The sequence below is a fragment of the Paraburkholderia sp. 22099 genome, from assembly GCF_052045835.1.
Lineage (GTDB): Bacteria > Pseudomonadota > Gammaproteobacteria > Burkholderiales > Burkholderiaceae > Paraburkholderia > Paraburkholderia terricola.
On the sequence record NZ_JBQEPU010000029.1, the window covers coordinates 1 to 97,593 of the forward strand.

Sequence of the window (97,593 nt, forward strand, 5' to 3'; positions counted from 1 at the left end):
GCGACAACCAGCTGCACCGCCTCGGCCCTGAATTCGTCGGTTATGTTCCGTCTGCTCATTTCTCACCTCGGTTGGAGATTATCCCCTTTAGAGGTGTCCAGAGTCATTGGACCACTACACACCTACTTTTCTTTGCCGGCCGCAAAGAAAAGTAGGCAAAAGAAAGCGGCTCACACCGCTAATTTTTAAGTGGGTCCCCTGGCTTGGAGGGGATCGTGGTGCATCTGGAATCCGTGCTCTCGCACACTCCGCGTTCGTGACAAGGCAGTCATACTTCCCGCCTCGCGCTCCGCGCTCGGCGGAAGGGTCTGCCCGCAAACCAACGGCTTCGTTTGTGCGCGTGGGGGCCGTCGGCTTCGCCTCGGCGTGGCGCTAAATGTGTGCGGCAGAGCCAGGCACGAGTTGAATGGAAGTACCGCTTAGCCCAGAAGCGGCGCATAACTTGACGAAGTTTCGCTTAGCCCCAGAAGCAGTGCATGGTTCGATGAAACACCACTTAGCCCCAGAAGCTGCACGTGATTTGATGAAGTACCGCTTAGCGCCAGAAGCAGCGCATGGTTCGATGAAGTACCACTTAACCCCAAGAGCGCCGCGGGGTTTGATGAAGTACCGCGACGGCGCGCGCAGCGTCGCCGGAAGAATGACTGCTGTGTCACGAACGCGGAGTGCGCGAGAACACGGATTCCAGATGCACCACGATCCCCTCCAAGCCAGGGGACCCACTTAAAAGTTAGCGGTTTGAGCCGCTTTCTTTTGCCTACTTTTCTTTGCGGCCGGCAAAGAAAAGTAGGTGCCGCCCCGCACAGGGGCAACGCTAATAGACCACTAACAAATCAAGCAAAGGCCAAAACAACAAAACAACAAAGCCACACCCCAACCCGCCGACCAGGCAAAAAAATCAAACCTGCCGAAGGCAATACTCAGCCACAGCATCCAAAACGAGATCATCCTCGCCAACGGCAACAGCACACCGAATCTCGGCAGAAGGAAACAACCCGCGACACCGCTCGACCACCGCAGGCAAATCCCGGCGAACATGCCCACCTTGCCCAAAAAAAACCGGCACAACGGTAACGACAGAACACCCGTCAGCGACAAGAACCCCAACAGCCGTCGGCAAATCAGGCTTCATCAACTCGAGAAAGGCCAACAAAACCGGCCCGGCCTCGCCGCGAGATGCCCGCGCGGCCCGCAGTTTGTCGGCGAGCCGCTCGAACGGCTCGCGCCAGCGCACATCGCGCGCGCCATGCGCAAACAACACCATCCCATGTGTAGCCATGACAAGGCTCCTAATGGCGATCGACCCACTTCAATCCGACTAACCCGAGCACCAGGTACACGAGCCCCGGAGTGGCCGCGGTCAACGCCGCTGGCCACGTATTCAACGTGCCGATGTGCGAGAACAGCGTGTTGAACAATTGGAAACTCATCCCCAGCATAATCCCGCCGAACACCTTCACGCCCACCACGCCGGCGCGTGTATGCAGATAAGCAAACGGCAGCGACAACACCAGCATCACGAACACCGCGAACGGATACAGCAGCTTGCGCCACAGCGCGATTTCATACCGCTGCGTGTCCTGATGATTCTCCGTCAAATGCTGGATGTAGCGGAACAGGTTGAACATCGACATGCGGTCCGGCGACACCAGCAGCACCGACAGAATCTGCGGCGTCAATTCCGAACGCAGCGAATACTCCGGCAAGCTCACCTGCTTCGCGCGGTACACGGGGTTCAACGCATCGGCGGGCGTGCCGGTGGGCGGCGCTACGTCGATCAACTGCGTATCGGTCACGCCCGTCAGTTGCCAATGACCCGGCGGCTGGTACTTGCCGCTCTTGGCCATGCGGACGTTCGACAAGCGGAACTTCGAATCGAATTCGTAAATGCGCACGTTGCTGATCGTGGCGTCGGGCTTCAATTCGCCGACGTTCACGAAACGCGTGACCTGCTCGCCGTCCGAGCGCGCCGTGAGCGTGTCCTTCACCCACACGCCCGACTCGAAATTGCTCGATACCGACGAGCCCATCGCCTCGAGCCGCACGCGCTCCGACAATTGATCCGTGTACGGGCCGACCACTTCGCCGATCAGATACGTGAGGAACACGAGCGGAACGCCGATCTTCAGCAGCGAGCGCAGCGCCTGATTGGTGGCGAGACCGGACACGCGGAAAATCGTGTACTCGGAGTTCGCCGCCATCTGCGCGAACACATAGATCGCGCTGATCAACGCGGCGACCGGAATGATTTCGTAGAACCGCGAAGGCGTTTGCAGCGCAACCCGCAGCACCGCGTACTGGAACTTGTAGTTGCCGTGGCCGACGGAATTCAGTTCGTTGATCAGGTCGAAGAAAAAGAACAGACCCGAAAACGCAAACAGAATGAAGATGAACGTGAGGTAGATCTGACGCGCGAAATACCTTTCATAGATGCGCATCGCTCAGCTCCCCCGCGAACGGTTGAACATCGCCCGCGTGAAAAGCGGCCGGTTGCGCACGCGCAGCCAGAAAATGAACGCGACGATCGCCGCCACGACGACGTGCAGGCTCACGAGCCCAACCCCGAACGACAGCTTGCCTTGCTCGATCCACGCCTGCACCACGTTCAACAGATTCGAATACGTCAGATAGATGAGGACCGCCATCACCAGGTTGATGGTGCGGCTGCGTCGCGGATTCTGATGCGCAAGCGGAATCGCGAGCAGCATCAGGTTGATCGCGATCAGCGGCAGTCCCGCGCGCCATGCGAATTCGGCGAGGTTCTCGCGGGTCGGATTGCGCAACAGCGTGAGCGTGGGTGTGCCGGTGGTGGTCGGCTTGTTGACGACCGGCTGGCTCTGGATCTTCACGCCATAGCGCTCGAATTCCATGATGCGGAAATCGGGGTGCCCCGGTTCGCCGTCGTAGCGGCGGCCGTTTTCCAGCACCACGAAGCGGTCGCCGTTCTTGCGCGTCTCGGTATGGCCGTTCTTCGACACCACGACATTGACCTTGCCGTTCTCGGTGCTGGTCACGAACACGTTCTCGACATGCCCCTGATCGGGCGACATCTTCTCGATGAAGAACACCCGGTGGCTGCTGGCCGATTCGCGGAACTGGCCCGGCGCGAGCAGCGAAACCTCGTCGCGCTGCTGGAAGCGCGCGCGAATCAGTTTGTTCTGCTGGTTCGACCAGGGCCAGCCGACGAACACGAAGAACATGATGAGGAGGATGATCGGCGTGGCAAAGACGCCGATCGGCTTGATGAATTGCGTGAGACTCACGCCCGACGACAGCCATACGACCATCTCGGAGTCTTTGTACCAGCGTGTGAGGACGAACAGGATCGACACGAACAGGGTAGCGACGAGCATGATCGCCAGATAGCCGATCACGGTCAGGCCGATCAGGACCAGCACGTCGCGCGGGTCGATCTCGCCCGAGGCCGCGAAGCCGACGATGCGGATCATCATCGTCGTCAGCACGAGCGTGAGCAGAACCATGAACACGGCACCAGCCGTGTACGCGAGTTCGCGCTGGAGGGAGCGTTCGAAGATCATTATTGATGACGAGAGGGGGCGCTCTCGGCGGCGCGCGGGTTGCTCCCCATCACGCCCCCGGTGCAGCCGCCGCGGGAAAAATAGCGGATAATTGCGGCTTTCATCCTAAGCCCAGATTTTATCCGAGGACAAGCGCGATGGACTTTAGCATAAAAGCCTGTGATTGGACCAAAGGCTCGTCAAACGGTTTCCTGACCGGGAAATCGGATTGCATCGTAATCGGCGTGTTCGAGTCGCAGACGCTCTCGGGCGCAGCGCTGGAAATCGACGCGGCCACCAAGGGCCTTCTCACCCGCATCATCAAGGCGGGCGACATGGAAGGCAAGGCAGGCACCACGCAGTTCCTCCACGAAGTGTCGGGCATCGGCGCGTCGCGCGTGCTGCTCGTCGGCCTCGGCAAACAGGACGCGTTCGGTCAGAAGGCCTACGGCGAAGCCGTGCGGGCCGCCTGGCGCGCGCTGCTCGGCACCAAGATCGTCCAGGTCACCTTCACGCTCGCGCAGTTGCCGATCCAGGAGCGCTCGGCGGAATGGGGCGTGCGCGCCGCGATCCTCGCGCTGCGCGAACTGACCTACAAGTTCACGCAGATGAAGAGCAAGCCGGAGAACGGCGCGCGCGCGTTGAAGCGCATCGTCTTCAGCGTCAACACCGGCGACGAGAAGGCCGCCAAGCTCGCCGCGAAGCAGGGCGCCGCGCTCGCCAACGGCATGGACCTCACGCGCGACCTCGGCAATCTGCCAAGCAACGTCTGCACGCCCACCTACCTCGCCAACACCGCGAAGAAGCTCGCCAAGGACTGGAAGCTGAAGGTCGAGGTGCTCGGCGAGAAGCAGTGTGAAGCGCTCAAGATGGGCTCGTTCCTGTCGGTCACGGCAGGCTCGGTCGAGCCGGCGCAGTTCATCGTGCTGCAGTACCAGGGCGGCGCCGCGAAGGCCGCGCCGGTGGTGCTGGTCGGCAAGGGCGTCACGTTCGACACGGGCGGCATCTCGCTCAAGCCGGGCGAAGGCATGGACGAAATGAAGTACGACATGTGCGGCGCCGGTTCGGTGCTGGGCACGTTGCGCGCCGTCGCCGAAATGGGCCTGAAAATCAACGTCGTCGGCATCATCCCGGCGGTCGAGAACATGCCGTCGGCCACCGCCACCAAGCCGGGCGATATCGTCACCAGCATGAAGGGCCTGACGATCGAAGTGCTGAACACCGACGCCGAAGGCCGCCTGATCCTGTGCGACGCGCTCACCTACGCCGAGCGCTTCAAGCCGGCGGCGGTGATCGACATCGCCACGCTGACGGGCGCTTGCATCATCGCGCTGGGCCATCACAACAGCGGCCTCTTTTCGAAAGACGACGCGCTGGCGGGCGAGTTGCTCGACGCATCGCGCGAAGCATCCGATCCGGCCTGGCGCCTGCCGCTCGACGACGAGTACCAGGATCAGCTCAAGTCGAACTTCGCCGATGTCGCCAACATCGGCGGGCGTCCGGCGGGCAGCGTGACGGCGGCGTGCTTCCTGTCGCGCTTCACCGATGCCTATCCGTGGGCGCATCTGGACATCGCCGGCACGGCCTGGAAGAGCGGCGCGGCGAAGGGCGCCACCGGCCGTCCGGTGCCCTTGCTCGCGCAGTTCCTGATCGACCGCGCCGCGCAATGACGCATTGCTGTAAGGTTGAAAGTGCGTCTGTGGAAGCAAAGCGGAGCCGCCGATGACGAGAATCGACTTTCACTCGAACGTCGGCGATTCGCTGCTGTATGCGTGCCGCCTGGTCCGCAAGGCGTATCAGGCGGGCCAGCCGACCATCGTGCTGGCCGAGCCCGCGCGCCTGCGCGCGTTCGACGAACAGTTGTGGACGTTCTCGCCGCTCGACTTCGTGCCGCACTGCATGGCGGGCACGCCGCTCGCCGCGCAAACCCCGATCGTGCTCGCCACGAACCTCGACGACGTGCCGCATCATCAGGTGCTGCTCAATCTCGGGGCAACGGTGCCGCCGCAGTTCGCGCGTTTCGAAAGATTGCTGGAAGTGGTCGGTAACGCACACGACGAACTCGCTGCTGGCCGCGAACGCTATCGTTTCTATCGCGATCGCGGCTATGCTTTGAACAATTACAAGCAGGGCAGTTAGGTCTTATCACGCCCGCGTCGCGTTGTGTCGTTGTCTTAGGATGCGGCGTGCGCGCGGCCTGCCTCGGCTTCGACTCAAACACGGAGAGCGCACGTGTCCGATTCCAACGACAATTCGATCCCGGTGCTGCACGAGGTGCTCGTACCGGGCAATCCTGCCCAGGCGCGTCCCGCGGCGGCCACGCAACCGGCGCCCGAGCCTGGCGCGCCGCGCGAACCGAGCTTCGCTGTCGAACCGGTGCTTGCGCCCGAACCGGTACATGCGGGCGAACCTGCTCTTGCCCGGGACTCCGCGCAGGCGGGGGAACCCGCGCATCACGCGGAACACGCTCAGCCGAGAAAGCGGACAAGAGCGCACCCCGCCCTTGACTCGCTACACGAGCGCGAAGCCGCGCTGGCTGCGCAACCGGGCGTGTTCGACCGAACCGAGCCGTTTGCGCCGCTAGAGGCCGGCGCGACCGTGCCGCCGGACATCGCTCGCGAACCCGTCGACCAGGCACAGGCGGGCCTCGATGCGGATGCGATTGCCGAACGGCTGCGCGCACGGTTCGCGGGTTTTCTGGCAGGCGAGGGGCGCGGCATCATCGAAGCGCGCTGCCGCGATGCATTGCAGGACCACACCGCCAGGCTCGTCAACCAGATCACGCGCGAAGTGGCGCTGAGTCTGGAGACCGAGATGAGCGGCTGGGTACGGGACGCGGTGGAAGAAGAAATGGCGCGGCGCTCAGGCAACGCCTGATGTGATGAAGCAGGGGCGCCCTTGCTGGCGCCTTCATTTGGCGCCTTCGTTCGGCGCTTTTAGCAAAGCGCCTTCACTTGAGCGTCATCACCCAGCTCGCGAGCGTGGCCGCCTGGTCAGGCGTGAGTTGCGTGTTCGCGGGCATCGGCACCGGACCCCATACGCCCGTGCTGCCATCCAGAATCTTGCGCTTCAGATACGTGACGGCGTCTTCGCGGACGGCATATTTCGCCGCGACGTCGTGCAGTGCCGGTCCCATGAAAGAACGGGATACCGAATGGCAGCTCATGCAGTTCTGCTGCTGCGCCAGCATGAGTCCGGCGGCGGCCTCCGCGTGCGCCGCGGGACTGCCGGCGCTTAGGGTCGCGCCCAGCACGCCGGCTATTGCAAGCGCTGCATACGACATTGATTTCATTCTGGTCTCCACCGGTGCAGGTGCCCGGCTTGTGGTGCAAGCATTATAAAAGCAAAGGGGCGCACGGTTTGCCGTGCGCCCCTTTGCGCTTTTACGTAGCCGCTTGTCGCCCACCGCTCACGACGCACACACGACCCGGAGCTTCAGCTTCGCCCCGCAACCAGGCCGAATCCGCGGCGTGCCCAACGGCGTTGGATCAGCCCGTCACCGCGCCCTTGTTGGCGGGCAGCGCGAGTGCCGAATACTTCGCGAGCACGCCACGCGTGTAGCGCGGCTTCGGTTGCTGCCATGCCGCGCGGCGACGCTGCAATTCGGCGTCGTCGATGTTCAGTTGCAGCAGCAGCTTATGCGCGTCGATCGTGATCGAGTCGCCTTCCTGCACGAAGGCGATCGTGCCGCCCACGAACGCTTCCGGCGCGACGTGACCGACCACCATGCCCCACGTGCCGCCCGAAAAACGGCCGTCGGTGATCAAGCCGACGCTTTCGCCGAGACCCTTGCCGATGATCGCGGAAGTGGGCGCGAGCATCTCCGGCATGCCGGGGCCGCCCTTCGGGCCGAGATAGCGCAGCACCACCACATCGCCGGCGACGATCCTGTCGGCCAGGATCGCTTCCAGCGCGCTTTGCTCGTCGTCGAACACGCGCGCCGGGCCGGTGATGACCGGGTTCTTCAAGCCGGTGATCTTGGCGACCGCGCCGTCTTCGGCGAGATTGCCCTTGAGGATCGCAAGGTGGCCTTCGTTGTACAGCGCCTGCTCGATCGGGAAAATCACCTGCTGGTCGGCGCGCGGCTTGCCCGGCACGTCTTTTAGTTCCTCGGCGATCGTCCTGCCGGTGATCGTGATGCAGTCGCCGTGCAAAAGACCCGCGTCGAGCAGGATCTTCATGACTTGCGGAATGCCGCCGGCCTTGTGCAGATCGGTCGCGACGAACTGGCCCGACGGCTTCAGGTTGCAGATCACCGGCACCTTCTTGCGCATGCGCTCGAAGTCCTCGATGCTCCATGCCACTTCGGCCGCGTGCGCGATCGCGAGGAAGTGAAGCACGGCGTTGGTCGAGCCGCCCGTGGCCATGATCACGGCCACGGCGTTTTCGATCGACTTCTTCGTGATGATGTCGCGCGGCTTCAGATCCTTCTTGACCGCTTCCACCAGCACGCGTGCCGATTCGGCGGCCGAGTCGACCTTTTCCTGATCGGGATTGGCCATCGTCGACGAGTACAGCAGCGACATGCCGAGCGCCTCGAACGACGAGCTCATCGTGTTGGCGGTGTACATGCCGCCGCATGAACCCGTCGACGGACACGCGTTCTTTTCGACCCCTTCGAAATCTTCCTGCGACATGCGGCCGGCCGTGAACTCGCCCACTGCCTCGAACGACGACACGATGGTCAGGTCCGTGCCCTTCCAGTTGCCCGGACGGATCGTGCCGCCGTACACGTAGATGCTCGGCACATTCGCGCGCAACATGCCGATCATGCCGCCCGGCATGTTCTTGTCGCAGCCGCCGATCACGACCACGCCGTCCATCCACTGGCCTTGCACGCAGGTCTCGATGCAGTCGGCGATGACTTCGCGCGACACGAGCGAGTACTTCATGCCTTCGGTGCCCATCGACATGCCGTCCGAGATCGTCGGCGTGCCGAAGATCTGCGGATTCGCATCGGCGCCCTTGACCGCGGCGACGGCCGCGTCGGCCAGACGCTGCAGGCCGGCGTTGCATGGCGTGATGGTCGAGTGGCCGTTGGCGATGCCGATCATCGGCTTGTCGAAGTCTTCCTTCTGATAGCCGAGCGCGTAGTACATCGAGCGGTTCGGCGAACGCGCCACGCCTTGCGTGATGTTCTTCGAACGACGGTTGTATGCCATGGGGAACTCCAGTCTGTTTTGTTTTGACCCGGGCTGCAGGTTCGCCGCGGACCTTGTCGATGCGCTTGCCGGCGGGTGCCGCCGGCGCGTCAGTTCAGTGTAGTTCCGACGCGTCGCGCAAGGATGCGGTTTTGCAAAGCGCCTGTCCAATATATTATTCGGGCTCGACTAGGTCGTAAAATCTATTAATCATGCTGCCCGCCATTCCCGATTTGCGCCAGTTGCGCTATTTCGTCACCGTCGCCGAAGAAAAGCACTTCGGGCGCGCCGCCGCGCGCCTTTCGATGACGCAGCCGCCGTTGTCGCAGGCGATTCGCGCGCTGGAGGAGACGCTTGGCGTCGAACTGTTCGCGCGCACCAAGCGCTCGGTCGAACTCACGCCGGTGGGCGCCGATCTGCTGCCCGAAGTGCAGCGCCTGCTGGCGAGCGCCGAGGGCTTGCGGCCGCTCGCGCAAAGCCTCGCGCGCGGCGAGGCGGGCGTGCTGTCGCTGGCGTTCGTCTCCACCGCGGATTACGGCTTGCTGCCGCTGCTGCTGCGCGATTTCGGCGCGAGGCATCCGCGTGTGCGGCTCGAATTGACCGAAGCCACCAGCGACGTGCAGGTGGACGAACTGGTAGCCGGGCGCATCGACGCGGGGCTCGTGATCGCGCCGCTGCCGTCGCGTCATGCGACGCAACTCTCGTGGCTGCCGATCGCCCGCGAGCCGCTGGTGATTGCGATGTCGACGGAACTGGCGCAGCGGCTAGGCGCCGCCGCCGGGTCCGATGCGGACCCGCAGGCCGAGTGGCTCGACACGCCCGTCAGCCTGCGCGACGTCGCCGACGCGCCGCTCGTGATCTTTCCAAGGCGTTTGGCGCCGGGCTTTTATGACATCATTATGGATTGCTACGGCGTGGCGGGCCTCGCGCCCCGCGTCGGCCAGGAGGCGATCCAGATGCAGACCATCGTGAGCCTCGTCTCGGCGGGAATGGGTGTCGCACTGGTGCCGCAATCGTTGCGTAATCTGCGCCGCACCGGCGTCGTGTACCGGCCGCTCTCGGAGTCGGTGCCCGCGATTGAAACGGGGCTGGTCTGGCGTACCGCGGAGGTGAGCCCGGTGCTCGCGGGCTTCATCGAAATCGTGCGCGCGCATGCGGCCACTGTCGAGGCGCAGTCCATGCCGCGTCTTTAGCAGTGGGGCGGCCGCGAACGCATTGCGCGCCGCACCGTCCAACGCATGCGCCGCCCGCTGCGTGCACCGCTTTCCGCCATTCGACAATCGCTTGAACAATCCGCTTCTGAACCTGAACCGCCCATAACAACACGATGCTCATTCACCCGAATTTCGACCCCATTGCCATTCATCTGGGGCCGCTCGCCGTGCGCTGGTACGGCCTCATGTACCTCGTCGCGTTCATCGCGGCGATCGTGGTCGGCCGGCTGCGGCTGCGCTTGCCGTATGTCGCCGCGCAAGGCTGGACCGCGAAGGACATCGACGACATGCTGTTCTACGGCGTGCTCGGTACGATTCTCGGCGGCCGGCTCGGCTATGTGCTGTTCTACAAGGCGAGTTTTTATTTCGCGCATCCGCTCGACATCTTCAAGGTGTGGGAAGGCGGCATGTCGTTTCACGGCGGCTTTCTCGGCGTGACGGTGGCCATGGCGCTGTTCGCGCATCAGCGCAAACGCTCGTGGCTGCAAGTCACCGATTTCGTCGCGCCGATGGTGCCGACGGGGCTCGCGGCGGGACGCCTCGGCAACTTCATCAACGGCGAGTTGTGGGGCCGCGTGACCGACCCGGCCGCGCCGTGGGCGATGCTGTTTCCGGGCGCCGCGCCGGAAGACGCCGCATGGCTCGCCGCGCATCCGCAGCTTGGCGCGCAATGGCATCTGAGCGAGGTGTTCACGCAATATCACATGCTGCCGCGTCATCCGTCGCAGTTGTATGAGATCGCGCTGGAAGGTGTCGCGTTGTTCTTCGTGCTGTTCTTCTTCTCGCGCAAACCGAAGCCGCTGGGCGCGATTTCGGCGGTGTTCCTGATCGGCTACGGCCTCGCGCGCTTCACGGTGGAGTTCGCGCGCGAACCGGACGACTTCCTTGGGCTGCTGGCAATGGGGCTGTCGATGGGGCAGTGGCTCTCGCTGCCGATGATCGTCGCGGGCATCGCGATGCTGGTGTGGTCTTATCGCCGGGCGCGACGCGAACCGGCGGTGGCGGCGGGCGCGAACTGAGCGCCGCGCTATCTGTTGTCTTCGTAGTCAATTAAAAAGCCACGGCATGCCGTGGCTTTTTAACAGCGGTGCGTGAGATTCAGCGCAAAACGCGTTACTTCATTTGCACCGAACCCGATACGTTGACCGTCACGGTCGACGTGCCGCCTTCGATCGGCATGGGCGCCGAGACCTTGGCGTCGGCGCTCATGGCGCGCGCGCTCATCATCATCATGGGGCGCGGAATGACGCCGTTGTGCCCGACGTTGACCTCGCGAATCGAATAACCGCCGTAGCCGAATGCTTGCGCCGACGAAGCGGCCTGCTCGCGGAACGACTTGATGGCCTCGCCGGTGAGCTTCTGTTCCGCGGCGCGCTGCGCTTCGGGCGACAGCGAGAACTGCACGTTGCCGACTTGCATGATCGATGCCAATTGGCCCGCGAGCTTCGAAGCCGCGGCGAAGTCGCGCGACTTGAGCACGACCTCCGTGCGGCCGCGCCATGCGGAAATGCGCCCGTCACGATCGGTGGACGGATAGATCGAGAACGAACCCGTGCGCGCCGTCACCTCGTTCACGCCCTTGGCTTTTTGCAGCGCCGAGTCGGCGCGTTGATTCAACGTCGACGTGAGCGCCGACGGATCCTTCGCTTCCTGCTCGTAGAACAGCGTGATGTCGACCACGTCTTGCGGCACGTCCGCGCTGGCCTGTGCGTTTAGCGACAGCACGCCCGCCGGCTGATACTGCGGCGCGTTCTGCGCGCGAGCCACGGCCGGCGTGAGCGCGAGCGCGGTGGGAGCGATGCATGCGAGAGCGAGCGCGATTGCACGTGCGGTGTTTTTCTTCATTGTTGGACTCCTTGCCTGAACAGGTGATGCACGATCGGAGCGAACGCCGCGCATTGGCGACGCCATCGGCATGAGCCAATGGCACGGCGTTTGCGGTCCAGCGTTTGCGAGTCCGTTAGGCGCTTGTAACCTGAGCTTGGTTCCCTAATTTGACGTTGCCTGACAGGCTCGATCCTTGCCGCGCGCAGTTCGGCGCATGGATCGGGCCGTAACGTGCCGCGTGCGCGTGCAATGTCAAATGAGTCGTTGGGTGATGAAGCGCCATTCGGCTTCGGTCACCGGCGTGATCGACAGGCGGTTGCCTTTGGCGAGCACGCGCATGTCCTTCAATTCTTCGTGCTCGCGCAATGCGGCAAGCGGAATCAGCGGGATCTTCTTCTTGAACACGACGTCGACGAGCATCCAGCGCGGCGTTTCCTGCGACGACTTCGGGTCGTAGTAGGGACTCTTCGTGTCGAACTGGGTGGGGTCCGGATAAGCAGTGGACGATACCTCGGCGAGCCCCGCAATGCCCGGCTCGGGACAACTCGAGTGATAGAACAGCACGCCGTCGCCGACCTGCATCATGTCGCGCATGAAATTGCGCGCCTGATAGTTGCGCACGCCGGTCCACGGCAGCGTGCGGTGCGGTGCGTGGGCGAGATGGTCGATGCTTGCTTCGTCCGGTTCGGACTTCATTAGCCAGTAGCGCATGAATCGAATTGGAACGTTAAGGGTTTGAAGATGCGGAAGAAAATCGAGGCCCAAAGAAAAACGGCACCGAACCGAAGTCCGATGCCGTTCCAAATAAGGTCCCCGCCTTAGCCGCTAGGCCGGCATCCTGAACCGGGGGTTCAGAATTGGTCGCAGTTAGCAACACTTCGGGTACATCAGACAGAGTGACGCGCACGCCCGTGCTACAAATTTCCGCAACCGTGCACATGGCATTGGTTCAAGGAATATATGACCTTGGCGAACCAGGCAGGGAAGCTAAACCGATGAAACTAAAACGATGGAATTCAAACGTTTGCCGAGTCTTGTTGACTACCGCTCATGCACTTCGCTTGAATCCGCAGCCAATCTCGCGACCGGCCACTAGATAATTATTGCATGCTGTACTGCTCGATCACAGTACCCAGTTGCTCGTTCATTTGATGCATTGTACGCCGGATTTCCTCAGCGGGAAATGCTTCTCCGTGCCGCACGCTGCTTTGCAGCTTAAGCAGTTCCGATGCCAGCGACAGCGCAGCCATGACGGCAATGCGATCCGTGCCGCGCACGTTGCTGTTATTGCGGATCTTCGACATTTCGGCGTCGACACGCGCGACCGCTTCAAGCAGTGCGCCTTCTGTTTCAGCCGAGCAGGCGAGACGATAGGGCACGCCGAGAATCGACACTTCGATCTGCTTCGTGGTCATGCGTTTTCTCCGTGGCGGGTCACGTCGCTCCCGGTTTCGGCTTGATGCTGAGCGGGCTCGAGCAGATCGAGCTGGTTGTCCGGCTCATTGTGCGCGCGTGCCCGCGGCAGTTTCTCGAGAATCGCATTCAGCCGCACCTGGGCGTCGTCGATCTTGGCCGACAGTGCGTCGCGTTCCGCTTGCAGCGCATCGCGTTCCTCGCGAAGCATTGCAAGTTCCGTGCGCGTGGCTTCGACTTCGGCGCGTGATTGGGCGAGCTGCTCTTCGAGCGCGAGGCGCGCTTCGTTGTGGCGCTGGCTGATCGCGATCAGCTTGCCGATGTTCTGTGAAAGTGTTTCGAGTTCGGTGAGCATGTGCTGCGTCCTCTAAAGACATCGCATTTTAGCGCGGAATATCGCGGGTTCCGACATTTGTCTCGTTTCGAGACGTAACAACCTCGCTTTATGCAGGCATTGATCGACCATATGATGAAAAAGTACTCGCGCATCGGACAATAACCCGCACTTAACCGAACAGATCGCGCAACGATCAACGATTCTTGACGGGCTCCGGGGCCGCTCCTAAACTGGCCGCACTCTGGTGCCCGCGCGCGCTTTCACAGTGCGCGCAGTTAAACGGGAAGCAGGGCGCGTCGTTCGCCAGAACGCGCGAACCTGCGCTGCCCCCGCAACGGTAAGCGACCGCATTCATCATGCAGGTCGGTCCTGATCGCGTGTTCGAAGCTGAACGTGCGAGTGTGCCACTGCGCGTCACGCGTGGGAAGGCGGGATCGATGTGTCGCCAGCCCGGATACCGGCCAGAGGGAGAGGAACGTCCGCGAAAACGTTGAAAAGCGCGGGCGCCTCGTTACGCATCGGCCTGCGGGGAAGCGGGCCGCGCACGTTACCCACAGGAATGTCATCCCATGCTGTCCCCCATCGCTCGCGCGGCGTGGCTCGTTTTTGCGGGCGTGCCGCTCGTCGTGCACGCTCAGGCCGCTGCTGTTTCCACCTCTTCCGGTGCGTCTTCTTCCACCTCGTCCGCGGCTGCAGGTTCATCGCCCATCGTGTTGTCGCCGGTGGTCGTCACGGCGGGGCGTGGCCCGCAAGCGCTCGCCGACGCGATTCCGCCGACGGCGCTGTTCGATCAGCAGGACATCGCCGACAGCACCGCGACCGACTTGCCCGGCCTGCTGCAACTTGCCCCCGGCGCGCAAATCTCGCGTACAGGTGGTCCTGGTTCGACCACGAGTCTGTTTTTGCGTGGCGCGTCGTCGACGCAATCGCTGGTGCTGATCGACGGCGTGCGGGTCGACTCGGTGAGCCTCGGTACATCGCAACTCGCGCAGATCCCGCTCGACCAGATCGATCACGTTGAAGTGGTGAACGGCAACGTGTCCGCGCTATACGGTTCGGGCGCGATCGGCGGCGTGGTGCAGGTGTTCACGAAAGACGGCGGCGACCATCCGCCGCGTTTCAACTTTTCGGTGGACTACGGCAGCTATCACACGCAGACGCAGCAGGCCGGCGTGAACGGCGCATTGGATAAGGACGGCGCCACCACCTTCAACCTGTCGCTCGCCCGTTCGAAGGACGACGGCTTCTCGTCGCTGAATCCGCGCGAGGCGCCGCAAGCCAATCCGAACGCAAACGGCTATCTGAACGAAAGCATTTCGGCTTCGCTGCGTCACAGGTTCAACGACCAATGGAACGCGGGCGTCACGTATTTCCAGTCGAACGGCAACAACAGTTACGACAACGCGTATGGCGTGCCGACCGATTCAAACAATCTGTATAGCAAGGTGCGTCAGATGTCGGTGTTCGCGAACGGCAAGCTGACCGATTGGTGGACCACGCACTTCATCGTCTCCGAAGGCGACGACCGCAGCGTGTCGAAGACCAACGGCATCTATAACGGCCGCTTCGATACCGACAATCGCCAGTACACGTGGCAGAACGATTTCGCGTTCGCCGCGCAGCAGAAGTTGCAGGTGGGCTATGAGCATCTCGATCAAAGCCTCGACTCGGATACGTTCGCGGCACCGGATCGTCATGTGGATTCGGGTTTCGTCGGCTATACGGGGCGCTTTGGGCGCAACAAGATTCAGGCCAATGTGCGGCGCGACCAGTATTCCGATTTCGGCGGAGCGAACAGTTACTATCTCGGCTACGGTTTCGACATCACCGGCCATTGGAAGGCGACTGCAAGCTATTCGGATTCGTTTCGCGCGCCGAGCTTCGACGATCTGTACTATCCGTACAGCGGCAACGCGTCGATTCAGCCGGAGCGCAGTCATTCGATCGAGGCCGCGTTGCAGTACGCGTCGAACGCGCTCGGCGTGATGCGCCTGAGCGCGTTCCAGACGCGCTATTCGAATCTGATCGATTATCAGCAGGTGACGCCCGGCATCTATCTGGCCGAGAACGTCGGGCATGCGAAGGTGCAGGGACTCGAAGGATCGTGGAGCGGCCATGTCGGCAAGACGGACGTGCGTGCGTCGTTGACGCTGCAAAATCCCGTCGACCTCGACAAAGATGCCGACCTTCTGCGGCGCGCGCGGCGTTTTGGATCGCTCGCGGTGAATCGCAGCATCGCCGGCTGGCGCGTGGGCGGCGAGTGGATCGTGAGCGGCGCGCGCGAGGATAGCAGCGGCAAGCTGGGCGGCTACGGCGTGGTGAATCTGTCGGCGCGCTACAACATCACGAAAGCGTGGTACGTGGCCGCGCAAATCCATAACCTGTTGAACAAGGACTATGAAACGGCCTACTCGTATAACTCGCCCAGGCGCGGTGCGTATGTCACGGTTGCCTGGCAGCAGCAGTGACGAACGTTCCCGCATGAGCACGCGCCGATGAACCGCGGTTCGAGTTCGACCACCCCAACCACGAGCACGCTTCGCGTCATGAACGCGAAGCGTGCCGCCGCGATCTGGCTCGCGCTCGCGGTGGTCGCGCTCGTCGTGTTGATGGCGTCGCTCGCACTAGGCAGCGTGGCGCTTGCGCCCGGCCGCGTGTTGGCGGCGCTGATGCCCTCGTCCACGGCGCATGGCGGGTCCGCCGATCTGACCGCCGAGATCGTTCGCACGCTGCGTTTGCCCCGCGCGTTGGCGGGCTTCGCATGCGGCGCGTTGCTCGCGTTGGCCGGCGCGCTGCTGCAAGTGCTGTTGCGCAATCCGCTGGCCGAACCCTACGTGTTAGGCGTGTCAGGCGGCGCGGCGACGTTCGCTCTCGTCGCGATGATCGCGGGTGGCGCGTGGTGGATCGTCGACGCCAGCGCATTCGCCGGCGCGTTCGTGTCGATCCTGCTGGTGCTCGGTCTCGCACGGCGCGAACTGTGGCGCGGCGAGCCGCAGGATACGTCGCCGCGTTTGCTGCTGACCGGCGCGGTGATCGCGGCGGGCTGGGGCGCACTCATCACGTTGCTGCTGAACCTCGCGCCCGACAATCGCTTGCGCGGCATGCTGTTCTGGCTGACCGGCGATCTCAACGGCGGTGCGATGCCGTGGACGGCGCTCGCCGTGCTCGCCGTCGCGCTGCTTGCGATCGTGCCCGCCGCGCCGCGGCTCAATGTGCTGCTGCGCGGCGATGCCGCCGCGCAAGCGTTGGGCGTCGCCGTGGTGCCGCTGCGCTTGCGCGTGTACCTGGTGGCGTCGCTGGCGGCGGCCGCGGCGGTGACCACCGCGGGCACGATCGGCTTTGTCGGCCTCGTGGTGCCGCATATGCTGCGGCTCGCGTTCGGCAACGATCAGCGCATGCTGCTGCCCGCCGCGGCGCTCGGCGGGGGCGTCGCGGTGATGGGCGCCGATCTGATCGCGCGCACCGCGATAGCGCCGGCGCAGTTGCCGGTCGGCGTAATCACCTCGATCATCGGCGTGCCGGTGTTTCTGTGGATGCTGCTGCACAGGCGCCGATGATGAAAGCACACGACGCCTCCCACGCCGCGCTCAGCGTGCAACGTCTGACCTTGCGTGCCGGCACGCGCACCTTGCTCGAAGCGTTCACGCATACGTTCTACGAAGGCGAACTCTGGTGCGTCGCCGGCCCGAACGGCGCGGGCAAGACGACGCTGCTCGCCACGCTCGCGGGTCTGTTGCAGCCGTCGGCGGGTCAGGTCGAACTCGACGGCGTGCGCCTGGCCGACTGGCAACCGCTGCCGCTCGCGCAACGCCGCGCGCTGATGCCGCAAAGCGCAGCGAACGCGTTCAGTGCGAGCGTGCTCGACATCGTGATGCTGAATCGCTTCCCGCATCTGACGGGCTGGGGCTGGGAGCGCGAGGCCGATCGCGACGCCGCGCATGCCGCGCTTGAGTTGCTGGGCCTCGCCGCATTCGCCACGCGCGACGTGTTGTCGCTCTCGGGCGGCGAGCGTCAACGCGTGGCGCTCGCCGCGGTGTTATGTCAGGACGCGCCGTTGCTGCTGCTCGACGAACCGCTGTCGCATCTCGATCTGCACCACCAGATCGATTGTCTCGAAGCGCTGGGCGGGTGGGCGCATGAGCCTGGGCGTACAGTGCTGTTTTCCTGTCACGATCTGAACCTCGCGCGCCGCTTCGCGACCCATGCGCTATTGCTCGACGGTGACGGCGGCGCTTACGCCGGACCGGTGCACGACGTGCTGACCCCCGCGCTGACGAGCCGCGCATTCGGCTATCCGTTGATCCTGATACGCGACGGCGAACACGAGGCGCTGATTCCCGCGCCGCGCTGAGCGCTTTGTCAAAACCTTCCTTTTAAAAAACCTTATGACTTCCTTGCCACGCTCGTCGGGATTATTCGAAGCCGAACCGCTCGATCAAACGCTGCGCGACGACCTGCAACACATCATCGACACCAAGACCAAGCCGCCGGGCAGTCTTGGACGGCTCGAGGCGCTCGCGCGCCAGATGGGCCTGATTCAGCGCACGACGCATCCCACCGTCGAGCGCCCGGCGCTGATCGTATTCGCCGGCGACCACGGCATTGCCGATGAAGGCGTGAGCCCCTATCCGCAAGCGGTGACCGCGCAGATGGTCGCGAACTTCCTGGCTGGCGGCGCGGCGATCAACGCATTGAGCCGCGTTGCCGGCATCGAACTCGAAGTGGTCAACGCCGGCATTGCGACACCGTTGCCGTCGTCGGAAGGTCTTGTCGACATTCCGGTCGCGGCCGGCACGCGCAACTTCGCGTGTGAACCCGCGATGACCCGCGACGACGCGCTGGCCGCGATGCAGGCGGGCGCGGCGCGCGTGCGGCATCACGCGGCGCTCGGCAGCAACGTGATCGGGTTCGGCGAGATGGGCATTGCGAACACCTCGTCGGCCGCTTGTCTGATGAGCCGTTTGTGCAACGTGCCGATCGAGGAATGCGTCGGCCGCGGCACCGGTCTCGACGACGCCGGGCTCGCGAAAAAGCGCGACGTGCTCGCGTCGGCGCTCGCCCGTCACGCCGTTTCCTCCGATCCGCTCGACGTGCTCGCGACCTTCGGCGGCTTCGAGATTGCGATGATGGCGGGCGCGTATCTCGCGGCGGCGCAAGCGCGCATGACGATTCTGGTCGACGGCTTCATCGCCAGTTCGGCCCTGCTGGTCGCGGATGCGTTCACGCCGAACGTGCGCGAGTACTGCGTGTTCGCGCATGCGTCGAACGAGGCGGGGCATCGGCGCATGCTCGATCATTTCGGCGTGCAGCCGTTGTTGTCGCTGGATATGCGCCTCGGCGAAGGCACCGGCGCGGCGCTCGCGGTGCCGCTGCTGCGCGCGGCGGCGGCGTTCGTCAACGAGATGGCGAGCTTCGAATCGGCCGGCGTCGCGAATCGCGATGCGTGATCGGTCATTTCGAAACCTGCCTCCGGCCCACTCATGAATCCGCTCGCCGAACTGCGCTATTTCTTTACCGCGCTCGGTTATTTCACGCGCGTGCCCGTGCCGCGCTGGGTCGGTTATGAGCCGCACTATCTGCATGCGGCGGCGCGTTATTTTCCGCTCGTCGGTTTGTTGGTCGGCGGATCGAGCGCGCTGGTCTATCTCGCGGCGCTGCGTGTGTTTCCAGCGGGCGTCGCGGTGCTGTTGTCGATGGCCGCGTCGCTGCTCGTCACCGGCGCGTTTCACGAAGACGGTCTCGCCGATTGCGTCGATGCGTTCGGTGGCGCCTATACGCGCGAGAACGTGCTGCGCATCATGCACGATTCGCGCATTGGCGCGTTCGGCGCGATCGCGCTCGTGATCGCCCTGGCGCTGAAGTGGCAAACGCTTGCCGCGTTGCCGCCGATGCGCGCCGCGGGCCTGATGATCGGCGCGCACGCGGCGAGCCGCGCATTCGCGATCAGCTATCTGGCCACGCTCGACTACGTGCGCGCCGAAGGCAAGGCCAAACCGGTCGCGCAGCGCCTCTCCGCGCCCGCGTTGCTTTGTGCGGCCATATTCGGTTTGCCGTGGTTGCTGTGGCCGAATGGACCTGCTTCAGCGGATTGGCGTTTCGCGGCCGTGACGCTGCTCGTCCTGGTGGCGCTGCGCTTCGCAATGGGCCGTTATTTCGTGAGACGACTCGGCGGCTATACCGGCGATTGCCTCGGCTTCGCGCAGCAGGTCTTCGAATTGAGCATCTATCTCATGGGGCTCGCATGGATATCGTCCTGATTCGTCACCCCGCCGTCGTGGTCGATGCCGGCGTCTGTTACGGCCAAAGCGACGTCGCGCTCGTCGAGGATGCCGACGTGTCGGCGGCGGCGCTCGCCTTGCGGCTCGCCGCGTTGCAGGTGCCGGCGCCGCGCGTGTTGATGTCGAGTCCGTCGACGCGCTGCTCGGCGCTCGCGGCGGCGATGTCGAACGATTTCGGCTGCGCGCTCAGTCACGACGATCGTCTGAAGGAGATGAACTTCGGCGACTGGGAAGAGCGGCGTTGGGATGCGATCGATCGCGAGTTGCTCGACGACTGGGCGGCCAACTTCGAGCACGCGCGGGCGCACGGTGGCGAAAGCGTGACGCAATTCGTCGCGCGGGTGCGGGCGTGGTTCGACGCGTTCGCGCAAACGCGCGAGCTGACGCCGGCTTACGTGGTCACGCATGCGGGCGTCATGCGGGCCATCGCGTCGCTGGTGCTGGACGTGCCGTTGGAGCGCTGTCTGCGGTGGTCGCTCGATATGACCGGGATTGTCTGGCTGCGCCGCGATGACGAGGCGCGGCAGTGGTCGTTGGTGCGGTGGAATGCGTGAGGAATTCAAAGCAACGATTCGTCTGCGCAAACGCTGCATTCAAATCGCGCCACCTCGTTTTGATTTGCGTGCCACTTTTCTGGGAAATTTGTCACGATATCGCGTTTCGTGCCACTTTATGCCGCTGAATCTGGCACGAAACCCGTGTTTCGTGCCATAATTCTTGGAAAGGTGGCGCTATTCCGTGCTAATCGCGCCACTTCGACTGCACGGTGGCGCGCATGAACAGCAAGGGCATCAAACAGGAACTGGATCTGATCGAGCAGCTCATCGCCGCAAGCGCTGAGGGCCAAGGCGTGCGCGCGCTCGCCGCGGCCGTTGCCGCACGCGGGCATCCCATGCCCCGGCGCACGCTGCAACGCCGGCTCGACGGGCTGCTCGAAGCCGGCCGCATCGGCTCGGAAGGCGCGGGACGGGCGCTCGTCTACACGCGAGTGCCCGCTGCCAGCGACGGCGTTCTTCCGGCGCAGCCCACCGGCAGCGCAAGCACCGCGAGCGAGGCTTACGTGCCGGTCTCGAGCGACGGCCTCGAAGTGCGCGCGGAGGTGAACCGGCCGCTCCACGAACGCCGGCCGGTCGGCTACAACCGCGCCTTTCTGGAACGCTATCGTCCGAATCAGGACGCTTATCTATCGCAGTCACAGCGCGAGCGGCTTCACGAGTGGGGGCGCACGTCGGCGGATGCGCGGCCGGCGGGCACTTATGCGCGCGACATCATGGGCCGGCTTCTGATCGATTTATCGTGGGCGTCGTCGCGGCTGGAGGGCAATACCTACACGCGGCTCGACACGGTGCGGTTGATCGAGCAAGGGCAGATCGCGGAGGGCAAGGACGCGCAGGAAACGCAGATGATCCTGAACCACAAGGCCGCGATCGAAATGATCGTTGAGAGCGCCGACGAGGTGGGCTTCAACCCTTTCACCGTCCTGAACCTTCACGCGATCCTCTCCGACAACCTGATGTCGGACCCGTTCGCGAGCGGTCGCTTGCGCGTGCGCGAAGTGGAGATCAGCGGCACCGTGTTTTTTCCGCTCGCCGTGCCGCAGCAGATCGCGGAATGCTTCGAGGCGCTGCTGAACAAGGCCGCGCGAATCGACGATCCCTTCGAACAGGCTTTTTTCAGCATGGTGCACCTGCCGTACCTGCAACCGTTCGAGGACGTCAACAAGCGGGTCTCGCGTTTGGCCGCGAATATCCCGTTGATTCGCGAGAATCTGTGTCCGCTATCGTTCGTGGACGTTCCGCGGAAGGCGTATATCGAGGGCACGCTCGGCGTCTACGAAACCAATCGCGTCGATCTGTTGCGCGACGTTTTCATGTGGGCCTACGAGCGTTCGTGCCAGCGCTATCTGGCGATTCGCCAATCGATCGGCGAGCCGGACGCGTTTCGGCTCAAGTACCGCAATGCGTTGATACAGGTGGTGCAGGAGGTGATTCGCGGCGGCCTCGCGGGCTCGCGGAGCGAGGTTGAAACACTCGCGCGCGAGCGGGTGAGCGCGGGCGACCTGTCGTCGTTTGTCGACGCGATCCAGTCCGATCTCGATCACCTTTATCCCGGCAACGTCGCGCGTTACAGGCTTCGGCTATCCGAGTTCGAACACTGGCCGTTCAAGCGCGCCGAGACCGCGTTACGTTGATGTCATTTCCGGCGTGAGCGCGCCACTTCGAGGTCTTCGCACAGTTGCCTTGCGCCCTGAGCGATACGCGGCGCCGGCCGGTTGATCAGATCGCCGTCGATGGCGAACAGGTTGTCGTTCGCCACCGCGCTCAGGCTCGGCCAGGCGCGCCATGCGCCCAGTTGCGGCAACGTGGTGTCCGGTCTGGTCGCGCCGGGCGCGGCCGTGACGATCGCTTCCGGGTTCGCGGCGAGCACCGCTTCGGTCGAGACGGTCGGCACCAGCGGTTCGAGCTTGGCGAATACGTTGCGGCCTCCGCATAGCGCGATCACGTCGCTGACCATGTGCTCGCCGTTGAGCGTCATCAACGGTTGATCCCACACCTGATAGAACACGCTGACGGGCGGCCGGCTCGCATATTGCGCGCGCAATCTCGCGATGTCCCGGCGGTATTCGGCCGCCGCTTTATCCGCAGTGGTTGAGGTGCCCAGCAATTGCCCGAGCCTGGTCAGCGACACGGCAATGTCGTCGAGATGATGCGGCTCGCTGAAGTACAACGGCACGTGCATCTCGCGCAACCGATCCAGTTGACGCTGCGCATTGCCATGCCGCCACACGACGATCAGATCGGGCTTCAATGCGACGATGCGTTCGAGGTCGAGCGCCTTGTTGTCGCCGACGCGCGGCACTTGCTTCGCTTCAGGCGGATAGTCGCTGTAGGAGACGGCGCCGACCAGTTTCGCGCCGCCGCCCGCGGCATACAGCAACTCGGTGACGTGCGGCGCCAGGCTGATTACCCGTTGCGCGGGAGCGGCAAGGGTGACGCCGGCGCCGGTGTCGTCGGTGACGGTGATCGCGGCGTGGGCGTGCAGCGTGGCAACGCAGAAGAAGACGGTGAGGGCGAAGCGGGTCATCGAGTGGCGGCGCGTTGGTCGCGCGAGGCGGGTGAATCGGACAACGGTTCCTGTTATTCGCATCGTTGGCTTTGATCCGCTGTCATGCGGAATCGATCTCTCGAACCGCTTCGCGCAAGCTCTCGTCGAAGCGCGTCCATTCCGGTTCGTTCGCGGGCAGGCCGACACGCACGCTGCCCGAGGGCGTGAACAGCCGCGTCCACACGCCGCGTCGGGCCAACGCTTCATGCAAGGCGGCGGCGCGTGCATCGTCGGTCCATGCGAAGAGCGGCGTGCCGCGCGTGTTCAGACCTTGCGCATGCAGCAGTTTCACGAGGCGCGCGCTTTCGGCATCGAGCCGCGCGCGCATCTCGCGTTGCCACGCCTCGTCGTCGAACGCGGCTTTCACGGCGTGACGCGCCGGACCGCTGACCGTCCACGCACCGAGCGTGCGGCGCAACGCATCGAGCGACGCGGGCGCGGCGAGCACGAAACCCGCACGCACGCCGGCGAGGCCGAAGAATTTGCCCGGCGAGCGCAGCACGATCAAGCCGTCGCGATTCGTGCTGGCCGCGAGCGATTGCGAGGGCATCGTATCGGCGAACGCTTCGTCGACGAGCAACGTGCCGCCGCGCGCGCCCAATTGCGCATGCCAGTGCAACAGCTTGCCGGCGCTCAGATGCTCGGCGGTGGGATTGTTCGGATTCACGATGGCGACATGCGTGAGCGCGTCGGGCAAGGTTTCGCGGGACGCGTCGAGCGGCATGACCTCATGGCCGGCCCGCTCGAAAGCGGGCGCGTATTCGCTGTACGTGAGCGCCGCGATGCCGACGCGTGCGCGTGGCAGCAGCGAGGGCAGCGCGCGAATCGCCGCCTGGCTTCCGGCAACGGGCAGCACATGTTCCGCGTCCGGCGCGCCGTAATAGCGCGCGGCGCAGGCGGCGAAGCCGTCGCCTTCGTCGGGGAGACGGCGCCAGGCATCGGCGGGAACGGGCGGCACCGGATAGCCGTGCGGATTGATGCCCGTGGACAGGTCGAGCCACTGCGCGTACGGAATGCCATACCGTTGCGCCGCTTCGTGCAGATTGCCGCCGTGAACCACGGCATGGATGGCAACGCCGCCGGCGGTGATTGAATCAGGCATTCGATCAGCCATGAAACGGCACGCTCAGCAACGCCAGCACGATCAGCACCGCCAGCCAGAGGACGAGCGTGCGTTCGACCAGCATCAATGCCGCCACGATGTGAGCGGCTTTCGCCGGATGTCCGAAGCCGAGCGTCGGCCTGTCCTCGAGCACGCCGTGATAGACCGCCGGCCCGCCGATCAACACGTTCAGGCTGCCCGCGCCCGAGGCCATGACCGGTCCGGCGTTCGGGCTGTCCCAGCGCGCAGCCTGCTCGCGCCAGCAGCGCCATGCGGTGCGCGTGTCGCCGAGCAGCGCGTAGCTCGCCGCGGTCAGCCGCGCGGGAATCCAGTTGAGCACGTCGTCGAGGCGCGCGGCCGCCCAGCCGAAGCGCAAATAGCGCGGCGTGCGATAACCCCACATCGCATCGAGCGTGTTGGCGAGACGAAACGCGAGCGCGCCCGGACCGCCCGCGATGGCGAACCAGAAGAGCGCGCCGAAGATCGCGTCGTTGCCGTTTTCGAGCGCCGATTCGACGGCGGCGCGCGAGAGCGCGGCTTCGTCGGCCTGACTGGTGTCGCGCGACACGATGCGTGAAGTCAGCAAGCGCGCCTGCGCGAGATCGCGTTGCGTGAGAGCCTGCGCAATCGGCGCGATGTGATCGTGCAGGCTGCGTGCGCCGAGCGCGAACCACAACAGCACGACATGCACCGCGCAGGCCGCGAAAAACGGCAGCGCCGCGACCAGCCACCAGGCGATCAACACGGGCGGCATGACCGCCAGCGACCACGCGAGCAGTCCCTTGAGCCGCAAGCGCCGGCCGCGGTTATGGCGCGCTTCGAGCCGCATCGCCCATTTGCCGAAAACCACCAGCGGATGCGCGGTGCGCGGCTCGCCGAACCAGCGGTCGACGACGACGCCCGCAGCCGTCAGCGTGACGATGAGAGGCAGCGACAGCATCACGCGCCGCCGGCTGTTTTCAGCGCGAGCGGCAAGCCCGCGACCATCATCGTGACGTGGCGGCTCAACGCGGCGACGCGCTGATTGAGCCGCCCGAGTTCGTCGACATAGAGGCGCGTGGCCGCGCCGAGCGGCACCACGCCGAGGCCGATTTCATTGCTGACCACGATGAGCTTGCCTCTTGCGTTGAAGAGCGCCGTTTCGAACGCGGCGAAATGCGCCTGATAGCGGTCGACGGGCAGGCCGTCGCCTTCGGGCGGACACAGCAGGTTGGCGAGCCACAGCGTCAGGCAGTCGATCAGAATGCAGTGGCCGGGCGCGTCGAGTTGCGCAACCGCGCCAGCGAGATCGACGCTCGCTTCGTGCAACCGCCAATGCGCCGGACGCCGCTCGCGATGATGCGCGATGCGCGCGCTGAATTCGGCGTCGCCGGACACACGCGCGGTGGCGATGTACGTGACGGGCAGGGCGCTGTCGCTCGCAAGCCGTTCGGCGTGCACGCTCTTGCCCGAACGGGCGCCGCCGAGAACGAAGGTGAGGTCGCGGGAAGTCATCGCGTGATTGTACCGGCGCGATGGGATAATGCCGCGTTCAAGCGCGCGTTGCCTCGTGGCCGCGTGGGCCGATGCGTCGCCGGCTATCGCGCCGTTGTTCGCCGCCGCGTTGCTGCGAAGTTGCCGCTTCATGTGTTCTTCACCGCCGAGCCCGACATTCACGTGACCACCACTCCGACCCCGCATGACGCCGCACCCGTGCCGCGCGGCACGCTGATGATTCAGGGCACCACCTCCGATGCGGGCAAGAGCACGCTGGTCGCCGGATTGTGCCGGCTCGCGCGCCGCGCCGGGGTGCGGGTCGCGCCGTTCAAGCCGCAGAACATGGCGCTCAACAGCGCGGTGACGGTCGACGGCGGCGAGATCGGCCGCGCCCAAGCCCTGCAGGCGGTAGCCGCCGGCATCGCCGCGCACACCGATCTGAACCCGGTGCTGCTCAAGCCGACGAGCGACCGCGGCGCGCAGGTGATCATCCACGGCAAGGCGCGCATGAATCTCGATGCGCGCGCGTATCACGACTACAAGCCCATCGCGTTTGAAGCCGTGCTGGCATCGTATGCGCGTCTGCAGGCGGCGTACGACACGATTTTCGTCGAAGGCGCGGGCAGTCCCGCCGAGATCAATCTGCGCGAACGCGACATCGCCAACATGGGTTTCGCGGAAGCCGTCGATTGCCCCGTCGTGCTGGTGGCCGACATCGACCGCGGCGGCGTGTTCGCGCATCTGACCGGGACGCTCGCGTGTCTGTCGGCAAGCGAGCAGGCGCGGGTGCGCGGCTTCATCATCAACCGTTTTCGCGGCGACGTCGGTCTGCTGAAGCCGGGGCTCGAGTGGCTCGAGGCGAAGACCGGCAAGCCGGTGCTCGGCGTCGTGCCCTATCTGCACGGACTCACGCTCGACGCGGAAGACATGCTGCCGCCCGAATTGCGCGCCGCGAACAGCGACGCGGGGCGCATGCTGCGCGTGGTCGTGCCGGTGCTGCCGCACATCAGCAACCACACCGATTTCGATGCGTTGCGCGCGCACCCCCAAGTCGATTTTCATTATGTGCGCAGCGGCACGCCGCCGCCGTCCGCCGATCTGATCATCTTGCCCGGCTCGAAGAACGTGCCGGGCGATCTGGCGTTTCTGCGCGCGCAAGGCTGGGATGCCGTGCTGCAAAGGCATCTGCGCTACGGCGGCCGGGTGATCGGGATTTGCGGCGGCATGCAGATGCTCGGGCGCGAAGTGGCCGATCCGCATGGCGTGGAAGGCCCGCCGGGCACCTTCGCGGGCCTCGGCTGGCTCGATTACTCGACGGTGCTCACGCGCGAGAAGACGCTGAAGAACGTGACCGGGCGCCTCGCGTTGCCCGGCTCGCCGGCGGTGGCCGGCTATGAGATTCACATGGGCGAGACGCAAGGCCCGGCGCTGGAGACGCCGGCGCTGCGGTCGGTGCAATCGGTGCAACCGGTGCAACGGGACACGGCGCATGGGATGCAAGAGGCGCACTCCGACGGCGCGTTTTCCGCCGATGGCCAGATTCTCGCCACCTACGTGCACGGTCTGTTCGACACGCCCGCCGCATGCGCCGCGCTGCTTGCGTGGGCCGGTTTGAGCGATGCCGCGGCGATCGACTATCCGGCGCTGCGGGAGGCGTCGCTGGATCGGCTGGCGGATACGCTCGCCGAGCATCTTGATCTTTCGAAGCTCTTTGCGGCGATCGGGTGATTTGGACTCGGGTGAGCGTCGGCGATTAGATCTTCACGGGAAATAATCAAAGCCTGAGTGGCGGTTTTTCGCTGCATCCGGTTCGAATACAGTCCTCGTGTTAGCGGCCGGTCGCCGGCCGCTTCTCTTTCAAGGATCCCTCATGAACCCGAATCGCTCCGCCGACCTGGCCGCTTTCCTCCTCCGGCTCGCCCTGGGCGTGCTTTATCTCGCGCACAGCCTGCAAAAGATCTTCGTTTTCACGCTGCCCGGCACGGCGCAGTTCTTCGTGTCGCTCGGCCTGCCAGGATGGCTCGGCTACGTGACGGCGTTCGTCGAACTGATCGGCGGCATTGCGCTGCTGCTCGGCGTGCAGGTCCGCTGGGTCGCGCTGGTGCTGCTGCCGTTCATGCTCGGCGCGACGTCGCAGCATCTGCATAACGGATGGGGTTTCGCGTCGCCGCACGGCGGATGGGAGTATCCGGCGTTCTGGGCGGTGACCTTGGTGGTGCAGTCGCTGCTCGGTGGCGGCGTGCTGGCGCTGGGTGGGCAGAAGGCGGGGCGCATGGCGGCTGCTTGATGCTTTGGGTGACGGTGGTTTTGATCGGCGCCTCCAACGCGCCCGCGCCCTGAACCGCGAGACAACAAAAAGCACGCGCCGTGAGGCCGCGTGCTTTTTCCAATGGCGCCTTGCCGCGCCGCCCCTATCCGCCGATCAGTACAGCACGATCTGCGTGCAGCGAAACAGCGCCATCGTCTTGCCGTCGGGATCCGTGACCGTGGCGTCCCACACCTGTGTGCTGCGCCCCAGATGCACACCCTTGGCGACCGCGCGGATCGTGCCTTCGGTGGTCGTCCCAAGAAAATTGCTTTTCAGCTCGATGGTCGTGAAGTTGCGCGCGGTCGGCGGCAGATGCGCGAGGCAGGCATAGCCGCAAGCGGTGTCGGCGAGGCCGATCACCGTGGCGGCATGCAAAAAGCCGTTCGGCGCGAGCAATTCGTCGCGCACGGTCAACTCCGCGGTCAACGTGCCTTGCTCCAGCGACAGCACATGCACGCCCAGCAAGCCCGGCAGCCTGCCCTCCTGGCGTTCGTGCAGACGCTCCACGGTGTATTCAGGGCGAAGTTTGCTCATGAAATTCGGTCCTCGAAGGAAAATCGGCGCTGCCGGAGTGATCAATTAGCCGTTGCAGGGCTTCGGCCCCGCTGCATTTGTCGATATTATCAACGGCTGGATCGGCGGGTGAACCTGAATCCGGTCAGGATCGGGGCTCATCGGCGCAAGTCAGAGCAAACAGCGCGGCAAACCGGCTGGCAGTGTCCAGCCTTCTTTCCGGGAGAATTCATGACGGTGATCGTGGTGGCGAATCCGAAGGGCGGCGTGGGTAAAAGCACGTTGTCGACCAATCTGGCCGGCTATTTCGCGGCGTCCGGCGAATGGGTCGCGCTGGCCGATCTGGACAAGCAGCAGTCCGCGCACGCCTGGCTGTCGCTGCGGCCCGACACGCTGCCGGCCATCGAAACCTGGGAAGTCGACCCCGAGACTCCGGCCAAGCCGCCGCGAGGATTGGAGCACGCGGTCGTCGACACGCCGGCCGGCTTGCATGGCAATCGGCTGGGTATCGCGCTCGATCTGGCCGACAAGGTAATCGTGCCGCTGCAGCCGTCGATGTTCGATATTCTCGCCACGCAAGAATTTCTTGAGCGGCTGGCGAAGGAAAAGGCGGTCAGGAGAGGCGCGATCGAGATCGGCGTGGTCGGCATGCGGGTCGATGCGCGCACGCGCTCGGCGGAGCAGTTGCACCGCTTTGTAGAAGGTTTGAAGCTGCCGGTGCTGGGTTATCTGCGCGACACGCAGAATTACGTGCAACTGGCCGCGCACGGCCTGACCTTGTGGGACGTCGCCAAAAGCCGCGTGGAGAAGGATCTGGAGCAGTGGCAGCCGATCCTCGAATGGACCAGCAAGACGGGCAAGAGGGCTTGAGGGCAAAGAGCAGGCGGCGTGGCCGCCCGCTGCATGTGGCTGCGTGGCGTTGAGAAGCGGCGCGAGTGAACTACGGCCTCAAGTCCAGTTTTGCGTCGGCACGTGATCGCGGCTGCCCTTGATCTTGTTGTGCTCGTCGACGAACACCAGGTCCGGCTTCCAGCCCGCCTTCAGTTCCGCTTCATCGACCACCGCGAACGCCGCGATGATCACCAGATCGCCGAGCTGCGCGCGCCGTGCGGCCGAACCGTTCAGCGAAATCATGCCGCTGCCGCGTTCGCCCTTGATCGCGTAGGTCGAGAAACGCTCGCCGTTGTTGATGTTCCAGATGTCGATCCGTTCGTTTTCGACGATGTTCGCCGCTTCCAGCAAATCCTCGTCGATCGCGCACGAGCCTTCGTAGTGCAGTTCGCAATGCGTGACCGCGACGCGGTGGATCTTCGACTTCAGCATGTTGCGTTGCATGACCAATCCCTTGTGGCTTCCTGTCCGTTTCTACGCGACGTAAGACGATTTCAGATTTCCTGTCCGTTTCTACGCGACGTAAGACGATTTCAGATTTCGAGGTTGTCGATGAGGCGAGTCGTGCCGAGCTTGGCGGCGGCCAGCACCACCAGTTCGGCGTTGGCGTCTTGCGGTCCCGGCGGGAGCAGATTCGAGCGCTTGCGCACCGCGACGTAATCGGGCTGCCAGCCGCGCGCGGCCAATGCCGTCATCGCCGCCTGTTCGAGCTTGGCGAAGTCGCGCTCGCCGGACAGCACCGCGTCGCGCACGCGATTGAGTTCGGCGGCCAGCCTCGGCGCCTCGGCGCGCTCGGCGGCCTGCAAAAAGCGGTTGCGCGAGCTGAGCGCGAGGCCGTCGGCGTCACGCACGGTTTCGGCGGCGATGATGTCGGTGGGCAGCGCGAACTGATGGCACATGCTGCGCACGATCATCAACTGCTGGTAATCCTTCTTGCCGAACACGGCGACGCGCGGCTGCACGCACGACATCAGTTTCATCACCACCGTGCACACGCCCTGGAAGAAGCCGGGGCGGAATTCACCTTCGAGAATGTCGCCCAGATCGTGCGGCGGATGCACGCGGTACTCCTGCGGCTCCGGATAGAGGTCTTTTTCCGTCGGCGCGAACAACACGTAGACGTTTTCCTTTTGCAGCTTCTCGATGTCGGCTTCGAGCGTGCGCGGGTATTTGTCGAAGTCCTCGTTCGGGCCGAACTGCAGCCGGTTGACGAAGATGCTCGCCACCACCGGATCGCCGTGCTGACGCGCGAGACGCATCAGCGACAGATGGCCTTCGTGCAGATTGCCCATGGTCGGCACAAAGGCGGTGCGATTCTGGCCGCGCAACTGGTCGCGCAATTCATGGATCGAGCTGATGACTTTCATGATCGGACTGGAAATTCCTGGCGCGACGCGAGACTGGGTTGGTGCGAAAAATCAGCTTTTCGCGCGGCCCGCCGCCTCACTGGTGATGAAAGGTTCGGAGCGCGGGATTGTAGTGGATTTGCGCCGCTGGCGCACCGGAACGAGGCATGCGGGCCGCGCGTGGTGCACGGATCGGCGCATGGCTCGCAGCCTCATGCCGGCAGATAGGCAAGGCGCACATAGATCGGCGCGAACGGCTCGGCCTGAGTGATTTCGACGAGCGATTCGCGGCACAGTTCGAGCACGGCAATGAAATTCACGACCACCACCGGCACGCCCTTGCTCGTGTCGAACAGGTCGGCGAACTCCATGAAGCGCGCGTTCTGCAATTGCCGCAGGATCGAGCTCATATGCTCGCGCACCGACAATTCCTCGCGCGAAATCTTGTGATGCTGAACCAGCTTGGCGCGCTTGATCACGTCGGCCCACGCGGCGCGCAGGTCTTCGCTGTTCACGTCCGGAAAGCGCGGCGTGATGCTTTGCTCGATGTAGACCTCGGCGCGCAGGAAGTCGCGCCCGAGCTGCGGCAACTGGTCGATGCGCTGCGCGGCGAGCTTCATCTGCTCGTATTCCAGCAGGCGGCGCACCAGTTCCGCGCGGGGGTCCTCGGCTTCCTCGCCGCTGTCCGCCTTCTTCACCGGCAGCAGCATGCGCGACTTGATCTCGATCAGCATCGCGGCCATCAGCAGATACTCCGACGCGAGTTCGAGATTGGTCTGGCGCAACTGCTCGACGTAGCCCAGGTACTGCACCGTGACGTCCGCCATCGGAATGTCGAGCACGTTGAAGTTCTGCTTGCGGATCAGGTACAGCAACAGATCCAGCGGTCCTTCGAACGTTTCGAGAAACACCTCGAGCGCGTCCGGCGGAATGTACAGGTCGGTCGGCAGCTTGAAGAGCGGCTCGCCGTACAGGCGAGCGAAGGCGATGCCGTCGACGGTGTCCGGCGTCGAGTCGGTGGTGGGCGCGGCAAGCGCGGCGTCGCCGGCGGCCGGCCGTGCGCCGTGTGCCTCGTCGGCGTGACTCACGCGCTTAGAAGTTTTGATAGTACGAGTAAGGCGTCTGTTCGACGCGCGAGGCTTTCTGCTCGGCGCGTTCTTCCAGGTCGATCGGCTGTTTGTCCCACAGCAGCGCGCGGCCGCGGCGTTGTTCGGCCTCGAGGCTGGGCTTCTGTTGCTTGAGCTGGTTCAGGAACTGGGTGATGTCCGATTGATACATGGCTCGACGTCCGTGGTGTGGGAAATGGCGGCGGCCTGGCAGTAAGAGGAGAGCGGCGCCGCAGCTATTCCATAATTTTACCGCATGCGCCGCGCGCGGACGAAAAACGGCGGCCGCGCGAGAGGGCGGTGTGCAAGAATTCCTGGAACCCGCGCGGCGCGGGGCGCGTCAAAGGCGGGCATCGCCGATGCGGCGGCGTCTGACGCATGACACGTTATTCGGCGTGCATTCCCCGAGCCGATCGGCGCGCGCGACGTTGGGCCGACGGCATCACGCATTGCGCATGCGTTGAGCGCCCATGCGCTGCCGCGTCGGGCGAACGCTTGTGAACCGATTGCGCGACGTCGCCGATGTGGTCAAATAGCGAGCTTCGGCCGCCGCGGCGCGCCTGAGCGACAGAATTCACCAACCACGTCCGGAGGATTGTTTGGCGGGATGTGCGATCGAAAAGCCGCATCCGCGGCGCGGCGAGACCGGCCTCGGGCGCGGGCACATGGCGTCCATCCGGCGCTGGCTGCGCGCGTGGCTGGCATTCGGCATCGTCATGTCGATGCTGGCCGTGACCGACGCCCACGCGGCGCGGCGCGCGGTCGCCAGCTACAAGGTCGAGATCGAAGCCACGCCGCGTTCGCTGCGCAAGCTGCTCGAGGAGCATCTGGATATCGCGCGGTTCGCCAAACGGCCCGACATCAGCGACGACCAGTTCCAGTTTCTGATTACCGCCACGCCCCAGCAGGTGCGCGACCTGGCCTCCACGCAGGGTTATTTCACGCCGGTGGTACGCACCGACGTGCGAACCGTCGACGATAAAAAGCGCGTCACGGTCAGTGTCGATCCCGGCCCGCTCACCACCATCAGTTCGATTTCGATCTCGTTTCGCGGCGCGGTGCTGACCGAGGACCCGGCGCAGGAAAATACCGCGCGCTTCGCGTTCTCGTTGCACGAGGGCGATCCGTTCTCGCAGGGCGGCTGGGACGACGCCAAGAACGCGGCGCTCAAGGCCTTGCAGGCGCGCCGCTATCTCGGCGCGAAGATCTACCATTCCGAGGCGCGCGTCGATCCGCGCACGCACGAGGCGACGTTGTCGGTCACGTATGAAAGCGGGCCGACCTTCACGATGGGCAAACTCGACGTATCCGGCACGCGGCGCTATCCCGAGCAGATCGTCGACAACGTGAATCCGATTTCGGTCGGCGACATCTACGACGTGCAGCGCGTCGCCGAATTGCAGCGGCAGTTGCAGAACACGCCGTACTACGCGAGCGTCGCGATCGACGTGGACAGCGACCCGGCCAAACCGCTCGAGACGCCGATGCACGTCAAGGTGTCGGAGTACCCGTACAACAGCGTGCGTGGCGGCGTCGGTTATTCGACGGACAACGGCCCGCTGATCCAGGGCGCGTACTCGTATCTCGACACCTTCGGCAAGGCGTGGCCGTTCACGATCGAGGGCCGCGTCGACCAGAACCAGCAATACGGACAAATCCAGTTGGCGATGCCGCCGGGGCGGCGCGCGTGGACCAACAGCGTGCTGGCGTCCTACACCACCACCGACGTTTCCGACACGCGCATCTACAGTATTCGCGCCGGCGTGCAGCGCGCCCGCACCTCGCAGTTCATCGACTACAACTACTCGATCCTCTTCTATCAGGACCGTCTCGACCAGAATGCGATTGCGCCGACCACCAGCCGCGCGCTGGTGCCGTCATGGTCCTGGACCCGCCGCCATACCGACGATCCGTTGTTTCCGCGCTCGGGCAACCTGCTTCACGTCGAGGCGGGCTTCGCGGTCAAGGGCGTGCTGACCGACCAGACGTTCATCCGCGGCTACGCGCGCGGTCAGCAGTATCTGCCGATCGGCAAGGAAGACATCGTGCTGCTGCGCGCCGAACTCGGCGGCGTGTTCACGAGCGGCAGTTCGAGCGGCATTCCGGCTTCGCTGCTGTTTCGCGCCGGGGGTTCGAATTCGGTGCGCGGCTATGGCTACCAGAGCATCGGTAATAGCGTCGCCGGTTCGGTGCTGCCCACCAAGTATCTCGTGACGGCGACGGCCGAATATCAGCACTGGTTTACTCACGATTGGGGCGCCGCCGCGTTCTTCGACATCGGCACCGCGACGGATACCTGGGGCGAAAAAGTTTTTTATCCCGGCGTCGGCATCGGCGCGCGCTGGCGCAGCCCGGTCGGTCCGGTGAACGTGGACGTCGCTTACGGCATCCGCAACCAGAGCGTGCGGCCGTATCTGACGCTCGGCATCGCCTTCTGATGGACACCTGCTTCTACATGATCCACGCATGACCACGGACGTTTCCGCTCAATCTTCCGCGCAGCCGCCCGGCACGCCTCCGCCAGGAGAGCCGCCCGGACAACCGCCGCCTGCCGACGCGCCGCCGCCGAGGCGTCGCCTCGGCCGGCTGCTGCTGAAAACGCTCGCGTGGACGGTCGCGGTGTTGGTGCTGCTGGTCGCGCTGGCGCTCGGTCTGCTGTACGGCGCGCTGACGACCGAGCGCGGCACCGCGTACGCGTGGCAGGCGGCGGTCAGGCTGCTGGGCGGCAAGCTCACGGGCACGCTCGAAGGCGGCGCGCTCGCGAACGGCGTGCAACTGCGGCAAGTACGCTGGCGCAGCCTCGACGGCAGCGGCACCGACATCCAGATCGACCGCGTCGCGGGCCGCTGGGGACTCACGCGCGAGCCCTGGCGCTTCACGATCGACTATCTGCATGTCGGCACGATCGACGCCCGGGTCGGCGCTTCGCCGAAGAGCAGCGAACCGCTGACGCTGCCGCAAGACTTGCGCTTGCCGCTGCAACTCGAAGTGCGCGACGTCCGGGTCGACAAGCTGTTGTTGCGCCAGGGCGGGTCGACGACCGAGTTCTCGCAGTTCGCGTTTCATGGCCGCAGCGACGGGCGTCATCATCAAGCCGCCATCGAGCGGCTCGACACGCCGTTCGGCGCCTTGACGGCGACGGCCAGGCTCGATGGCGCGCGGCCGTTTCCGCTTTCCGGCGACGTCGGCTATTCGGGCAAGGTCAACGAGGAAGCGGTTCAGGTGGACGGCCATTTGAGCGGCTCGCTGGAAAATCTGGTCGCCGAACTCGACGCCACCGGCATGAAGCTCGCCGGTCATGCGCGGGTCGAGGCCACGCCGTTCGGAGCGGTGCCTTTGCAGCGCGCCACGCTGACCTTCGATCACGTCAATCCGCAGGCGTTTGCGCCGGGCGCGCCGCTGGCGGATCTGGCGGTGCGGGCGGAGTTGCAGCCGGTAGGGCACGAAGAGGCGCCGGGCGGGGCGGGCGCGGTCGAGCTGGTTCCGGGCGCGGCGAGCGGGACGATGGCGGCGAGCGCTGCTGAGGCCGGCGGAGCTTCCGGTGCGGTGGGCGCCGGCAACGGCCGCGTTGCTCCCCACGCCGCCCAAAAAAGCGCCGCCGGTTTCGCCGTGGCCGGCCACATGTCGATCGTCAACGCCAAACCCGGCGCGATCGACCAGAACCTCCTGCCGCTGATCGACGCCAACGCCGACGTGCGCCTCGACGCCGAGGCACAGCGCATCTCGAACCTGAACGTCCGGCTCGTGAAGAACGCCACGCTGACCGGCGGCGGCGCGCTGACCGGCAAGCGCGGGCGATTCGATCTACAGGTCGCCGGGCTCGACCTGAACGCGCTGCAGGCAACCGTGCGGCCCACGCAGCTTTCCGGCCCGATCGGCGTCCGTCTGAACGACGACGTGCAAAGCCTTACGCTCGATCTCGTCGATCCAAAAGCGGCGCTGCGCGCGCAAGGCAAGCTGACATTCGATCCGGCCCGCGTCGCCTTCAACGACGTGCGCATCACGTCGGGCAAGGGCCGCATCGATCTCTCCGGCGCGCTCAAGCACGACGCGAACTCCAGCTACAACCTGAAAGCGCAACTGACCGATTTCGATCCGTTGACGCTGACATCGCAGATGCCATCGCGCACGCCGGTGACCGCGGCGCCGGCGTCGAGGGCCGACAAGGCCAAACAGGCCGCGGCCGAAGCGGGCAGCACGGCCGGCGCCAAAAGCGCGGCCCCAGGCGACAAAGCCGCCGCCGTGGCGAAAAACACCGCGAAGGCCACGGTGAAGTCGGAAGTCGTTCAGCGCAAAACGCCGCCGCCACGACGCGGCGCGCCGCCCGTCCGCAAGATCGAGGCACGCGTGAACGGCACGCTCACCGCGGCCGGCATGCTGGCTCCGGTTTTCACCACCAAGGCCGAATTCAAGCTCGGTCCGAGCGTCTACGACGGCCTGCCGCTGACCGGCGGCGGCACGATCCAGCTCGCCGGCTCGCGGATCTTGCCGAGTCGCGCGAATCTGTCGGTGGCGGGCAACCAGGTGGACCTGCAAGGCAGCTTCGGCGCGCGCGGCGACCGGCTGCGTTTTCGTGTCGACGCACCGCAACTGGCGCGCCTCGGTTTCGGACTCGCCGGCCTGGTGGCGGCCGACGGCGATCTCACCGGCTCGTTCGAGCACCCGAATGTCGTGCTGAACTACAAGGCTGACAGCGTGGTGTTCAGCAGCAACCGCGTCGGTCATGCGGAAGGTCATGCGGAACTGCGCGACGGCGCGAACGGCGCGCTGGTCTTCAGCACCGACGCGCGCAACGTGAGCGCGGGCGGCGTCGACCTGGCCACGCTCACGGCGCGTCTGTCCGGCACGCGCGCCAATCACACGCTCGAGGCTGCGGCCACCGGCAAACTGCAGGACCGTCCGCTCGCTCTCACGCTCGCCGCCAACGGCAAGCTGACCGAAGCCCGCGACGGCACGCGCTGGGACGGCACCGTGACCCGTTTGCAGAACCGCGGCACGCCGGCGCTGAATCTCGAAGCGCCGCTCGCGGTGAGCGCCGGGCCGAGCCGCCTGACCCTCGGCGCGACCCGCCTCACGCTCGAAGGCGCGGTGCTGAGCCTGAAATCGTTCGCCTTCGACCACGGCAAGATTCAGTCGGCGGGCAGCTTGACCGATATTTCGCTCGCGCGTTTGCAGGATCTGCGGCGCGAGGTCACCGGCACGCCGCCCGTCGTCAAGACCGATCTCGTGTTCGACGGCGAGTGGGATTTCTCGCTGGGCAGCACGGCTAGCGGCCACATCCAGTTAAAGCGCCGCGCCGGCGACGTCACGGTCGAAATCGGCCGCGGCCTCGCCTCGCTGGGTATCACCGACCTCAGCGCGCGCGCCGACTTCACCGGCGGCAACCGGCTCAATGCCACCGTGCATGCGCAGGCCAACCGGATCGGCGTGATCGATGCCGACGCGCACACCACGCTCGCGATGCGCGACGGTTTCCTCAGCGTGAACGAAGAGGGCCCGCTCACCGGCAACGTGAATGCGAACGTGCCGTCGCTCAAAACCACCGGCGGCCTGTTCGGGCCGAGCTATCTGCTCGACGGCCACCTCGCGCTCAAGCTCGCGCTCGGCGGCACGGTCGCCAAGCCGAACCTGACGGGGTCGCTGATCGGCGACGGTTTGTCCGCGACGCTGGTGGACCAGGGCGTGCAGTTGAAGGACGGCGTGGTGCGCATCGCGCTCTCGCACAATCTGGTCGATTTCCAGCAGGTCGAGTTTCACGGCGCGAGCGGCACGCTGCGCGCGACCGGGCGCGTGCGTCTGGACGGCGCGGAGCCGGACCTGACCGCGAGCATCGTCGCGGACAAGCTCGAGTTGTTCGCGGCGCCGGACCGGAATCTGTCGCTGTCGGGCAGCGCGAGCGTGGCCAACGCCGGCGCGCAGGGCGGCATGGCGATCAACGGCAAATTCGCGGTCGACCATGCGTTGTTCGACATGCCGGAAGAGTCCGCGCCGAGACTGGGCGACGACGTGGTGGTGGTGCGCCCGGACGGCACGGTCGCGGGCGAGCGGCCGAAGCCGGTGCCCGGCACCAACAAGCCGGTCGGCCCGTTCGCGCCGCGCGCCAATATCGACATCGACCTCGGCAAGGATTTCCGTTTCCGCGGACAAGGCGCGGACCTGGGCCTGACCGGCACGATCACCGCGATGAGCGCGCCGAATCTGCCGCTGCGCGCAGTCGGCAATGTGCGGGTCACGCCAGGCTCGACCTATACGCAGTTCGGCCGCAAGCTCAACATCGAGAACGGCTTTTTCACGTTCAACGGTCCGGTGGCGAATCCGGGCATCAATATTCTGGCGATGCGCCGCAATCAGCAGGTCGAGGCGGGCGTGCAGGTCACGGGCACGGTTCAGTTCCCGGTGGCGAAGCTGGTGTCGGAGCCGAACGTGCCGGATAACGAAAAGCTTTCGTGGCTGCTGTTCGGCCACGGCACGGACCAGGGCAACAACGTCGGCCAGCAAAGCACGATGACGACGGCGCTCGCGCTGCTCGGCAGCGCGAGCGGCAAGCGGATCGCGCAGACCTTCGGGCTCGACGAGTTTTCCATCGGCCGAAGCGAGGTCGGGCTGACCGATCCGCAGGTGGTGATGGTGTCGAAGGCGATCAACGAGTGGCTCGTGCTCGGCTACGAGCAAGGGCTGCAGTCGGCGAGCAATGCAATCAAGGCGACGGTCAATCTGACGCGCTACTGGTCCGTTGCGACTTACGGCGGCACTTTCGACGGCGTCGAACTGCTGTATACGCGGCGCTTCGACCGGATCCGGTGGTGATGGCCGGATCGCCGCGAGAGCGGCGCGGCGGGCAACGCCACGTCACGGCATAAAAAAACGGCACGCCTTTGCAGGGCGCGCCGTTTTTTGCTCGTGCCTCCCGGCTTTGAAGCCGGGCGCCGCGCTTCCTTCGGGCTTATACTTCACGTTTATTTCACGCGCATGCCCGGCTTTGCGCCGCTGTCCGGCTCCAGCACGTAGAGACCCGGTTCGGCTTTCTCGTCCGTGGCCGAGGCCGCGAGCACCATGCCCTCGGACATGCCGAACTTCATCTTGCGCGGCGCGAGATTCGCGACCATCACCGTCAGCTTGCCGACCAGTTGCTCCGGCTGGTACGCCGACTTGATGCCCGAGAACACGTTGCGGGTGTTCTCCTCGCCGACGTCGAGCGTGAGTTGCAGCAATTTGTCCGAGCCTTCCACCGCCTTGCAGTCGACGATCTTCGCGATGCGCAGGTCGATCTTGGCGAAGTCGTCGATCGAGATGATGGCGGGCGCTGCCTCTTTGTCGGCGGCGGCCGCTGCTGCCCTTGCCGCCTTCGACTTGTGTTTCGCGTCGGCCGGCGCCGTTTCCGGGGTGGCTTGCAGCGAATCGCGATTGGCCGCAAGCAGCGCCTCGATCTGCTTCGGATCGACGCGCGTCATTAAATGCTTGTACGCGTTGATGGGGCGCGCGGAGGACAGCGGCACGTTGGCGTCGGCCCACACCAGCGGCTCGATGCCCAGGAAGCCTTCGACGGCTTCGGCCAGCTTCGGCAGCACGGGCTTGAGCGCCAGCGACAACAGACGGAAAGCCTCGATGCTCACGCTGCAGGTTTCGTGCAGCGCGTCCGGGTTTGCCGCGTCTTTCGCCTGATCCCACGGCTTGGCGGTGTCGACGTAGGCATTGACCGCGTCGGCCAGATCCATGGTTTGACGCAGCGCGCGGTTGTACTCGCGCGCCTCGTAGTTCGCGGCGATCTGCGGCACGGCGGCGCGCAGCGAGGCGAGCAGCGGATGCTGCATCGCGCCGTCCCGCACGCGGCCGTCGAAACGCTTGATCAGGAAGCCGGCGGCGCGGCTCGCGATGTTCACGTACTTGCCCACCAGATCGCTGTTCACGCGCGCCTGGAAGTCGTCGAGGTTCAGGTCGAGGTCTTCCATCGTGCTGTTCAGCTTGGCCGCGAAGTAATAGCGCAGCCATTCCGGATTGAGGCCCGTGTCGATCACGCTTTGCGCGGTGATGAAGGTGCCGCGCGACTTCGACATCTTCGCGCCGTCCACCGTCAGGAACCCGTGCGCGAACACGTTGGTCGGCGTGCGGTGGCCCGAAAACTCGAGCATGGCCGGCCAGAACAGCGTGTGGAAATACAGAATGTCCTTGCCGATGAAATGGTATTGCTCGGCGGTCGAGCCCTGGCGGACCCACGCGTCGAAATCCAGCCCGCGTTTTTCAGCGAGGTTCTTGAAGCTCGCGTAATAGCCGACCGGCGCATCCAGCCACACGTAGAAATACTTGCCCGGCGCGCCCGGAATCTCGAAGCCGAAATACGGCGCGTCGCGCGAGATGTCCCAATCGGCGAGCTTGGCTTCGCCGGCGTCGCCGAGCCATTCGCGCATCTTGTTGGTGGCTTCGGGCTGCGCCAGGCCGCCCACCCACGCGCGCAGGAAATTCTCGCAGCGCGGATCCGACAGGCGGAAGAAATAGTGCGTCGAGGTCTTGCGGATCGGCGTGGCGCCGGAGACCACCGAATAGGGATTGACCAGTTCGGTGGGCTGGTAAGTGGAACCGCACACTTCGCAACTGTCGCCGTATTGGTCTTTCGCGCCGCACTTCGGACACTCGCCCTTGATGAAGCGGTCCGGCAGGAACATTTCCTTGACGGGGTCATAGGCCTGTTCGATATCGCGCGCGTCGATCAGGCCGGCTTCTTTCAACGCCAGATAGACGTTCTCGCTGAGAATGCGGTTCTCTTCGGAATCGGTCGTGTAGTAATTGTCGAAGGAAATCCCGAAGCTGTCGAAATCGCGCTTGTGCTCCTGCCACACGCGGTCGATCAACTGTTTCGGCGTGAGCCCTTCCTTTTCCGCGCGCAGCATGACCGGCGTGCCGTGCGTGTCGTCGGCGCCCACGTAATAGACCTCGTGACCGTGCATTCGCAACGTCCGAACCCAGATGTCCGTCTGGATATATTCGACCAGATGGCCAATATGGATTTGCCCATTCGCATACGGAAGGGCCGACGTGACGAGAACCTGGCGACGGCCTGACGGCGCGCCTGCGGAGAGATCGGTTGCGGGTGCTGACATAAGGATGGTGGGAGCCTGCGGTGGGACGAAACGTTGATTCTAGCAGGGCAGGCGCCCGGCGCGGCGCGGGCTGGATCGGCTGGAGGGGCCGTGAAGAAGCGCGACGGTGTATACCGAGCGCCCAAAAAAAACCGGGGCTATTAAACCCCGGAGCAACAACGACAAGAGGAGAATGGTGACGCGGCGGCGATTGCCAGCCACGTACCGTAAAGAGAGACAGCGGATTTTCAGCAGAGTTCGAAATTTTTTACGTTCTCGTGCAGGTTTTCTCCCAGCTCGGTTTTACGGTTCGCGGACGCCCGCGGCGCAAGCCCGGCGCCCGCTTCCTCATCCTCTTTCGAGCCGTGACGTTATTGCGTGGCGTGCTGCGCCGTGGCGCGCAGATAAATTTCCACGCGACGGTTCGCGGCGCGGCCGGCTTCGGTGTTGTTATCGGCGATCGGCTGGTTCGGGCCCATGCCTTGTGCCGACAGGCGTTGCGGCGCGACGCCACGTTGGCCCAGGTAGCCCGTCACGCTTTGCGCGCGGTTGACCGACAGCGTCTGGTTGTACGCCGGCTGGCCGGTGCTATCCGTGTGGCCGACCACCTGAGCGATCAGTTCCGGGTTCTGCTGCAGGGTCTGCGCAAGCTGATCCAGCACCGGCGCAAACGACGGCTTGACCGCGTAGCTGTTCGTGTCGAACGTGACCGAGCTCGGAATGTTCAGCTTGAGCGAGCCGTCCGGCTGCTCGGTGATCTGCGTACCGGTGCCCTTGGTGGCGCCGGAGAGCTTGTTGTGAATGGCTTGCCAGTTGTAGCCGGTGATGCCGCCCACCGCTGCGCCGACGCCCGCGCCGATCGCCGCGCCCTTGCCGCCGCCGAAGATCGCGCCCAGCGCCGCGCCGGTGCCGGCGCCCACGCCCGTGCCGACGGCCGTGTTAGTGCCCTGTTGGCTTGCGCAGCCTGCCAGCAAGGAGCCGGCAACGGCGAATACAGCCAGGCGAGTCATGATTTTTGCATTCATTTTTGATTCCTCTTGAGTGAAGCGAGTAACGCGGCAGTTAGCGATCAATCCATTTCGGCTAACGTGACGCGAGTAAAGCGGACTGCTCGACAATACGGAAAATCCTACGCTTTCTAAGTCCCGGTCCGACAGTGAAGCAGGGTCTTGCGGCACGGCTTGGCGCCAGCCACTACAATATTAGCTGGTGTACGCAGCGATGCGACCCCTTCGGCGTTCCGCCTGCCGGAAGGGTGCCCGGCAGGCCGGGTTTTCGCAATGCTGTCTAACAATTTCTTTCAAATTCCGGCGCGCGCGCAGACCCGATTCGCGCCGCGCCGCAAGTGTTCCCACGGAGTGTCAATGAGTATCGATCGGGCTTTGGTCGACGCTGCCCTCGCAGCCGTCACCGACCCCAACACGGGCCGGCCCTACGCCGCTGCCAGGAACATCAAGAACGTCGCCGTGGAAGGCGACACGGTCAGCCTCGAGGTGGTGCTCGGCTATCCGGCGAGACGCCAGTTCGAAGCGGTCCGCGCGCAGTTCGCGGACGCGCTGCGAGGCGTGCCGGGCGTGACGAACGCGCGCATCGAAGTGTCGCAGCAGATCGCGGCGCATACCGTGCAGCGCGGCGTGAAACTCTTGCCGAGCGTGAAAAACATCGTCGCGGTGGCGTCGGGCAAGGGCGGTGTCGGCAAGAGCACGACCGCCGTGAACCTGGCGCTGGCGCTAGCGAGCGAAGGGGCGTCGGTCGGCATACTCGACGCGGACATTTATGGTCCGTCGCTGCCCATGATGCTCGGCATCGTCGGCCGCCCCGAGTCGCCCGACGAGAAGTCGATGAACCCGATGACCGGCCACGGCGTGCAAGCCAATTCGATCGGCTTTCTGATCGAACAGGACAACCCGATGGTGTGGCGCGGCCCGATGGCCACGTCGGCGCTCGAGCAACTGCTGCGGCAGACCAACTGGCAGGATCTCGACTACCTGATCGTCGACATGCCGCCGGGCACCGGCGACATTCAGCTGACCCTGTCGCAACGCGTGCCGGTGACGGGCGCCGTGATCGTCACGACGCCGCAGGACATCGCGCTACTCGACGCGAAGAAGGGTCTCAAGATGTTCGAAAAGGTCGGCATTCCGATTCTCGGCATCGTCGAGAACATGGGCATGCACATCTGCTCAAATTGCGGCCATGAAGAGCACATTTTCGGCGCCGGCGGCGGCGAGCGAATGGCGAAGGAATATGGCGTCGAGGTGCTCGGCAGTCTGCCGCTCGACATCGCGATCCGCGAGCAGGCCGACTCGGGCCGGCCGACCGTGGTGGCGGACGCCGAAGGACGCATCGCGGAGATCTACCGGTCGATCGCACGCAAGGTCGCGGTTCATATCGCCGAGCGGGCGCGCGACATGACGTCGAAGTTCCCCAACATCGTCGTGCAGAACACCTGACCGGGCGCTTGAGCGAGGCGCCTGTCCGCGCCTATTTGCGCCTGTTTGCGGCTGGTCTCGCGGTATCATGTCGGCTTCACAAGTTCGGCTCGGCGGCCGCAGGGGCGGCCGCCAGGCCGGCAAGAGGATCGCATGGGAAAACGAATCGACGGGCAGGCGGTGCATGCGTTCATCGTCCTGGCTGCCAGCAGTCTGCTGTTATGCGGCTGTAGCGCGTTCCTGAGACCACAGGAAAAGCGCGCCGACGCGCAATTGCTGCCCACCGTGGGCAACCAGGCGCGCGGCCTCGTTACGTTCATCGAGCGCTCGGACGGCGTGCAGGTCACCTACAATCTCGCCGGCTTGCCGCCCAACAGCGACCATGCGCTGCAAGTCCACGAGCGCGGCGACTGCAACGCCGCCGACGGCTCCAGCGCCGGCCAGGTGTTCTCGCCGGCCGCCGAGCGTCTGAAAGCGGGCGCGCGGGTCGAAGGCGATCTCGGCAATATTCATGCGGATGCGAACGGCGTGGCGAGCGGCTTCATCGTCGCGCCGGACGTGTCGCTCGACGGTATCCGTTCGGTCTTGCAGCGCGCGGTACTGCTGCATCACGACGCGACCGACCCCTATGCGTATCCGCAGCATGGCGCGGGCTCCGCGCTCGCCTGCGGTTTGATTCGCCAGTGAGCGGCGGGAGTTCGATCTCCTTGCGGGCGGCCTTTGGAAGCGCGGCCGGTCATGTCTGATCGCGCGTTGGATTGTTTCTCCGGCGCACCCGCGGCAGTCTTCGTGATCGCGTAAAATGAGCGCCTTTCGTTGAGGCCGCCTGGCCCAAGGCGCGTAGGCGGGAATCCAGCCAGGCTCCATATGGCGCGGCGGCGCGGCGCTTGAAGCCCGCGGTAGCCCGCCAGTAGCCCGCCGCGAAAGTTGCCCGTTGAAACCGGGCCGTTATCCGTCACCCTGTCATTCACGTCGAGCAGCGTTCACCTATGACCATCAAATCCGACAAGTGGATCCGGCGCATGGCCGCGTCGCACGACATGATCGAGCCGTTCGCGCCCGATCAGGTCCGCGTCTCCGAAGACGGCCGGAAGATCGTCAGCTACGGCACGTCGAGCTACGGTTACGACATCCGCTGCGCCGACGAATTCAAGATCTTCACGAACATCAATTCGACCATCGTCGATCCGAAGAACTTCGACGAGAAGTCGTTTGTCGATTTCAAGGGCGACGTCTGCATCATCCCGCCGAATTCGTTCGCGCTCGCCCGCACCGTCGAATATTTCCGTATTCCGCGCAGCGTGCTGACCGTGTGCCTCGGCAAGTCCACCTATGCGCGCTGCGGGATCATCGTCAACGTGACGCCGTTCGAACCGGAATGGGAAGGACACGTCACGCTCGAATTCTCGAATACGACACCTTTGCCTGCCAAAATCTACGCGAACGAAGGCGTCGCCCAGGTGCTGTTTTTCGAAAGCGACGAGATTTGTGAAACGTCGTACGCGGATCGCGGCGGCAAATATCAAGGTCAGCACGGCGTCACGTTGCCCAAGACGTAACGTCGGCAGCGCACTGATCCACCAGCTATACGGGGTGACCGCTGCAATTGACAGAATGCAGCGGTCGTTCTTTTTGGAGAATCGCCCATGAAGTTTCGTTTTCCCGTCGTCATCATCGACGAAGATTTCCGCTCCGAGAACATCTCGGGTTCCGGCATCCGGGCTCTGGCCGAGGCAATCGAGAAAGAAGGCGCGGAAGTGCTCGGGCTGACGAGCTATGGCGATCTGACGTCGTTCGCGCAGCAGTCGAGCCGCGCCTCGTGCTTCATCCTCTCGATCGACGACGACGAACTGCTGCCCTACGTCGATAACGTCGTGGTGGAAGGCGAGACGCCGGAACTGGCCGCCGCGATCGTCGCATTGCGCGCGTTCGTGGCCGAAGTGCGCCGCCGCAACGCGGACATTCCGATCTTCCTGTACGGCGAAACGCGCACCTCGCGCCACTTGCCGAACGACATCCTGCGCGAACTGCATGGCTTCATCCACATGTTCGAGGACACGCCGGAGTTCGTCGCGCGCCATATCATCCGCGAGACCAAGGTGTATCTGGATTCGCTCGCGCCGCCGTTCTTCAAGGAACTGGTGCAGTACGCGGAAGAAGGCTCGTACTCATGGCACTGCCCCGGTCACTCGGGCGGCGTCGCGTTCCTCAAGAGCCCGCTCGGCCAGATGTTCCACCAGTTCTTCGGCGAGAACATGCTGCGCGCCGACGTGTGCAATGCCGTCGACGAACTCGGCCAACTGCTCGACCATACCGGGCCGGTCGCCGCGTCCGAGCGCAACGCCGCGCGCATTTTCAGCGCCGACCACGTGTTCTTCGTGACCAACGGCACGTCGACCTCGAACAAGATCGTCTGGCACGGCACGGTGGCGCCCGGCGACATCGTGCTGGTGGACCGCAACTGCCACAAGTCGATCCTGCACGCGATCACGATGACCGGTTCGATTCCGGTGTTCCTCACGCCGACGCGCAACAATTTCGGCATCATCGGCCCGATTCCGCGCAGCGAATTCGAGCCGGAAAACATTCGCAAGAAGATCGAGGCGAATCCGTTCGCGCGCGAAGCGCTGGCGAAAAACCCCAATCTCAAGCCGCGCATCCTGACCATCACGCAGAGCACCTACGACGGCGTGATCTACAACGTCGAGATGATCAAGGGAATGTTGGGCGAATGGCTCGACACGCTGCACTTCGACGAAGCGTGGCTGCCGCACGCCGAGTTCCATGAGTTCTATCAGGACATGCACGCGATCGGCGCGGGGCGCCCGCGCATCGGCGCGATGGTGTACGCCACGCACTCCACGCACAAGCTGCTGGCCGGCATTTCGCAGGCGTCGCAGATCGTCGTGCAGGATTCGAAGAACAGCCGCTTCGACAAGCACCGCTTCAACGAAGCGTATCTGATGCACACGTCCACCAGCCCGCAGTACGCGATCATCGCGTCGTGCGACGTGGCCGCCGCGATGATGGAAGCGCCGGGCGGCACCGCGCTCGTCGAGGAATCGATTGCCGAAGCGCTCGACTTCCGCCGCGCGATGAGCAAGGTCGACGCCGAATACGGCGACGACTGGTTCTTCAAGGTGTGGGGCCCGGACCAGTTCGCCGAGGAAGGCATCGGCTCGCGCGAGGACTGGATGCTGCGCCCGAACGACCCGTGGCACGGTTTCGGCCCGCTCGCCGACGGCTTCAACATGCTCGACCCGATCAAGGCGACCATCGTCACGCCGGGTCTCGACATGGACGGCGGCTTCGGCGAATCGGGCATTCCCGCCGCGATCGTCACGAAGTACCTGGCCGAGCACGGCATCATCGTCGAGAAGACCGGGCTGTATTCGTTCTTCATCATGTTTACGATCGGCATCACCAAGGGCCGCTGGAACTCGATGGTGACCGAGTTGCAGCAGTTCAAGGACGACTACGACAACAACCAGCCGCTGTGGCGCGTGTTGCCCGAGTTCGTCGCGCATCATCCGATGTACGAGCGGGTCGGCCTGCGCGATCTGTGCCAGCAGATTCACAGCGTCTACCGTGCGAACGACATTGCGCGCCTGACGACCGAGATGTACCTGTCGAGCATGGAACCGGCGATGAAGCCGTCCGACGCGTTCGCCAAGCTCGCGCACCGCGAGATCGACCGGGTACCGATCGACGAACTCGAAGGCCGCGTCACGTCGATTCTGTTGACGCCGTATCCGCCGGGCATTCCGTTGCTGATCCCGGGTGAGCGCTTCAACCGGACGATCGTCAACTACCTGCGTTTCGCGCGTGAATTCAACGAGCGCTTCCCCGGTTTCCACACGGACATCCACGGGCTGGTCGGCGAAACGATCAACGGGCGCATCGAGTACTTCGTCGATTGCGTGCGCGCCTGACGATGCGGACGATGAGGTTCCTGTGGAGCGTCGACGGCTGGCGGCGCGGGTTCGGCGCACTGGCTGTCGCGTTCGCGCTCGGCCTCGTGCTCGGCGCCGCGTCCTCGGCGGCGCGCGCCGAAGTGGCCGCGGCCGATCCGATCGACGCGTCGATGCGTACCTGTCTCGCGCGCAGCGACATGTCGTCGGCGGCGGGGCAGGTGCAGTGCATGGACACCGCTCGAATCGCCTGGAAAACCGCGATGGACAACGCGTGGCAGCAGCTTCAGCAAGGCTTGCCGCCGGCGCGGCGCAAGCAGTGGGAAAAGAGCCAGGCAAGCTGGCAAGCGTCACGCGATGCCGAGAAGCAATTGCTCGCGGCGGTGTTCGCGACGACGCGCGGCACGAGGTATGTGTTGGCCGAAGCCGACATGCAGTTGCAGCCGGTGCGTGACCGGGCGCTCGCGTTGCGCGGTGCGGTGGCGGGGATCAACGCCGGTGGCGACCCGCCGCGCCGTCCGCGTGCGTGCGGCGCGGATGCGCGGTGCGAACATGCGATGTTCGATCTGAACCGTTATTACCGTCGCTTGCAGTCGAAGATGCCGGTGCATTCGCGATCGACGCTGACGCGGGCGCAGAAGGCGTGGACCGTGTATCTCAATGCGAGTACGCCGTTGCTCGATGAGCGTGGCCGGATCGATGTGATTGGCGCGAGAGTCGCGACGATTAAGCGGTTGTCGGAGACGGTGGGGAATGATTAAGGTGGGTGGTGCACTGCGGGCGGGGGGCTTGCTGTGTTTGGGCCTTTTCTTGATTTGTTAGTGGTCTATTAGCGTTGCCCCTGTGCGGGGCGGCACCTACTTTTCTTTGCCGGCCGCAAAGAAAAGTAGGCAAAAGAAAGCGGCTCACACCGCTAATTTTTAAGTGGGTCCCCTGGCTTGGAGGGGATCGTGGTGCATCTGGAATCCGTGCTCTCGCACACTCCGCGTTCGTGACAAGGCAGTCATACTTCCCGCCTCGCGCTGCGCGCTCGCCGGAAGGGTCTGCCTTGCAAACCAGGGGCATCGCTCGCACGCAGTTGGGAGCCGTCGGCTTCGCCTCGGCGTGGCGCCGAAAGTCGCGCCGTTCAGTTGCGCGCGACAGAGGGCAAGCACGAGTTGAATGGAAGCACCGCTTAGTCGAGAAGCGGCGCATGGTTTAGTGAAGTAGCGCCTAAAGCTACGCGTGGTTTGATGCAGTACCACATAGCGTCAAAAGCGCCGCGCGGTTTGATGAAGCACCGCGACGGCGCGCGCAGCGCCGCCGGAAGAATGACTGCCTTGTCACGAACGCGGAGTGTGCGAGAGCACCGATTCCAGATGCACCACTACGCCCTCCAAGCCAGGGGACCCACTTAAGAGTTAGCGGTGTGAGCCGCTTTCTTTGCCTACTTTCTTTGCGGCGGCAAAGAAAGTAGGTGCCGCCCCGCACAGGGGCAACGCCAATAGACCACTAACAAATCAAGTAAAAGCCAAAACTACAAAACCACAACCCAATCCGCCGACCAGGCAAAACACACCACATCAATCCCGCGCCGAAGAAGCGGCCCCATGACTTAACCAATCCAGCACAGCGCTCGCATCATCATCAGCACCTTGCCGCGCCCTGGCAACAGTCTCCGCCACATCCGCGCTAGGCACGGCGCGCCGAATCGCCACCCCCACAGCAAGAATATCGATCATCACCAGATGCAGAATCCGCGAAATCATCGACAACTGCGACTCGCGAATTTCAATGTGATCGGTTTCCAGCGCGACAGTCGCCCGCTTGGCCAACGGCGTATTGCTCGAAGTAATCGCAATCACCTTGGCCCCCGCCTGCATCGCCACATCCAGCACGCGCAGTAATTCGGGCGCGCGTCCCGACTTGGACACGGCAACGATCACATCACCCTTGCCGAGCAGCGCTGCCGACGCCGCCTGCATATACAGATCGCCGTAGGCAATCGTCGGAATGCCGAAACGGAAAAACTTGTAATGCGCATCCTGCGCGACGATGTTCGAATTGCCGAGCCCGTAAAACTCGATGCGCCGCGCGCCGTTCAACAGATCGATCGCCCGCTCGACATGCTCGAAGTTCAGATGCTCGCGCAACTGCAAGATCGCCGACACGGTGTTGTCGAGCACCTTCGCGCCGAAGTCCGTCGCTGTGTCGCCCAGATGCACCTGGCTATGACTCACCGGAATCGTGCCGGTCAAACCCGTCGCGAGCTTCAGCTTGAAATCCGACAAACCCTGGCAGCCGAGCGAACGGCAAAAGCGGATCACCGTCGGCTGACTCACGTCGGCCTTGCGCGCGATATCGACGATCGGATCGTTGATGATCGAGCGCGGATGATTCAGCGCGAGATCGGCCACGCGGCGCTCGGCCGGCGTCAACGCGTCGCGCATCTGGCGAATCCGTTCGAACACAGCCGATGAACTGCCGCCCGCGCGATTCGACAACTGCTCGGCGAGAATCGCCGAAACGCCGAGAAACGCCGGGTATTCGGCGGTGATCACATAGGTCGGCACGTTCTGCAAATACGCCTCGAAGCGGCCCTTGGCCTCGAACCGCTTGCGAAACGACGAGCGCGCGAAGAACTCGCCCAGGCGCGGCACCACGCCGCCGCCAATGTAGATGCCGCCCAGCGCGCCGAGCGTCACCGCGATATTGCCGGCGAAGGTGCCGAGAATGCCGCAGAACACGTCGACGGATTCGGCCGCGAGCGGCTCGCCTTCCAGCGCGCGCTTGACGATCTCGACCGTGTCGACGCTCGCGGCCACGCGTTTCTTGTCGCGGCCCGCCAGCGCGCGGTAGATGACCTCGATGCCGGGACCCGCGGCCACGCGTTCGAACGACACGTGCGACCACTTCTTGCGCGCGTATTGCAGCACGATGTCCTCGCGTTCGTCCGCCGGCGCGAAGGTGGCGTGGCCGCCTTCGCTGCCGAGTGCGATCCAGCGGTCGTCGGCGGGAATCAGGCCGGACACGCCCATGCCGGTGCCCGGGCCGAGCAGGCCGATCACGCTGTTCGGACGGCGCGTGCCGCCGCCCACCTGCACGCGTTGCGCGTCCGTGAGTCCTGGCAGCGCCATGGCGAGCGCGGTGAAATCGTTCACCACCAGCAGCGTGTCGAAGCCGAGCGCGCGGCGCGTGGCTTCGATCGAAAAGCTCCAGTCGTGATTCGTCATGCTCACCTGATCGCCGTCGACCGGGTTGGCAATCGCGATGGCCGCATGATTCACGCGGCCGATCCTCGTGTCCTTCAGGTACTTCTTGATGACTTCGGCCACGCCCGGATAGTCGGCGCAAGGGTAGACCTGCACCGAGCCGATCTCCCCCGGACTGTTTTCCAGCGCGAAGCGCGCATTGGTGCCGCCGATGTCGGCCAGCAGCCTCGGTCCATCGGCGTGCTGGCCCGCGCCCGGAACAGCCTTAGTTTGCACACCAGTAGACATCGAGTCTCACTCCCTTGTCGTTCGCCAACTGCGAGATGGCATTTTTTTGTAGCGAAGCGGCGGCGGCATTCAGCACGTCCATCTTGCGCGGTCCGGCGATCAGCAGGAACAGATGCTTCACTTCTTTCAACGCGGACAGCGACCAGCTCACGCGCGCATGCGGCGCATTGCCGGGATGCACGGCGACGAAGCGCTCGGCGGTGGTGATCGCGTGATCCCATTCGGGCGCGTCGGCAAAGATCGACGCGGTGTGGCCGTCTTCGCCCATGCCGAGAATCGCGACGTCCGGCGCGATGCTAAAGCGCGGGTCGGCATTCAACGCGGCAACATGCGCGTGCAGATCCTGCGCGGTGTCGGCGAGCGGCCAGAACGCGGCGTGTCGCGCGGCGTTTTGCAAGAGCGTGTCGTGTACCAGTTGCGCGTTGCTCGCGCTGTCCGTCTCGGGCACCCAGCGGTCGTCGACCAGCGTCACGGCAATGCGCGCCCAGTCGAAGGATTGCGTGGACAGCGTCTGCAGAAACGGCCGCGGACTGCTGCCGCCGGATACGGCAAGCAGGGCAGGGCGCGTGCCGGTGGACGTGCCGGTGGCGGCCGTGGCCGCCGATGCGGCGAGCGACGCATGTAACGCGTCGCCGACCGCTTTCGCCAACGCGTCGGATTGGGCGCGTTGGTCGTCGAAAGCGTGAAGCTCGATCACTTCTCCTCCGTGCTGCTTTCTTGTTAGATCCGCGGAACGTGCGGTACTGCTCCCGTTCGACGCCTGCAAGCTGGGATGACTTGCAGGCGCCTTCGTGATACCGGCGCCATTCCGTTCAGTTCGTCGGTGGGTCTTACGGGCGGCGCGCCGCGCCGCCGTGATTCAATTCTCTTCCTCGAGCCAGCAGGTGCCGTGCTGCGCCAGCATCGCGCTCGCCGCGGCCGGCCCCCACGTGCCCGATGCGTACGGCTTGGGCGGCTTGTTCGAGGCCGCCCATTCGTTCAGGATCGGTTCGACCCAGCGCCAGGCCGCTTCCTGCTCGTCGCGCCGCACGAACAGCGCGAGGCGGCCGTTGATCACGTCGAGCAACAGGCGCTGATACGCTTCCATCTGGCCTTCGCGGAAGAACCGGTCGAACGCGAGGTCGAGATGGACGCTGGCGAGATTCATGCCTTCGCCCGGCTGCTTGGCGAGGCAGTAGAGGCGAATGGTTTCGTTCGGCTGCAAGCGGATCACGAGGCGGTTCGCCCCGGCGCGCAACGCGGAGGCCCCCAACGCCGAATGCGGCACCGGGCGGAAATTCACCACGATCTCGGCGACGCGGTCCGCGAGCCGCTTGCCCGTGCGCAGGAAAAACGGCACGCCGGCCCAGCGCCAGTTCTCGATCTCGACCTTCAGCGCGACGAAGGTTTCCGTCGTGCTCTCCGGCTTCACGCCGGGCTCGGTTGCATAGGCGGGCACCGTGGTGCCGCGAATCACGCCCGAATGATATTGCCCGCGCACGGCGACCTTGCTGATGTCGCGCTGATCGATCGGTTTCAATGCGCGCAGCACGCGCAGCTTCTCGTCGCGTACCGAGTCGGAATCCATCGAATGGGGCGGTTCCATCGCGACGATCGAAAGCAGTTGCAGCAAATGGTTCTGCACCATGTCGCGCAATGCGCCGGTGTTGTCGTAGAAGTCGCCGCGCGCCTCGACGCCGAGTTCCTCGGCGATCGTGATCTGAATGCTCTCCACCCATTCGCGGCGCCACAGCGGCTCGAACAGCGCATTGCCGAAGCGCAGCGCCAGCAGGTTCTGCACCGGCTCTTTACCGAGGTAGTGGTCGATCCGGTAGATCTGTTCCTCGGCGAAGATTTCGCCGACCGCATCATTGATCGCATTCGACGACTTGAGGTCATAGCCGAGCGGCTTTTCGAGCACGATGCGCGCGTTTTCGTTCAGCCCCACCGACGCCAATGCGCGGCAGATCGGCACGAACAGCGACGGACCCGTTGCCAGATAGAACACGCGAATGCCGGGCAAGTCGCTCACGGCATCGCGCAGCAGCGCGAAGTCTTCGGGATTGCCGAGATCGAGCTTCACGAACTCGATGCGTTCGAGAAAGCTCGCCCATGCCGTTTCGTCCAGACCGTTCTTCGACACATATGGCTTGACGTGCGTATCGACCCATTCGAGGTAGCCGCCACGATCGGCCACATGGCGCGCCACCGCGACGATCTTGCCGCTCGCGGCGAGCATGCCGCCCGCACGGTGCGCTTCAAACAGTGCCGGAAGGATCTTGCGCATCGACAGATCGCCAGTTCCGCCGAAGAGAACGAAGGTGAAGCTTGAGTCGGTTTGCATGAGTCTCCGTCGATGTCCTGGGGCCGCCGCGGTCAGCAGAAAGAGCGGCCGTAGTCCGATAAAATATTTTTTGACACTGAATTGTAGTTTAACTACAATCCAAATCAAGAGGTAGCGCTAATTCGATGAAAAAAGCGTGTGGCTGCAAGGCAAAAACATGCGTTTTTCCCGATCGGCGGGCGTCCCCTGCATGTTAACGGACATTACGTGTCGGCACTTGCCAGCATGCGCCGGCGGCCTTTCGGAAAGCCGGATATCTGGGCAGCCGGCAAGGGCGCCGCACCAGGTTGACGTGCGAGGCACCTCGAGTCTGCCGCGCGAAGCGGGCAGGCAAAAATCAAAAGAGGAGACAGTCAGTTGCATCCCGAACCACTCATCTCTTGAGCTTCCAGCGGACGAACATCGGTCCGCCGGCACATGCGTCACGCATGCGCCCGACCGTGCTCGATCGCCCAGTGTTTTGCCTGTTTGAACCAACCACAGCACCCTGGCGACATCAGGGGCCATTCGTTTTTTGTTCAGGTGTCTGGAGGAGATAAGCAATGAAATTTCGCGCGATCATGGGCGCTTTGTGCGCCGCGGGTCTGATGTGTGGCGTCTCGGCCGTGCAGGCCGCCGAGTCGGTCGAAGTGTTGCACTGGTGGACCTCGGGCGGCGAGTCGAAAGCCGTCGGCGTCCTCAAGGACGACATGACGAAGCAGGGTTACACGTGGAAGGACTTTGCGGTGGCGGGCGGTGCGGGCGCGGCTGCCATGACGGCGCTGAAGACGCAGGTGATCTCGGGCAACGCGCCGAGCGCCGCGCAGATCAAGGGTCCGCTGATTCAGGACTGGGCACAGCAAGGCGTGCTGGTGCCGATCGACTCGGTCGCAGGCGACTGGAAGAAGAACCTGCCGCCGGAAATCGACAAGATCATGCACGCGGAAGGCCACTACGTGGCGGCGCCTTTCTCGGTGCACCGCGTGAACTGGCTGTACATCAACAAGGCGGCACTGGAGAAGGCGGGCGGCAAGGCGCCGACCACGTGGCCCGAGTTCTTCGCGGTGGCCGACAAGATGAAGGCCGCGGGCATCCAGCCGGTCGCGATGGGCGGTCAGCCGTGGCAAGACCTGACGCTGTGGGAAGACGTCGTGCTGTCGCAAGGCGCCGAGTTCTACAAGAAGGCGCTGGTCGATCTCGACGAAAAGACGCTGACCTCGGACAAGATGGTCGGCGTGTTCGACACGGTCCGCAAGATCCAGGGTTACTTCGACGCGGGCCGCACGGGCCGTGACTGGAACCTCGCCACGGCAATGGTCATCAACGGCAAGGCCGGCATGCAGTTCATGGGCGACTGGGCGAAGGGGGAATTCGCCAACGCCGGCAAGAAGTCGGGTTCGGACTACATCTGCGCCGCCGTGCCGGGCACCGAAAAGTCGTACACGTTCAACGTCGATTCGTTCGTGTTCTTCCAGCAGAAGGGCCAGAAGGCAGCCACGCCGGGTCAACTGGCGCTCGCCAAGACGATCATGTCGCCGGAGTTCCAGGAGCAGTTCAGCCTGAACAAGGGTTCGATTCCGGTGCGTCTGGGCGTCTCGATGGCCAAGTTCGACGACTGCGCGAAGAAGTCGTATGCGGATGAACAGGTGGCGATCAAGTCGGGCGGCTATGTGCCTTCGCTGGCGCACGGCATGGCGCAACCGGATGCAGCAGCCGGCGCGATCTCGGACGTGGTCACGAAGTTCATGAACTCGCAGCAGGATTCGAAGAGCGCGGTTGCCGCGCTCGCGAAGGCAGCGAAGACGAAGTAAGTCGCACGTCGTGGTTTGAGTGAAGCGGCGCGCCCGGCCGTTGCGGCAACGGGCGCCGGGCGCGCCCTTCAGGACGCTGATCGCGCCGCATGTGCCGGATGCGTTGAACAGGCCGGCAGCAGGCGCCTTCACCCCTGGTTTCATCGAGTCACACCTATGCCGTCGCGGCCTCGTGCATCGCAAGCGCGAGCCACCCGGCGGTACAGTTTCAGCAGGAGTCGAGTAGTGACTGCTTCTATCAGCGGAAACGGGAAAACGGCCACCGTCTCCCGCCGCGCGTCGCCCATGGCGGCCCTTGCCGATCGCTGGATTCCGAAGCTGGTGCTCGCACCCAGCGTCGTGATCAGCCTGGTCTTCGTGTATGGCTTCATTGCCATCACCGGCTATCTGTCGCTGTCCAATTCGCGGCTGATGCCTCGCTATGATTTCGTCGGCCTCGACCGTTATCGCGAACTGTTCGATAACGACGTGTTCTGGACCTCCGCCGCCAACCTCGGCTGGTTCGGCATTCCGTTCATCGGCATCTGCATCGGCCTGGGTCTGTTCCTCGCCATTCTGCTCGACCAGCAGATCCGCAACGAAGGCGCGCTGCGCGCCGTGTTCCTGTATCCGATGGCGCTCTCGTTCATCGTTACCGGCACCGCGTGGCAATGGATCATGACGCCGAGCATCGGCCTCGAGAAAGTGTTTCACGACTGGGGCTGGACGAGCTTTTCGTTCAGTTGGCTCGGCGACCCCGACAAGGCGATTTTCTGCGTCGTGATCGCGGCGGTGTGGCAATCCACCGGTTTCGTGATGGCGCTGTTTCTCGCGGGCTTGCGCGGCGTCGACGGTGAAATCTTCAAGGCCGCGCAGATGGACGGCGCGAACCTCCCCACCATCTATCGCAAGATCGTGATTCCGAGCATGCGCCCGGTGTTCTTCTCCGTGCTGCTGATTCTTTGCCACATCACGATCAAGACCTTCGACCTCGTTGTCGCGTTGACGGCGGGTGGTCCTGGCACGTCATCGTCGCTGCCGGCCATTTTCATGTACACGTTTTCGTTCAATCGCGGGCAACTCGGCGTCGGCGCGGCATCGTCGATGATGATGCTCGCCACCGTCGTGGCCGTGCTCGTGCCGCTCATGTATCTGGAATCGAGGAGCACCCGCAATGCAGCCTAAGATGACGATCAGCCGTGCCGTCATTTATGCGGCCCTGATTCTGTTCGCCCTGTATTTCCTGTTCCCGCTCTACGTGATGCTGTCCACGTCGTTCAAGGACATCGATCAGCTTCGCACCGGCAATCTGCTCACGCCGCCCACTCACTGGACCGTCGAGCCGTGGATCAAGGCATGGAGCGGCGCCTGTACGGGTGTGCGTTGCGACGGCATGCAGCCGTTCTTCATGAACTCGGTGCGGATGGTGATTCCCGCCGTGCTGATCTCGTCGATCGTCGGCGCGTTCAACGGTTATGTGCTCACGCACTGGCGTTTTCGCGGCGCCGATCCGATCTTCACGATGCTGCTGGTCGGCTGTTTCATTCCGTTCCAGGCGATCCTGCTGCCGATGGCGCGTTTCGAAGGCTTTCTTGGCCTGTCGAACACGACCACCGGTCTGGTGGTGGTGCACGTGATCTACGGTATCGCCTTCACCACGATGTTCTTCCGCAACTTCTACGTGAGCATTCCGGCTGAACTCGTGAAGGCGGCGCGTATCGACGGCGCGGGCTTCTTCACGATCTTCACGAAGATCCTGCTGCCGGTATCGCTGCCGATTTTCATGGTGTGCCTGATCTGGCAATTCACGCAGATCTGGAATGACTTCCTGTTCGGTATCGTGTTCTCCGGCGTCGATTCGATGCCGATCACGGTGGCGCTGAACAACCTCGTCAACACCTCGACGGGCGTGAAGGAATACAACGTGGACATGGCCGGCGCGATCATCGCCGCATTGCCGACCTTGCTGGTCTACATCATCGCCGGACGCTATTTCGTGCGCGGCCTGACGGCGGGCGCAGTGAAGGGCTAATGAACCCAGGCTAGACCATCCGAGCGCGGCGGGGCTTTCTGCCTGTGTGCACGAAGCACCGCCGTCACCCGACCAGACGTTTTCAAGCAGTACCAGAGACAAGAGGAATCACAGCATGGCAAGCCTTTCCATCCGTGACGTGTACAAGACTTACCCGAACGGGGTGCCGGTTCTGAAGGGTGTCAACATCGACATCGAAGACGGCCAGTTCCTGATTCTCGTCGGCGGCTCGGGCTGCGGTAAGTCGACGCTGCTCAACATGATCGCCGGCCTCGAAACCGTGACCAAGGGCGAGATCCAGATCGACGGCAAGACGGTGAACAACCTGTCGCCGAAAGATCGCGACATCGCGATGGTGTTCCAGTCATACGCGCTGTATCCGTCCATGACGGTGCGCGAGAACATCTCGTTCGGCCTGAACATCCGCAAGGTGCCGAAGCAGGAGCAGGCGCAGATCGTCGATCGCGTGTCGAATACGCTGCAGATCACGCACCTGCTCGATCGCAAGCCGGGCCAGTTGTCCGGCGGCCAGCGTCAGCGCGTGGCGATGGGTCGCGCGCTGGCGCGCGATCCGGTGATGTTCCTGTTCGACGAGCCGCTGTCGAATCTCGACGCGAAGCTGCGCATCGAAATGCGTTCGGAAATCAAGCTGCTGCATCAACGCCTCGGCACGACGATCGTCTACGTGACGCACGATCAGATCGAGGCGATGACGCTCGGCGACCGCATCGCGGTGATGAAGGACGGCATCGTGCAGCAGTTCGGCGCGCCGCAGGAAATCTACGACTCGCCGTCGAATCTGTTCGTGGCCGGTTTCATCGGCGCGCCGCCGATGAACTTCATTCAGGGCAAGCTGGTTGAACAGGGTTCGGGCGTCGGCGTGGAGCTGGATACCGGCGTCGCACGCACTGCGTTGAATTTGCCGTTCGACTCGGCGAAGGTGAAATCGCACGTCGGCCGCGAGGTGATTCTCGGCTTGCGCCCGGAGCGCATCACCGACTCGCGCGGCGCGCATGGCGACCACGGCAAGCTGCAACAGATCGAAGTGAAGGTCGACGTGATCGAGCCGACCGGCCCGGATACGCTCGTGTTCGCGCAGGTCAACGGCAAGCGCATCGTGAGCCGCGTGCACCCGGCGTCGAATCCGCAGCCGCTGTCGAACACGACGCTCCTGTTCGATACGTCGAAGGCGGTGTTGTTCGATCCGTCCAATGAGGAGCGGATTGCCTGATGGCGAGAGCCTGAGCGCGAAGCCCCATTCGACGGCAAAGCCCCATGCGTTGCGAAACGCATGGGGCTTTTTGCTGTTGGCGTGGGTGCGTTCTACGCGTCGGGAATGCGCAGATCCGGATTGTTGCGCACGAGTTCGGTCACCCACTCGGTGAACGCACGCAGCCGCGAACTCAGATTTCGCCGATGCGCGTAGAGAATCGACAGCGGCGTGCTGGGGCTCGCATAGTCCGAGAGAATTTCCTTGAGCGCGCCCTGTTCGATCAGATCGGCGACCATGTAGCGCGACGGCTGAATGATGCCGTGGCCGAGCGCGCCCGCGCCGATGTAGACGCTGCCGTCGTTCACCGCGAGCACGCTCTTCATCGCGACCTTGACGAGTTCGCCGTTCACTTCGTATTCGAACGGGAAGGTCCTGCCGGTGCGCGCCGACACGTAATTGACGGCGCGATGCTCGCCGAGCTCTTCCAGGGTGGTCGGCGTGCCGTACTGCTCCAGATACGCGGGCGACGCGCAGGTGACGATCCGCGCCTGACCGATGCGCCGCGCGACGAGGCTCGATTCTTCCGGCGTGCCCATGCGGATCACGCAATCCACGCCGTCCTGGATCAGATCGATATTGCGGTCCGCGAGACCGAGCCGCACGTCGATTTCGGGGTATTGGCGGTAGAAATCATCGAGCGCGGGAAGCAGCAGCGCGCGGGCGAGCGTGCCGGAGGTATCCACGCGGATCGTGCCGGACGGATGCTCGCGCTTGTTCGACAGCGACGATTCGGCGTCGGTGACTTCGGCGAGGATGCGCACGCAGCGCTCGTAGAACAGCGCGCCGTCCTCGGTGACGCTGACCTGGCGCGTCGACCGGTTCAACAGACGCACGCCGACGTGTTCCTCCAGCGCCTGGATGGTGCGGCTGACCTTGGCGCGCGGCAGGTCGAGCGATTCCGACACCTTGGTGAAGCTGTTCGCCTCGACCACGCGCGTGAATATCTCCATGGCTTCGAAACGGTCCATCTTTTGCCCTATGAGTGATTGGCGGAAGTGGCTTGCGGAGTGAAGTGTATAGGTTGGAAATATTGTTGTCGCATAGCCGCCGCGCCGCGCTCAATCCCGGTCGGGTGCGCCGAGCGGGAAAAGCGGCCGATAGGGGCGCGCCTCGTCCACCGCGCGGGCGAACGACGGTCGCGCCAGCAGCCGCTTCCGGTAGGCGAGCACGTGCCTGAAAGCCGGGCCGATGCGGTGCGTCCAGTCGGCATAGAACAGGAACGGTGCGGCGCCGCAATCGGCGAGGCTGAAGGTGTCGCCGGCGGCCCATTCGCGCTCGGCCATCACGTTGTCGAGCCAGCCGTAGGCGGTGTCGAGCATCGCGCGCGCTTCGGCGACGGCGCGCGGGTCGCGCTCCGGCTCGGGCCGCAGGCTGTCGTAGACGATTCTTTGTTGCGGCGTGGAGATGTAGTTGTCGAAGAAGCGGTCCATGCCGCGCACTTCCAGCGCGGCACGGGCATCGGCGGGCAGAAGCGGCACCGGCCCGGGATGATACAGGCCGAGATACTCGATGATGATGCTGGCCTCAATCACCGTGCGGCTGCCGTCGACCAGCAGCGGAAAGCGCTTGATCGGCCACAGCGCGGCGAATTCGGCCATGACTTGCGGGTCGTCGTGAGCGAGCAGGCGCAGTTCGAACGGCGTGCCGTTTTCGTAGAGCGCGGTGAGGACCTTCTGGCAGTAAGAGGAGAAGGGATGGGCGTAGAGCTTGAGGGGCATCGTGGTCACCTGGGGCGGTTGCTGAGCGCGCTGTGGCGCAACGACGGCGCTAGGGCCGTTTACCTCACGACGAACGGCGGTGGCGGAAATCGACAGCCGTGAAAATTCACCCGATGCCGTTGTTTGCGTTCGCGGTTTGGGTTCGCGGCTAGTGCGGCAAACGAACGTCGAACCTGAACGTCGCCAGCCTCGCCAGCAGAATGAAAGCAGTGGCGCCCAGCACGCTATACACCGTGTCGACGTTCAGATAATCCAGCAGCACGTACAGCCAGCATCCCACGAAGGCGCAGGTCGCATACGGCCGCGAGTCGCGCAAGATCAGCGGCACCTCGTTGCACAGCACGTCGCGAATCACGCCGCCGAAAACGCCGGTCAACACGCCCATCAACACGGAGGTGAACCATGGCATCTGCGCGTCGTGCGCGATCGAGGTGCCGGCGATACTGAACAAGCCCAGCCCGACTGCGTCGGCCACCAGCAGAACCCGTTCGGAGATCAGCCGCGAGGTCATCTTAAGAATCGCCGGCGCAAACAGCGACATCACGAAAATCGCGATCAGATACCCTTGATGCTCGACCCAATAGAACGGCCGCCGCTCCAGCAGCACGTCGCGCAACGTGCCGCCGCCGAAGGCCGTGGCGATCGCCACGAGGAACGTGCCCACCGCGTCGAGCCGGCGGGTTCGTGCTTCGATGAAGCCGGAAATGGCGTACGCGAAAATAGCCAGCGCTTCCATGATGGTCAGCGCCAGCGTCAACCTGGGATGGATCACCGCGACTCCGTCAGGGCTTGGTCTGAGCGGGCATCGCGCCCGGCTGCAGCAGCACGACCACCGCGCCGGCGCCGCCGTCGTGCGGACGCGCCTGACAGAACGCGATGACCTCGGACTTCTGCACGAGCCACGCGCGCACCTTGCCCTTCAACACCGGCTCCTTGCCGATCGACCCCAAACCCTTGCCGTGGATCACACGCAAACAGCGCAAACCGCGCTTCACGGATTCGCGAATGAACTCGGCCAGCGCCTCGCGTGCTTCCTCGCGCCGCATGCCGTGCAGATCGATTTGCGCCTGCACGATCCAGTCGCCGCGCCGCAGTTTTCGCACGACTTCCTGACTCACGCCTGGACGGCAATAGGACAGCGTTTCGTCGGTTTCGAGCAGTATCTCGGGATCGAACTCGTCGGAGATCGCTTCGTGCAGCACGGCTTCTTCGTCGAGCCTGGTCTGCACGGGCAGCGGCGGCGGAGGATTGCGCGGCAAAGTGGCGCGCGGCGGGACGGCGAGCGGCGCGACCGCGCCGATCTCGCGGCGAAACAGATCGGCGTCCGCCGACGCCTCGCGCTGCGCGGCTGCCGCCGCCGCCCGTTCGCGCTCGCGTCGTTGCGCGTCGACCTTTAACGCATCGCGCAGCGCGCCGAGGCCGGCGAGACCCGCCGCCGGTTCAGGCTTCGGTTTGTCCACGGCCGCGGCCGGTTCCGGCGCGGGCCTGGCGACGGCTCGCACGCGTTTCGGCTCGTTAGGGTGAGGCTGATTCTTCGGCATATCGGCTAATACACGCAGAAAAGTAAGTCGATCGCGGGGCGCAAAAAAGGCCGCCGGCTTCTCAGCCGCGGCCTTTGCTCATGCAGGCGGCCGGGCTCACGCCCAGCCGCTATTTTACCGTTGCGCCTAATACGAAGCAGCGTTGTTGACGGCGGTGCGGCTTGCCGTCCTGGATCAACGCTCGGCTTCCGCGCTCATTACGTGCTCGCCGATTTCCTCGATGCTCTCCAGATAGCGTTGCGCATCGAGCGCGGCCATGCAGCCCGTGCCCGCGCTGGTGATCGCCTGACGGTACACGTGGTCCTGCACGTCGCCCGCCGCGAACACGCCCGGCACGCTGGTGGCGGTGGCAAAACCGTTCAGGCCGCCCTTGGTGATGATGTAGCCGTTCTTCATCTCCAACTGGCCTTCGAAGATATCCGTGTTCGGCTTGTGGCCGATCGCGACGAACAGACCCTGCAAAGCGATATCGGTGGTTTCGCCGCTTTGCGTGTGCTTGATGCGCACGCCGGTCACGCCCGATTGATCGCCGGTGACTTCATCGAGCGTATGGTTCCACTTGATCTCGACGACGCCTTCCTTTTCCTTCGCGAGCAGCCGGTCGATCAGGATCGGCTCGGCGCGGAACTTGTCGCGGCGATGGATCACGGTCACCTTCTTCGCGATGCCCGACAGGTACAGCGCTTCCTCGACCGCGGTATTGCCGCCGCCGACCACGGCCACGTGTTGTTGCTTGTAGAAGAAGCCGTCGCAAGTGGCGCAGGCCGACACGCCCTTGCCCATGAATGCCTCCTCGGACGGCAGGCCGAGGTATTGCGCCGATGCGCCGGTCGAGATGATCAGCGAGTCGCACGTGTATTCGCCCGAATCGCCGATCAGGCGGATCGGTTTTTCATCCAGTTTTGCCGTGTGGATGTGGTCGAAAATGATTTCGGTGTTGAAGCGCTCGGCATGCTCCAGAAAGCGCGTCATCAGTTCCGGGCCTTGCACGCCGTTGGCGTCGGCAGGCCAGTTTTCGACGTCGGTCGTGGTCATCAGCTGGCCGCCTTGGGCGAGACCCGTGACGAGCACCGGCGCGAGATTGGCGCGCGCCGCGTAGACCGCCGCCGTATAGCCGGCGGGGCCGGAACCGAGAATCAGAACCTTGGCGTGTTTCGTGGAAGTAGCGGGCATGATCGAAATCCTTATACGGCGCCCGGCTCGCCCATGCGAGGCCGCGCGACTTGGGCTGAAACTGTAGATGGGTGTCAGTGCGGCATTATAAAGGGCGGGGCGCCGGCCTGCTTCATGAAGCTTTCTCATCGCGGCGATAGCGTCGCCCGCGGGGGCGGCGCGCTTTTGCGTGGCCAATCGGCCAAGTTACCGTCATTTACAGCCTCGCGTCCGACACTGCGTTTACAATAGGCCGGATCGAACTTCCCGGTCGCCGGGATCGGGCCCGAAGCCGCGCCGGGCGAGGCTTCGGCCTCGACTCAGGCGGGGAAACGAGCCGGGCAATCAGCCAGGCACCAAGCCGGGCGCCACGCCGGAAAGCGGCAACACTCGGGCCACACACGCAACAGGATCAATGGCAAAAGCTCCCTATTCCGCGAGCGCGCAGGCATTGCCGCACCGCATGTCGCGCCTTTTCACCGAAATCCGCTGGATCCTGCAGGTGGCGCTCGGCGTGTTCCTGCTGATGGCGCTCGTCAGTTACAGCAGGCGCGACCCGAGCTGGACGCACGCCGCGCAAGTCGACCACATCGCCAACTGGGCGGGCCGCGTCGGTGCGTGGACGTCCGACATCCTGCTGCTGCTGTTCGGCCTGTCCGCCTACTGGTGGATCGTGCTGCTCGGCCGTCATATCTCCGCCAACTACAAGCGCATCACCCGTCACGAGGATCTTGACGAAGACGCGCCGCGCGACGCCAGCTGGCTCGCGGACGCGTTCGCGTTCATGCTCGTGCTGCTGGCCTGCGACGGCATCGAGGCGCTGCGCACGTGGTCGCTGAAAGTGCAGTTGCCGCGCGCGCCGGGCGGCGTGATCGGCGAGGCTGTCGCGCGCGGCGTGTCGCATGCGCTCGGCTTCACGGGCGGCACGCTGGCGCTGTTGATCGTGCTCGGCATCGGCTTGTCGCTGTATTTCCGTTTTTCGTGGCTGTCGGTGTCGGAGAAGGTCGGCGAATCGATCATCTCCGCGGTGACGTTCGCCAAGCTGCGCCGCGAGGCCGGCCGCGACCGCAAGCTGGGCGAGGCGGCCGCCGTCAAGCGCGAAGGCAAGGTCGAGAAGGGCCGTGTGCGGATCGAGGAGCACGAACCGGTCATGATCGTGCCGCCGGTCGTTTCGCCGGCCAAATCCGAGCGCGTCGAGAAAGAACGGCAAGTGCCGCTCTTCACCGATCTGCCCGGCGACTCCACGTTGCCGCCGATTTCGCTGCTCGATCCCGCGCCCGTCGCGCAGGAAAGCATCTCGGCGGATACGCTGGAATTCACATCGCGTCTGATCGAGAAAAAGCTCAAGGACTTCGGCGTCGAAGTGAGCGTGGTGGCCGCCTATCCCGGTCCGGTCGTCACGCGTTATGAAATCGAGCCGGCCACCGGCGTGAAGGGCAGCCAGATCGTCAATCTGGCCAAGGACCTTGCGCGGTCGCTGTCGCTCGTGTCGATCCGCGTGGTCGAAACCATTCCGGGCAAGAATTACATGGCGCTGGAGTTGCCGAATCAGCGCCGGCAAACCGTGAGCCTCTCGGAGATTCTCGGCTCGGCGGTCTACGCGGACGCCGCCTCGCCGCTCACCATGGGCCTCGGCAAGGACATCGGCGGCAAGCCGGTGTGCGCCGACCTCGCGAAAATGCCGCACTTGCTGGTGGCCGGTACGACCGGCTCGGGCAAGTCGGTGGGTATCAACGCAATGATCCTCTCGCTGCTCTACAAGGCGAGCGCCGACCAGGTCCGCATGATCCTGATCGACCCGAAGATGCTCGAAATGAGCGTCTACGAAGGCATTCCGCATCTGCTGTGTCCGGTGGTGACCGACATGCGCCAGGCCGGTCACGCGCTGAACTGGGCGGTCGCCGAAATGGAGCGCCGCTACAAGCTGATGAGCAAGCTCGGCGTGCGCAATCTCGCCGGCTACAACAACAAGATCGACGAAGCGGCCAAGCGCGACGAAAAGCTGCCGAATCCGTTCAGCCTCACGCCGGACGAGCCGGAACCGCTCACGCGCCTGCCGCACATCGTCGTCGTGATCGACGAACTGGCCGACCTGATGATGGTGGTCGGCAAGAAGGTCGAGGAATTGATCGCGCGAATCGCGCAGAAGGCGCGTGCGGCCGGTATCCATCTGATTCTGGCCACGCAGCGTCCGTCGGTCGACGTGATTACCGGGCTGATCAAGGCCAATGTGCCGACGCGGATGGCGTTCCAGGTGTCGTCGAAAATCGACTCGCGCACGATTCTCGACCAGCAGGGCGCGGAATCGCTGCTCGGCATGGGCGACATGCTGTATCTGCCGCCGGGCAGCGGCCTGCCGGTGCGGGTGCATGGCGCGTTCGTATCCGACGAGGAAGTGCACCGCGTGGTGGACAAGCTCAAGGAACAGGGCGAGCCGAACTACATCGAGGGCATTCTCGAAGGCGGCGTGACGGGCGAGGGCGACGAAGGCTCGGCGGGTGCAGGCGGAGCCGGGTCCGGCGACGGCGAGTCGGATCCCTTATACGATCAGGCGGTCGACGTGGTGCTGAAAAACCGCCGCGCTTCGATCTCGCTGGTGCAGCGGCATTTGCGCATCGGCTACAACCGCGCGGCCCGTTTGCTCGAGCAGATGGAGAACTCGGGCGTGGTGTCGGCGATGTCGTCGAACGGCAATCGCGAGATTCTCGCGCCGGCGCGCGAAGCGGAGTAGGGTGCGTGGCCTGGTCCGCCTGGATGGCGGCGAAGGTTGCGCATGCGCGCATGACCGGTGGGTCCCATCCACCGCAGCATCGCGCCGCATGGCTCCAATAAGCCCCGTTTAAGCCTCGGCGACTAAGCTGATACGGCAAGGTCGCGGGCAGCGCTCTCGACCTCGCGGCACGCACAGCCGCCACGGTCCCGCAGCCGCTGGTTTATTCGCCGGCCGCCGCGACCGCTCAACGAATTCAATCAAGGGAGAACATAATATGCAGCTATTCACGCAGCGGCACGCTCGACAGCGTGCTCAATCCAGCCGTTTCGGCCAGCTTGCGGGGACCATCGCGCGTCGCATCGGCAGCGTGGCGATCGGCGCGTCGATGCTGGTCGCGTCGCAGGCATTCGCTGGCGGCACCGAGCAACTGAAGGCATTCGTCGCGCAAGTCCACTCGGCGCGCGGCACGTTCGTGCAGCAGGAAGTGCGGGCGCCAGGCAAGGCGCAAGGCGCCAGCGCGGCAAGCGGCGTGCTGTCCACCGCGGGTAGCGGCAAGCGCGGCACGTCGAGCGGCACCTTCACGTTCGCGCGGCCGGGCAAATTCATCTGGCAATACGAGAAGCCTTATGCGCAACTGCTGCAAGCGGACGGCGACAAGCTCTACGTGTACGACAAGGATCTGAATCAGGTCACGGTGCGCAGCTTGGGCGGCGCGCTCGGCGCGAGCCCGGCGGCGATCCTGTTCGGCAGCAACGATCTGGAGAAGAACTTCACGCTGCACGATGCGGGCGTGAAGGCCGGCATCGACTGGCTCGAACTCACGCCGAAGGCGAAAGACACGCAGTTTCAGCGCGTGGGCATCGGCTTCAAGGACGGCAATCTCGAAGCGATGGAATTGCACGACGTGTTCGGCAACGTGACGCTGCTGACGTTCTCGAACATTCAGAAGAACCCGCCGTTGCCGGCCGATGCGTTCAAGTTCACGGTGCCGAAGGGCGCGGATGTGATCAACGGTTAAGCGAACGCGCTACTCGTTCGCTTTGGGAAGTTCGACCGCATGCGCGGCCTTCATATCGTCGATGAACGCCTCGACGATCTCCGTTCGGTGCTGCCGCGCCCGCGTGACCATATGGAACACGACGCGGTAGCGCATCCGCGCCGGGTTCAACGCGGCGAGCAGTCCTTGCTCGACGAACGGCGCCGCGAAATGCCCCGGCAAATAGCCGAGATGATGCCCGGACAGCACGAGCATCGCGACCGCTTCCATGTTGTCCGCGACGGCGGTCACGTTGGGCGGCGTGGTCGAGTTCTCCGCTTCGGGCAGCGGATAACTGCGCCACGCCCATTCATGTGCCGCGGCTTCATCGGGCGACACTTCGCCGGCTGAAGCGAACAGCGGATGCCCTTTCGCGCAATAGGCGAACTGATCTTCCGCGAACACTTCGGTGTAGTCGAGCGACGGCACGCGATGCCAGAAATAGCCGATGCCGATCTGAATCCGGCCATTGAGCAGCAACTCTTCCAGCTCGCCCGGCGAGCGCACCAGAATCGAAAAACGCACCGACTGATCGCGCGCGCGGAACCGGCCGATCGCGTCGCTGATGCGCGCGCTCGCCGATACCGGCGTGTGGCCGATCATGCCGATATCGAGCGTGCCCACCAGCTTGCGGCCGACGTTGCGGACCTGCATGCCGAAGGTATCGACGGCCGACAGCAGGGCGCGAGCGGCGTCGACGAACTGCTCGCCGCGCGCCGTCAGGCTGAAGCCGCCGCGGCCGCGCGCGCAGAGGCGATAGCCGAGGCGCGTTTCCAGCGTCGCAAGCTGCGTGCTGATGGTCGACTGGCCGATATTGAGCGTGGCCTGCGCCGGCGAGACGCCGCCGGCGTCGACGATGGCGAGAAACACGCGGATCAGCCGCAGATCGAGATCGGTGAGTTGGGAGAACATGCTTGAGGATACATCGCTCGGAATCAATGTGAACTTTATTCTGTTCACATTTGACGTTCCGGGAAACTGCTCAAGAATCAAGGCTCATCCGGCCAAGTGCTTACCCTTGCGCCGGTCCGCACGCATTCGCCTGTGCGCCTTTTCATTGCCGAGCCACGATGAAACCCTCTTCCTTCATTTCCCCCGAAGCCGGCGAACGGCCGCAACCGCTGTCCGGTAACGCGATGCCCCGCTGCGGCGGCATTGCGACGATGATGCGGTTGCCGAACGTCGGCTCGGCCGCGGGTTTCGACGCCTGCTTCGTCGGCGTGCCGTTCGATCTCGGCACGTCGAACCGCACCGGCGCGCGCTTCGGGCCGCGCCAGATCCGCAGCGAATCGGTGCTGCTGCGCCCGTACAACATGGCCACGCGCGCCGCGCCGTTCGATTCGCTGCGGGTGGCCGATCTCGGCGATGTCGCGATCAACCCGTACAACCTGCACGATTCGATCGCGCGCATTGAAACCGCCTACGACGAGATCCTCCAGCACGATTGCAAGCCGATCACGCTGGGCGGCGACCACACCATTGCGCTGCCGATCCTGCGCGCGATTCATCGCAAGCACGGCAAGGTCGGGCTGATTCACGTCGACGCGCACGCCGACGTCAACGACACGATGATGGGCGAGAAGATCGCGCACGGCACGCCGTTTCGCCGCGCGGTGGAAGAAGGCTTGCTCGATTGCGAGCGCGTCGTGCAGATCGGTTTGCGCGGTACGGGTTACGCGGCCGACGATTTCGATTGGTGCCGCGATCAGGGCTTCGAGGTCGTGCAGGCCGAGGCGTGCTGGAACCAGTCGCTCGCGCCGCTGATGGCGCGCGTGCGCGAAAGGATGGGCGACGCGCCGGTGTACATCACGTTCGACATCGACGGGATCGATCCGGCGTTTGCGCCAGGTACGGGTACGCCGGAAATCGCCGGTTTGACGGTGCCGCAAGCGCTGGAAATCATTCGCGGCTCGCACGGACTGAACATCGTCGGCTGCGATCTGGTTGAAGTCGCGCCGCCGTATGATCCGTTCGGCACGACCGCGTTGCTCGGTGCGAATCTCGCGTTCGAATTGCTGTGCGTGTTGCCGGGCGTCGAATATCGGGCGGCCACGCGTTAGGCTGATGCGCTCCTGAGTTGTATTGGCGTAATGGCCCGCGAATGCGGGCCATTTCCATCCATCGCGCGGATGTTGAAACTCACGCGTACGCAGTCTTGCGCGTCGACACGAACACCAGATAACACACCGCGCCGATCACCAGCGCGGGCAGCGTCGCGCCGAGATTCGGCAGCCATTGATTGATCGCCTGATACGCGGCGATGCCGATCGCCCACGCGATGAACGCGCTCAGATGCCAGCCGCCGGAGAAGCCATAACGGCCGCGCACGTCGGCGAGTGCGGCGGCCTCGATGCGGCGCTTGCGCACGATGAAGTGATCCACCAGCACCACGCCGAACAGCGGCGCGAACACCGAGCCGATCAGCAGCAGGAAGTTCTGATACTTCGCCATCGGCACCATCAACGCGATCAGCGTGCAGAGCGCACCGAATGCCGCGGACAGCAACGGCACGCTGCCGCGCGTCCAGAAGGTGCCGGTCGAGACCGCCGCGGAGTGAATGTCGGCGAAGGCGTTGTCGACCTCGTCGATCAGGATCAGCAGCAGCGCGAGGCCGCCGCCGGCTTGAGCCAGCGCGCTCGTCAACAGCGTGTCGCCGCCGCCCGCCGCGAGGCCGTAGATCGCGCCGAGCGCGTAGAACCAGATGTTCGCGATGCCGTAGCCGAGCAGCGTGCCGCGGAAGGTTTCGCCAGGGCGTCGGCCGAAGCGCGTGTAGTCGGCGATCAGCGGCAGCCACGACAGCGGCATCGCCACCACGAGGTCGATCGCGCCGCCGAACGGCATCTCGCCGGTGCCGGGGCGGCGCATCAGCGCGGCCAGATCGTGTTTGGCGAGCAGGTTCCACGTGAGCCACGCGGCGCCCGCCAGCAGCAGCCAGATGCCCCAGGTGCGCAGAAAGCGCCGCACGAACGAGAGCGGGCCGCTGATCGCGAGCAGCGTGGCGAGCAAGCCGAAGATCACCGTCCAGATCAGCGGCATCGAGAGGCCGAACGACTGCCTCGCGAGCGCGTCGGCGGAATCGCGCATCACGATCACTTCGAACGAGCCCCAGCCGACCAGTTGCACCGCGTTCAGCACCGCCGGCACCGACGCGCCGCGCACGCCGAGCGTGGGCCGCAGCGACGACATCGCCGCGAGCCCGGTGTCCGTGCCGATCACGCCGGCCAGGGCCAGCAGCACGACGCCGATCGCGCTGCCGATCACGATCGCGAGCAACGCATGCGGCAGCGACAGCCCCGGCACGAGCAGCGCGCCCGCTTGCGCGACCAGCAGGCCGATGCCGAGCGAGAACCACAGCGCGAACGCGTCGCCGGTGCGAAACGCGCGGCGCGCGTCGGGCACCGGCGTGAGCGGTGCGTAGGTGGAACCGGCGTCGCCGGCGAGTGGGTCTTGTGCCATCTGGGTAGTGTTCCTGTCGATGTTGTCGGCGACGCTGCGTGTCGCTGTCGATTCGCGTGCGATGTTGGCCGCGCATGCGTCTGCTGCGTCGCGCGCTGATTGGCGCCGTGACGCCGGCGTTGCGTTTCCGGCTTCGCCGCGCGGATCGCTCCGCCACGCCGGGCCGCTCATCGCCGGGCCCCGGTCACTGTCATAATGCAGGACGTGGCCCGCGCCTTCGCGTGCCGGCTTTGTTCATCCGGCAGCACGCCGCCTTCATACGGACCGCGTCCGCAAAAGCCGAGATTATCCCCAAAACGTCATGTTTGAAGAAACCCGTAGCAATGTGCCGCTCGCCGAACGCCTGCGGCCCCGCAATATCGACGAAGTGATCGGCCAGAAGCACCTGCTCGGCCCGAACAAGCCGCTGCGGGTCGCGTTCGAATCCGGCGAGGCGCACTCGATGATCCTCTGGGGTCCGCCCGGCGTCGGCAAGACCACGCTCGCGCGCCTCATGGCCGACGCGTTTCACGCCGAGTTCATCGCGCTCTCCGCGGTGCTGTCGGGCGTGAAGGATATTCGCGAAGCCGTCGAGACCGCGCAGATCCATCGCGCGAACGGACACCAGACGCTGGTGTTCGTCGACGAAGTGCATCGCTTCAACAAGAGCCAGCAGGACGCGTTCTTGCCGCACGTCGAGTCGGGGCTGTTCGTGTTCGTCGGCGCGACGACCGAGAATCCGTCGTTCGAGGTGAATAGCGCGTTGCTCTCGCGCGCCGCGGTCTACGTGCTGAAGAGCCTGAACGACGACGAGCAGCGCGAACTGCTCGATCGCGCGCAGCAGGAACTCGGCGGCCTCACGTTCACCGACGAAGCACGCGACGCGTTGATCGGTTCCGCCGACGGCGACGGCCGCAAGCTGCTGAACAACCTGGAGATCGTCGCGCGCGCGGCCTCGCAGCAGAAAACCACGGAAATCGACGGCGCGTTGCTCGGCAGCGCGCTCGCGGAGAATCTGCGCCGCTTCGACAAGGGCGGCGACGCGTTCTACGACCAGATCAGCGCGCTGCATAAATCGGTGCGGGGCAGCAGTCCCGACGGCGCGCTGTACTGGTTCTGCCGCATGCTCGACGGCGGCGCGGACCCGCGCTATCTCGCGCGGCGCATCGTGCGCATGGCGTGGGAGGACATCGGTCTCGCCGACCCGCGCGCGGCCCGCATCGCGCTCGACGCCGCCGAAACCTACGAACGCCTCGGCACGCCCGAGGGCGAGCTGGCGCTGGCGCAGGCGATCATCTATCTGGCGGTCGCGCCGAAGTCGAACGCCGGATACAACGCGTACAACGAGGCGCGCCGTTTCGTCGGCAAGGACCAGTCGCGCGGCGTGCCCGTGCATCTGCGCAATGCGCCGACCAAGCTGATGAAGGAACTCGGCTACGGCCACGAATATCGCTATGCGCACGACGAACCGGACGCGTATGCGGCCGGCGAGACCTATCTGCCGGACAACATGCGCGATCCGCATTGGTACGAGCCGACGCCGCGCGGTCTCGAAGGCAAGATCGCCGACAAGATGGCGCGTCTCGCGGAACTCGACGCGCGGTGGCGCAGCGAGAACAAGCCGAAGAAGGGTTGAGCCGGATCGGTTCGTTGCGGCGTCTGCCGTGTCGTCGCGGCGCATGCCATGTCGGCATTCCGCCCGCCTCGACCATCTAACGCACCGGCCGCCCGCGCCGGTGCGCTAAAATCCCAGCTTCATACAACGAACACCCGCCCCATCCCATGCTCGACATCCAGTTGCTGCGCAAAGACCTCGACGGCGTTGCCAGGCGCCTCGCCGACCGCGGCTATACCCTCGACGTGGCGGCGTTCACCGCGCTCGAAGCGGAACGCCGCGACACCCAAACCCGTACCGAAGAGATGCAGGCGCGCCGCAACAGCCTGTCGAAACAGATCGGCGCGATGAAAGGGCGGGGCGAGGACACTTCGGCGGTGATGGCCGAAGTGAGCGGAATCGGCGACGAGATGAAGGCCTCGGCGGCGAGACTCGACGATATCCAGAAGCGCTTGTCCGATCTGCTGCTCGGCGTGCCGAACCTGCCGCACGAAAGCGTGCCCGTGGGCGACGACGAAACCGGGAATGTGGAAGTGCGCCGCTGGGGCACGCCGCGCGAGTTCGATTTTGACGTGAAGGATCACGTCGACGTGGGCGCGCCGCTCGGGCTCGACTTCGAGACCGGCGCCAAGCTCTCCGGTGCGCGTTTCACGTTGTTGCGCGGACAGATCGCGCGGCTGCATCGCGCGCTCGCGCAGTTCATGATCGACACGCATACGCAGCAGCACGGCTACACCGAGATCTACACGCCGTACATCGTGAATCCGGAGATTCTGTACGGCACCGGCCAACTGCCGAAATTCGCCGACGACATGTTCCGCGTCGAGAAGGGTGGCGACGAGAACACGGTCACGCAGTACCTGATCTCGACGTCGGAAATCTCGCTGACCAACACCGTGCGCGACAGCATCGTCGAAACGGACGCGCTGCCGATCAAGCTCACCGCGCATTCGCCGTGCTTCCGCTCGGAAGCGGGCTCGTATGGCCGCGACACGCGCGGGCTGATCCGTCAGCATCAGTTCGACAAGGTCGAGATGGTGCAGATCGTCGCGCCGGAAGCGTCGTATGACGCGCTGGAGCAGATGGTCGGTCATGCCGAGGCGATCCTGCAGAAGCTCGAACTGCCATACCGCGTGATTACGCTGTGTACGGGCGACATGGGTTTCTCGGCGGCCAAGACCTATGACCTCGAGGTTTGGGTGCCGGCGCAAAACACGTATCGCGAGATTTCCAGCTGCTCGAATACCGAGTCGTTCCAGGCGCGCCGGATGCAGGCGCGCTATCGCAATGCGCAGGGCAAGCCGGAGCTGGTTCATACGCTGAACGGATCGGGTCTTGCCGTGGGCCGCACGCTCGTCGCGGTGCTGGAGAACTTCCAGAACGCCGATGGCTCGGTGACGGTGCCGGCGGCGCTGCGGCCTTACCTCGGTGGTCTCGAACGGCTGGAAGCGACGGCGGGCTGATTGATCCACTGGCTGGCGCGTGGCTGTGGTCGCGTTGGGTTGCTTGGCCTCGTTGAAATTTTTTAAGCGAGGGGCTTGGAAATCGGATTGGGCTGTTTTATAATCTTTTTCTCCCAAGCGACGACCCGCTTGGATCTGACGAAACAGCCCCGTTGTTGTCGAGTTGGAAGACCCGGAAAGGTGGCAGAGTGGTCGAATGCGCCGGACTCGAAATCCGGTGTACCTTTAGGGGTACCGTGAGTTCGAATCTCACCCTTTCCGCCAGAATTCATCAAGAACCCCGCGAAGTCGAAAGACTCGCGGGGTTCTTGTTTTTGGCTCACATTTCATCTATCAAACGCCATCTATCAAACGCATGATCTGAAGACCAAGGCGGGGCAGTGATAGTCCGCCGAAAGTCGTGTTCGCACCTGCACTCGGGGTGGATTCATCTGCAAGGCGTCGAGCGAATCGAACAGTGCGCGCAACGAGATGCGGTTGGTTGAATGCCGACGAAATGGCAAGGCGCTTCTCGTGTCCTCCATGGTCTACACCAACAAGCACAACCAGAAGACCGCATTCTTGGCCAATATGAGCGTAATGGTTGATGGCAGTTGCAAGTGGTAACGCCACGCAGTTTGTGAAAAACGCTCGCCGAAGAATGTTGTTCCAGCTAGAGCGAGCTAGCCGTGATGGCTTCGTCGAAACTGGAACGACGCCGTCCAATGGGATCAAAAATCCGATGCCTCACAGCGCGTTATCGCCAATGCTAGTGATAGCTTTCTGCTAGTCAGTGGCAATGGCGGCAAGGTATCCATACCGTCGCAGCGCCCGTGTCCGTGCCGCATGAATTCCGCTCCGGCAATGGTCGCGGTCAGTCGGCTATCCAGATCGTCGATCAACACCGCTGAAAACTCGCCGAACCGCCAAACCCGACTCGGCTCGCCAGGCCCCGCCAACGATCCTCTGTACAATTGCGCGATCGAAAGGCTGCGCCGCGCCCATCAAACACCGACTCCCATCGACCGAACTCATGGCCATTTCCTACAAGACTCCCGATGACATCGCGAAGCTGCGCATTTCCGGCCGCCTCGCGGCCGACGTACTGGCGATGATCGGCGAACACGTCAAGGCCGGTGTCTCCACCGACGAGCTCGACGCGCTGTGCAACGACTACATCGTCAACACGCAGAAATCGGTTCCGGCCAACGTCGGCTATCTGGGTTTTCCGAAGACGGTCTGCACTTCCGTCAACCAGGTGGTCTGCCACGGCATTCCGAATCGCAGCGAAATCCTCAAGGACGGCGACATCATCAACATCGACGTCGCGATCATCAAGGACGGCTATTTCGGCGACACAAGCCGCATGTATTGCGTCGGCCAGCCGAGCACCGTCGCACGCCAGTTGATCGACACGACCTATGAAGCGATGCTCGCGGGCATCCGCGAAGTCAGGCCGGGTGCAACGCTCGGCGACGTCGGTCATGCGATTCAGCAGATCGCGCAACGCGACGGCTTTTCGATCGTGCGCGACTATTGCGGCCACGGCATCGGCAAGGTCTACCACGAAGACCCGCAAGTGCTGCACTACGGTCAGCCGGGGCAGGGCGTGCGTCTGAAGCCCGGCATGGTCTTCACGATCGAACCGATGATCAACGCGGGCCGCGCCGGCACGACGGTGTTGCGCGACGGCTGGACAGTGGTCACCAAGGACCGCTCGTTGTCGGCGCAGTGGGAGCACATGATCGCCGTGACCGACGAAGGCTACGAGCTGCTGACGCCTTGGCCGGACGGCACCGGCAGCTACGCGGCATCTTGAGCCGCGCTTGTGCACTGCATCGCATGACGCAGTTATGCCGGGCGCGTGAAATGCTGCTCGGTTTGCGCGCAGCGCGTGCTTTGCCGCGTGCCCTTGCGTCGCGCCGTATCTGTGCGCCAGTAAATAATGATTTGACTCGCGCGCCGGTTCGGTTAAAGCTACGCCTTAAGGTTTTAAGGGGTTTTCGTCTGCATGAGTCCGTCACTGACCGTTCGCCGTATCGCCGCTGATCAAGGCGCCGTTTTTCGCGAACTCCGTACCGCATCGCTGCGCGAGGCGCCCTATGCCTTCGGCGCGACGCTAGAAGACGCGTTGTCGGCCGACGCCGCGAGTTTCGACGCCACCGCCGCGGAACACGCGGTTTCATTGCGCATCACCACCTTCATTCTTTACACCGAAGGCCATCCCGCCGGCTTGATCGAAGCGCATTTCGACGACACCACGCCGCGTCGCGCGTTCGTCTGCGAGTTGTGGGTGGCGCCGGCCGTGCGTCATCTGCGGGGCGGCGAGTTGCTGGTCGACACGGCCAGCGCCTGGCTCGCCAACCAGGGCGCCACCGAAATCCACGCGTGGGTCGCCGACGCCAATCGCAATGCAATGCGCTTCTACGAGGCGCTCGGCTTCGGTCCCACCGGCGAACACCGGCGCGTCGCGCGCGCGCCCGAGCAAGCCGAAAGTCTGCTGGTGCGGCACGTGCCCACCACCTCACAGGCATCCCAGCAGTGATCTCGCGAGCGGCGCAACAAGCTGCCGCTCGATTCCCCTCCGCGTGTGCCCAACTGCGTCTGTCCGGCGTTTTCGGCCGGCTCGACGGCGCGAGCGCAGCCTCTTTGGCTACCGCGTGGCCGTCCTCATGGTAACGGCGTGTTCGCGGCAGTCGCTCTCCCGGCAAAAAAGCTGGCCGCACGCGCGGACGCCTGTAAAATACGCAAAATTTTTTGCCGAACGCTATGTCGCCCAAGAAATCGCCCTTTTTCGAACTCCGCAGCGGCTCTGTCGACACGCTCCTGTTTGTGGTCAAGACAACCGACCTCGACGCCATGCGTGCCGAATTGACCCGGCGCTTCGAGGCGACCCCCGAATTTTTTGCCAACGATGTCGTCGCGATCGACGTGCGCCGTCTCGCGGAGAACGAACGCGTGCCGCTCGCCGACATCGCGCAACTGCTCGACAGCGTGCGCATGCGCCCGGTCGGCGTGGTCGCCAACGCGCAGCAGGCGTGGGCGGCCGAATCGGCATTGCCGCTGCTCGAAGCGCGCGACCGCCGCGGCCCCGCCGCCAGGTCCGCGGACGAGGAAAGCGCCAACGCATCCGCTGCGGCACCGGATGCCGCCACGAACGCCACGCCGGCGGACGATCTGTTCTCGGCAGCCGCAGCCGCAGCCGCAGCCACAGCCGCAGCCGCAGCCGACCCGGCGCCCGCCGCGGAGCCGGTACGTCTCGCCACTTCGTCGCAAACGATGGTGGTCGACAAGCCGCTGCGCTCGGGCCAGCGCATCTATGCAAAGGGCGACCTCGTCGTGCTCGGGTTGGTGAGCTACGGCGCGGAAGTGATCGCGGAAGGCAACATCCATATTTACGCGCCGTTGCGCGGCCGGGCCTTGGCCGGCGTGCAGGGCAACCACGACGCGCGCATTTTCTGCACGTGTCTCGAACCGGAACTGATCTCGATCGCGGGCATCTATCGAACGACCGAGAACCCGCTGCCGGCCGACGTGCTCGGCAAGCCGGTGCAGATCTGGCTCGAAGACGAAAAACTGATGATCGAACCACTGCGGCTCACTTGAGCGGCGTGAAGCGCGCGGCTGTCCCGAACGGTTTCGGCACGCGGCGCTTCACGGCAAATATGGCCGCACATAATTGACGAATTTGACGAACACAAGGTAAGGGTAATGGCAAAAATCATTGTGGTGACTTCGGGCAAGGGTGGCGTGGGCAAGACGACCACGAGCGCGAGTTTTGCATCTGCCCTCGCACTGCGCGGCAGCAAAACCGCCGTGATCGACTTCGACGTCGGCCTGCGCAACCTCGACCTCATCATGGGCTGCGAGCGCCGTGTGGTGTACGACCTGATCAACGTGATCCAGGGCGAAGCCAATCTGAACCAGGCGCTGATCAAGGACAAGAAGTGCGAGAACCTGTTCATCCTGCCGGCGTCGCAAACGCGTGACAAAGACGCGCTGACCATGGAAGGCGTCGAGAAGGTCATCAACGATCTGATCGCGATGGACTTCGAATACATTGTTTGCGATTCGCCGGCCGGCATCGAATCGGGCGCGCTGCTCGCAATGCATTTCGCCGACGAAGCGCTGATCGTGACCAATCCCGAAGTCTCGTCGGTGCGCGACTCGGACCGCATTCTCGGCATTCTGTCCTCCAAGACCAAGCGCGCGATCGAAAGCAAGGAGCCGATCAAGGAACACCTGCTGATTACCCGCTACAACCCGAAGCGCGTGAGCGAAGGCGAAATGCTCTCGCTGACCGACATCCAGGAAATTCTGCGTATCGATCTGATCGGCGTGATTCCCGAGTCGGAAGCGGTGCTGCACGCGTCGAACCAGGGTCTGCCGGCGGTGCACCTCGACGGCACCGATGTGGCCGAAGCCTATAAAGACGTCGTGTCGCGTTTCCTCGGCGAGCAGAAGTCGCTTCGCTTTACCGATTACCAGAAGCCCGGGCTGCTGCAGCGCCTCTTCGGCACCAAGTAAGGGGAGCGCACGTAATGTCGATTCTTTCGTTTTTGCTGGGCGAGAAGAAGAAATCCGCGTCGGTAGCGAAGGAACGCCTGCAGTTGATCATCGCGCACGAGCGCGCCGGCGGCCATGCGCCCGCCGATTACCTGCCTGCGTTGCAACGCGAACTGGTGGCCGTGATTTCGAAGTACGTGAAGATTTCCCATGACGATATTCGCGTGAGCCTCGAGCGCCAGGACGATCTCGAGGTGCTCGAGGTCAAGATCGAAATACCGCAGGCCTGATCCGTCGCGATTCGTTTCGCGAGGGGTTTTATTCAAGGTGGCGCGTGCTTCGCTTCGTTGAGTCGTGGCGACTTGACGTGACGAAGCGCGGGCCTGCGCTGCGGCTGCGCCCGGTCCGCCGCCTTCGCCGCGTGGTTATCGCCACGCTTGCCGTTTTCGCGTTTTCCCGCCTCGCCGTTCCTTTTCCCTCGGTGGTCCATGTTCATGCGCGCGTGCATGGGCCTCGTCACGCGCGCTCGGCGCGTCGAAATAATCCGTAGCACTTCAGGCCGCGCCGTAACACGTCCACGGTCAGCGTGTTCGTCCCCTCGCGCATTAAACGGGTAACGCCGCGTGCGGCGTCTTTCCACAGAGGGAAAACATGAACAAAACCTTTCGCTTGCTGCTCGCCAATGCCGTGCTGATCGCTGCCGGCGCGTCCGCCGTGGCATCGGCGTCGGCCGCTGAAGTCGTCGTGATCGCGCCGTCGGCGCCGCCGCCGGTGCGTTATGAAGCGGTGCCCGCGCCGCGCGTCGGCTACGTGTGGGATCACGGTCATTGGCGCTGGGAGCACGGCCGCTATGTGTGGGTCGCGGGTCATTGGCAGGCCGAGCGTGTCGGCTATCACTGGGTGCCGGGCCACTGGATCGCGCACGGACCGCACTATCGCTGGGTACAGGGCCACTGGGCCTGACATGAACGCTCGAGCGGCGGCCGCGGCGTGTTCGTCATGCGGCCCGCGCCGCGTCCGCCTGCCTGGTCACCGAGGAACCATGGATGAAGAAGAGTCTGCTTCTGCTCGCCGCACTGACTGTCGTGCTCGCCGGTTGCGTGGTGGTGCCGGCGCGGCCGGTTTATCTGCGCGCGCCTGCGGTAGTCGTCTATTGACGCGGGGCGCCGGCGTCGTCGTTAGCGGACGCGTCGCCGGCGATTTCCTCGGCGACGGGTCCGGGCACCTCGACCTCGGGCACCTCCGGCACAGGAGCGGGCGCCGGCTGCGGCAGCGGCGCCCTATAACGCTCCGCCAGCGACTCATACAGCGGCGGCGCGAAAAAGCGCGCTACGCGGCTTGCGATCAACGCGGTGGCCATCAGCGAGATCACGAGCGCGTGACCGTCGATCATCTCCATGACAATCACGAACGACGTGATCGGCGACTGCGTGACCGCGGCCAGATAGCCGACCATCGCGAGCGCGATCAGCATCGGCAATTGCATCGAGCCGAACACCATGTGCAGCAGATTGCCGAAGCCCGCGCCGATCGATAGCGAAGGCGCGAAGATGCCGCCCGGAATGCCGGGCAGATACGAGCCGACCATCGAGATCATCTTCAGAAATGGGTAGAACACGGACAACTGCGCGTGTCCGTCGAGCAAGCCGCGCGCTTCCGCATAGCCGCTGCCGAAGGTCGTGCCGCCCGAAATCAGGCCGACCACCGCGATCACGAAGCCGCACAGCGCCGCGAACACGACCGGCCGCTCGCCATGCAATTGACGCAGCGGCCCCGGAATCCAGCGCTCGGTGTTCAGCAGCAGCCAGCCGAACACGCCGCCCGCGATGCCGGTGACGATCGCCGTGAGCAGCACCGCGAGCGCGAGCAGATCGGGGAAGTGCGCGCCGATCTGGATGGTGCCGAAATACGTGTAGTTGCCGTTCAGCCCGAGCGCGATCACGCCGGCGATGATGATCGCGGTGATCAACACGCCGCTCGCGCGCGCCTCGAAGCTGCGCGTCAATTCCTCGATGGCGAACACGATGCCCGCCAACGGCGTATTGAACGCCGCCGACAAGCCCGCCGCCGCGCCGGCCAGCACCAGTTGCCGCTCGATCAGCGCGTTCGAGCGCGGATAGAGCCGCCGCAGATTGAACATCAGCGCCGCGCCCACCTGCACGGTGGGCCCTTCGCGACCGATCGTGAAGCCGCCCAGAATCGCCAGAAACGACACGGCGATCTTGCCGAACAGAATCCTGAACGACAGCAGCCGCGCGCCGTATTCGCCGGGTTTCGCATGCAGCGTGGCGATCACTTGCGGAATGCCGCTGCCTTCGGCGCCGCGAAAGAACTTGCGCGTGAGCCAGACGGCGAGCGCCGCGACCGCCGGCGTGACGAGCAACGGCGCCCACACGTGCCGTTGCTGCATCGCGCGAAATTCGCCGTAGCCCCAATCGATCAGCCTCGCATACAGCACCGCGATGAGGCCGACCGCGATCGCGCCGAGCCAGAACACGCCGTATTGCCGCCACAAACGTCTTGCGCGACGGACGATGGCGGAAGAAAGCGGAGGCAATGCCCTGGACATGGCGGTGTGCTGGCGCAAAAGGGAAAATTATATCGCTCGCCGAATCGGCGAAACGGTGTGAAAGCGTTTAGAAATGGAGTAAAAGGGCTGGTTGTAAGGCATCGCGTGTAATGCGCGGTAGTGATGCCAGGCCCGGCGCGCTGCGGCGTTCGGTAAGGAACATTTCAATCGTCGGCTAAAATGCCTCGACGTTCGAACAACCAACAGGTCATTAATGAAGCGAGTCCTTATCGTCAAGGTCACCTCACTCGGCGATATCGTGCAGGCGTTGCCGGTCGTGGCCGACATCAAACGCGCATATCCCGGCGTTCAGGTTGACTGGGCAGCCGACGAAGCATTCGCCGAAGTGGTGCAATGGAGCCAGAGTGTCGACCGCGTGCTTTGCGCGCCGTTGCGCCGCTTCAAGAAAGCGCGCCGGTGGCGCGATTTCCGGGCGATCGCGGCGTCGATCGCGGAACTGCGCGCCTATCGTTACGATTTCATCATCGACATTCACGGCGTATACAAGAGCGCGATCATCGCCTTTCTGGCGCGTTCGTCGCGGCGGATCGGCTATCAGTCGCAGGACCTCGGCGAGCGCGGCGCGGCGTTCGCTTACACCGGGCGCTTCGGTCCGCGTCCGAAATGCAATGCGTGGCACGGCATGCGCATCAGCACGGGTGAAGCGCTCGGCTACGAGGTCGAAGGCCCGCCCATTTACAACCTGCGCTTGCCCGAGCCGGCCCGGCCGCCGTTCGAGTCCATTAGCGCGCCGGTCGCGGCGCTCTTTCATGCCACCTCCAAGGACGACAAGAAGTGGCCGTCGACCCATTGGGCGGCGGTCGGGCGTGAATTGACGCAGCGCGGCTTCCACGTGGTGCTGCCTTGGGGTTCCGAAGGCGAGCGCGCCGAGGCGGAGCAAATCGCCTCGCAGGTGCCGGGCTCGGCCGTCTTGCCGAAAATGAGCGTGACCGGCATCGCCCAGATGATCGACGCGTGCGCGCTGGTGGTCGGCACCGACACCGGCTTCGTCCATCTTGCGCACGCGCTGCAGAAGCGCACGGTGATGATTTTCGTGTCGACGTCGCCCGCGCACTGCGGGATCGAGTCGCCGTTCCGTTCGATCTCGATCGGCGACGGCCATTCGGTGCCGCCGATCAGCGCCGCGCTCGAGGCGATCGACTACGTGCATGGCGAGCCGCGTGTCGCCGATTTACAGCACGGCTCGACCACCGCCTGAACGCCGGGTCCGGCAATCGTTTGCCAAAAAATAGAGGCGCGACGCGCAGTCAGCCCGAATGGGCATTGCCGCGTAACGCCTCCAGAAAGCGCCCGCGTCGGGGAACTACGGGCGCAAAGGCATTGATAGGCCGTCAGTCAGCCGATCGCGCCGGGCGGTTCAGATCAGGCGCCGTGCATTACACGCCTGTTAAATCTGTCGCTATTCGTTGAGCGCGGTATGAGCCGCGCGGACTTCTTTTGCCGGGTCGCCCGCACGCGCATGGTGCGCGAATGCGCTGACCCGCCGCTTGCCGACTTGACTCCTGGCGGCGAAACGGCCACCGGCGGGGTTCGTGCCGCTGGAACGTCCTTAAACCAGTATAGGCGGTGTTCCCCTACGAGGTGAGCGCGCGGCGGCCATCTTCCCCCGCCGCTGTCACGTGTTCGGAGCGTGTAACACCTTCGTGATGTTCGCTTACAAATCGCAACGCCCGCGTGGGGCGTCGTCGTGTCCAATCGGGTCATTCGGGATTTCAGCTCGAATGAAATCTGACTCGACGGAGAACAACATGAAACGCCTCATCCTCACCCTGATCGCCGGCACGCTGCTCGCCACGGCACTCGGCGGCTGCATCGTCGCGCCCGCGCCTGGCTACTACTACGGCGGTGGCGGTTATTACCATCACGGCGGTTATTACTATCGGTAAGGGTTTGGCGTAAAGATGGCTCGCGCGCCTCTGAACCGCGGTTCAGATGCAGCGCGAAGCCCGTGCGGCGCCGCAGCACCGAAGCGTGTCAAGCCAGCAGCATTTCGAATGCGAGTACGGCCGTGACGGCCGCCGCGTTCGCGGCCAGCGCCTCGACGACGATGCCCTTCCAGGTCGCCGGGCGAAAGCGCAACGCCAGCAATAATGCGCATAGCAGCGCCAGCGCGATGATCATCACGATATCCGCGTTGTGGAGATGAATATTCATCCAGCCTCCCTGCTTGCCTTAGGGTCTTTGGAAACGAGTATAGGCAAGTCAAAAAGACGCGCAAGACGGGGAATCACGTTGGCGCGCGTCGTTACATCAACCGCGTGTCGCGCGTCTCGCGCATGCACAGCACGCCGATCATGCTGACCGCCGCCGCGATCGACACATACGCGCCGACCCACGGCAGCCCGCCGCGCGCGGCCAGCATCTGCGCGATATACGGCGCGACCGATGCGCCGAGAATCCCGCCCAGGTTGTACGACACGCCCGCGCCGGTATAACGCACGTTGGTGGGGAAAAGCTCGGGCAGCAGCGCGCCCATCGGCGCGAAGGTCACGCCCATCAGGAACAGTTCGATCACGAGGAACAGCAGCACGAGCTGCGTCTGTCCGCTGCCGAGCAGCGGCGCCATCGTGAAGCCCGACAGGATCGCCGCGACGATGCCGACCATCAGCACCGGCTTGCGCCCATAGCGGTCGCTCGCCCAGGCCGACAGCGGCGTGGCGAGCGCCATGAACACCACGGCGATGCACAGCAGCCCGAGGAACGTCTGCCGCGGAATATGCAGCACGGAGACGCCGTAGGACAGCGAAAACGTCGTGGCGTTGTAGAACAGCGTGTAGCAGACCACCATCGCGAGCGCGCCGAGCAGCGTCGGCAGCCAGTGCTGCGAGAGCAGCGTGGCGATCGGCACCTTCACGCGCTCCTTGCGCTCGATCGCCGCCTGGAAGGCCGGCGTCTCGGCGATTTTCAAACGCACGTACAGCCCGAGCAAGACCAGCACCGCGCTGACGATGAACGGCACGCGCCAGCCCCAACTGCGGAACTGCTCGTCGGTGAGCGACAAAGCCAGCGCGAAGAACAGACCGTTGGAAGCGAGAAAGCCGACCGACGGTCCCAGTTGCGGAAACATGCCGAACCAGCCGCGCTTGCCGGCCGGCGCGTTCTCGGTGGCGAGCAACGCCGCGCCGCCCCATTCGCCGCCGAGGCCGATGCCCTGGCCGAAGCGCAAGATGCACAGCAGGATCGGCGCCAGGCTGCCGATCGCGTCGTAGCCAGGCACGAAGCCGATCAGCGTGGTCGACACGCCCATCACCAGCAGCGAGGCGACCAGCGTCGACTTGCGGCCGATCCGGTCGCCGAAGTGGCCGAACAGAAACGAGCCGATCGGCCGCGCGACGAACGCGATGCCGAACGTGACGAAGGCCGACAGTGCCTGCGCGGTGGCCGAGCCGTGCGGGAAAAACACCGGCCCGATGACGAGCGCCGCGGCGGTCGCGTAGACGTAGAAATCGTAAAACTCGATCGCGGTGCCGATGAAGCTCGCGAAGATGATTCGCGCGCTATTGTTCTGCCCGGCTGCGTCGGGCTGGGCCGCGGAAATCGGCGAAGTGGACATGCAGGGTCTCCATGTGTCGTGATGCCGTCGGGCGCCGTGCTTCGTCGCACGCTGGCGCGGTCGCTCGGCGGTTTTTCGGGGTCATGCGCTTGCGCGTCGCGCGCCGGTTTGTTCAAGGCGACATGCGGCCACGCGCGGCGCTGGCAATGCGGCAACAGCTTACAACGGCAGCCGGCAAAACTCGCCCACGAAAGCGGCCATACCAGGGAAATAACCCGGCGAGGTGCGCGACGCGTGCAGGCTGTGAGGCGGCCGGTCGATGCACGGCACCGATCGCCGCGATCCGGCTTCGCATGAGTGTGCATCGTGCGTGCATCGGGAAGCGTCATCGAGCAGGCGGCGCGCGGATGGCGCGGCAACGCTGCAGTCGGGCTTGCGCCGCGCCGGCGGGTGAGCGGGCGGCGTGAGCCAATGCCGGAAGACTCCGGCGCGGGGAATCGAAAAATTATAGCGAGCGTGACTGCCACGCAGCAAGGCAGCGCGCGACTTGCCGTGCGCGCGTTGCCATACCGACAGCGTGTTCAATCAATGGTCAGCGCTTGCGGCGACGCGAGTTGGCGTAACTGGAACTTGCCGTTGTCGTTGAAAAGCCAGTCTTCGAACAGTTCGAGTTGCCCGCGGCCGTTCAGCAATTTGCCGGGCGGCTCCGGGAATGGCGCCGCGCGCCGCAAGGTGGCGAGCGCGGTGCTCTCCGCTTCGTCGTCGCCGTTGCTGCGATAGACCGACGATTGCACCACGTGCCCGTTGCGGTCGACCGTGAACGACACCACCACCAGCGAGCGCAGCATCGCTTGCGGCGTGCCGCGCAGCACATAGGAAGGATTGCGTTCGACGATGCGTTTCGCGACGGCTTCGCGATACTGGTCGAGGGTCAAACTGTTGACCGCCGCGGCCGGCGTGGTGACGACGGGACGTTGCGGCGGCGTGAACGTGCAGCCGGCCACGACGATGGCCAAAGCCGCCGTTAGCGCACGAGCCCCGGCGGAACCGCGCACATGCAGTGAAGAGACGCGCGGCGCAGCCACCGCGCAAACGTGTGAAGCGACGCATCCGGTGACGCGCCGAGGATAACGTGAGCGGGTATGCATGGCCGTGGCAACGACAAGTGATTGTTCTAAAGTTGATGGTAGCCAAAACGCGCGAGGATTCAATTGGCGTTCGCCCTGTATGCCGGCGCAGGTTCATGGCATGGTGCGGGCTCGCGGATTGCTGCGCGAAGTCCTGGCATATCGTTCTGTCGCATGCCGCGAAAGCGGCTGAACGATTCAACTCGCGCACGAATTGACATACCATCCGGTTCTGTCCATTACCGAACGAACCGACATCATGGTCACTTGCTATTTGCGCTACATCGTCGATCCGTACAAGCTGAAAGAGTTCGAGCACTACGGCAAGCTGTGGATTCCGCTGGTCGAGAAATTCGGCGGACGGCATCACGGCTATTTCCTGCCGTCCGAAGGCACGAACAATGTCGCGCTCGCGATGTTCACGTTCGAATCGCTCGCGGCGTATGAGGCTTACCGCATCGAGTCGATGGACGATCCCGAGTGCCAGGCCGCATTTGCGTATGCGGAACAAACGCGCTGTATCGTCAGTTACGAACGCAGTTTTTTCCGGCCGGTTTTTAGCTGAATGCGCGTGCTGTAACGCGCCGAAATTTGGCCGGATTTGTGTATGGCGCAAACGCGCCTACACTGCGATGGCCTCTTTCGGGAGGCATCGGTGGAAGTCTTTCATTTAGCCCGCTTCGTGCGGGCTTTCTTTTGTGCGGCGCCTTGCGCAATCGGTCCGGCGTCGCGGCGCACAAACGAAAAAGGCGAACCCGTCGATGAGTTCGCCTTTCCTTGCGCTTGGCGCCTGTCTTCGAAACTAGCGTTACTTCAACGCTTCCCGCGCAGCCTTCACGGCGGCCAGCACCTGTTCCGGCGCGGTGCCGCCCGGATGATTGCGGCTCGCCACCGAACCTTCCAGCGTCAGATATGAAAACACGTCCTCGCCGATCAGTTGTGCGACGTTCGGCAGTTCCGCGCGCATTTCGTCGAGCGTCAGATCCGCCAGATCGCAGCCGCGATCCGCGCACACGCGCACGGCCAGCGCGACCGCTTCGTGTGCGTCGCGGAACGGCAGGCCGCGCTTGACGAGGTAGTCGGCCAGATCGGTTGCCGTCGAGAAGCCTTGCAGCGCGGCGTCGCGCATCGCTTGCGGCTTGACCGAGATGCCGGCGACCATTTCAGCGAAGATGCGCAGCGTGTCGGCTACCGTATCGACCGTGTCGAACAGCGGCTCCTTGTCTTCCTGATTGTCTTTGTTGTACGCGAGCGGCTGGCCTTTCATCAGCGTGAGCAGCGCGATCAGATGACCGTTCACGCGGCCCGTCTTGCCGCGCGCGAGTTCCGGCACGTCCGGGTTCTTCTTCTGCGGCATGATCGACGAACCGGTGCAGAAGCGGTCGGCCAGATCGATGAAGCCGACGCGCGGGCTCATCCACAGCACGAGCTCTTCCGAGAAGCGCGACACGTGCGTCATGATCAGCGCCGACGCGGCCGTGAATTCGATCGCGAAGTCGCGATCGGAGACGGCGTCGAGCGAATTCGCGCAGATGCCGTCGAAGCCCAGCGTTTTCGCCACCGCGTGACGGTCGATCGGATAGCTGGTGCCGGCGAGCGCCGCCGCGCCGAGCGGCAGACGGTTCACGCGCTTGCGGCAATCGAGCATGCGCTCGGCGTCGCGCGAAAACATTTCGACGTAGGCGAGCAGATGATGGCCGAACGTGACCGGCTGCGCGACCTGCAGATGCGTGAAGCCCGGCATGATGGTGGACGCGTTTTTCTCCGCCATGTCGAGCAGGGCGGTGCGCAATTGCGTGAGCAGGCCGCCGATGCGGTCGATCTCGCCGCGCAGCCACAGGCGGATGTCCGTCGCGACCTGGTCGTTGCGCGAGCGGCCGGTGTGCAGGCGCTTGCCCGCGTCGCCGATCAGCGCGGTCAGGCGCGCTTCGATGTTCAGATGAACGTCTTCCAGATCGAGCTGCCACTCGAACTCGCCGCGCTCGATTTCACCCTTGATCTGCGCCATGCCGCGTTGGATCGCGGCGAGGTCGTCGGCGGCGATGATCTTCTGCGCGGCCAGCATCGAGGCGTGCGCGAGCGACCCTTCGATGTCGACGAGCGCAAGACGCTTGTCGAAGAAAACCGACGACGTGTAGCGTTTGACGAGTTCCGACATCGGCTCCGAGAAGCGAGCCGACCAGGCTTCGCCTTTTTTGTGCAGTTGGGACGTCATGGTGTTGGGCAGTTGAACGAGCGGTGAGAGGCTGACGGCGCCTGGTTGGATACACGTACCTTAGGCACGCCGGATACGCTAAATGCGCCGCCGAAACGAAGAAACCGGCAAAGGCCAAGATTTTAACACTCGCCTATTCCCGCACCAGCACCACCAGCTTCAGGTCCTCGCGATGCGCGGGTTTGAAGGTGATCTGGTCGTAGACGATGCGGCCTTCGCGCGGATGATTGAACTCGCGCCGCCCGCCTTCACGGCCGCCCACGTCTTGCGACGCCCAGAAGCGCGCGAACGCGTCGCTGGCGGCGCTGAGCGAGTCGATCAGCGCGCGCGTGGGCGCGTCGTTCAGGTGGCGGATCGAGTCGGCGCGGAATTCGGCGGCGAGGCGGCGCGCGCGCGTTTCCCAGTCGACGATCAGCTCGCGCGCGGCCGGCTCGGTGAAGGTGAAACGCAGCAGATTGCGGTCGTGCGCGCCGTCCAGCCAGCCGACGAACAGATCGGCGGCGCGCTCGTTCCAGGCGAGCGCATTCCACTGGCGGTCGAGCACGTAGGCCGGCGCGTTCACTAGCTGCACGGTTTCGAGCAGCGTGGCGGGCGCGTCGGCGGCGGCCGGATCGGGCTCGGCCGGATCGCGCTGGGCGGCCAGTTCGAACAGATAAGCCCGCTCGGCGCGCGACAGTTGCAGCGCGACGGCGATCCGCGCGAGCGCGTCGGCGGAGGCGGAAACCGGCCGGCCTTGCTCGATCCACGTGTACCAGGTCGGGCTCACGCCGCACAGTTGCGCGACTTCCTCGCGCCGCAAGCCCGGCGTGCGGCGGCGCGGGCCGGGCGGCAGGCCGACCGCTTGCGGCGTGAGCCGTTCGCGATGAGCGCGGATGAAGTCGCCGAGCGCGCGGGCTGGCGTGGCGTCGAGCGGCGGCGGGGTGTCGGCGGTGGACGGCGTGGTCATTCTGATCGGGCAGCGCGTGGAGGCATTAGGGGGTGTGATCGATACCAGAATAATTGCTTAACTTGTACTGGTACATGGCGGGCTCTATTGTAGCGGCAGGCACGGCGCGATGCCGTCCCGAGCAACCCCACCTGGATAAACGGAGTCTTCCATGAAGCACCACGATCAGGTCGCCGACGCCTTCGGCTCGACCGCCGCCGCGTATTTGACGAGTTCGACCCATGCGAGCGGCGCCGATCTGCGGACGCTGGCCGAAGCGATCGCGGCGACGCCCGACGCGACGGTGCTCGACATGGGCTGCGGCGCGGGCCACGCGAGTTTCGCGGTCGCGCCGCACGCGAGGGAGGTCGTCGCCTACGACATCGCGCCGCCCATGCTGGCGACGGTGGAAGGCGCGGCGAAGGAGCGCGGTCTCGCGAACATCCGCACGCGGCAGGGCGCCGCCGAAACGCTGCCGTTCGACGACCATTCGTTCGACTGGGTGATCAGCCGGATGAGCGCGCATCACTGGCACGACGTGCCGCTCGCGCTCGCCGAAGTGCGGCGCGTGTTGAAGCCGGGCGGCAAGGTGTTGTTCGTCGACATCGCCGGCAGCGATCATCCGTTGCTCGACACGCATATCCAGGCGGTCGAACTGTTGCGCGACGGCTCGCATATCCGCGATTACCGCGCCGACGAATGGATCGCGTTTTTCGAAGCGGCCGGTTTCAGCGCATCGATTCGTGAGCGTTGGCGCATCGACATCGAGTTCGGCTCGTGGGTGGCGCGCATGCGCACGCCGGAACCGCGCGTGGTGGCGATTCGCTCGCTGTGGACACATTCGCCCGATGAAGTGCGCGAGTATTTCGACGTGCGGGAAGATGGCTCGTTCAAGCTCGACGCGCTGATGGTGCAGGCGCACTAAAAGCGCATCGAGCGTGCCGCCGCTCCACAAACGACAAAGCCGGGCGCGAACTGCTTCGCACCCGGCTTTGTCATTGCCGCCGCTACGAGCGACCTCGAACGGCCGCCGCCTGCCTCAACGCGGGCTCAACCCGTATTACGCAACCCCGCCGCAATCCCGTTGATGCACAAGTGAATCCCGCGCCGCACGCGCGCGTTGGTATCGCCCGCGCGGTGACGCTTGAGCAGTTCCACTTGCAAGTGATTCAACGGATCGAGATACGGAAAGCGATTCTTGATCGAACGCGCGAGCAGCGGATTCTCCGCGAGTCGCTCGCTCTTGCCGGTAATCTCCGACAACGCGTTCGACGTGCGCTCCCATTCCGCGACGATCCGTTCGAACACATGCTTGCGCAGCTTCTTGTCCGACACGAGTTGCGCATAGCGCGACGCGACCGCGAGGTCGGTTTTCGCCAGCACCATGTCCATGTTCGACAGCAGCGTCGAGAAGAACGGCCACGTCTTATACATTTTCTTCAGCAGCGCGAGGCGGCGCGTGCGTTCGGCATCGCTCGGCGCGCTGTCCAGATGCGCGGCCACCGCGCTGCCGAAGCCGTACCAGCCGGTCAGCAGCAAACGGCATTGGCCCCACGAGAAGCCCCACGGAATCGCGCGCAGGTCCTCGATTTTGCGTTGCTTCGGGTCTTGCAGCTTGCGCGACGCCGGACGGCTGCCGATGTTGAGTTCGGCGATCTCCGAGATCGGCGTCGACTCGAAGAAATACTCCTTGAAGCCAGGCGTTTCGTACACCAGCGCGCGATAGGAGGCCATCGCCGCGTCGGACAATTGCTGCATGGTCTCCTCGAACACCGGCAGTTGCGCCGGCGCGTTGCCATGCGGCAGCAACGACGCTTCGAGCGTCGCGGCCACCACGATTTCCAGATTGCGCCGGCCGATTTCCGGATTGCCGAACTTGCTGGCGATCACTTCGCCTTGCTCGGTCAAGCGGATCTGCCCGTCGACGGTGCCCGGCGGCTGCGACAGAATCGCCTGATAGGTCGGACCGCCGCCGCGGCCGACGGTGCCGCCGCGTCCATGGAACAGGCGCAGCGTGATGCCGCGTTCGTTGAAGAGCGACACCAGCGCGAGTTCGGCGCGATACAGCTCCCAGTTCGACGTGAGGAAGCCGCCGTCCTTGTTGCTGTCCGAATAGCCGAGCATGACTTCCTGCTCGTTGCCCTGGTGTTCGATCAGCGCATCGACGCCCGGCAGCGCGATCAGATCGCGCATGATGTGCGGCGCGTTGCGCAAGTCGGGGATCGTCTCGAACAGCGGAATCACCATCAGGCCTGCTTTCGCCGGATTGTGCGCGTCCCCCAGACGCCCGCGCAGCAGGCCGGTTTCCTTTTGCAGCAGCATCACTTCGACCAGATCGCTGACGGTCTCCGTGTGCGAAATGATGTAGTTGCGCACCGCGCGCGCGCCGAATTTTTCGCGCGTGATGCGGGCTTCTTCCAGCACGCCGAGTTCGCTCTTCACCAGGTCGGAATACTCGGCATACGGCAGACGCAGCGGACGCGGCTGGGCCAGTTCGGCGAGCAGCACCTTGAGCTTGTCGTCCTCGGAAAGCGCCGCGTAGTTGCTCTCGACGCCGGCACGCTTGAACAGTTCGGCGATCACCGCTTCGTGAATGTCCGAGCTTTGACGCAGGTCGATGCTCGCCAGATGGAAGCCGAACACTTCGGCGGCGCGCGCGAGCGGCGACAGGCGCGGGGCCGCGAGCGGCGCGCCGTGATGCTCGGCGAGCGAATCGATCAGCACGTGCAGATCGCGCACGAATTCGGCGGAGTCGCCATACGGCTTGGCGCGCACCGGCGCCGCGCCGCGGCCCGCGCTGCGCAGCGGCACGCTGCCTTCGCCGAGGCGCACGCGCGCGCTTGCCGCGAGCCGCGTGTACATGCCGATCAGCGCGCGGCGATACGGCTCGTCCGTGCGATGCGGCGACTGGTCGGGCGAGGCGGCCGCGAGTTCCTTCAGCGCGTCGCTGGCGCCGGCCAGCAGGTTCGACACCGACAACTCCGCGCCCAGCTTGTGCACCTGCTCCAGATAGTGCTCGAAGATCACCGCGGCCTGGCGGTCGATGGCGTGTTCGAGCGTTTCGGCGGTGACGTTCGGATTGCCGTCGCGGTCGCCGCCGATCCAGCTGCCCATCTGGAAGAACGGCGGCAGGCGTGCGGCGAGGCCGTGCTCGGTGAGCGCGTCTTCGATATCGGCGTAGAGCGCGGGGATTTCCTCGAGGAAGGTCGCGCGGTAATACGACAGCGCGTTTTCGATTTCATCGGCGACGGTCAGGCGCGAGTCGCGCAGCATGCGCGTTTGCCAGAGCGACGTGACGCGCGCGCGGAGCATCGCTTCGTTGTGCGCGCGCTCGCGGTCGGTCAACGGCTGATCGCGTTCCGCGAGCAGACGCGCGACGTCGTGCTGCGCGTCGAGAATGCTCTTGCGCTGCACTTCGGTGGGGTGCGCGGTCAGCACGGGCATGATCAGCGCTTCGTTGAAGAACTGCTGCAATACCGGCGTCGCGGCGGCGCCCGCCTCGACGAGCCGCTCCAGCGCGTGAGCGATGGTGCCCGGTTGCGAGGTGGAGCCGGCGAGTTCGTGAATCCGGTGACGGCGATTGCGGTGGCGGTCCTCGGCGATGTTCGCGAGGTGCGAGAAGTAGCTGAACGCGCGCACCACGCTGACCGTCTGCTCGGGGCTGAGCGAGCGCAGCTTCTTGTCGAGCGTCTGCGCGGCGGCGCTGTCGTCCTCGCGGCGAAAGCGCACGGCGTTCTGGCGAATCGTTTCGACCACGTCGAACACCGCGTCGCCTTCCTGCTCGCGCAGCACGTCGCCGAGCAGGCGCCCGAGGTAACGGATGTCCTGGAACAGCGGATGGTCTTTGTCGTCGCGCGTGCGGCCGTTGTTTTTCGGCGCGGGCGCGATCGTCTCGGTCGACACGGCTTCCAGCATGGGTGCTTTATCGGCGCCGTTGGCCACCGCTTTGACCTTCGGGGCTTTCGTCGTGGCCGGTTTCAGTGCGTGGGCGGCGTTCGCGGCTTGCGTCGCCTTGGCGGTCCTGGCCGTCTTCACCGCCTTGTCTGCTTTTTCCGCCTTGACGGGCACCGAGGTTTTGGCGGCCTTCGGCGTTTTAGCGGTATTGGCGGCCAGCGTGGTGTGGCGGGCGCGTTTGGCCGGTATCGACTGAGCGGCGGTGGATGTCGCGGCGGCGGTAGTGGTGGAAGCGGCGGTGGCCGTGGCGGCGTCGGCCGCGCAAGCGTTGGGCGATGCAGTGTTGCGGCGGGCAGGGCGCGCCGATCCGGAAGACGTCACGATGGGTTTCCTCAGGGAAGCCAGGGTCTGTTGAGTGATGAACTGCTACTGCGGAACTGCACTATGAACTGCAACGTGAACAGCAATCTGAACTGCGCGAAACGGTATGCGCCGATGGCGATACGCGGAGAGGGTGGCCGCGCGTTGCGCGACATGCAGTGCGCCTCGTTGCTTTCATGAGGCTTGCACTTGCGCGATCGGCACGTTGCGCCGCGTTGCATCATCCCGCATGCTGAGCTCCGGTGCGCGAACGACCGTGCGCGATCAGGCTGGAATGGGGCAGGTGCGCGCCGCGTGAGGCCCGTCTCCTCCATCGATACCGCGCCAGCACGGCGCCCCGCCGCGCCCCATGACATAAGGCTGGAAACAGGGGCAGAGGCCGGGGCGGACCCCAGGGCGCGTGCTAACATTGTTTGTTATTACACCCCGTCATTCGATCAGCAAGCTAATGAACACCGAGACGTTTTCCACGCCACCCCACACGCTTGTGATTGCGTCGCGAGAGAGCCGCCTGGCCATGTGGCAAGCGGAGCATGTGCGATGTGCGCTGCACAAATTATATCCATCTTGTGACGTAAAAATCCTCGGAATGACGACGCGCGGCGATCAAATTCTCGATCGCACCTTGTCGAAGGTGGGCGGCAAGGGCCTCTTCGTGAAGGAGCTGGAAGCCGCTCTCGCCGACGGCCGCGCCGACCTCGCCGTGCACTCGCTCAAGGACGTGCCGATGGAATTGCCCGCGGGCTTCGCGCTGTCCACCATCATGGAACGCGAGGACCCGCGCGACGCGCTCGTCTCCAACGATTACGGCTCGCTTGCCGCGCTGCCGGCCGGCGCGGTGGTCGGCACCTCCAGCCTGCGCCGCGAGGCGATGCTGCGCATCCGCTATCCGCACCTCGTGGTGCGGCCGCTGCGCGGCAATCTGGATACGCGTCTGTCGAAACTCGATCGCGGCGACTATGCGGCGATCATTCTGGCCGCGGCCGGTTTGAAGCGTTTGGGTCTCGAGGCGCGCATCCGCGCGCTGCTCGATCCCGAGGACAGCTTGCCCGCCGCCGGTCAGGGCGCGCTCGGCATCGAGATTCGCGCCGATCGCGCCGACCTCGCGGCCTGGCTCGCGCCGCTGCATCACGAACATACGGCGCTGGCCGTCGAAGCGGAGCGCATGGTGTCGCGCGTGCTCGGCGGCAGTTGCGAGGTGCCGCTCGCGGCCTATGCCATGTGGCACGACGGCGCGCTGCATCTGCGCGGCATCGTCGCCACGCCCGACGGGCAACGCGTGTTGAGCGCGCAGGCCTCGGCGCCCGCGCCCAACGTCGAACGCGCGATCGCGCTCGGCCAGCAAGTGGCGAGCGCGCTCGAACAGCAAGGCGCGATGGAGATCGTCCGCGCGCTGAGCACGGCGAGCGGTCCCGCGTCGGCCTCCGGTTCGACAGACAGCGCGGTGACCGGCGAGTGATGACCGCCGACACTTTCGGCAACACTTCGTCATCCGCCGCGCGTGCGGCGTTCACGGTCGTGATTACGCGGCCGGCCGGTCAGTCGAGCGAACTCGCCGCGCGGCTCGCGGCGGCCGGCATCGTCACGCTGGATTTCCCGCTGATCGACATCGCGCCCGTTGCCGACGAAGCGCCGTTGCGCGCGGCGCTGGCTTCACTCGAACGCTATGCGCTGGTCGTGTTCGTCTCGCCGAACGCCATCGATCACGCGTTTGCCAAAAGCGGCGCGATCTGGCCGCATGCGCTGCCGATCGGCGTGGTCGGGCCGGGCAGCGTGCAGGCGCTGGTGCGCCACGGCGTCGCCGCGCCGGCGTACAACGTGATCAGCCCGGCCTCCGGCGCCGATGACGACAACGGGCGCTTCGATTCCGAGGGCCTGTTCGCGGCGATCGATGCCGCGCTCGGCGCGGCGAATCTCGAAGGCAAGCGCGTGCTGATCGTGCGCGGCGACGGCGGCCGAGAGTGGCTGGCCGAGCGTCTGCGCGAAGCGGGCGCCGAAGTCGAAACGGTCGCCGCGTATCGGCGACTTGTGCCGGAACCGTCGATCGGCGCATGGGCGCGCGTTCACGAACTGCTCGCCGGCGCGCCGCATGCGTGGCTGCTGACCAGTTCTGAAGGCGTGCGCAATCTGCACGAACTCGCACAGGAACATCTCACCGCCGACGAACTCGCGCAGCTCAAACACGCCGCGCTCGTCACGCCGCATCCCCGTATCGCGCAGACCGCGCGGGCATTGGGTTTTGATAGCATTACGGTGTCCGGCGCGGGCGACGAGCGCATCGCTCGCGCCTTGCTTGCAGCCGCATCGGCCGCCGCACCCGCAGCCGCACCTTCCGCAGTTAAACCGGTACCGTCCAACCCGGCTCACTCACCGGCTAAATCACGCATGACAGAAACGAACGCATCCACGAACGCTTCACCCCAGCCCGCCGCGAGCAGCGGGTTGCCGCCGAATCAACCCTTCACGCCCTATGAGGCGCAAAAGCGCCGCAGCGCGAGCGGACCGCTGCTGTGGTTTGTCGTCGTGATCATTGCTTGCGCCGCGGGCGTGGGCGGCTATGCGCTCAACCGCAAGGTGGAGCGCGCCGAGCAGCAACTCGCGCAGCGCCAGCAAGCCAACGACACGCAGACCAACGAACTGCGCATCAAGACCGAACAGGCGCTCGCCACGGTTCATCAAGCGGACGCGCACGTCGCGCAGCTCGAAGGCAAGCTCGCCGATACGCAAGCCGCGCACCAGGCGTTGCAACAGCAATACGCCGATCTCGCGCGCAATCGCGACGACTGGACGCTCGCCGAAGTCGGCCAGATGCTCTCGGCCGCGAGCCAGCAGTTGCAGCTCACCGGCAACACGCAACTCGCGCTGTTCGCGCTGCAAAGCGCCGACACGCGACTCGCCGCGTCGGACAACGCGCAAGTGGTGGCGGTGCGCAAGGCGATCGCGCAAGACATCGACAAGCTGAAGGCGGCGCCCTCCACCGACTTGACCGGCCTCGCCATCAAGCTCGACAACGCGATCGATCAGGTCGACAGCTTGCCGCTTTCCGGCGAGGCGCCGATCGCTCGCGCCACGCCGAAGGCCGCCACGTGGACCGACACCGCCAAGGTGGCCGCGGCCACCGGCGAGCCGCGCTGGAAGGTGTGGTGGCGCGAAGTCTCCAGCGGCATCGGCCAGCAGTTGACGAGCCTCGTACAAGTGCGCCGCATCGACAACGCCGACGCGATGCTGGTCGCGCCCGATCAAGGCTACTTCGTGCGCGAGAATCTGAAGATGCGCTTGCTGTCGGCGCGCCTCGCGCTGCTCTCGCGCAACCAGACCACGCTGAAGTCCGACTTGCACGCGGCGGATGCCGCACTCACGCGCTACTTCGACAATTCGTCGAAGAACACGCAGACCGTGGCCGATTTGCTCAAACAGGTGGACGCCGGCTCGGCCGCGGTTGAACTGCCGAATCTGAACACGAGTTTGCAAGCCGTCAATCAATACCGGAGCCGAGGTTAATCATGGCGATCCGGGGACTTTTATGGCTCGCGTTGCTGTTCGCCGTCGCGGTGGTGCTGGCGGTGGTCGGTCGCTTCGACACGGGGCAGGTGCTGCTGATCTATCCGCCGTACCGCGTCGACATCTCGCTGAATCTGTTCGTGGTCGGGCTGGTGGTGCTGTTCATCCTGCTCTACGCGCTGCTGCGCATTGTCCGCAATATCTGGCGCATGCCGCAGCGGGTGGCCGCTTACCGTGCGCGCTCGCGGATCGCGAAGGCGCACGCCGCACTGCGTGACGCGATCGGCAATCTGTACGCCGGGCGTTTCTCGCGTGCCGAGAAGGCCGCGAAGGATGCGCTCGCGAACGGCGACAACAAGGGCGCGGCCGGCTTGATCGCGGCCACCGCGGCGCACCGCATGCATGAATATGCGCGGCGCGACGAATGGCTCGCGCAGATCGAGGAAGCCGACTGGCAGGACGCGCGTTTGATGGCTACCGCCGACATGCGCTCCGATGGCCGCGACGCGGACGGCGCGCTCACCGCGCTCACTGAAATGCAGTCGCAGGGCGCGCGGCGGATTCACGCGCAACAGATCATGCTGCGCGCGCAACAGCAGTTGAAGAACTGGGGCGAGGTGCTCAAGCTCGTCAAGACGCTGGAAAAACGTGAGGCAATTCATCCGGCGGTGGCGGTGCGTTTGCGTCAACTGGCGGCGGAGAATTTGTTGCGCGACCGGCGTCATAACGCCGATGCGCTGCTGGAGTTGTGGCATTCGCTCACGCCTACCGAGCGTCATTCGCCGCGTCTCGCCGATCTCGCCGCTGAACTGCTGGTGGCGCTGAATCGTCCGCAGGAGGCGCGCAAGATCGTCGAGGAGGCGCTCGCGCAGAACTGGGACGCGCGCTTGCTGCGCCGTTATCCCGACACGGCCGGAGGCGATGCGTTGCCGTTGATCCAGAAGGCCGAGGCATGGCAGAAGGATCGCCCGGAAGATGCGGACTTGCTGTTCGCGTTGGGCCGCTTGTGTCTGCATCAGCAACTGTGGGGCAAGGCGCAATCGTTCCTCGAACGCGCGCTGAAACTCGCCGATAACGAGACGTTGAAGATTCGTTCGCATCGCGCGTTGGCGCGCTTGCATGAACAACTCGGCGATGCGGAGAAGGCGAGCCAGCATTATCGCGAGAGTGCGTTGGCGATGAATATCGTGTGACGGTTGCGTTGCGCGATGGATGTCATCTTGAATGGCCGGCGTTGCCGGCCATTGTTTTTTTCGATCTTTCTTTTTACGGCAGCCGGTTACTGCACGGTGGCGGTGGCTAACGTGACGGCGGTTTTCGCGGATGGGCTTTTACGCTGGGAAGCGGTTGCGCTTGCTTTTGCGTTCGCCTCGGCGACAGGTGGTTTTCCTCTCTGCGATGCCTCGGCCAGCAACTTCGCTGCGTGATGTGCCGTGATGCGCCTATGCGGGACGCCTTTCGCATCTAGAGCAATGACCTGGAACAGCTCACGGTCGCATTCGAGTTCCTGTTGATACTGCTCTGCCGTGTCTACGAGCAATTCGATGAGCGTTTTTTGTCGCTGTCTTTCGTCGCGCGTGATCGCGGGATTTCTCACTATCGACGCCGCGAGCGTGATCAACGTGTCCAGTTGACCCACCTGCCGATCGCATAGATCGAACGCGGAAAGGGCAAGCTTTTCGTACTGAAGTGCGTCGACAGGCGGACGCGAAGCCGGTTGATTTTTGACGGACCTGGTCATGGTGCGATCTCCCTGTTGCTTCTTTGGATCGCCCGGACACTTGCCTTTTTGGTGGAAGGGGTGAGCGGGCACGTGATGCGGTTGACAGACCGGCGTTCCAACATTCCGGCGAGCCTCGCGGCTCCCCCACCACAGCCCGCCCATAGAAATATAGACGTGCGGAGATAGACGCACGACCCGCGTGAGCGGGTGTGCGGTTGGAACGTCAGGCTGTCAAACCTGGTCGCTGGGTGTTTCCCGGCGACTCGGTAATTATAAGGGAGGCGACCTTGGTTGCATTCAACCTGGTGGGCTAAATGTCTCGGGTTGGCTGAAGGGATAAGGGCGGATAGGGCGCGGGGTGGGTGTGCGGGATTCTGGTGGTTTCGGATGCGGTTTAGGTGGTGGTTTGGTTGGCTGTTTTTGAACGATGCGGGGGACTGGGGGCGACCCAATGCTGCCCTTCACACTCGTCGACAGCAGTCGTTCGACTCGCGCCGCTTGGCCGCGCTCAGCGCGAATTCCTGTGCGGCGCACCTAACTGAGGCGAGCGGGTTTTTTTGAGGTTCCAATGAGAGTAATATCCGAGTCGAATAAGTGGAGTTACTGATGGGTGCATCAAATATTGCCTTATGTTCTCAGGCGGCGTAACGAACATGCTTTTCCTTGAACAGATTGCGAATCACGTGAGGTTCCTTCTGCCGGCGATGCAGATGCCGAC

82 protein-coding genes, 1 tRNA gene, 1 other RNA gene and 1 riboswitch are annotated in these 97,593 nt (G+C 64.5%); of the genes, 45 read left to right on the plus strand and 39 right to left on the minus strand.

What is annotated here, in order from left to right; genetic code table 11:
* Positions 1-898 precede the first annotated feature (898 nt).
* The 3 genes from ACTJLC_RS24110 to lptF are packed head-to-tail and all read right to left on the minus strand — an operon-like array spanning position 899 to position 3,539.
* On the minus strand, positions 899-1,279 hold the full coding sequence (locus ACTJLC_RS24110; protein WP_440845450.1) for a sirohydrochlorin chelatase: 381 nt from the start codon (positions 1,277-1,279) through the stop codon (positions 899-901).
* Between the two features lie 10 nt (positions 1,280-1,289).
* On the minus strand, positions 1,290-2,438 hold the full coding sequence (lptG, locus tag ACTJLC_RS24115) for an LPS export ABC transporter permease LptG (RefSeq protein ID WP_083085795.1): 1,149 nt from the start codon (positions 2,436-2,438) through the stop codon (positions 1,290-1,292).
* Between the two features lie 3 nt (positions 2,439-2,441).
* Positions 2,442-3,539: an LPS export ABC transporter permease LptF gene (gene lptF / locus ACTJLC_RS24120; protein ID WP_114162000.1), complete on the minus strand. Its 1,098-nt coding sequence runs from the start codon at positions 3,537-3,539 to the stop codon at positions 2,442-2,444.
* A gap of 137 nt (positions 3,540-3,676) precedes the next feature.
* On the opposite strand from lptF, the gene ACTJLC_RS24125 reads away from it, so the two are divergent.
* From ACTJLC_RS24125 to ACTJLC_RS24135, 3 genes are all read left to right on the plus strand, one after another.
* Positions 3,677-5,188 (plus strand): leucyl aminopeptidase, encoded by a 1,512-nt coding sequence (locus ACTJLC_RS24125; RefSeq protein WP_073431949.1) that lies wholly within the window; start codon positions 3,677-3,679, stop codon positions 5,186-5,188.
* A gap of 52 nt (positions 5,189-5,240) precedes the next feature.
* The gene (locus tag ACTJLC_RS24130) at positions 5,241-5,657 is read left to right on the plus strand and encodes a DNA polymerase III subunit chi (protein ID WP_073431950.1); all 417 of its coding nucleotides are present in this window, start codon (positions 5,241-5,243) and stop codon (positions 5,655-5,657) included.
* Between the two features lie 93 nt (positions 5,658-5,750).
* Entirely contained in the window at positions 5,751-6,395 is a 645-nt protein-coding gene (locus tag ACTJLC_RS24135; RefSeq protein ID WP_310134849.1) for a DUF2486 family protein, read from the plus strand.
* Between the two features lie 73 nt (positions 6,396-6,468).
* On the opposite strand, the gene ACTJLC_RS24140 is transcribed toward ACTJLC_RS24135, so the two are convergent.
* Complete coding sequence (locus ACTJLC_RS24140) at positions 6,469-6,810, minus strand: c-type cytochrome (RefSeq protein WP_073431952.1); 342 nt, start codon at positions 6,808-6,810, stop codon at positions 6,469-6,471.
* A 196-nt stretch (positions 6,811-7,006) separates the two neighbouring features.
* Complete coding sequence (ilvD, locus tag ACTJLC_RS24145) at positions 7,007-8,680, minus strand: dihydroxy-acid dehydratase (RefSeq protein WP_310134846.1); 1,674 nt, start codon at positions 8,678-8,680, stop codon at positions 7,007-7,009.
* Positions 8,681-8,871: 191 nt separating this feature from the next.
* On the opposite strand from ilvD, the gene ACTJLC_RS24150 reads away from it, so the two are divergent.
* Complete coding sequence (locus tag ACTJLC_RS24150; RefSeq protein WP_114162006.1) at positions 8,872-9,852, plus strand: LysR family transcriptional regulator; 981 nt, start codon at positions 8,872-8,874, stop codon at positions 9,850-9,852.
* Positions 9,853-9,986: 134 nt separating this feature from the next.
* Complete coding sequence (lgt, locus tag ACTJLC_RS24155; RefSeq protein ID WP_073431955.1) at positions 9,987-10,892, plus strand: prolipoprotein diacylglyceryl transferase; 906 nt, start codon at positions 9,987-9,989, stop codon at positions 10,890-10,892.
* 94 nt (positions 10,893-10,986) lie between these two features.
* Here lgt and ACTJLC_RS24160 read toward each other — a convergent pair whose 3' ends face one another.
* From ACTJLC_RS24160 to ACTJLC_RS24180, 5 genes are all read right to left on the minus strand, one after another.
* Positions 10,987-11,718, minus strand: coding sequence for an SIMPL domain-containing protein (locus ACTJLC_RS24160; RefSeq protein WP_073431956.1), 732 nt, complete (start codon positions 11,716-11,718; stop codon positions 10,987-10,989).
* 234 nt (positions 11,719-11,952) lie between these two features.
* On the minus strand, positions 11,953-12,411 hold the full coding sequence (locus ACTJLC_RS24165) for an EVE domain-containing protein (RefSeq protein ID WP_073431957.1): 459 nt from the start codon (positions 12,409-12,411) through the stop codon (positions 11,953-11,955).
* A 95-nt stretch (positions 12,412-12,506) separates the two neighbouring features.
* Positions 12,507-12,688: non-coding RNA, 6S RNA (gene ssrS, locus ACTJLC_RS24170), on the minus strand.
* 112 nt (positions 12,689-12,800) lie between these two features.
* Positions 12,801-13,115, minus strand: a complete 315-nt coding sequence (locus tag ACTJLC_RS24175; RefSeq protein WP_073431958.1) for a cell division protein ZapA — start codon at positions 13,113-13,115, stop codon at positions 12,801-12,803.
* The gene (locus ACTJLC_RS24180; RefSeq protein WP_073431959.1) at positions 13,112-13,468 is read right to left on the minus strand and encodes an ATPase; all 357 of its coding nucleotides are present in this window, start codon (positions 13,466-13,468) and stop codon (positions 13,112-13,114) included. Before ACTJLC_RS24180 ends, ACTJLC_RS24175 begins: the two co-directional genes overlap by 4 nt.
* Positions 13,469-13,675: 207 nt before the next feature.
* A riboswitch (cobalamin riboswitch) is annotated at positions 13,676-13,930 on the plus strand.
* An 89-nt stretch (positions 13,931-14,019) separates the two neighbouring features.
* Between ACTJLC_RS24180 and ACTJLC_RS24185 the strand changes: the two genes are divergently transcribed.
* The 7 genes from ACTJLC_RS24185 to ACTJLC_RS24215 all read left to right on the plus strand — a co-directional run bounded on the left by ACTJLC_RS24185 (position 14,020) and on the right by ACTJLC_RS24215 (position 21,919).
* Complete coding sequence (locus tag ACTJLC_RS24185) at positions 14,020-15,918, plus strand: TonB-dependent receptor plug domain-containing protein (protein WP_310134840.1); 1,899 nt, start codon at positions 14,020-14,022, stop codon at positions 15,916-15,918.
* A gap of 27 nt (positions 15,919-15,945) precedes the next feature.
* Positions 15,946-17,007, plus strand: coding sequence for a FecCD family ABC transporter permease (locus ACTJLC_RS24190; protein ID WP_310134837.1), 1,062 nt, complete (start codon positions 15,946-15,948; stop codon positions 17,005-17,007).
* On the plus strand, positions 17,004-17,801 hold the full coding sequence (locus ACTJLC_RS24195) for an ABC transporter ATP-binding protein (protein ID WP_310134834.1): 798 nt from the start codon (positions 17,004-17,006) through the stop codon (positions 17,799-17,801). The genes ACTJLC_RS24190 and ACTJLC_RS24195 overlap by 4 nt, the downstream gene beginning before the upstream one ends.
* A 34-nt stretch (positions 17,802-17,835) precedes the next feature.
* On the plus strand, positions 17,836-18,897 hold the full coding sequence (cobT, locus tag ACTJLC_RS24200) for a nicotinate-nucleotide--dimethylbenzimidazole phosphoribosyltransferase (RefSeq protein ID WP_310134832.1): 1,062 nt from the start codon (positions 17,836-17,838) through the stop codon (positions 18,895-18,897).
* Between the two features lie 33 nt (positions 18,898-18,930).
* Positions 18,931-19,707, plus strand: a complete 777-nt coding sequence (locus ACTJLC_RS24205; protein ID WP_440845458.1) for an adenosylcobinamide-GDP ribazoletransferase — start codon at positions 18,931-18,933, stop codon at positions 19,705-19,707.
* The gene (gene cobC, locus ACTJLC_RS24210) at positions 19,692-20,282 is read left to right on the plus strand and encodes an alpha-ribazole phosphatase (protein WP_310134827.1); all 591 of its coding nucleotides are present in this window, start codon (positions 19,692-19,694) and stop codon (positions 20,280-20,282) included. The genes ACTJLC_RS24205 and cobC overlap by 16 nt, the downstream gene beginning before the upstream one ends.
* 221 nt (positions 20,283-20,503) lie before the next feature.
* Entirely contained in the window at positions 20,504-21,919 is a 1,416-nt protein-coding gene (locus ACTJLC_RS24215; RefSeq protein WP_310134824.1) for a Fic family protein, read from the plus strand.
* A 2-nt stretch (positions 21,920-21,921) separates the two neighbouring features.
* On the opposite strand, the gene ACTJLC_RS24220 is transcribed toward ACTJLC_RS24215, so the two are convergent.
* The 4 genes from ACTJLC_RS24220 to cobU form a co-directional block, all read right to left on the minus strand.
* Positions 21,922-22,812 (minus strand): cobalamin-binding protein, encoded by an 891-nt coding sequence (locus ACTJLC_RS24220; protein WP_310118741.1) that lies wholly within the window; start codon positions 22,810-22,812, stop codon positions 21,922-21,924.
* 82 nt (positions 22,813-22,894) lie between these two features.
* Positions 22,895-23,935 (minus strand): threonine-phosphate decarboxylase CobD, encoded by a 1,041-nt coding sequence (gene cobD, locus ACTJLC_RS24225; RefSeq protein ID WP_310134821.1) that lies wholly within the window; start codon positions 23,933-23,935, stop codon positions 22,895-22,897.
* 4 nt (positions 23,936-23,939) lie between these two features.
* Entirely contained in the window at positions 23,940-24,875 is a 936-nt protein-coding gene (gene cbiB / locus ACTJLC_RS24230) for an adenosylcobinamide-phosphate synthase CbiB (protein ID WP_310134818.1), read from the minus strand.
* Complete coding sequence (cobU, locus tag ACTJLC_RS24235) at positions 24,875-25,429, minus strand: bifunctional adenosylcobinamide kinase/adenosylcobinamide-phosphate guanylyltransferase (protein ID WP_073431985.1); 555 nt, start codon at positions 25,427-25,429, stop codon at positions 24,875-24,877. Before cobU ends, cbiB begins: the two co-directional genes overlap by 1 nt.
* A 216-nt stretch (positions 25,430-25,645) precedes the next feature.
* On the opposite strand from cobU, the gene ACTJLC_RS24240 reads away from it, so the two are divergent.
* Positions 25,646-27,139 (plus strand): cobyric acid synthase, encoded by a 1,494-nt coding sequence (locus ACTJLC_RS24240; protein ID WP_073431986.1) that lies wholly within the window; start codon positions 25,646-25,648, stop codon positions 27,137-27,139.
* A gap of 142 nt (positions 27,140-27,281) precedes the next feature.
* Positions 27,282-27,698, plus strand: a complete 417-nt coding sequence (locus tag ACTJLC_RS24245) for a DoxX family protein (protein WP_073431970.1) — start codon at positions 27,282-27,284, stop codon at positions 27,696-27,698.
* A gap of 135 nt (positions 27,699-27,833) precedes the next feature.
* Here the strand turns inward: ACTJLC_RS24245 and ACTJLC_RS24250 are convergent, their stop codons facing one another.
* On the minus strand, positions 27,834-28,253 hold the full coding sequence (locus ACTJLC_RS24250) for a PaaI family thioesterase (protein ID WP_073431971.1): 420 nt from the start codon (positions 28,251-28,253) through the stop codon (positions 27,834-27,836).
* Positions 28,254-28,463: 210 nt separating this feature from the next.
* On the opposite strand from ACTJLC_RS24250, the gene ACTJLC_RS24255 reads away from it, so the two are divergent.
* A complete protein-coding gene (locus ACTJLC_RS24255) occupies positions 28,464-29,102 on the plus strand; it encodes a ParA family protein (protein ID WP_073431972.1) in 639 nt (212 codons plus the stop codon).
* 78 nt (positions 29,103-29,180) lie between these two features.
* Here the strand turns inward: ACTJLC_RS24255 and panD are convergent, their stop codons facing one another.
* The 4 genes from panD to ACTJLC_RS24275 form a co-directional block, all read right to left on the minus strand.
* Positions 29,181-29,567 (minus strand): aspartate 1-decarboxylase, encoded by a 387-nt coding sequence (gene panD, locus ACTJLC_RS24260; protein ID WP_073431973.1) that lies wholly within the window; start codon positions 29,565-29,567, stop codon positions 29,181-29,183.
* Positions 29,568-29,656: 89 nt separating this feature from the next.
* The gene (gene panC / locus ACTJLC_RS24265; protein WP_073431974.1) at positions 29,657-30,490 is read right to left on the minus strand and encodes a pantoate--beta-alanine ligase; all 834 of its coding nucleotides are present in this window, start codon (positions 30,488-30,490) and stop codon (positions 29,657-29,659) included.
* Between the two features lie 191 nt (positions 30,491-30,681).
* Positions 30,682-31,557, minus strand: a complete 876-nt coding sequence (locus ACTJLC_RS24270) for a segregation and condensation protein A (RefSeq protein ID WP_073431975.1) — start codon at positions 31,555-31,557, stop codon at positions 30,682-30,684.
* Between the two features lie 4 nt (positions 31,558-31,561).
* Positions 31,562-31,747 carry a DUF3460 family protein gene (locus ACTJLC_RS24275; RefSeq protein ID WP_073431976.1) on the minus strand — a complete coding sequence of 62 codons (186 nt, stop codon included), beginning with the start codon at positions 31,745-31,747 and terminating at the stop codon, positions 31,562-31,564.
* 427 nt (positions 31,748-32,174) lie between these two features.
* On the opposite strand from ACTJLC_RS24275, the gene ACTJLC_RS24280 reads away from it, so the two are divergent.
* Together ACTJLC_RS24280 and ACTJLC_RS24285 are read left to right on the plus strand one after the other, a co-directional pair.
* Entirely contained in the window at positions 32,175-34,013 is a 1,839-nt protein-coding gene (locus ACTJLC_RS24280) for an autotransporter assembly complex protein TamA (RefSeq protein ID WP_083085823.1), read from the plus strand.
* A gap of 28 nt (positions 34,014-34,041) precedes the next feature.
* Positions 34,042-38,382 carry a translocation/assembly module TamB domain-containing protein gene (locus ACTJLC_RS24285; protein WP_310134810.1) on the plus strand — a complete coding sequence of 1,447 codons (4,341 nt, stop codon included), beginning with the start codon at positions 34,042-34,044 and terminating at the stop codon, positions 38,380-38,382.
* A gap of 149 nt (positions 38,383-38,531) precedes the next feature.
* On the opposite strand, the gene metG is transcribed toward ACTJLC_RS24285, so the two are convergent.
* Entirely contained in the window at positions 38,532-40,670 is a 2,139-nt protein-coding gene (gene metG, locus ACTJLC_RS24290; RefSeq protein WP_310134807.1) for a methionine--tRNA ligase, read from the minus strand.
* A gap of 350 nt (positions 40,671-41,020) precedes the next feature.
* Entirely contained in the window at positions 41,021-41,674 is a 654-nt protein-coding gene (locus ACTJLC_RS24295; protein ID WP_073431981.1) for an OmpA family protein, read from the minus strand.
* A gap of 339 nt (positions 41,675-42,013) precedes the next feature.
* On the opposite strand from ACTJLC_RS24295, the gene apbC reads away from it, so the two are divergent.
* From apbC to ACTJLC_RS24320, 5 genes are all read left to right on the plus strand, one after another.
* Positions 42,014-43,102 (plus strand): iron-sulfur cluster carrier protein ApbC, encoded by a 1,089-nt coding sequence (gene apbC, locus ACTJLC_RS24300; RefSeq protein WP_310134803.1) that lies wholly within the window; start codon positions 42,014-42,016, stop codon positions 43,100-43,102.
* 132 nt (positions 43,103-43,234) lie between these two features.
* Positions 43,235-43,768, plus strand: a complete 534-nt coding sequence (locus ACTJLC_RS24305; protein WP_073431983.1) for a superoxide dismutase family protein — start codon at positions 43,235-43,237, stop codon at positions 43,766-43,768.
* A 302-nt stretch (positions 43,769-44,070) separates the two neighbouring features.
* Complete coding sequence (gene dcd / locus ACTJLC_RS24310; protein WP_440845466.1) at positions 44,071-44,640, plus strand: dCTP deaminase; 570 nt, start codon at positions 44,071-44,073, stop codon at positions 44,638-44,640.
* Between the two features lie 87 nt (positions 44,641-44,727).
* The gene (locus tag ACTJLC_RS24315) at positions 44,728-47,013 is read left to right on the plus strand and encodes an arginine/lysine/ornithine decarboxylase (RefSeq protein ID WP_073431984.1); all 2,286 of its coding nucleotides are present in this window, start codon (positions 44,728-44,730) and stop codon (positions 47,011-47,013) included.
* Positions 47,014-47,024: 11 nt separating this feature from the next.
* Complete coding sequence (locus ACTJLC_RS24320; protein WP_310134799.1) at positions 47,025-47,753, plus strand: lysozyme inhibitor LprI family protein; 729 nt, start codon at positions 47,025-47,027, stop codon at positions 47,751-47,753.
* Between the two features lie 801 nt (positions 47,754-48,554).
* Here ACTJLC_RS24320 and ACTJLC_RS24325 read toward each other — a convergent pair.
* The 3 genes from ACTJLC_RS24325 to zwf form a co-directional block, all read right to left on the minus strand.
* Entirely contained in the window at positions 48,555-50,471 is a 1,917-nt protein-coding gene (locus tag ACTJLC_RS24325) for a bifunctional transcriptional regulator/glucokinase (protein ID WP_073430796.1), read from the minus strand.
* A complete protein-coding gene (pgl, locus tag ACTJLC_RS24330) occupies positions 50,449-51,168 on the minus strand; it encodes a 6-phosphogluconolactonase (RefSeq protein ID WP_310134796.1) in 720 nt (239 codons plus the stop codon). Before pgl ends, ACTJLC_RS24325 begins: the two co-directional genes overlap by 23 nt.
* Positions 51,169-51,330: 162 nt before the next feature.
* Positions 51,331-52,794 (minus strand): glucose-6-phosphate dehydrogenase, encoded by a 1,464-nt coding sequence (gene zwf, locus ACTJLC_RS24335; protein WP_073430794.1) that lies wholly within the window; start codon positions 52,792-52,794, stop codon positions 51,331-51,333.
* Between the two features lie 542 nt (positions 52,795-53,336).
* Between zwf and ACTJLC_RS24340 the strand changes: the two genes are divergently transcribed.
* The 4 genes from ACTJLC_RS24340 to ACTJLC_RS24355 all read left to right on the plus strand — a co-directional run bounded on the left by ACTJLC_RS24340 (position 53,337) and on the right by ACTJLC_RS24355 (position 57,826).
* A complete protein-coding gene (locus ACTJLC_RS24340) occupies positions 53,337-54,584 on the plus strand; it encodes an ABC transporter substrate-binding protein (RefSeq protein ID WP_310134792.1) in 1,248 nt (415 codons plus the stop codon).
* A gap of 225 nt (positions 54,585-54,809) precedes the next feature.
* The gene (locus ACTJLC_RS24345; RefSeq protein WP_073430792.1) at positions 54,810-55,748 is read left to right on the plus strand and encodes a carbohydrate ABC transporter permease; all 939 of its coding nucleotides are present in this window, start codon (positions 54,810-54,812) and stop codon (positions 55,746-55,748) included.
* Positions 55,738-56,595, plus strand: coding sequence for a carbohydrate ABC transporter permease (locus ACTJLC_RS24350; RefSeq protein ID WP_073430791.1), 858 nt, complete (start codon positions 55,738-55,740; stop codon positions 56,593-56,595). The genes ACTJLC_RS24345 and ACTJLC_RS24350 overlap by 11 nt, the downstream gene beginning before the upstream one ends.
* 115 nt (positions 56,596-56,710) lie before the next feature.
* On the plus strand, positions 56,711-57,826 hold the full coding sequence (locus ACTJLC_RS24355; protein WP_083085490.1) for an ABC transporter ATP-binding protein: 1,116 nt from the start codon (positions 56,711-56,713) through the stop codon (positions 57,824-57,826).
* Positions 57,827-57,918: 92 nt separating this feature from the next.
* Here the strand turns inward: ACTJLC_RS24355 and ACTJLC_RS24360 are convergent, their stop codons facing one another.
* From ACTJLC_RS24360 to trxB, 5 genes are all read right to left on the minus strand, one after another.
* The gene (locus tag ACTJLC_RS24360) at positions 57,919-58,836 is read right to left on the minus strand and encodes a LysR family transcriptional regulator (RefSeq protein ID WP_073430789.1); all 918 of its coding nucleotides are present in this window, start codon (positions 58,834-58,836) and stop codon (positions 57,919-57,921) included.
* Between the two features lie 90 nt (positions 58,837-58,926).
* Positions 58,927-59,586 (minus strand): glutathione S-transferase family protein, encoded by a 660-nt coding sequence (locus tag ACTJLC_RS24365; RefSeq protein ID WP_114163425.1) that lies wholly within the window; start codon positions 59,584-59,586, stop codon positions 58,927-58,929.
* 148 nt (positions 59,587-59,734) lie between these two features.
* Positions 59,735-60,355, minus strand: coding sequence for a trimeric intracellular cation channel family protein (locus ACTJLC_RS24370; RefSeq protein WP_310134854.1), 621 nt, complete (start codon positions 60,353-60,355; stop codon positions 59,735-59,737).
* Between the two features lie 13 nt (positions 60,356-60,368).
* Entirely contained in the window at positions 60,369-61,127 is a 759-nt protein-coding gene (locus ACTJLC_RS24375) for a Smr/MutS family protein (protein ID WP_073430788.1), read from the minus strand.
* Between the two features lie 174 nt (positions 61,128-61,301).
* Positions 61,302-62,300, minus strand: a complete 999-nt coding sequence (gene trxB / locus ACTJLC_RS24380) for a thioredoxin-disulfide reductase (protein WP_073430787.1) — start codon at positions 62,298-62,300, stop codon at positions 61,302-61,304.
* A gap of 394 nt (positions 62,301-62,694) precedes the next feature.
* On the opposite strand from trxB, the gene ACTJLC_RS24385 reads away from it, so the two are divergent.
* Positions 62,695-65,010, plus strand: a complete 2,316-nt coding sequence (locus ACTJLC_RS24385; RefSeq protein WP_440845473.1) for a DNA translocase FtsK — start codon at positions 62,695-62,697, stop codon at positions 65,008-65,010.
* Between the two features lie 256 nt (positions 65,011-65,266).
* Positions 65,267-66,010, plus strand: a complete 744-nt coding sequence (lolA, locus tag ACTJLC_RS24390; protein WP_310118696.1) for an outer membrane lipoprotein chaperone LolA — start codon at positions 65,267-65,269, stop codon at positions 66,008-66,010.
* Positions 66,011-66,019: 9 nt separating this feature from the next.
* Here lolA and ACTJLC_RS24395 read toward each other — a convergent pair whose 3' ends face one another.
* Complete coding sequence (locus ACTJLC_RS24395) at positions 66,020-66,940, minus strand: LysR family transcriptional regulator (protein WP_310134785.1); 921 nt, start codon at positions 66,938-66,940, stop codon at positions 66,020-66,022.
* Between the two features lie 158 nt (positions 66,941-67,098).
* Here ACTJLC_RS24395 and speB point away from each other — a divergent pair, with 158 nt between their 5' ends.
* Positions 67,099-68,088, plus strand: coding sequence for an agmatinase (gene speB, locus ACTJLC_RS24400; RefSeq protein ID WP_073430783.1), 990 nt, complete (start codon positions 67,099-67,101; stop codon positions 68,086-68,088).
* 79 nt (positions 68,089-68,167) lie between these two features.
* On the opposite strand, the gene cytX is transcribed toward speB, so the two are convergent.
* Entirely contained in the window at positions 68,168-69,484 is a 1,317-nt protein-coding gene (gene cytX / locus ACTJLC_RS24405; protein WP_114162028.1) for a putative hydroxymethylpyrimidine transporter CytX, read from the minus strand.
* Between the two features lie 301 nt (positions 69,485-69,785).
* Between cytX and ACTJLC_RS24410 the strand changes: the two genes are divergently transcribed.
* From ACTJLC_RS24410 to ACTJLC_RS24450, 9 genes are all read left to right on the plus strand, one after another.
* Positions 69,786-71,099 carry a replication-associated recombination protein A gene (locus tag ACTJLC_RS24410; protein ID WP_310134782.1) on the plus strand — a complete coding sequence of 438 codons (1,314 nt, stop codon included), beginning with the start codon at positions 69,786-69,788 and terminating at the stop codon, positions 71,097-71,099.
* 146 nt (positions 71,100-71,245) lie between these two features.
* Positions 71,246-72,541 (plus strand): serine--tRNA ligase, encoded by a 1,296-nt coding sequence (gene serS / locus ACTJLC_RS24415; protein WP_154873490.1) that lies wholly within the window; start codon positions 71,246-71,248, stop codon positions 72,539-72,541.
* 174 nt (positions 72,542-72,715) lie between these two features.
* Positions 72,716-72,805 (plus strand) — tRNA-Ser (locus ACTJLC_RS24420).
* Positions 72,806-73,553: 748 nt separating this feature from the next.
* Positions 73,554-74,339 carry a type I methionyl aminopeptidase gene (gene map, locus ACTJLC_RS24425; protein ID WP_310134778.1) on the plus strand — a complete coding sequence of 262 codons (786 nt, stop codon included), beginning with the start codon at positions 73,554-73,556 and terminating at the stop codon, positions 74,337-74,339.
* A gap of 192 nt (positions 74,340-74,531) precedes the next feature.
* Positions 74,532-75,065 (plus strand): GNAT family N-acetyltransferase, encoded by a 534-nt coding sequence (locus ACTJLC_RS24430; RefSeq protein ID WP_073430778.1) that lies wholly within the window; start codon positions 74,532-74,534, stop codon positions 75,063-75,065.
* A 224-nt stretch (positions 75,066-75,289) separates the two neighbouring features.
* Complete coding sequence (gene minC, locus ACTJLC_RS24435) at positions 75,290-76,126, plus strand: septum site-determining protein MinC (RefSeq protein ID WP_440845478.1); 837 nt, start codon at positions 75,290-75,292, stop codon at positions 76,124-76,126.
* Between the two features lie 105 nt (positions 76,127-76,231).
* Positions 76,232-77,047, plus strand: a complete 816-nt coding sequence (minD, locus tag ACTJLC_RS24440) for a septum site-determining protein MinD (protein ID WP_027799748.1) — start codon at positions 76,232-76,234, stop codon at positions 77,045-77,047.
* Between the two features lie 14 nt (positions 77,048-77,061).
* Positions 77,062-77,316, plus strand: a complete 255-nt coding sequence (gene minE / locus ACTJLC_RS24445; RefSeq protein ID WP_012432104.1) for a cell division topological specificity factor MinE — start codon at positions 77,062-77,064, stop codon at positions 77,314-77,316.
* A gap of 361 nt (positions 77,317-77,677) precedes the next feature.
* Positions 77,678-77,989 carry a YXWGXW repeat-containing protein gene (locus tag ACTJLC_RS24450; protein WP_073430775.1) on the plus strand — a complete coding sequence of 104 codons (312 nt, stop codon included), beginning with the start codon at positions 77,678-77,680 and terminating at the stop codon, positions 77,987-77,989.
* Positions 77,990-78,176: 187 nt separating this feature from the next.
* Here ACTJLC_RS24450 and ACTJLC_RS24455 read toward each other — a convergent pair whose 3' ends face one another.
* The gene (locus ACTJLC_RS24455) at positions 78,177-79,595 is read right to left on the minus strand and encodes a chloride channel protein (protein WP_310134771.1); all 1,419 of its coding nucleotides are present in this window, start codon (positions 79,593-79,595) and stop codon (positions 78,177-78,179) included.
* A gap of 214 nt (positions 79,596-79,809) precedes the next feature.
* Here ACTJLC_RS24455 and waaC point away from each other — a divergent pair, with 214 nt between their 5' ends.
* Together waaC and ACTJLC_RS24465 are read left to right on the plus strand one after the other, a co-directional pair.
* Positions 79,810-80,814, plus strand: a complete 1,005-nt coding sequence (gene waaC / locus ACTJLC_RS24460) for a lipopolysaccharide heptosyltransferase I (protein WP_440845481.1) — start codon at positions 79,810-79,812, stop codon at positions 80,812-80,814.
* Positions 80,815-81,364: 550 nt separating this feature from the next.
* Positions 81,365-81,502 carry a hypothetical protein gene (locus tag ACTJLC_RS24465; protein WP_167363299.1) on the plus strand — a complete coding sequence of 46 codons (138 nt, stop codon included), beginning with the start codon at positions 81,365-81,367 and terminating at the stop codon, positions 81,500-81,502.
* 88 nt (positions 81,503-81,590) lie between these two features.
* On the opposite strand, the gene ACTJLC_RS24470 is transcribed toward ACTJLC_RS24465, so the two are convergent.
* The 3 genes from ACTJLC_RS24470 to ACTJLC_RS24480 all read right to left on the minus strand — a co-directional run bounded on the left by ACTJLC_RS24470 (position 81,591) and on the right by ACTJLC_RS24480 (position 84,257).
* Positions 81,591-81,770, minus strand: coding sequence for a hypothetical protein (locus tag ACTJLC_RS24470; protein WP_083085473.1), 180 nt, complete (start codon positions 81,768-81,770; stop codon positions 81,591-81,593).
* Positions 81,771-81,861: 91 nt separating this feature from the next.
* On the minus strand, positions 81,862-83,169 hold the full coding sequence (locus ACTJLC_RS24475) for an MFS transporter (RefSeq protein ID WP_114162032.1): 1,308 nt from the start codon (positions 83,167-83,169) through the stop codon (positions 81,862-81,864).
* A 521-nt stretch (positions 83,170-83,690) separates the two neighbouring features.
* On the minus strand, positions 83,691-84,257 hold the full coding sequence (locus ACTJLC_RS24480; protein ID WP_083085463.1) for an energy transducer TonB family protein: 567 nt from the start codon (positions 84,255-84,257) through the stop codon (positions 83,691-83,693).
* Positions 84,258-84,495: 238 nt separating this feature from the next.
* Here ACTJLC_RS24480 and ACTJLC_RS24485 point away from each other — a divergent pair, with 238 nt between their 5' ends.
* Positions 84,496-84,801 (plus strand): NIPSNAP family protein, encoded by a 306-nt coding sequence (locus ACTJLC_RS24485; protein WP_073430769.1) that lies wholly within the window; start codon positions 84,496-84,498, stop codon positions 84,799-84,801.
* 243 nt (positions 84,802-85,044) lie between these two features.
* Here ACTJLC_RS24485 and argH read toward each other — a convergent pair whose 3' ends face one another.
* Together argH and ACTJLC_RS24495 are read right to left on the minus strand one after the other, a co-directional pair.
* Positions 85,045-86,451, minus strand: a complete 1,407-nt coding sequence (gene argH / locus ACTJLC_RS24490; RefSeq protein WP_073430768.1) for an argininosuccinate lyase — start codon at positions 86,449-86,451, stop codon at positions 85,045-85,047.
* A gap of 133 nt (positions 86,452-86,584) precedes the next feature.
* Complete coding sequence (locus ACTJLC_RS24495) at positions 86,585-87,397, minus strand: helix-turn-helix transcriptional regulator (protein ID WP_073430767.1); 813 nt, start codon at positions 87,395-87,397, stop codon at positions 86,585-86,587.
* Positions 87,398-87,548: 151 nt separating this feature from the next.
* Here ACTJLC_RS24495 and ACTJLC_RS24500 point away from each other — a divergent pair, with 151 nt between their 5' ends.
* Positions 87,549-88,301 carry a class I SAM-dependent methyltransferase gene (locus ACTJLC_RS24500; RefSeq protein ID WP_310134764.1) on the plus strand — a complete coding sequence of 251 codons (753 nt, stop codon included), beginning with the start codon at positions 87,549-87,551 and terminating at the stop codon, positions 88,299-88,301.
* Positions 88,302-88,426: 125 nt separating this feature from the next.
* Here the strand turns inward: ACTJLC_RS24500 and ppc are convergent, their stop codons facing one another.
* Positions 88,427-91,651, minus strand: coding sequence for a phosphoenolpyruvate carboxylase (gene ppc, locus ACTJLC_RS24505; protein WP_310134762.1), 3,225 nt, complete (start codon positions 91,649-91,651; stop codon positions 88,427-88,429).
* 448 nt (positions 91,652-92,099) lie between these two features.
* On the opposite strand from ppc, the gene hemC reads away from it, so the two are divergent.
* Genes hemC through ACTJLC_RS24520 form a run of 3 tightly spaced genes read left to right on the plus strand, consistent with a single transcriptional unit; the run spans position 92,100 to position 96,345 of the window.
* Positions 92,100-93,110 carry a hydroxymethylbilane synthase gene (gene hemC, locus ACTJLC_RS24510; protein ID WP_083085452.1) on the plus strand — a complete coding sequence of 337 codons (1,011 nt, stop codon included), beginning with the start codon at positions 92,100-92,102 and terminating at the stop codon, positions 93,108-93,110.
* Positions 93,110-95,152: a fused uroporphyrinogen-III synthase HemD/membrane protein HemX gene (gene hemDX, locus ACTJLC_RS24515; RefSeq protein WP_083085450.1), complete on the plus strand. Its 2,043-nt coding sequence runs from the start codon at positions 93,110-93,112 to the stop codon at positions 95,150-95,152. The genes hemC and hemDX overlap by 1 nt, the downstream gene beginning before the upstream one ends.
* Before the next feature lie 2 nt (positions 95,153-95,154).
* Positions 95,155-96,345, plus strand: coding sequence for a heme biosynthesis protein HemY (locus ACTJLC_RS24520; protein ID WP_310118656.1), 1,191 nt, complete (start codon positions 95,155-95,157; stop codon positions 96,343-96,345).
* A gap of 86 nt (positions 96,346-96,431) precedes the next feature.
* Here ACTJLC_RS24520 and ACTJLC_RS24525 read toward each other — a convergent pair whose 3' ends face one another.
* On the minus strand, positions 96,432-96,893 hold the full coding sequence (locus ACTJLC_RS24525) for a hypothetical protein (RefSeq protein ID WP_083085447.1): 462 nt from the start codon (positions 96,891-96,893) through the stop codon (positions 96,432-96,434).
* Positions 96,894-97,593: the final 700 nt, after the last annotated feature.

Excerpts from the sequence above, each read along its gene's own strand:
- panD (WP_073431973.1), bottom strand. The coding sequence starts at position 29,567 with ATGCAACGCAACATGCTGAAGTCGAAGATCCACCGCGTCGCGGTCACG.
- cobC (WP_310134827.1), top strand. The coding sequence starts at position 19,692 with ATGGATATCGTCCTGATTCGTCACCCCGCCGTCGTGGTCGATGCCGGC.
- ACTJLC_RS24485 (WP_073430769.1), top strand. The coding sequence starts at position 84,496 with ATGGTCACTTGCTATTTGCGCTACATCGTCGATCCGTACAAGCTGAAA.
- ACTJLC_RS24375 (WP_073430788.1), bottom strand. The coding sequence starts at position 61,127 with ATGCCGAAGAATCAGCCTCACCCTAACGAGCCGAAACGCGTGCGAGCC.
- argH (WP_073430768.1), bottom strand. The coding sequence starts at position 86,451 with ATGACGTCCCAACTGCACAAAAAAGGCGAAGCCTGGTCGGCTCGCTTC.
- ACTJLC_RS24480 (WP_083085463.1), bottom strand. The coding sequence starts at position 84,257 with ATGCATACCCGCTCACGTTATCCTCGGCGCGTCACCGGATGCGTCGCT.
- apbC (WP_310134803.1), top strand. The coding sequence starts at position 42,014 with ATGAGTATCGATCGGGCTTTGGTCGACGCTGCCCTCGCAGCCGTCACC.
- ACTJLC_RS24250 (WP_073431971.1), bottom strand. The coding sequence starts at position 28,253 with ATGAGCAAACTTCGCCCTGAATACACCGTGGAGCGTCTGCACGAACGC.
- ACTJLC_RS24190 (WP_310134837.1), top strand. The coding sequence starts at position 15,946 with ATGAACCGCGGTTCGAGTTCGACCACCCCAACCACGAGCACGCTTCGC.
- ACTJLC_RS24240 (WP_073431986.1), top strand. The coding sequence starts at position 25,646 with ATGATTCAGGGCACCACCTCCGATGCGGGCAAGAGCACGCTGGTCGCC.
- ACTJLC_RS24205 (WP_440845458.1), top strand. The coding sequence starts at position 18,931 with ATGAATCCGCTCGCCGAACTGCGCTATTTCTTTACCGCGCTCGGTTAT.
- lolA (WP_310118696.1), top strand. The coding sequence starts at position 65,267 with ATGCAGCTATTCACGCAGCGGCACGCTCGACAGCGTGCTCAATCCAGC.
- minE (WP_012432104.1), top strand. The coding sequence starts at position 77,062 with ATGTCGATTCTTTCGTTTTTGCTGGGCGAGAAGAAGAAATCCGCGTCG.
- minD (WP_027799748.1), top strand. The coding sequence starts at position 76,232 with ATGGCAAAAATCATTGTGGTGACTTCGGGCAAGGGTGGCGTGGGCAAG.
- ACTJLC_RS24275 (WP_073431976.1), bottom strand. The coding sequence starts at position 31,747 with ATGTATCAATCGGACATCACCCAGTTCCTGAACCAGCTCAAGCAACAG.
- zwf (WP_073430794.1), bottom strand. The coding sequence starts at position 52,794 with ATGCAAACCGACTCAAGCTTCACCTTCGTTCTCTTCGGCGGAACTGGC.
- ACTJLC_RS24150 (WP_114162006.1), top strand. The coding sequence starts at position 8,872 with ATGCTGCCCGCCATTCCCGATTTGCGCCAGTTGCGCTATTTCGTCACC.
- ACTJLC_RS24340 (WP_310134792.1), top strand. The coding sequence starts at position 53,337 with ATGAAATTTCGCGCGATCATGGGCGCTTTGTGCGCCGCGGGTCTGATG.
- ACTJLC_RS24160 (WP_073431956.1), bottom strand. The coding sequence starts at position 11,718 with ATGAAGAAAAACACCGCACGTGCAATCGCGCTCGCTCTCGCATGCATC.
- ACTJLC_RS24325 (WP_073430796.1), bottom strand. The coding sequence starts at position 50,471 with ATGTCTACTGGTGTGCAAACTAAGGCTGTTCCGGGCGCGGGCCAGCAC.
- ACTJLC_RS24125 (WP_073431949.1), top strand. The coding sequence starts at position 3,677 with ATGGACTTTAGCATAAAAGCCTGTGATTGGACCAAAGGCTCGTCAAAC.
- ACTJLC_RS24180 (WP_073431959.1), bottom strand. The coding sequence starts at position 13,468 with ATGCTCACCGAACTCGAAACACTTTCACAGAACATCGGCAAGCTGATC.
- ACTJLC_RS24285 (WP_310134810.1), top strand. The coding sequence starts at position 34,042 with ATGACCACGGACGTTTCCGCTCAATCTTCCGCGCAGCCGCCCGGCACG.
- ACTJLC_RS24305 (WP_073431983.1), top strand. The coding sequence starts at position 43,235 with ATGGGAAAACGAATCGACGGGCAGGCGGTGCATGCGTTCATCGTCCTG.
- ACTJLC_RS24220 (WP_310118741.1), bottom strand. The coding sequence starts at position 22,812 with ATGACCCGCTTCGCCCTCACCGTCTTCTTCTGCGTTGCCACGCTGCAC.
- ACTJLC_RS24360 (WP_073430789.1), bottom strand. The coding sequence starts at position 58,836 with ATGGACCGTTTCGAAGCCATGGAGATATTCACGCGCGTGGTCGAGGCG.
- lptG (WP_083085795.1), bottom strand. The coding sequence starts at position 2,438 with ATGCGCATCTATGAAAGGTATTTCGCGCGTCAGATCTACCTCACGTTC.
- ACTJLC_RS24350 (WP_073430791.1), top strand. The coding sequence starts at position 55,738 with ATGCAGCCTAAGATGACGATCAGCCGTGCCGTCATTTATGCGGCCCTG.
- lptF (WP_114162000.1), bottom strand. The coding sequence starts at position 3,539 with ATGATCTTCGAACGCTCCCTCCAGCGCGAACTCGCGTACACGGCTGGT.
- ACTJLC_RS24185 (WP_310134840.1), top strand. The coding sequence starts at position 14,020 with ATGCTGTCCCCCATCGCTCGCGCGGCGTGGCTCGTTTTTGCGGGCGTG.
- ACTJLC_RS24385 (WP_440845473.1), top strand. The coding sequence starts at position 62,695 with ATGGCAAAAGCTCCCTATTCCGCGAGCGCGCAGGCATTGCCGCACCGC.
- ACTJLC_RS24175 (WP_073431958.1), bottom strand. The coding sequence starts at position 13,115 with ATGACCACGAAGCAGATCGAAGTGTCGATTCTCGGCGTGCCCTATCGT.
- ACTJLC_RS24520 (WP_310118656.1), top strand. The coding sequence starts at position 95,155 with ATGGCGATCCGGGGACTTTTATGGCTCGCGTTGCTGTTCGCCGTCGCG.
- ACTJLC_RS24130 (WP_073431950.1), top strand. The coding sequence starts at position 5,241 with ATGACGAGAATCGACTTTCACTCGAACGTCGGCGATTCGCTGCTGTAT.
- ACTJLC_RS24410 (WP_310134782.1), top strand. The coding sequence starts at position 69,786 with ATGTTTGAAGAAACCCGTAGCAATGTGCCGCTCGCCGAACGCCTGCGG.
- lgt (WP_073431955.1), top strand. The coding sequence starts at position 9,987 with ATGCTCATTCACCCGAATTTCGACCCCATTGCCATTCATCTGGGGCCG.
- map (WP_310134778.1), top strand. The coding sequence starts at position 73,554 with ATGGCCATTTCCTACAAGACTCCCGATGACATCGCGAAGCTGCGCATT.
- cbiB (WP_310134818.1), bottom strand. The coding sequence starts at position 24,875 with ATGCTGTCGCTGCCTCTCATCGTCACGCTGACGGCTGCGGGCGTCGTC.
- ACTJLC_RS24110 (WP_440845450.1), bottom strand. The coding sequence starts at position 1,279 with ATGGCTACACATGGGATGGTGTTGTTTGCGCATGGCGCGCGCGATGTG.
- cobT (WP_310134832.1), top strand. The coding sequence starts at position 17,836 with ATGACTTCCTTGCCACGCTCGTCGGGATTATTCGAAGCCGAACCGCTC.
- ACTJLC_RS24495 (WP_073430767.1), bottom strand. The coding sequence starts at position 87,397 with ATGACCACGCCGTCCACCGCCGACACCCCGCCGCCGCTCGACGCCACG.
- ACTJLC_RS24470 (WP_083085473.1), bottom strand. The coding sequence starts at position 81,770 with ATGAATATTCATCTCCACAACGCGGATATCGTGATGATCATCGCGCTG.
- ACTJLC_RS24455 (WP_310134771.1), bottom strand. The coding sequence starts at position 79,595 with ATGTCCAGGGCATTGCCTCCGCTTTCTTCCGCCATCGTCCGTCGCGCA.
- ACTJLC_RS24245 (WP_073431970.1), top strand. The coding sequence starts at position 27,282 with ATGAACCCGAATCGCTCCGCCGACCTGGCCGCTTTCCTCCTCCGGCTC.
- ACTJLC_RS24315 (WP_073431984.1), top strand. The coding sequence starts at position 44,728 with ATGAAGTTTCGTTTTCCCGTCGTCATCATCGACGAAGATTTCCGCTCC.
- ACTJLC_RS24355 (WP_083085490.1), top strand. The coding sequence starts at position 56,711 with ATGGCAAGCCTTTCCATCCGTGACGTGTACAAGACTTACCCGAACGGG.
- dcd (WP_440845466.1), top strand. The coding sequence starts at position 44,071 with ATGACCATCAAATCCGACAAGTGGATCCGGCGCATGGCCGCGTCGCAC.
- ACTJLC_RS24295 (WP_073431981.1), bottom strand. The coding sequence starts at position 41,674 with ATGAATGCAAAAATCATGACTCGCCTGGCTGTATTCGCCGTTGCCGGC.
- ilvD (WP_310134846.1), bottom strand. The coding sequence starts at position 8,680 with ATGGCATACAACCGTCGTTCGAAGAACATCACGCAAGGCGTGGCGCGT.
- ACTJLC_RS24475 (WP_114162032.1), bottom strand. The coding sequence starts at position 83,169 with ATGTCCACTTCGCCGATTTCCGCGGCCCAGCCCGACGCAGCCGGGCAG.
- minC (WP_440845478.1), top strand. The coding sequence starts at position 75,290 with ATGTCGCCCAAGAAATCGCCCTTTTTCGAACTCCGCAGCGGCTCTGTC.
- ACTJLC_RS24165 (WP_073431957.1), bottom strand. The coding sequence starts at position 12,411 with ATGCGCTACTGGCTAATGAAGTCCGAACCGGACGAAGCAAGCATCGAC.
- ACTJLC_RS24215 (WP_310134824.1), top strand. The coding sequence starts at position 20,504 with ATGAACAGCAAGGGCATCAAACAGGAACTGGATCTGATCGAGCAGCTC.
- ACTJLC_RS24365 (WP_114163425.1), bottom strand. The coding sequence starts at position 59,586 with ATGCCCCTCAAGCTCTACGCCCATCCCTTCTCCTCTTACTGCCAGAAG.
- ACTJLC_RS24255 (WP_073431972.1), top strand. The coding sequence starts at position 28,464 with ATGACGGTGATCGTGGTGGCGAATCCGAAGGGCGGCGTGGGTAAAAGC.
- ACTJLC_RS24430 (WP_073430778.1), top strand. The coding sequence starts at position 74,532 with ATGAGTCCGTCACTGACCGTTCGCCGTATCGCCGCTGATCAAGGCGCC.
- trxB (WP_073430787.1), bottom strand. The coding sequence starts at position 62,300 with ATGCCCGCTACTTCCACGAAACACGCCAAGGTTCTGATTCTCGGTTCC.
- serS (WP_154873490.1), top strand. The coding sequence starts at position 71,246 with ATGCTCGACATCCAGTTGCTGCGCAAAGACCTCGACGGCGTTGCCAGG.
- ACTJLC_RS24450 (WP_073430775.1), top strand. The coding sequence starts at position 77,678 with ATGAACAAAACCTTTCGCTTGCTGCTCGCCAATGCCGTGCTGATCGCT.
- waaC (WP_440845481.1), top strand. The coding sequence starts at position 79,810 with ATGAAGCGAGTCCTTATCGTCAAGGTCACCTCACTCGGCGATATCGTG.
- ACTJLC_RS24395 (WP_310134785.1), bottom strand. The coding sequence starts at position 66,940 with ATGTTCTCCCAACTCACCGATCTCGATCTGCGGCTGATCCGCGTGTTT.
- ACTJLC_RS24195 (WP_310134834.1), top strand. The coding sequence starts at position 17,004 with ATGATGAAAGCACACGACGCCTCCCACGCCGCGCTCAGCGTGCAACGT.
- metG (WP_310134807.1), bottom strand. The coding sequence starts at position 40,670 with ATGTCAGCACCCGCAACCGATCTCTCCGCAGGCGCGCCGTCAGGCCGT.
- hemDX (WP_083085450.1), top strand. The coding sequence starts at position 93,110 with ATGACCGCCGACACTTTCGGCAACACTTCGTCATCCGCCGCGCGTGCG.
- ACTJLC_RS24500 (WP_310134764.1), top strand. The coding sequence starts at position 87,549 with ATGAAGCACCACGATCAGGTCGCCGACGCCTTCGGCTCGACCGCCGCC.
- ACTJLC_RS24465 (WP_167363299.1), top strand. The coding sequence starts at position 81,365 with ATGAAACGCCTCATCCTCACCCTGATCGCCGGCACGCTGCTCGCCACG.
- cobU (WP_073431985.1), bottom strand. The coding sequence starts at position 25,429 with ATGACTTCCCGCGACCTCACCTTCGTTCTCGGCGGCGCCCGTTCGGGC.
- ACTJLC_RS24525 (WP_083085447.1), bottom strand. The coding sequence starts at position 96,893 with ATGACCAGGTCCGTCAAAAATCAACCGGCTTCGCGTCCGCCTGTCGAC.
- panC (WP_073431974.1), bottom strand. The coding sequence starts at position 30,490 with ATGAAAGTCATCAGCTCGATCCATGAATTGCGCGACCAGTTGCGCGGC.
- speB (WP_073430783.1), top strand. The coding sequence starts at position 67,099 with ATGAAACCCTCTTCCTTCATTTCCCCCGAAGCCGGCGAACGGCCGCAA.
- ACTJLC_RS24140 (WP_073431952.1), bottom strand. The coding sequence starts at position 6,810 with ATGAAATCAATGTCGTATGCAGCGCTTGCAATAGCCGGCGTGCTGGGC.
- hemC (WP_083085452.1), top strand. The coding sequence starts at position 92,100 with ATGAACACCGAGACGTTTTCCACGCCACCCCACACGCTTGTGATTGCG.
- cobD (WP_310134821.1), bottom strand. The coding sequence starts at position 23,935 with ATGCCTGATTCAATCACCGCCGGCGGCGTTGCCATCCATGCCGTGGTT.
- cytX (WP_114162028.1), bottom strand. The coding sequence starts at position 69,484 with ATGGCACAAGACCCACTCGCCGGCGACGCCGGTTCCACCTACGCACCG.
- ACTJLC_RS24320 (WP_310134799.1), top strand. The coding sequence starts at position 47,025 with ATGAGGTTCCTGTGGAGCGTCGACGGCTGGCGGCGCGGGTTCGGCGCA.